100 protein-coding genes and 2 pseudogenes (2 of these 102 only partly in view) are annotated in these 115,343 nt (G+C 46.1%); 47 read left to right on the top strand and 55 right to left on the bottom strand.

The features are described 5' to 3' along the window. Together glpA and AAA946_RS06790 are read right to left on the bottom strand one after the other, a co-directional pair. On the bottom strand, positions 1-126 hold the 5' end (the start) of the coding sequence (glpA, locus tag AAA946_RS06795) for an anaerobic glycerol-3-phosphate dehydrogenase subunit A (RefSeq protein ID WP_338164179.1). The gene continues 1,557 nt to the left of window position 1, outside the view; 126 of the gene's 1,683 nt are visible here — the first part of the coding sequence; it begins with the start codon at positions 124-126; its stop codon lies beyond the left edge, outside the window. Between the two features lie 195 nt (positions 127-321). Beyond that, positions 322-1,083 carry a DeoR/GlpR family transcriptional regulator gene (locus tag AAA946_RS06790; RefSeq protein ID WP_112461585.1) on the bottom strand — a complete coding sequence of 254 codons (762 nt, stop codon included), beginning with the start codon at positions 1,081-1,083 and terminating at the stop codon, positions 322-324. Positions 1,084-1,399: 316 nt separating this feature from the next. Between AAA946_RS06790 and AAA946_RS06785 the strand changes: the two genes are divergently transcribed. Together AAA946_RS06785 and glpK are read left to right on the top strand one after the other, a co-directional pair. Beyond that, positions 1,400-2,260: an MIP/aquaporin family protein gene (locus AAA946_RS06785; RefSeq protein WP_042498305.1), complete on the top strand. Its 861-nt coding sequence runs from the start codon at positions 1,400-1,402 to the stop codon at positions 2,258-2,260. Between the two features lie 51 nt (positions 2,261-2,311). Then, on the top strand, positions 2,312-3,832 hold the full coding sequence (gene glpK, locus AAA946_RS06780; RefSeq protein ID WP_338165786.1) for a glycerol kinase GlpK: 1,521 nt from the start codon (positions 2,312-2,314) through the stop codon (positions 3,830-3,832). A 74-nt stretch (positions 3,833-3,906) separates the two neighbouring features. Here glpK and AAA946_RS06775 read toward each other — a convergent pair whose 3' ends face one another. From AAA946_RS06775 to AAA946_RS06760, 4 genes are all read right to left on the bottom strand, one after another. Next, positions 3,907-4,332, bottom strand: a complete 426-nt coding sequence (locus AAA946_RS06775; protein WP_338164178.1) for a DUF3995 domain-containing protein — start codon at positions 4,330-4,332, stop codon at positions 3,907-3,909. A gap of 132 nt (positions 4,333-4,464) precedes the next feature. Then, positions 4,465-5,568 carry a lipocalin-like domain-containing protein gene (locus tag AAA946_RS06770; protein WP_338164177.1) on the bottom strand — a complete coding sequence of 368 codons (1,104 nt, stop codon included), beginning with the start codon at positions 5,566-5,568 and terminating at the stop codon, positions 4,465-4,467. Further along, positions 5,568-8,063, bottom strand: a complete 2,496-nt coding sequence (locus AAA946_RS06765) for an ABC transporter permease (RefSeq protein ID WP_338164176.1) — start codon at positions 8,061-8,063, stop codon at positions 5,568-5,570. The genes AAA946_RS06770 and AAA946_RS06765 overlap by 1 nt, the downstream gene beginning before the upstream one ends. Then, entirely contained in the window at positions 8,050-8,727 is a 678-nt protein-coding gene (locus AAA946_RS06760; RefSeq protein ID WP_338164175.1) for an ABC transporter ATP-binding protein, read from the bottom strand. Before AAA946_RS06760 ends, AAA946_RS06765 begins: the two co-directional genes overlap by 14 nt. A gap of 371 nt (positions 8,728-9,098) precedes the next feature. Between AAA946_RS06760 and AAA946_RS06755 the strand changes: the two genes are divergently transcribed. The 5 genes from AAA946_RS06755 to AAA946_RS06735 all read left to right on the top strand — a co-directional run bounded on the left by AAA946_RS06755 (position 9,099) and on the right by AAA946_RS06735 (position 14,600). Next, entirely contained in the window at positions 9,099-10,775 is a 1,677-nt protein-coding gene (locus AAA946_RS06755) for a peptide ABC transporter substrate-binding protein (protein WP_338164174.1), read from the top strand. A 76-nt stretch (positions 10,776-10,851) separates the two neighbouring features. Next, positions 10,852-11,841, top strand: coding sequence for an ABC transporter ATP-binding protein (locus AAA946_RS06750; protein ID WP_338164173.1), 990 nt, complete (start codon positions 10,852-10,854; stop codon positions 11,839-11,841). Beyond that, positions 11,841-12,695 (top strand): ATP-binding cassette domain-containing protein, encoded by an 855-nt coding sequence (locus AAA946_RS06745; RefSeq protein ID WP_338164172.1) that lies wholly within the window; start codon positions 11,841-11,843, stop codon positions 12,693-12,695. Before AAA946_RS06750 ends, AAA946_RS06745 begins: the two co-directional genes overlap by 1 nt. Before the next feature lie 31 nt (positions 12,696-12,726). Further along, a complete protein-coding gene (locus AAA946_RS06740) occupies positions 12,727-13,695 on the top strand; it encodes an ABC transporter permease (RefSeq protein WP_338164171.1) in 969 nt (322 codons plus the stop codon). Next, on the top strand, positions 13,692-14,600 hold the full coding sequence (locus tag AAA946_RS06735) for an ABC transporter permease (protein WP_338164170.1): 909 nt from the start codon (positions 13,692-13,694) through the stop codon (positions 14,598-14,600). Before AAA946_RS06740 ends, AAA946_RS06735 begins: the two co-directional genes overlap by 4 nt. Positions 14,601-14,931: 331 nt before the next feature. On the opposite strand, the gene AAA946_RS06730 is transcribed toward AAA946_RS06735, so the two are convergent. Further along, positions 14,932-15,270 (bottom strand): HopJ type III effector protein, encoded by a 339-nt coding sequence (locus tag AAA946_RS06730; protein ID WP_338164169.1) that lies wholly within the window; start codon positions 15,268-15,270, stop codon positions 14,932-14,934. 143 nt (positions 15,271-15,413) lie between these two features. Continuing rightward, complete coding sequence (locus AAA946_RS06725) at positions 15,414-17,846, bottom strand: ATP-binding protein (protein WP_338164168.1); 2,433 nt, start codon at positions 17,844-17,846, stop codon at positions 15,414-15,416. Between the two features lie 225 nt (positions 17,847-18,071). Here AAA946_RS06725 and AAA946_RS06720 point away from each other — a divergent pair, with 225 nt between their 5' ends. Genes AAA946_RS06720 through AAA946_RS06695 form a run of 6 tightly spaced genes read left to right on the top strand, consistent with a single transcriptional unit; the run spans position 18,072 to position 24,832 of the window. Beyond that, complete coding sequence (locus AAA946_RS06720; protein ID WP_338165785.1) at positions 18,072-20,264, top strand: FUSC family protein; 2,193 nt, start codon at positions 18,072-18,074, stop codon at positions 20,262-20,264. Positions 20,265-20,274: 10 nt separating this feature from the next. Then, positions 20,275-21,876 (top strand): TolC family protein, encoded by a 1,602-nt coding sequence (locus tag AAA946_RS06715; RefSeq protein WP_338164167.1) that lies wholly within the window; start codon positions 20,275-20,277, stop codon positions 21,874-21,876. Beyond that, positions 21,877-22,080 carry a DUF1656 domain-containing protein gene (locus tag AAA946_RS06710; protein WP_338164166.1) on the top strand — a complete coding sequence of 68 codons (204 nt, stop codon included), beginning with the start codon at positions 21,877-21,879 and terminating at the stop codon, positions 22,078-22,080. Between the two features lie 11 nt (positions 22,081-22,091). Beyond that, positions 22,092-22,970: an HlyD family secretion protein gene (locus tag AAA946_RS06705; RefSeq protein WP_338164165.1), complete on the top strand. Its 879-nt coding sequence runs from the start codon at positions 22,092-22,094 to the stop codon at positions 22,968-22,970. 55 nt (positions 22,971-23,025) lie between these two features. Then, entirely contained in the window at positions 23,026-23,712 is a 687-nt protein-coding gene (locus AAA946_RS06700) for a potassium channel family protein (RefSeq protein WP_338164164.1), read from the top strand. Further along, on the top strand, positions 23,705-24,832 hold the full coding sequence (locus tag AAA946_RS06695) for an AI-2E family transporter (protein WP_338164163.1): 1,128 nt from the start codon (positions 23,705-23,707) through the stop codon (positions 24,830-24,832). Before AAA946_RS06700 ends, AAA946_RS06695 begins: the two co-directional genes overlap by 8 nt. 83 nt (positions 24,833-24,915) lie before the next feature. Here the strand turns inward: AAA946_RS06695 and AAA946_RS06690 are convergent, their stop codons facing one another. Together AAA946_RS06690 and AAA946_RS06685 are read right to left on the bottom strand one after the other, a co-directional pair. Then, positions 24,916-25,731: a class I SAM-dependent methyltransferase gene (locus tag AAA946_RS06690; RefSeq protein WP_338164162.1), complete on the bottom strand. Its 816-nt coding sequence runs from the start codon at positions 25,729-25,731 to the stop codon at positions 24,916-24,918. A gap of 28 nt (positions 25,732-25,759) precedes the next feature. Beyond that, positions 25,760-26,374, bottom strand: coding sequence for a histidine phosphatase family protein (locus AAA946_RS06685; RefSeq protein ID WP_338164161.1), 615 nt, complete (start codon positions 26,372-26,374; stop codon positions 25,760-25,762). Between the two features lie 190 nt (positions 26,375-26,564). Here AAA946_RS06685 and AAA946_RS06680 point away from each other — a divergent pair, with 190 nt between their 5' ends. Beyond that, entirely contained in the window at positions 26,565-27,356 is a 792-nt protein-coding gene (locus tag AAA946_RS06680; RefSeq protein WP_338165784.1) for a CLCA_X family protein, read from the top strand. A 4-nt stretch (positions 27,357-27,360) separates the two neighbouring features. Here the strand turns inward: AAA946_RS06680 and AAA946_RS06675 are convergent, their stop codons facing one another. The 3 genes and pseudogenes from AAA946_RS06675 to AAA946_RS06665 all read right to left on the bottom strand — a co-directional run bounded on the left by AAA946_RS06675 (position 27,361) and on the right by AAA946_RS06665 (position 29,105). Then, positions 27,361-28,065, bottom strand: a complete 705-nt coding sequence (locus tag AAA946_RS06675; protein ID WP_338164160.1) for a glutathione S-transferase — start codon at positions 28,063-28,065, stop codon at positions 27,361-27,363. Positions 28,066-28,110: 45 nt separating this feature from the next. Beyond that, a complete protein-coding gene (locus AAA946_RS06670) occupies positions 28,111-28,536 on the bottom strand; it encodes a phosphate-starvation-inducible protein PsiE (RefSeq protein ID WP_338164159.1) in 426 nt (141 codons plus the stop codon). A 113-nt stretch (positions 28,537-28,649) separates the two neighbouring features. Further along, a pseudogene (locus tag AAA946_RS06665) lies at positions 28,650-29,105 on the bottom strand (GNAT family N-acetyltransferase). A 221-nt stretch (positions 29,106-29,326) separates the two neighbouring features. Here AAA946_RS06665 and AAA946_RS06660 point away from each other — a divergent pair. Beyond that, the gene (locus AAA946_RS06660) at positions 29,327-29,716 is read left to right on the top strand and encodes a hypothetical protein (RefSeq protein ID WP_338164158.1); all 390 of its coding nucleotides are present in this window, start codon (positions 29,327-29,329) and stop codon (positions 29,714-29,716) included. Positions 29,717-29,901: 185 nt separating this feature from the next. Here AAA946_RS06660 and AAA946_RS06655 read toward each other — a convergent pair whose 3' ends face one another. Continuing rightward, positions 29,902-30,831 (bottom strand): MBL fold metallo-hydrolase, encoded by a 930-nt coding sequence (locus tag AAA946_RS06655; protein ID WP_338164157.1) that lies wholly within the window; start codon positions 30,829-30,831, stop codon positions 29,902-29,904. Between the two features lie 60 nt (positions 30,832-30,891). After that, positions 30,892-31,254: a MerR family transcriptional regulator gene (locus AAA946_RS06650; RefSeq protein WP_338164156.1), complete on the bottom strand. Its 363-nt coding sequence runs from the start codon at positions 31,252-31,254 to the stop codon at positions 30,892-30,894. Positions 31,255-31,433: 179 nt separating this feature from the next. On the opposite strand from AAA946_RS06650, the gene AAA946_RS06645 reads away from it, so the two are divergent. After that, the gene (locus tag AAA946_RS06645; RefSeq protein ID WP_338164155.1) at positions 31,434-31,766 is read left to right on the top strand and encodes a hypothetical protein; all 333 of its coding nucleotides are present in this window, start codon (positions 31,434-31,436) and stop codon (positions 31,764-31,766) included. Positions 31,767-32,062: 296 nt separating this feature from the next. On the opposite strand, the gene mnhG is transcribed toward AAA946_RS06645, so the two are convergent. From mnhG to AAA946_RS06575, 14 genes are all read right to left on the bottom strand, one after another. Further along, positions 32,063-32,359: a monovalent cation/H(+) antiporter subunit G gene (gene mnhG / locus AAA946_RS06640; protein ID WP_112461565.1), complete on the bottom strand. Its 297-nt coding sequence runs from the start codon at positions 32,357-32,359 to the stop codon at positions 32,063-32,065. Then, entirely contained in the window at positions 32,356-32,679 is a 324-nt protein-coding gene (locus AAA946_RS06635) for a cation:proton antiporter (RefSeq protein ID WP_338164154.1), read from the bottom strand. Before AAA946_RS06635 ends, mnhG begins: the two co-directional genes overlap by 4 nt. Beyond that, entirely contained in the window at positions 32,672-33,148 is a 477-nt protein-coding gene (locus tag AAA946_RS06630; protein WP_338164153.1) for a Na+/H+ antiporter subunit E, read from the bottom strand. The genes AAA946_RS06635 and AAA946_RS06630 overlap by 8 nt, the downstream gene beginning before the upstream one ends. Beyond that, positions 33,145-34,650 carry a proton-conducting transporter transmembrane domain-containing protein gene (locus AAA946_RS06625; protein WP_338164152.1) on the bottom strand — a complete coding sequence of 502 codons (1,506 nt, stop codon included), beginning with the start codon at positions 34,648-34,650 and terminating at the stop codon, positions 33,145-33,147. The genes AAA946_RS06630 and AAA946_RS06625 overlap by 4 nt, the downstream gene beginning before the upstream one ends. Continuing rightward, positions 34,650-35,003 (bottom strand): Na+/H+ antiporter subunit C, encoded by a 354-nt coding sequence (locus tag AAA946_RS06620; protein ID WP_338164151.1) that lies wholly within the window; start codon positions 35,001-35,003, stop codon positions 34,650-34,652. Before AAA946_RS06620 ends, AAA946_RS06625 begins: the two co-directional genes overlap by 1 nt. Next, positions 35,003-37,624 (bottom strand): hydrogen gas-evolving membrane-bound hydrogenase subunit E, encoded by a 2,622-nt coding sequence (gene mbhE, locus AAA946_RS06615; RefSeq protein ID WP_338164150.1) that lies wholly within the window; start codon positions 37,622-37,624, stop codon positions 35,003-35,005. The genes AAA946_RS06620 and mbhE overlap by 1 nt, the downstream gene beginning before the upstream one ends. A gap of 472 nt (positions 37,625-38,096) precedes the next feature. Then, positions 38,097-38,447, bottom strand: coding sequence for a rhodanese-like domain-containing protein (locus AAA946_RS06610; protein ID WP_338164149.1), 351 nt, complete (start codon positions 38,445-38,447; stop codon positions 38,097-38,099). Positions 38,448-38,494: 47 nt separating this feature from the next. After that, positions 38,495-38,968 (bottom strand): response regulator, encoded by a 474-nt coding sequence (locus AAA946_RS06605; protein WP_338164148.1) that lies wholly within the window; start codon positions 38,966-38,968, stop codon positions 38,495-38,497. Next, a complete protein-coding gene (locus tag AAA946_RS06600) occupies positions 38,955-40,280 on the bottom strand; it encodes an ATP-binding protein (RefSeq protein ID WP_338164147.1) in 1,326 nt (441 codons plus the stop codon). Before AAA946_RS06600 ends, AAA946_RS06605 begins: the two co-directional genes overlap by 14 nt. Positions 40,281-40,286: 6 nt before the next feature. Then, positions 40,287-41,705, bottom strand: a complete 1,419-nt coding sequence (locus AAA946_RS06595) for an SLC13 family permease (protein WP_338164146.1) — start codon at positions 41,703-41,705, stop codon at positions 40,287-40,289. 1,069 nt (positions 41,706-42,774) lie between these two features. Beyond that, a complete protein-coding gene (locus AAA946_RS06590) occupies positions 42,775-43,794 on the bottom strand; it encodes a YcjF family protein (RefSeq protein ID WP_338164145.1) in 1,020 nt (339 codons plus the stop codon). Continuing rightward, a complete protein-coding gene (locus AAA946_RS06585; RefSeq protein WP_338164144.1) occupies positions 43,791-45,164 on the bottom strand; it encodes a YcjX family protein in 1,374 nt (457 codons plus the stop codon). Before AAA946_RS06585 ends, AAA946_RS06590 begins: the two co-directional genes overlap by 4 nt. A 119-nt stretch (positions 45,165-45,283) precedes the next feature. Then, complete coding sequence (locus AAA946_RS06580) at positions 45,284-45,469, bottom strand: hypothetical protein (RefSeq protein WP_042477374.1); 186 nt, start codon at positions 45,467-45,469, stop codon at positions 45,284-45,286. Between the two features lie 154 nt (positions 45,470-45,623). Further along, positions 45,624-47,144, bottom strand: a complete 1,521-nt coding sequence (locus tag AAA946_RS06575) for a fumarate hydratase (protein ID WP_338164143.1) — start codon at positions 47,142-47,144, stop codon at positions 45,624-45,626. Positions 47,145-47,349: 205 nt separating this feature from the next. Between AAA946_RS06575 and pabB the strand changes: the two genes are divergently transcribed. Continuing rightward, positions 47,350-48,756 (top strand): aminodeoxychorismate synthase component I, encoded by a 1,407-nt coding sequence (gene pabB / locus AAA946_RS06570; protein ID WP_338164142.1) that lies wholly within the window; start codon positions 47,350-47,352, stop codon positions 48,754-48,756. Here pabB and AAA946_RS06565 read toward each other — a convergent pair. The 4 genes from AAA946_RS06565 to AAA946_RS06550 form a co-directional block, all read right to left on the bottom strand. After that, positions 48,742-50,448, bottom strand: coding sequence for an ATP-binding protein (locus tag AAA946_RS06565; protein WP_338164141.1), 1,707 nt, complete (start codon positions 50,446-50,448; stop codon positions 48,742-48,744). The two genes, pabB and AAA946_RS06565, sit on opposite strands and share 15 nt — an antisense overlap. Positions 50,449-50,455: 7 nt before the next feature. Beyond that, on the bottom strand, positions 50,456-50,995 hold the full coding sequence (locus AAA946_RS06560; protein ID WP_338164140.1) for a heme NO-binding domain-containing protein: 540 nt from the start codon (positions 50,993-50,995) through the stop codon (positions 50,456-50,458). A 166-nt stretch (positions 50,996-51,161) separates the two neighbouring features. After that, positions 51,162-52,118, bottom strand: a complete 957-nt coding sequence (locus tag AAA946_RS06555; RefSeq protein WP_338164139.1) for a hypothetical protein — start codon at positions 52,116-52,118, stop codon at positions 51,162-51,164. A 31-nt stretch (positions 52,119-52,149) separates the two neighbouring features. Beyond that, positions 52,150-54,111, bottom strand: a complete 1,962-nt coding sequence (locus tag AAA946_RS06550) for an EAL domain-containing protein (protein WP_338164138.1) — start codon at positions 54,109-54,111, stop codon at positions 52,150-52,152. A gap of 164 nt (positions 54,112-54,275) precedes the next feature. Between AAA946_RS06550 and AAA946_RS06545 the strand changes: the two genes are divergently transcribed. Together AAA946_RS06545 and AAA946_RS06540 are read left to right on the top strand one after the other, a co-directional pair. Next, complete coding sequence (locus AAA946_RS06545) at positions 54,276-54,617, top strand: hypothetical protein (RefSeq protein ID WP_338164137.1); 342 nt, start codon at positions 54,276-54,278, stop codon at positions 54,615-54,617. A gap of 150 nt (positions 54,618-54,767) precedes the next feature. Further along, positions 54,768-55,184, top strand: a complete 417-nt coding sequence (locus AAA946_RS06540; RefSeq protein WP_338164136.1) for a hypothetical protein — start codon at positions 54,768-54,770, stop codon at positions 55,182-55,184. Between the two features lie 76 nt (positions 55,185-55,260). Here AAA946_RS06540 and AAA946_RS06535 read toward each other — a convergent pair whose 3' ends face one another. Continuing rightward, on the bottom strand, positions 55,261-56,133 hold the full coding sequence (locus AAA946_RS06535; RefSeq protein ID WP_338164135.1) for a sigma-70 family RNA polymerase sigma factor: 873 nt from the start codon (positions 56,131-56,133) through the stop codon (positions 55,261-55,263). Between the two features lie 321 nt (positions 56,134-56,454). On the opposite strand from AAA946_RS06535, the gene AAA946_RS06530 reads away from it, so the two are divergent. The 4 genes from AAA946_RS06530 (at position 56,455) to AAA946_RS06515 (ending at position 60,340) form a co-directional block, all read left to right on the top strand. Next, positions 56,455-56,790, top strand: coding sequence for an Hpt domain-containing protein (locus AAA946_RS06530; RefSeq protein WP_338164134.1), 336 nt, complete (start codon positions 56,455-56,457; stop codon positions 56,788-56,790). Between the two features lie 14 nt (positions 56,791-56,804). After that, the gene (locus AAA946_RS06525) at positions 56,805-57,398 is read left to right on the top strand and encodes a CoA pyrophosphatase (protein ID WP_338164133.1); all 594 of its coding nucleotides are present in this window, start codon (positions 56,805-56,807) and stop codon (positions 57,396-57,398) included. A 225-nt stretch (positions 57,399-57,623) separates the two neighbouring features. Next, the gene (locus tag AAA946_RS06520; protein WP_338164132.1) at positions 57,624-58,874 is read left to right on the top strand and encodes an aromatic amino acid transport family protein; all 1,251 of its coding nucleotides are present in this window, start codon (positions 57,624-57,626) and stop codon (positions 58,872-58,874) included. A 104-nt stretch (positions 58,875-58,978) separates the two neighbouring features. Continuing rightward, the gene (locus AAA946_RS06515; protein WP_338164131.1) at positions 58,979-60,340 is read left to right on the top strand and encodes an L-serine ammonia-lyase; all 1,362 of its coding nucleotides are present in this window, start codon (positions 58,979-58,981) and stop codon (positions 60,338-60,340) included. Positions 60,341-60,384: 44 nt separating this feature from the next. Here AAA946_RS06515 and AAA946_RS06510 read toward each other — a convergent pair whose 3' ends face one another. Next, positions 60,385-61,578, bottom strand: a complete 1,194-nt coding sequence (locus AAA946_RS06510) for a mannosyltransferase family protein (protein WP_338164130.1) — start codon at positions 61,576-61,578, stop codon at positions 60,385-60,387. Then, positions 61,575-62,162, bottom strand: coding sequence for a hypothetical protein (locus tag AAA946_RS06505; protein ID WP_338164129.1), 588 nt, complete (start codon positions 62,160-62,162; stop codon positions 61,575-61,577). The genes AAA946_RS06510 and AAA946_RS06505 overlap by 4 nt, the downstream gene beginning before the upstream one ends. A 278-nt stretch (positions 62,163-62,440) precedes the next feature. Here AAA946_RS06505 and AAA946_RS06500 point away from each other — a divergent pair, with 278 nt between their 5' ends. The 6 genes from AAA946_RS06500 to AAA946_RS06475 all read left to right on the top strand — a co-directional run bounded on the left by AAA946_RS06500 (position 62,441) and on the right by AAA946_RS06475 (position 70,254). Next, complete coding sequence (locus AAA946_RS06500) at positions 62,441-64,060, top strand: methyl-accepting chemotaxis protein (RefSeq protein ID WP_338164128.1); 1,620 nt, start codon at positions 62,441-62,443, stop codon at positions 64,058-64,060. 125 nt (positions 64,061-64,185) lie between these two features. Beyond that, a complete protein-coding gene (asnS, locus tag AAA946_RS06495) occupies positions 64,186-65,586 on the top strand; it encodes an asparagine--tRNA ligase (RefSeq protein WP_042498832.1) in 1,401 nt (466 codons plus the stop codon). A gap of 192 nt (positions 65,587-65,778) precedes the next feature. After that, positions 65,779-66,087: a hypothetical protein gene (locus tag AAA946_RS06490; protein WP_338164127.1), complete on the top strand. Its 309-nt coding sequence runs from the start codon at positions 65,779-65,781 to the stop codon at positions 66,085-66,087. A gap of 262 nt (positions 66,088-66,349) precedes the next feature. Then, positions 66,350-67,540, top strand: coding sequence for an amino acid aminotransferase (locus AAA946_RS06485; protein WP_338164126.1), 1,191 nt, complete (start codon positions 66,350-66,352; stop codon positions 67,538-67,540). Positions 67,541-67,639: 99 nt separating this feature from the next. Beyond that, positions 67,640-69,529 (top strand): DUF294 nucleotidyltransferase-like domain-containing protein, encoded by a 1,890-nt coding sequence (locus AAA946_RS06480; protein WP_338164125.1) that lies wholly within the window; start codon positions 67,640-67,642, stop codon positions 69,527-69,529. 8 nt (positions 69,530-69,537) lie between these two features. Continuing rightward, positions 69,538-70,254: a 3'-5' exonuclease gene (locus AAA946_RS06475; protein WP_338165783.1), complete on the top strand. Its 717-nt coding sequence runs from the start codon at positions 69,538-69,540 to the stop codon at positions 70,252-70,254. Between the two features lie 38 nt (positions 70,255-70,292). Here the strand turns inward: AAA946_RS06475 and AAA946_RS06470 are convergent, their stop codons facing one another. Further along, positions 70,293-70,547, bottom strand: coding sequence for a DUF1289 domain-containing protein (locus AAA946_RS06470; protein WP_338164124.1), 255 nt, complete (start codon positions 70,545-70,547; stop codon positions 70,293-70,295). A 259-nt stretch (positions 70,548-70,806) separates the two neighbouring features. On the opposite strand from AAA946_RS06470, the gene AAA946_RS06465 reads away from it, so the two are divergent. From AAA946_RS06465 to AAA946_RS06440, 6 genes are all read left to right on the top strand, one after another. Further along, the gene (locus tag AAA946_RS06465; protein WP_338164123.1) at positions 70,807-71,265 is read left to right on the top strand and encodes an META domain-containing protein; all 459 of its coding nucleotides are present in this window, start codon (positions 70,807-70,809) and stop codon (positions 71,263-71,265) included. A gap of 154 nt (positions 71,266-71,419) precedes the next feature. Further along, the gene (locus AAA946_RS06460; RefSeq protein WP_338163367.1) at positions 71,420-72,757 is read left to right on the top strand and encodes an IS4 family transposase; all 1,338 of its coding nucleotides are present in this window, start codon (positions 71,420-71,422) and stop codon (positions 72,755-72,757) included. 170 nt (positions 72,758-72,927) lie between these two features. After that, on the top strand, positions 72,928-73,797 hold the full coding sequence (locus AAA946_RS06455) for a patatin-like phospholipase family protein (protein WP_338164122.1): 870 nt from the start codon (positions 72,928-72,930) through the stop codon (positions 73,795-73,797). A 61-nt stretch (positions 73,798-73,858) separates the two neighbouring features. Further along, a complete protein-coding gene (locus AAA946_RS06450) occupies positions 73,859-74,158 on the top strand; it encodes a Fis family transcriptional regulator (RefSeq protein WP_338164121.1) in 300 nt (99 codons plus the stop codon). Between the two features lie 22 nt (positions 74,159-74,180). Then, a complete protein-coding gene (locus AAA946_RS06445; RefSeq protein WP_338164120.1) occupies positions 74,181-74,369 on the top strand; it encodes a DUF1289 domain-containing protein in 189 nt (62 codons plus the stop codon). A 646-nt stretch (positions 74,370-75,015) separates the two neighbouring features. Continuing rightward, positions 75,016-75,930: a hypothetical protein gene (locus tag AAA946_RS06440; RefSeq protein WP_338164119.1), complete on the top strand. Its 915-nt coding sequence runs from the start codon at positions 75,016-75,018 to the stop codon at positions 75,928-75,930. Between the two features lie 1,650 nt (positions 75,931-77,580). On the opposite strand, the pseudogene AAA946_RS06435 reads toward AAA946_RS06440, so the two are convergent. The 5 genes and pseudogenes from AAA946_RS06435 to AAA946_RS06415 form a co-directional block, all read right to left on the bottom strand. Beyond that, a pseudogene (locus AAA946_RS06435) lies at positions 77,581-77,838 on the bottom strand (class I SAM-dependent methyltransferase); the annotation flags it as partial. Positions 77,839-77,923: 85 nt separating this feature from the next. Further along, complete coding sequence (locus AAA946_RS06430; protein ID WP_338164118.1) at positions 77,924-78,997, bottom strand: hypothetical protein; 1,074 nt, start codon at positions 78,995-78,997, stop codon at positions 77,924-77,926. Between the two features lie 315 nt (positions 78,998-79,312). Further along, on the bottom strand, positions 79,313-80,245 hold the full coding sequence (locus AAA946_RS06425) for a class I SAM-dependent methyltransferase (RefSeq protein WP_338165782.1): 933 nt from the start codon (positions 80,243-80,245) through the stop codon (positions 79,313-79,315). A gap of 56 nt (positions 80,246-80,301) precedes the next feature. Beyond that, positions 80,302-80,988, bottom strand: a complete 687-nt coding sequence (locus tag AAA946_RS06420; protein WP_338164117.1) for a TIGR01621 family pseudouridine synthase — start codon at positions 80,986-80,988, stop codon at positions 80,302-80,304. Positions 80,989-81,073: 85 nt separating this feature from the next. Continuing rightward, a complete protein-coding gene (locus tag AAA946_RS06415) occupies positions 81,074-82,417 on the bottom strand; it encodes a sodium-dependent transporter (RefSeq protein ID WP_338164116.1) in 1,344 nt (447 codons plus the stop codon). A 473-nt stretch (positions 82,418-82,890) separates the two neighbouring features. On the opposite strand from AAA946_RS06415, the gene cls reads away from it, so the two are divergent. The 3 genes from cls (at position 82,891) to AAA946_RS06400 (ending at position 86,038) form a co-directional block, all read left to right on the top strand. Beyond that, positions 82,891-84,345, top strand: coding sequence for a cardiolipin synthase (gene cls, locus AAA946_RS06410; RefSeq protein ID WP_338164115.1), 1,455 nt, complete (start codon positions 82,891-82,893; stop codon positions 84,343-84,345). Positions 84,346-84,461: 116 nt separating this feature from the next. Further along, positions 84,462-85,667 (top strand): cystathionine beta-lyase, encoded by a 1,206-nt coding sequence (locus tag AAA946_RS06405; protein WP_338164114.1) that lies wholly within the window; start codon positions 84,462-84,464, stop codon positions 85,665-85,667. Between the two features lie 56 nt (positions 85,668-85,723). Next, the gene (locus tag AAA946_RS06400) at positions 85,724-86,038 is read left to right on the top strand and encodes a DUF6693 family protein (protein WP_338164113.1); all 315 of its coding nucleotides are present in this window, start codon (positions 85,724-85,726) and stop codon (positions 86,036-86,038) included. A 46-nt stretch (positions 86,039-86,084) separates the two neighbouring features. Here AAA946_RS06400 and AAA946_RS06395 read toward each other — a convergent pair whose 3' ends face one another. Then, positions 86,085-86,720, bottom strand: coding sequence for an SDR family NAD(P)-dependent oxidoreductase (locus AAA946_RS06395; protein ID WP_338164112.1), 636 nt, complete (start codon positions 86,718-86,720; stop codon positions 86,085-86,087). A 145-nt stretch (positions 86,721-86,865) separates the two neighbouring features. Between AAA946_RS06395 and AAA946_RS06390 the strand changes: the two genes are divergently transcribed. The 4 genes from AAA946_RS06390 to AAA946_RS06375 all read left to right on the top strand — a co-directional run bounded on the left by AAA946_RS06390 (position 86,866) and on the right by AAA946_RS06375 (position 93,385). Continuing rightward, positions 86,866-87,492 carry a DsbA family protein gene (locus AAA946_RS06390; protein WP_338164111.1) on the top strand — a complete coding sequence of 209 codons (627 nt, stop codon included), beginning with the start codon at positions 86,866-86,868 and terminating at the stop codon, positions 87,490-87,492. A gap of 133 nt (positions 87,493-87,625) precedes the next feature. After that, the gene (locus AAA946_RS06385) at positions 87,626-89,389 is read left to right on the top strand and encodes an ABC transporter ATP-binding protein (RefSeq protein WP_338164110.1); all 1,764 of its coding nucleotides are present in this window, start codon (positions 87,626-87,628) and stop codon (positions 89,387-89,389) included. Continuing rightward, on the top strand, positions 89,383-91,170 hold the full coding sequence (locus AAA946_RS06380) for an ABC transporter ATP-binding protein (protein ID WP_338164109.1): 1,788 nt from the start codon (positions 89,383-89,385) through the stop codon (positions 91,168-91,170). The genes AAA946_RS06385 and AAA946_RS06380 overlap by 7 nt, the downstream gene beginning before the upstream one ends. A 205-nt stretch (positions 91,171-91,375) precedes the next feature. Next, complete coding sequence (locus AAA946_RS06375; protein WP_338164108.1) at positions 91,376-93,385, top strand: methyl-accepting chemotaxis protein; 2,010 nt, start codon at positions 91,376-91,378, stop codon at positions 93,383-93,385. 411 nt (positions 93,386-93,796) lie between these two features. Here the strand turns inward: AAA946_RS06375 and gyrA are convergent, their stop codons facing one another. Beyond that, on the bottom strand, positions 93,797-96,430 hold the full coding sequence (gyrA, locus tag AAA946_RS06370; protein WP_338164107.1) for a DNA topoisomerase (ATP-hydrolyzing) subunit A: 2,634 nt from the start codon (positions 96,428-96,430) through the stop codon (positions 93,797-93,799). Between the two features lie 360 nt (positions 96,431-96,790). Here gyrA and ubiG point away from each other — a divergent pair, with 360 nt between their 5' ends. From ubiG to yfaE, 4 genes are all read left to right on the top strand, one after another. After that, complete coding sequence (gene ubiG, locus AAA946_RS06365; protein ID WP_338164106.1) at positions 96,791-97,501, top strand: bifunctional 2-polyprenyl-6-hydroxyphenol methylase/3-demethylubiquinol 3-O-methyltransferase UbiG; 711 nt, start codon at positions 96,791-96,793, stop codon at positions 97,499-97,501. Between the two features lie 531 nt (positions 97,502-98,032). After that, the gene (gene nrdA, locus AAA946_RS06360; RefSeq protein WP_338164105.1) at positions 98,033-100,321 is read left to right on the top strand and encodes a class 1a ribonucleoside-diphosphate reductase subunit alpha; all 2,289 of its coding nucleotides are present in this window, start codon (positions 98,033-98,035) and stop codon (positions 100,319-100,321) included. An 89-nt stretch (positions 100,322-100,410) separates the two neighbouring features. Further along, complete coding sequence (gene nrdB, locus AAA946_RS06355) at positions 100,411-101,544, top strand: class Ia ribonucleoside-diphosphate reductase subunit beta (RefSeq protein ID WP_338164104.1); 1,134 nt, start codon at positions 100,411-100,413, stop codon at positions 101,542-101,544. Continuing rightward, on the top strand, positions 101,544-101,819 hold the full coding sequence (gene yfaE, locus AAA946_RS06350; protein ID WP_042498113.1) for a class I ribonucleotide reductase maintenance protein YfaE: 276 nt from the start codon (positions 101,544-101,546) through the stop codon (positions 101,817-101,819). Before nrdB ends, yfaE begins: the two co-directional genes overlap by 1 nt. 136 nt (positions 101,820-101,955) lie before the next feature. On the opposite strand, the gene AAA946_RS06345 is transcribed toward yfaE, so the two are convergent. The 6 genes from AAA946_RS06345 to AAA946_RS06320 form a co-directional block, all read right to left on the bottom strand. Continuing rightward, positions 101,956-103,392 (bottom strand): IS1182 family transposase, encoded by a 1,437-nt coding sequence (locus AAA946_RS06345; RefSeq protein WP_338163447.1) that lies wholly within the window; start codon positions 103,390-103,392, stop codon positions 101,956-101,958. Positions 103,393-103,499: 107 nt separating this feature from the next. Then, positions 103,500-104,345, bottom strand: a complete 846-nt coding sequence (locus tag AAA946_RS06340; RefSeq protein WP_338164103.1) for a sterol desaturase family protein — start codon at positions 104,343-104,345, stop codon at positions 103,500-103,502. A 62-nt stretch (positions 104,346-104,407) separates the two neighbouring features. Then, positions 104,408-105,427: a DUF2804 domain-containing protein gene (locus AAA946_RS06335; RefSeq protein WP_338164102.1), complete on the bottom strand. Its 1,020-nt coding sequence runs from the start codon at positions 105,425-105,427 to the stop codon at positions 104,408-104,410. 192 nt (positions 105,428-105,619) lie between these two features. Further along, on the bottom strand, positions 105,620-105,859 hold the full coding sequence (locus AAA946_RS06330; protein ID WP_338164101.1) for a hypothetical protein: 240 nt from the start codon (positions 105,857-105,859) through the stop codon (positions 105,620-105,622). 191 nt (positions 105,860-106,050) lie between these two features. Beyond that, entirely contained in the window at positions 106,051-107,295 is a 1,245-nt protein-coding gene (locus AAA946_RS06325) for a CinA family nicotinamide mononucleotide deamidase-related protein (RefSeq protein WP_338164100.1), read from the bottom strand. A 77-nt stretch (positions 107,296-107,372) separates the two neighbouring features. Then, a complete protein-coding gene (locus tag AAA946_RS06320; protein ID WP_338164099.1) occupies positions 107,373-107,864 on the bottom strand; it encodes a hypothetical protein in 492 nt (163 codons plus the stop codon). Positions 107,865-108,093: 229 nt separating this feature from the next. Between AAA946_RS06320 and AAA946_RS06315 the strand changes: the two genes are divergently transcribed. Further along, positions 108,094-108,609, top strand: coding sequence for a glycine cleavage system protein R (locus AAA946_RS06315; RefSeq protein WP_338164098.1), 516 nt, complete (start codon positions 108,094-108,096; stop codon positions 108,607-108,609). Positions 108,610-108,699: 90 nt separating this feature from the next. Here the strand turns inward: AAA946_RS06315 and AAA946_RS06310 are convergent, their stop codons facing one another. From AAA946_RS06310 to AAA946_RS06290, 5 genes are all read right to left on the bottom strand, one after another. Continuing rightward, a complete protein-coding gene (locus tag AAA946_RS06310; protein WP_338164097.1) occupies positions 108,700-109,380 on the bottom strand; it encodes a DNA-3-methyladenine glycosylase I in 681 nt (226 codons plus the stop codon). Between the two features lie 54 nt (positions 109,381-109,434). After that, positions 109,435-110,085 carry a DNA-3-methyladenine glycosylase I gene (locus AAA946_RS06305; protein ID WP_445206062.1) on the bottom strand — a complete coding sequence of 217 codons (651 nt, stop codon included), beginning with the start codon at positions 110,083-110,085 and terminating at the stop codon, positions 109,435-109,437. 69 nt (positions 110,086-110,154) lie between these two features. After that, on the bottom strand, positions 110,155-112,038 hold the full coding sequence (locus tag AAA946_RS06300; protein ID WP_338164096.1) for a methyl-accepting chemotaxis protein: 1,884 nt from the start codon (positions 112,036-112,038) through the stop codon (positions 110,155-110,157). Positions 112,039-112,536: 498 nt separating this feature from the next. After that, on the bottom strand, positions 112,537-113,973 hold the full coding sequence (locus tag AAA946_RS06295) for an IS1182 family transposase (protein WP_338163447.1): 1,437 nt from the start codon (positions 113,971-113,973) through the stop codon (positions 112,537-112,539). A 127-nt stretch (positions 113,974-114,100) separates the two neighbouring features. Further along, a protein-coding gene (locus AAA946_RS06290) for a BCCT family transporter (RefSeq protein ID WP_338164095.1) crosses the window boundary here: on the bottom strand, positions 114,101-115,343 show its 3' portion. 329 nt of this gene lie beyond the right edge of the window; only the last 1,243 of its 1,572 coding nucleotides appear in the window; its start codon lies beyond the right edge, outside the window; its stop codon occupies positions 114,101-114,103.

The raw sequence follows: 115,343 nt of genomic DNA, 5'->3' as shown, positions 1-115,343 counted from the left end.
TAAGTCATCTCTCTCTAGTAAAATACAATCAATGCCCCGCAATGCGCAGTCCCGCATAATGCCAGATCCTGTCGCACCACCTCCTATAACGATCACCTCTGTTTGATATCGAGCTATTGCTTTCATTGCATCCCACCCATTGAATTAACGCACAAATAGTGTGGCATTAAAACTCAATAAGTTTCGAGATTTCGCTCACAAATGTTCGTTCGAGCATAATATCGCGCAATTTAGTTTCGATACTAGCCATAGCACGAAAACTAAATACAAAAAAACCAGCCATAAAGGCTGGTCTTTCAAGTCCTGACTCGTTATCAGACGCTAAGCAATTTCAACGTTAATCTCATTATCTTTCAGAACATTGCAGATCTCTTTTGGTGGTTTCATATCAGAGATGACCAAGTCGACTTCTTCGATACCACCCAGTTTCACCATCGCATTGCGGCCAAACTTACTGTGGTCGACTCCCAACAAAACGCTCCGGCTGTTTTCAATAATTGCGCGTTTTACTCGAACTTCATGATAATCGAAATCCAATAGTGAACCATCGTAGTCAATCCCACTGATGCCCAAAATACCGAAATCAAGTCTGAACTGAGCAACAAAATCAATGGTCGATTCTCCCGTGACACCGCCATCACGGCCACGAACTTCACCACCCGCTAAAATGACTCGGAAGCTTTCTTTGTGCATCAACATCGATGCGACATTGATGTTGTTGGTCACGATACGCAAGTCACTGTGTTCAACCAATAGCGCTTTGGCAATGGCTTCTGGCGTGGTACCAATATCGATAAACAGCGTGGCACCATTCGGTATGTGTTTGACGAGCTGCGCAGCAATCCGCTCTTTCTCTGCTTGATTGGAGACTTTGCGGCTTTGGTAGGACGAATTTTCAGAGCTAGTCACAATGGTTGCCCCACCGTGATTACGTTTGATTTTATTCGCATCCGCCAATTCGTTTAAGTCTCGACGAATCGTTTGTGGGCTCACATGAAACTTTTCGACCAAATCTTCCGTGCTGACGTAGCCATGCGTGGTCACCAATTCAATGATTTCCTGATGTCTTTTTATCGCTTTCAACCACACTCCCTCGCGTTAAAACCATGGTGAACCTCGAGTTTACTTGGTATTGGTAAGGTTTTAAATAGTCGCCACACCAAATCTGTCCATTACTGTATTCGATTGCAGCTAAAGCAAACGAAACCCTGCTCCATTTCGCGCAAAATAACCAAAACGAACATAAAATGTGCTTTAGATAACATTTATGAACATAATTCGAACATTTTTAACTTTCGTACGCACATATGAGATCTAAGCCAGATTTCTAACTGGTCTAATTAGCTACAATCCCAGCGCACATTTGATATGCATATGAAACAAGACCAAGGAAAGCACTATGAGTATAAAAAAAGATCCTGCGCTACTCGGCCAGTGTATCGCAGAATTTATTGGGACTGGCTTGCTTATATTTTGGGGTGTCGGCTGCGTTGCAGCGTTAGTGTTAACCGGTGCTGAGTTCGGCCAATGGGAAGTGAGTATTGTATGGGGCTTAGCCGTGGCGCTTGCTGTGTATTGCACCGCAGGTGTTTCTGGTGCTCACATCAACCCAGCGGTAACCATTGCTCTTGCCGCATTCCACGGGTTTGAAAAGCATAAGGTACTGCCTTATATCGCATCGCAAGTTGCAGGCGCATTCTGTGCCGCGGCGTTGGTATATGGATTGTTCAGCAACTTGTTTGTTGACTGGGAGCTCGCCAATGGCGTAGCTAGAGACACACCTGAAGCACTTGCAACAGCAGGTATTTTCTCAACCTACCCTCACGCTTCTCTGTCCTTCTTAGGCGCAGCAGCAGTGGAATTTACCATCACAGCAGTTCTCATGTTCGGCATTTTAGCGTTTGGTGATAGCAATAACGGCGGTGAATCTCGCGGTGCGATGGTACCACTATTGATCGGTTTACTTGTTGCCACTATTGGCGGCTCGCTTGGCGCACTGACCGGCTTTGCGATGAACCCAGCACGTGACTTCGGTCCTAAGCTATTTGCCTACTTTGCTGGTTGGGATTATGCACTGACGGGAGCGAAAGATATCCCATATTTCATTGTTCCAATTTTTGCCACTATCGCAGGCGGCCTATTTGGTGGCTGGCTATATCCAAAAGTAATTGGCGCTTATCTTCCTGCTGCAGGGGGTTGCACTAGCCCGGCGCAGTGCGAGGAAGAAGCTGAAGTCAACGACACGGAAGCACACGTTTAATAAGTTAACTCTATCCCCTACAGATAATTACAACGAAATCAAAAGGACACTATTATGACTAAGAAATACATCGTCGCTCTTGATCAAGGCACCACCAGCTCACGAACGGTCGTTCTTGACCATGACGCTAATATTGTCAGTGTCGCCCAAAGAGAATTTACTCAAATCTATCCAGAAGCTGGGTGGGTTGAGCATGATCCGCTAGAGATCTATGCCACGCAGAGTTCCACTCTGATTGAAGCACTTGGCCAAAAAGGCATCACTTCCGATGAAGTGGCCGCTATCGGTATTACCAACCAACGTGAAACAACCATCGTTTGGAACAAAGAAACGGGTGCGCCAGTCTACAACGCCATTGTTTGGCAATGTCGCCGCACAGCGGAAATCTGCCAAGAGCTTAAACAACGCGACGGCCTCGAAGAATATGTTCGCGAGAACACAGGTCTAGTACTCGACCCATACTTTTCAGGCACCAAAGTAAAATGGGTTCTCGACAACGTCGAAGGTGCTCGCGACCTAGCCGAAGAAGGCAAACTGATGTTCGGTACTGTAGACACATGGCTCGTCTGGAAGATGACGCAAGGCCGCGTCCACGTGACTGATTTCACCAATGCATCACGCACCATGCTTTTCAATATCAATACGCTTGAATGGGATGAGCGTATCCTCAAAGAATTTGATATTCCACGTTCTATGATGCCAGAAGTGAAACCATCTTCAGAAGTGTACGGCCAAACCAACATTGGTGGTAAAGGCGGTACACGTATCCCTATTGCGGGTATTGCAGGCGACCAGCAAGCGGCGCTATTCGGTCAAATGTGTGTAGAGCCGGGACAAGCGAAAAACACCTACGGCACAGGATGCTTTATGCTGATGAATACCGGTAAAGAGAAGATTACCTCTAAAAACTCTTTGCTGACGACTATCGCATGCGGCCCGAAAGGCGATCTCGCTTATGCGCTTGAAGGTTCTGTGTTCATGGGCGGCGCATCTATCCAATGGCTACGTGATGAAATGAAGCTATTGAGCGATGCAAAAGACTCCGAGTACTTTGCGAACAAAGTCGAATCAAGTAATGGCGTGTATGTGGTTCCCGCCTTTACCGGCCTTGGTGCACCGTACTGGGATGCTTACGCACGCGGCACGATTATTGGTATGACTCGCGGGACAGGTGCCAACCATATCATCCGTGCAACATTAGAAAGTATCGCCTATCAAAGTCGTGATGTGATTGATGCGATGCAAGCTGACTCTGGCATTGAACTCGCCTCTCTACGTGTAGACGGCGGCGCGGTAGCCAACAACTTCTTGATGCAGTTCCAAGCGGATTTACTCAACACTGAAGTACACAGACCAAAAGTGGTTGAAGTCACAGCACTCGGCGCTGCTTACCTCGCTGGTATTGCTGTCGGATTCTGGAGCGGACTGGAAGAGGTTTCAGGCAAAGCAGAGATCGACCGCACCTTCATTCCATCAGATGATGCGGAAAAACGTGAGACTCGTTATAGCGGTTGGAAACGTGCCGTACAAGGTGTATTGAGCTGGTCTGAGTTTACTCAAGCAGAAAAATAGTCACGATTAGTCATCGGAGCGCATTCGAGGTTTAACTACCTCAGTGCGCTCTTTTCGTTTGTTTATTATTGGGTCTAGCCACCCCAGACCAGATAGAAATAGCCAGAACCAAGCAATAAACACAGCGGAGAGTAGAGCATACTATCAAGCACAGCAAAATCCCCCTGCTTGTTTTTTTTGGTAAAGCCAACCAATTTAAAGTCGCCTATCGCTCTTAAAATAAAGATCGTTCCGACAACAATACCTGCCCACTGAACATACTCCAGCACCTCAGGCTCGATGAACACTAACTGTATCAACCCTAAAGACAGTACAGCAAACAGCGAAAGACACACCGCCACTAAAAATGTCACCCCTGCGCCCGGCGTAAACGCATTGCTCCCTTCCAATTTGGGGATCGCCAATTGAACGCCCTTTTTACCCCCAAACGCCCAATACACGTGAATCAACGCAATGATCGATAGAATCGAAAACATCGATAAAGCGACGAGCGACTGCATGAACCCTCTCCAATTTTAAATACCTAAGTCATCTACAGAGAGGTGTACTATGTTGGAGATGGCAAACCAAGTCGAAGCACGCCAATTACGTGCGTTACATTAAAGTTTGCGTGTCGAACGACATTACACGGCTTAGTAACCCGTTAGCTCCATATACCCCAGACCTTCATGAGAACCTTTTATGTGCACAGGTCCTTCCCAGTAAGGTACGGTCAAGGGCATTTTAGCGTTGGGATTAATGGCATCTATCGTCAAAAATAGCTCGTGCGTTGGTATGTCGAGTTGCCACGATGTCGGGTGCGGGAGGCCATTGAGGTCTGTGTATGTTTTTACCTTTAGAGAGAGTTCATCTGCGCTAATGGTGATTCCTTCTCGGTCACGATACATCAATCGGCCATAGGCATAGTTAGCTTCCCCTGTTTGGGTATCTCTGAGCTGAAACACCACCAAGCTAGTGTCTGTGTCTAGCCTCAGTGCGAACCAGTCCCAACCTTGCTGAGAGCCGAGCAAAAAACGTGAACTCCATTCTCGATCTATCCAAGCTTGCCCTGTCACTTGATGTGTTTGTCCTTCTACTTGAATTGAGCCCGTGACCTCTATAAACGGCTGACTGTAATAATGTGAAGCGACTCTACCATCGGCGCTTTTCACGCTGTATCCATTGTCACCCTGAAGCTGAAAGGCAGACTCGCTAGAGAGTGAGAGCTCGTAGCTAAATGCATCTGCGGCAACGGACAGTGTGGCCGGGAACATGTCGTCAGTCTCACTATTCCATTGCCAATCATCCAAGTACACACGAAATGGCCGCTCAGTCACACCTGCCATTTTTGGATGAGCGCGAGACCATTTCTCTTGAGCAAGATGAAGCGTTGGCGTGGTGATTGCGCTGTGCGCCATGTAAATCTGCGTACTGTTCCAGCTTACCTCTTGTTGTTCTAAGTTTTGCGCCCCTTCTGGTGCTAAAGCGATTCGAAACTGCGTCCATTGAACGCCAAATGTTTCGCCTGCACTGTTTTCTAAGTTTGCAGTGAGATACCACCACTCATAGCGAAAATCATTATGTGCTTGGTGATCTTTGGGAAACTCGATATTTCGATCGGCCGTTACCTTGGAAAAGCCTTGCTCATCTTGTCCAAGCATGGCGCCAAAGCCTTGTGATTTAGGCTCCTCGCAACCGCTCAATAGAAGTAAGAGTGGCAACATTGTCACTAAAAGACGGTAGGCGCTATTTTTCATCACAGCACCTCACTCTGAAGACTCGACATTGCTGGACGTTTCACCAAACGCCACAAAGGCAATGCTGTCGCCGCTGATGCCGTTACGATACTCACCAGTGATAGCATCGCGATATCACTCCAACTCCAAACAAATTGCAGGCTCCACCCAAACGCGCGCAGGGTGACCATATCGGTTAACACGTACCCCACCAACGCACCAAGAGGCAATGCAAGGCATAGAGTAAAGCAGACCAACACCACCATCTGCATCACAACCATGCCCAGCAATACTCGACTTCGTACCCCAAGCGCATACAACCTAGCTATAGCTGCTTTGCGCGCTTCTATAAGCATGAAGCAAGCACTAAACAACCCGATGACGGCCACCATTAACGTTACACCGTTCAATGCTTTTGTGACTGCAAAAGTCTGCGAGAAAATCTCGAGTGCGATGGTTTTGATTTGTTGTTGATCGTAGAGCTGGTTGTCGCTTAATCCAAATTCGTCCATCAATCGCCTGCGCATATCATCGCTATCAAGTTCTGATTTAATACCCAGGCTAGTCGGTACAGGCGAAAATTCAGCGCGCTGCCACAGTTCGGGAGCGATTAAAAGCTCCCCTGTCGGTGAGCCGTAATCATAAAAAATTGCCCCCACTTTTAGCGACTTTTCAAGCGCAGTGTTTAGCTCCGCCACTTCTAGCTCATCACCAAGGGCTAATCCAAGTTTCACCGCCATTGGCTCACTGATAGCCGCTAGCTCCATTTGATAAAAACGTGGCCAGAAATCTTCCACCATTTCTTTGGCTACCATCGTTTGTTCTAGGGTTAACGTGTCTTTAGTACCTAGCTTGGTTGGAAGGTTAGAAACCGTCGTATTTAAATAGCTTTGAGTGAAGATGGCACTGACTCCTGGCATAGACTGCAACCTACTTTGAATGCTGCTCATCTCACTTTGGGCGGGACTGATATAAATGTCCGCATGAAGGCGCTGCTCTAGCCACTGTTTCAATGTATGCTCAAAACTCACCACTAAGGTATTCATCGCCTGGTTCGCTGTCATGGCCAGCAGCAGTGCCATCATCGCGAGTGATAACGGCGCGACCAACTCTTTGAGTTCAGCGACGAGATAGTGTTTTAACCCACTGTTAAATAACTTTTCAGCCCAAGCGCTCAGCAATAGCAGTCCTTTGGGAAGATAGAGCGGCGTGGCAACCACCAGTGCTCCAAGCCAGAACATGGTGATTCTGAAGTGATGGCTCAGTACTAAACCAAGTACGGCCAATATCGTTAAACCAATGGCCACAACCAATAGCTGGGTGGTCTTCTGTGGTTCTGGAAGGGCGTAATAGCCACTGTGTACCGATAAAGGCTGCTGCACGCTTGCTCGAAAATGTTGCCAACATGCCCCAAGAGCAGCCACCAGCGTGATGGCGAGAGCTTGAAACAACCAGCTCCATTGCCACGTTCCCGGCAGTAGGGTCGCGCCGTAAAGCTGCTCTAACGTCAATGCTACCGTTGGGTGAAGCCAGTGACTGAGCTGCATTCCGAATATAAAACCAAGCAAGGATCCGAGCAGAACCATGATGGCCAGCTCAACCAACAAAGCAGCAAACACGGTTGTGGAAACAAGTCCCGCTTGCTGCAGCTGAACCAGCAATCGCCTGCGCTTTAACAAACTGTACTTCACGCCATTGTAGGCAATAAACAGCCCTACCAAAAAAGCCAACATGCTCATTGCGGTTAGGTTTAGGTGGAAACTATCTGTCAGTGAATCGAGATCGCTGCTTTGAGTATTTTCAATCCACTGGCCTTGCGCTGCGACGAGACTCTTCCATTGCTTCTCTTGCACGCTGTGATTTCTAAATACCGCTATGTAGCTAAGCTGCCCAGAGCGATTGAGTAACCGCTCCGCGAAGCTAATGTCCACCAGCATTCGATTACCCAGTTGCCATTGATCTGGCACGGCATAAATTTGTGTCTTGGTGTCATCGAGTATCAACTGGCTAGGGCGCCCCATTTGCTCAAACTGTTGTTCACTCACCAAAGCGATGGGTTCACCTTGAAGCATGCCAGTCAATGGCAATTGCTGATCAAACAGAAAAACCGGTTGCTTACCGTCTTCACGTCCACGATTCATGGTCGCGGTAACAGCCGCAACGACGTCACTGCCCTGCACTGAGTATCGCCACCCTTCGGATGAGCGAACGCGTCCTTCAAGCACCGCCAGTGATTGGCTCAATCCAGCCTGCCTGAGCTGAAAATAGAGCTCGTTTGAGAAATACTTTTGTCCAGTAGGAGGAATGATAAAGTGCGAGGCGGGCAGACTCAGTTGCTCTGCGGCATCAGCGTAGCTGCGCTTTGCATTTAGGTTTATCGCTTGCACCGCAACAAACAACATCACCGCAAGCACAATACCGATCAATATAGAGGCGGCTTGCAATGGTGCTTGCAGATAATGACGGGCATAAATGCGCAGTGCGAGCACTAGATGCCAGAGCTTAACTCGCGTCATAGAGCTGTCCGTTCACTAAACGTAATCTCGACTGCATAAAAGCTGCGCACTCCTCACTGTGCGTGACCAAAAGCACCGCCGTATTACCTTGCTGAGTAATGTCGGCCAAAAGCTGCATCACCTCTCTGCCCGATTGCTCATCCAAATTACCCGTTGGCTCATCTGCTAAAAGCAACTTAGGCTCGCTAGCAAGCGCTCTCGCGATGGCAACTCTTTGCTGCTGCCCACCGGATAACGCCGCGACATGCCTATCAAGTAGACCACTGAGACCTAATGTCTCTACTAAGTAATCACACCAGCCATTCCATTGCTTTTTAGCAAGAGACAGCGGAAACGCAATGTTTTGACGCACATTGAGTGGCGTTAATAGGTTGAACTGCTGGAACACAACACCTAACTTGTGGATGCGAAACTCACTCCAGTCACTATCTCGCCATTGACTCGTCTCTTGGCCATCAAGGACAAGCTTTCCTGAATTTAAAGGCTCAAAGCCCGCAATGATGTTCATCAACGTACTTTTACCACTCCCGCTCGCTCCCATTAACGCAATGCTCGAGCCAGCAGCCATCACCAGTTCGCAGTCGCGAAGTACTGTGTGTACTTCATTACCATCAACAAATTGCTTGCTGACACTGCGCAATGAAACCAACTCACTGTCGGGCATAGAGCCTCCTTAGGGTTTGTTATTTAAGCGGGTAACTCAATGCTGATACGCATTCTGCCTTACTTCATACCAGTCATCATAAGTGACAAATCAGTTAATAAAATGTAATCAACACATCTAGATAAGAGCCAGTAAACACGCACTTTTTGATTTTAGTTCACTAAATAGATAGGAAATGTGACATGAAATACAATTCGACCCAACAACTAACTCATTGAGTTGCTTGGCAATGGACATCCCACTATGGTGGATGGAATATGCACTCACACACATTACCGTATTCATGCGGGTAAATGTGAACATTGAGTGACATGGATGTAACCAACTTCAAGCGCCAGACTTGAAGTCAATAAAAACGATAAGGAAATCAGATGCCATTTAAAAAAACTGCTTTTGCACTCGCCTGTGCTTCTGCATTGCTTTCAACGTCAGCTTTCGCAGCCAACGACAAGCTCACCATAGGTATTACACAATACCCTGCCACACTACACCCTGACATCGACAGCATGGTGGCAAAAGCCTACACCAAAGGTTTTGTTAATCGCGAAACCATTGGATACGACCAAAACTGGGAGCTCGTTTGCTTTTATTGTGAAGAAGTCCCTAGCTTTGAAAATGGTTTAGCGCAAATCGTAGACAGGCCGCATGCCAAAGAAGGTGAGAGCAAACAAGGCGTTAAGATGCGTGTAACACTCAAATCTGATCTCTATTGGGGCGACGGCACCCCGATCACCACAAAAGACATGGTGTTTTGGCACAAAGTAGTCACCTCTCCTGACGTGCAAGGCAACCCTGAGTTAACGACCATGCAGCAGATTGAGAAGCTTGATGTTGTCGATGAGCATTCAGTAGATGTCTATGTCGACCGTATCTCTTTTAAATATAACGCAGACTACATTCCACACGTTCTTCCTTCCCATATCGAAGAGTCGATATTTGAAAACGATCCAAGCAAGTACCACCTTAATACCAAGTTCGTAACAGAGCCAACCTTGGCTGGCCTATACAGCGGCCCTTATATCATCGAGCAGCTTAAACAAGGTCAGTTCGTTAAAATGACCCGCAACGAGCATTGGAAGGGCAAACAACCACACTTTGCAACAGTGACACTAAAAACTGTCTCTGACACTCAAGCCTTGCAAGCAAATCTGCTTTCCGGTGACGTCGACTACATCCCGGGCGAATTAGGTCTGACTCTCGACCAAGCGCTACAGTTCGAGAAAAAATTTGGCGACAGGTTTAACGTGGATATTCGTCCTGCATCACTCTACGAGCATTTGGACGTTCAGCTCAACAATCCTCACTTGTCGGAAGTGAAAGTTCGCCAAGCGTTATTATTTGGGCTAGATCGCAAGCTAATTACCGACAAACTATTCGATGGAAAACAGCAAGTTGCTAACTCAGATACAAGTCCACTCGATAGCATCTATACCTCTGAAACACCGACCTACGACTACAATCCAGAAAAAGCGAATCAACTACTGAAAGAAGCAGGCTATGAGCTAGTCAATGGCGTGCAAATGAAAGATGGCGAGCCGCTGGAAATTGAGTTTATGACGACTGCGGGCAACAAAACACGTGAGTTGGTACAGCAATTCGCTCAAGGTCAGTGGAAGAAAATCGGTATCAAAGCAAACATTAACAACCAAACTGCACGTGTGTACTTTGGTACTACCTTGACTGAGCGCAAACACAAAGGTCTAGCTATGTTTGCGTGGAGCTCGTCACCAGAAAACCCGCCGTTAACGATTCTGCACTCTGATTACATCCCAACTAAAGACAATCAATGGGCAGGACAAAACTACGCTGGCTACAGCAATCCTGAAATGGATCGCATCCTAGAAGCCATCGATGGTGAACTTAACAAAGAGAAGCGCACTGAGCTGTGGAAGCAATTCCAGAACTTATATGCGACAGAGCTGCCAGCATTGCCTCTCTACTATCGTTCAGACAGCTACATTCTTCCAAAATGGCTGGTTAATGTTGAGCCAACCGGACACCAACATTACTCAAGCTACTGGTCTGAAAACTGGAGTCGAGCAAACTAGATTTCGAATTCTAAAGTTCGAAATGAATAAGCATCGAAACCGCTAAGCGGTGTCCATTTTTAAGAATGAAGTGTCTATGAATGAAGTTATCTTAGACGTCCGCAATATGAGTGTGGCCCTTGGGCCGCACTTTGCTGTTAAGGATGTCAGCTATCAAATCAAGCCAGGAGAGATCCTTGGCGTCGTCGGTGAGTCTGGCTGCGGAAAGTCACTCACCTCTCTTGCCATTATGGGGCTACTCGATAAATCGCTCACCCTATCCGGTGATATTCGCTTTGGCGGAAGAAATCTTGTCGGCCTGGGTGAAAAGCAGTATCAGCGTATCCGTGGCGAAGGCATTGGCATGATCTTCCAAGAGCCAATGACCGCCTTAAACCCAGTAATGAAAGTCGGGGATCAGATCGCCGAAATGTTCATTATTCACGAAAACAGCTCACCCAAAGAAGCGCGTGATCGTGCCATCGAAATGCTCAAACAAGTTCACATTCCGTACCCTGAAAAGCGTGCTAATGCCTATCCACATGAGCTATCCGGGGGAATGAGACAGCGAGTGATGATCGCTATGGCACTCGCTTGTAAGCCGAAAGTACTGATTGCCGATGAACCAACAACAGCACTTGATGTGACGGTTCAAGCACAAGTGCTCGATTTACTGGAAGAGCTGCGAGAAACCACAGGAACGGCAATCCAATTTATCAGTCACTCTCTTGGTGTGGTGTCGCAAATCTCGGATCGCGTTATGGTGATGTACGCTGGACGCGTGGTTGAGATTGCGGATGTAAATGAGATTTTCGATAACCCTCAGCACCCCTACACGCAAGCACTACTCGATACAATCCCACGAGTCGGTGTCGATGTGGACAGGCTGCCTGCAATTCCCGGCAGCGTACCACCACTGGATCAACGAAGCGAAGACTACAGCTTTCGCGACCGCTGCCCGGAGCTCTACGATAGCTACTTACATAAAGCGGAGAAGCGCAATCAACAAAGGCAAGACACGCAAGCGGCTCAATCCAGCTCAACGCTACAGCAGCCCATATTTCGTCAACAAGGAGGCGCGGCCTAATGACTTTGCTCGAAGCCAGTAACCTGCACAAGCACTACCTCCTTGAAGCAGGCTCGATGTTTGGAAGAAAACCGAAAACCCTTCATGTCACCAACAATGTCTCCCTCAAGGTTGAATCAGGAAAAACCACCGCGATTGTCGGTGAATCGGGATCAGGAAAATCGACGTTAGGCCGCATGCTCAGCATGTTAGAGCGTCCCGACTCCGGCGATATCTTTCTCTCAGGACAAGAGGTGTCTAGATTGCCTAGTCATATGCAGCGTCGATTACGACAACGCATTGGCCTTGTGTTCCAAGACCCCTACTCTGCGTTAAACCCGCGTATGCCGATTCTCTCTTCACTAATTGAACCGATGAAAGTCAACGGCATAGGGAACAAGCAATCACAGCGTGCTCGCGCTATCGAAGTCTTAGGTTGGGTGGGCATGCGAGAAGACGTTCTTACCCGCTATCCTCATGAGTTCTCTGGCGGACAAAGGCAGCGGATTGCTATTGCCAGAGCATTAATGCTAAGGCCTGAACTTATCATCGCCGACGAACCACTCTCCGCACTCGATGTGTCCGTGCAGTCGCAAATCCTCAATCTATTTAAAGATCTGCAACAAGAGCATGGCATTGCGTTCTTATTTATCAGTCACGATATGGCGGTGGTCTACCATCTCGCTCACGAAGTAGTGGTTATGAAAAGTGGCACCATTGTTGAACAGGCCTCTAAAGCGGACTTTTTTGCCAATCCTAAGCACGCCTACAGCCGTGAGCTACTTAGCGCCGTGCCCGATATTGGAAACACTCGTCGGCGTAATCGCTCACAGCCAACTGTGACCGTTCAACAGAACCTAAGCCCTGAAATGTAAAGGCTTCATGCCCGTATGGATACACACATTTATGAAACGATTTATATTCTCTCGATTGCTGCAAATGCTGCTGGTTCTGCTGCTGGCCTCATTTGCTGCGTACAACTTGATGGGGTTAATGCCAGGCGATCCCATCGACCTCATGGTACAAAATAATCCCCATATTACCGCTGAAGACGTCGCAAGACTCAAAGCAGAACAAGGGCTCGACAAACCGGTCTATGTTCGCTACTTCCATTGGCTTGGCGATGCGCTGCAAGGCGAGCTTGGTTATTCGCGCATGTTCTCTCAGCCCGCTATCTCCGTGCTTTGGGAAGCGATGAAAAACACCCTCATTTTGGTTGGGTGCGGCACGCTTCTTTCTATACTAATTGCCCTACCCGTTGGTGTGCTGTGTGCAGTCAAGCAAAACCGCTTCACCGATTATCTAATTAGTGGCATCACCTATCTGTTTCTGTCCACACCTGCGGCTTGGCTTGCGCTAATGCTTATCATGCTGTTCTCTGTGGTGTACCCCATCTTCCCGGCAGGAGGCACTGGAGAAGCCGATGGCGCTGAAGGTTTTGATAGGCTGCGCTATATGATCCTACCTATCCTCAGTCTGACCTTACTCAGCATTGCCTCTATTTCGCGTTTTATGCGCTCAAGTATGCTTGAAGTGTTTCGCCAAGATTTTGTGCGAACAGCAAAAGCAAAAGGTGCATCGTCAACACGAGTACTCTTTAAGCACTGCATCAAAAACGGCATGTTGCCAATGATCACCGTGCTCGCAATGGATATTGCAGCTCTGATGAGCGGCGCTGTACTGACCGAAACCATCTTTAGCTGGCCCGGCATAGGAAAGCTCACTGTCGATGCGATTAACGGCAGCGACTACAACGTGGCTATGCTCTGTTTTATGGTCGCCACTACCGCCATTTTGGTGATGAACTTCGTCGCCGACATTCTCTACTCCAAAGTGGATCCCCGCATTGATTTGACCAAAGGAAGCCCATCATGACCGCACTCGCAGCAAGAAGCCAAAACCCTTGGCTGCAAATCGTTCATCGCTTGTCTCGCCATAAGTTGGCCATGGCTTCTTTACTGATCCTTACTGTAATGACGCTACTGTGCTTTAACGCGACGAGTATTGGTCAATGGCTGGGTGTGGATCCGTTCGAAGACAATCTCTTTAGCCGTTTCGAAGCCCCGAGCGACACGCATAAGCTTGGCACTGATGAGCTTGGCCGTGATATTTTGGTTCGCCTACTTCTGGGTGGTCAGGTATCGCTCACGTTCGCTTTTGTCGCCGCCATCGCGACGTCAGTAATTGGTACAGTACTTGGCGTTATTGCTGGCTACCATGGCGGCCGCGTCGATGCTGTCATCATGCGCAGTGCTGACTTTATCATTAGCCTGCCTGGGATCATGTTGCTGATTTTGATCCAAAGTATCGATATGACCAAGCTTGGCTTTTCTGAAGAGTTAGTCCGCAGTGATAGCTTTAGTGTCTACCGCTTAGTGGTGGTGATTTCACTATTAGGCTGGCCATTTGCCGCACGTCTGGTGCGCTCAAACACACTCTCCGTCAAACACCGAGAATACGTGCAAGCCGCTATCGGCTATGGCGCCAGCCATTGGTTTGTGATGAGGCAACACATTTTACCCAATGTCATTGCTCCCGTTATCACGGCCACCACACTTGGCATTGGCGGCGCAATCCTAACCGAGAGTGCACTGAGTTTTCTTGGCTTTGGCATCAATCCACCCACACCATCATGGGGCAACATGCTACAAAACGCTCGCGAAGCCATGTGGCATTACCCAATGGCGGCGGTATACCCTGGTGTGATGGTGCTCATCACCGTGATTACGATTAACTTTTTGGGCGATGGTTTGCAGGAGGCAATTGATCCAAAAGCTTAGTGTTAGTTAGCAGGGAAAGTCGTGATGTACTTTCCCTGCTTGCGATTAAAAAGTTGGCAACAAGTTGGTCTCATCTCCTTAAAAAGGAGAACTACTCAAGTGGGTTATTTAGGGTAGTTCTGTGAGGCAATAACGCATATTTGTCCCATTTCGCACTTTAAGCCATATTCAAGATTATCGTCATTCCCTTGAAAAAGGGAATCTCATTCAGCGCGCCGCAAAGCTGATTTACGTGACTTAGTCGAATATTTTCAGTTACCTACACGCGGTAGGAGCTCCTCACTTTCGTGAGGATGACTGTAGTCTTCCATATACCGCAGCGCTAGAAACCTTACTTAGCAGATAACGCCACACCATCAAATTTTACGCCCTGCCAACCGTACTTAATAAAGTTACGAATATTGGCATGATCGGTCCCTTCAGGGTTTTTCAGCACATCTTCACGATAGTATTGGCCAAAGCACGCCAACGTTGATGGTTCATCCAGCTCTTTGATTTGAGCGAAAGCGAAGATTTTGCATGAGCCGTTGTTTTGACCGGCTTGATTCTCCGTGTCACCGTTTACAAAGCTTACTGGCGTAAAGTCGAAGTGCTCATCAATGACTTGCATCGTTTGTTCAAACATCATTTCGTTTGGGTTAGACGCCAGTCGTGCTAGAAATTGTTCCATTTTTTATTATCCCTTAGTCGTGTTCTGAGCTCGCACTATATCACTAGAGCTGCGGAAAGTGACTCGGTGAAGGCAGAAAAAGTACTTATAGGGACATGACCTATGTGCAAGCATTTAAATTTTAGCCAGTGGACTATACCCTTCTAAGTGGAACGACTTTGTATATCCTTTAAGTAGGTTAACAACGCATGCTCAAAGTCCTTTTTAATTAAGGGTTTGGCGATAACGGTGTTGACCCCACTGTCTAAAAACTCTTGTCGGTTTTCGCTGATGACGTCCGCTGTCCAACCAAAAATTAGAACACTATCGCCATATTTCGCTCGTATCTCTGATGCCGCACTAGGACCATTCATCACTGGCATATGATTGTCCAATATAATGAGATTGTATTTACTGGGATCAAACATTTCTAAACACTCAGCACCATTAGCGCAGCTATCCACTTCAATATTTAAAGACTGACAAAATTTAGCCGCCACAATGCGATTAATGGCATTGTCATCAACAAGCAATACCTTGTAGATGGAATAATCCGCGTCAACGAGATCGGTAGTTGGCACGTCATCAACCTTACTCTTTATTGCAGCTAGAGGAATTTGAACCGAAAAAGTGGAACCTATCCCCACTTCACTATTCACATTTATTTTGCCGCCCATAAGCAAAGTGAGGCTTTTCACAATTGAAAGTCCCAGCCCCGTTCCTCCGAACTGACGCGTTGTCGAGGTTTCAGCTTGCTCAAACGTCTCGAAAACACTGTCTATTCTCTCAGGGGATATCCCTATACCCGTGTCTTTTACTCTCAGCTCGCATTGTCCCTCTGCGTTATTAGAAACGACAACAGAAATTGAACCTTTCTGAGTGAACTTGAGTGCATTACCAACTAAGTTGAGCAAAATTTGTCTTAGCCTCACCTGATCACCGACAAACTGTGTGTCCGGATCTGTTTTATCATGAACTTCGAACAGCAACCCCTTTTCGGAGCAGAGGCTTTGATAGGTATTGTTCACTGGAGCAAGGATTTCTTGCATCTTGAACTGGGTATGTTCTAGCACCAACGCTTTGTTCTCAATCTTCGAGATATCCAAAATGTCATTGAGAATCGAAATCAGGTGGTTGCCAGAACCTAATATGAGTTGAAGTGCCTCTCGATGTTTAGGATCGGTGATTTCTTTTTCTAGGATTTGAGTTAGGCCGAGCACTCCGTTCATTGGCGTACGAATTTCATGACTCATCGTCGCCAAAAATGCCGACTTGGCCTCATTCGCAGCGTTCGCTTCTTTAGCAGTGGTGGTGAGTTTACTTTCTAGTTTTTTATACTCGGTGACATCCCTTTCTATCGCAATGTATCGGTCAATAACGCCATGCTCGTCACTAATCGGCGTGATATCGATGTCTACCCAATACTCTTTCCCTTGAGAATCATAATTTAAAATTTCGGCTTTGATTGGCAGCCCCTTCGATAGGGAGTCCGCAATGCGTTGTGTAGTTTGAGGGTCAGTATTTTCACCTTGCAAAAAATGCCCCGGCTTTTTGCCTTTCACACTCACCAACGCATAGCCTGTCATCTCTTCAAACGCTCGATTAACCCATTCGATGGCGCCATGTTTATCCGTGATCACCACAGCGTCCCTAGCCGCTTTTACTACCATTGCCAATAGCTTACTCTCACGCTCTTGAAGGATCAGTTCACTGTTTTTCTCCGCCAGCTCTTTCTGTGAAATTTCGAGTTCTTTATGCGGATTCACCAGCACTTTATTTCCGGCAAACATAACGAGCAGAAAACTGACTACCATCACTATAGTGATCGCGTTGTAAATATGACTCATAAAGCTATCGAGCTGCAGCTCTAAGGATTCTGGATTAATGCCCTGCATTAACGTTAATCCGGCTGTTGCTACAGGTGTCGCGTTCACCAGCCAAGCGCCAAGTCCGTTTTGAGTCACGTACTCGGAGACATTACCCTGAGTCAACGCATACCAGCGCTCATTTGGGTCAATCAATTCTCCAAATAACTCGTCATAGTCTACTGGTGTTTCGCCAAACACCATTCCGACAAAGCGCCCTTTGCTCATTATGGGCATAAATATTTTGATGCATATATGGTCAGTATCGTTGTGAAGAAGGTACACAGGCGCAGGCGTGATCATGTTGGAAGCTAGTCGCGTCATTTCATCGTATATCCGGATTTCATTTGCTCGGGACGGGTGGCGAAATTTATCTTCAAAAAGGACTTCTCTATCGGCGTTGAAAACAGCAAACAAAACAGAACGGGTGTCACCCTCGTAGAGATGCAAGGTCGAATCAAGGTTGATGTTCTGTTTTCCTTCAAGAAAGTTGACTATGTCTTTGTTGCTTGACGCCAGCTTCACTCGCGCCTTGGCATTATCTAAATATTCCTCAACAAATAATTTGGCGGCTTGTAGCTCTAGATTGGATCCCGTGGTTTGCAGGTAGTCTATGGCGTGCCTTGACTCGCGACCTAAAATAACAACAGAAGCGATGGCAAAAACACACATAACAAAAGTCGTGTAAATCAGTACTAAGGTTCTCCCGCTTAGCCCTTTGAGTTTCAACACGTTAAGTCCCTTTTTTTGAGCCCTCCTATGAATCTAGAAGATTTTGTGCCGATATGCAGTGCAACTTCATTAAAAATAGAAAATCAGTCCGCCAATCTTCCGGAGTCGTCAATCTCACAGGCGTTCAACAAACTCCCTAAAGTTTTTAAATTTCTTGATGTTAGCCTCCCAACCCATCATTTACCGTCTATATTTCTGTTAAGCCCCTTCTTGAAACCAAGGATGATGAACAGCAAAGCACGATTCGCCACAAAAGTGGCGCTGAGTCTAACCCTCGCTTACCTCATCCCTTTTGCTATGGGATGGCCACAAGCTTCCACAGCAGCCACAACCGTTATGCTCATTGCATCGACGGGGAGTCAGCGTGAGTCGTTTGAGAAAGGTACGTTGCGCGTATTGGGCACCATTGTCGGTGCGGTTGTCGGACTTATATTAGTTGGCGCTTTTGCTCAAGACCGCTTGTTATACATGTTCAGCGTATCGGTTGTGGTGTCGTTTATCTTCTATTTTCGTAACGCTTATCAGAGCGACCCTACCCTGCTTATGCTGACAGCGGTGATGACGCTGATGATGTCCAACGGTGGAGATGCTGAAGGGGCGTTTTTGTACGGTGTTGATAGAGCCTATATGACGGTATTTGGAGTGGTGATTTACACCTTAGTAGGTGTGTATCTCTTCCCAAGTAAAGCAGAGCAAAATCTCTCGGCATTACTCGCTGATACGTTGTCTATACAGCAGCAGACATTCACTAAAATCTCACCATCTTTTCCCGGTTCTGCTCAGTCAGCAATCAAACAAATTGACAGCGGAACGACTGAGGACAGCACTTGTGAGTCAGACCCATGTGAAGCAGAGCCTCCTTCCGTCGACGAACTCATCGAACAGCTGTTCGCCGCACAAACGGCCCTCGAGCAACGCTTTAACGTAGTGAAAAAAGAAAGCAGTGAAGTTGCGACCTACCTTCAAGAGTGGCGCTTAGTCATTCACCACAGCCAAAAGATCACTCAGTTGTTAGCCACAGCCTCCAACGCTCGTTTCAACCACGACGACAACAATCGCTACCTCGCCGAACTGCCGAATTTCATTCAGCAAATCGAAACACGACTCGACCAAAGCCAACAGTTTTTGGCTTCGCGCTCAAGTGGAGAGTCGTTTCGATTTGAGGAGAAAAAGCTGCAAGTAGACGAGGAAAAGCTATCAAACAGCGACCATCTGACTCGAGCCTCTGTGCTGACTTTGGGATATTTGCTGAATCGTCTCTATGACAACGCCAGTAAGCTTGCCGAAACCATAAGCTGTATCGACTCTATCACTAAAACGGTCTCATTTAAGGAAAAACTCGTCGCTTCTCAGAGCACCTTCCTATGGTGGGATGCTGAGAACTTCAAAACGGCCATCAAGGTCTTTGTCACATATTGGGTAGCGGGCGGAATATGGATTGTATTTAACCCACCAGGCGGCTACGGCTTTGTCATTTTCTCAACGATTTTTATGGCTGTGCTCTCTTATATGCCCCTTCACCCCAAAGCACTTGGATTTCTTTTCACCTTCGGGTTTCTGTTTGCTGTCCCCGCATATGTCTTTATTTTGCCGCAACTTGAACTCGGTATTGAATTGGCGCTGTTCTTGTTTATCTACACCTTTCTTGGTTTTTACTTATTTAAAGGGCCGATCACCATCTTCTTTATGCTGGGGATGTTTGTGTTGGGGATCGACAACACCATGACCTATCACTTTGGCATCATCCTAACCGTTATGACGCTGTTTTATCTCGTGGTATTGATGATTGTCTTTTCGCACTACTTCCCTTTTTCAAGCAAAGCAGAACACTTGTTCTTAACGGTAAGACAGCGTCTGTTTTTTCATTTACACCAATTGTTACTCACTCAACAGCTGCTAAAACCTAGTTGGCGAACGCGACTGGCCCTCGCTTTGCACATTAAAACTGCCAATGTCGCTTCTAAAAAACTGCTGCTATGGGCAAGCAAAGTTGATGTGACCTATTTCGACAAAAACAGCCAACCACAATTGGTTCATTATGCCGAACGCTGTGGTGTGTTGATGGGCCACACTAACAACTTAGTCGCCGCACAAACTATCCTGAAAAATAACTCATTGATTACTAAGCTTAGAGAAACTCACAGCGATACCGTGCTGCCTGGCTTGGTAAAAGTGCACAGCTTAGCCAAACCGAATCGTCGCGAGTATTTTAGCCGTGCAGAACAAGAATATGCCCAGGCAGAGCAAGCACTAGAAACCTTCTTTGAATCGCTCAACTTGGATGAGATCAAGAGAAGTGACATTGCAGGCTTTTACTTATTTCTTCACCTAAAAAGAAATGTGTACGAGTCACTGAAAAATGTTGAAGAGGCAAGTCGAGATATTGATTTGGATAACCTCAAAATGCACCGATTTTAGGGACAAAATAATGATGAGCCATCGGCTACTCTTAGCCTCTATCACGACATTGTTAATGACGGCATGCACCACGCTTGGCCCCGAATTTACGCCCAGTAGCAAGGTGGTACTCCCTCAGTCGTGGAGTGATAGCGAAACCGAGTCGAGTACACAATCGACGGCCAATTGGTGGCAACAATTTAATGACCCCACCCTCAACCAACTCGTCGAGCGCGCCGCGCAGCAAAATCTGGATGTCGAAGCCGCTGGGCTTCGTATTTTGCAAGCCAGAGCGGTATTAGGGATTACAGATGGGCTTCGCTACCCGCAAGTACAAGCGGTATCTGGCAACCTTGCACGGGCGTATGTAAACGAAAGCTCGTTCGATAACGCTGCCATCAGTTTCGATGCCGGTTGGGAAATGGATGTTTGGGGTAAATATGCACGCGGTATTGAAGCCGCCCAAGCCACATACTACGCCTCAATTGCTTCTTACAATGACATATTGGTGACCATCACGTCAGAGGTGGCACGAAACTACATTAACTATCGCTCTTTCCAAGAGCGCATGCTGTTATCCGAGCGAAATATTGAGATTCAGGAGCGTGTCGTCAACATTACTCGGGTTCAATTCGAATCTGGCAATGTCACCGAGCTGGACGTACAGCAAGCTCGCAACCAACTCTTTACTACCAAAGCCGCGTTACCCGGACTTGAAATCGCCATGTTACAAGCGCGCAATGCGCTGGCGGTATTGTTGGGGCTATTACCAGAGCAAGTCGATCCTCTGCTCGAAGATGGCATGACACAAAGACTCGCTGACTATGAACAGCGCTTTCGTTCATCGGGTTCAAAGTCGTTGATATCAGAGGATGAAGACGGATCCATTGTACCAAAGGCCCCGACTCTCAGCGCCACGATCGATGCCAACCTAGTGATGAGACGCCCTGATTTGCAGGTTGCTGAACTTCAAGCTCACGCACAAAGTGCTCAGATTGGAGTGGCGGAAACGGCACTCTACCCTAGTTTTTCACTATTCGGTTCAATAGGTATCGACAGCTCGGTACCAGCCGGCTCGCGTTTTAGCTTTAATGACTCATTGACCTTAATTGCAGGCCCCTCTTTTAGTTGGAATATCTTCCAGTATGGGCGCGTAAAAAACAACATTCGCCTCGAAGACGCGCGCTTTCAAGAAGCCATGACCAACTACAACAAAAAGGTATTGCAAGCGGTGCAAGAAGTCACGAATGCAATGGAAGCGTATGAGCTGTACGTGGAACAAAAAGCACTGCGTTTGCAATCGGTTAATGCGTCAGTGCGTGCCTTCAATATTTCTCTCACTCAATACGAAAACGGACAAATCTCATTCGAACGTCTGCTCAATTCTGTCGAGAAGATGACTCGCAGTGAAGACAGCTACGCACAGATAAAAGGCAATGTGGCCAATCAAGTCGTAGCCTTATACAAATCACTCGGAGGTGGTTGGCAGATTCAATCTGGCCAACGCTTCGTATCGCCAGACAATGTCGAACAAATGCAACAAAGAACCGATTGGGATGGCCAGCTCGACGAAAACTATACCGTGGTGCCTGAACTTCAGTTTAGAACTGCGTCCGCCAAGGAGGAGCCGTAAATGCCACATGAACTCGCGTGGGGCGACGTCTATTTTTCACCGCTGCTGTTGGTAGTGTGCATGGCTATTGTCGCGACATGGATAACGGTAATCATCATGAACAAAACCAAACTGTCTCGCTTCGTTGCTTTTCCGTCACTGACGTTTCTTGCGATTGTGGTGATGTATATCGTCGCCTTCGACCATTTTGTGATTAGGTTTTAGGAGTTTATTGAATGAAGAAAACCGTTGTTATCATCCTTAACCTAATTGTTCTCGTTGGTGCTGTTTGGTTTGGCTATCAAAAATACCAAGACTACTTCAATAACCCTTGGACACGTGATGGCCAAGTGAGAGCAAACATCATTAAAGTCGCCCCCCGCGTCTCTGGTCCCATAGTTAATGTCGTCATCAACGATAACCAACGTGTGCAAAAAGGCGACTTACTGTTTGAGATAGACCCTGAGACCTATCAAGTAGCTTTAGCGCAAGCCGAAGTGGCACTTGAGCAATCCATTATCAGCTCCAAAGGCAAAAAAATTGAATATGACCGCTTACTCGATATTCGAAAAAAAGATAAAGGCGCTGTATCACACAAAGATTTGATCCGACGCGAGATTGCTTATCAAGAGTCCCTGCTCAAAATCAAGTCATCAGAAGGGAAGCTAAAGTCTGCCAAGCTGAACTTGCGCTATACCCGCGTCGTCGCTTCAGTTGATGGGTTGGTATCCAACCTTGATATTCGCACAGGCACCCAAGCGGTAGCGAATCAGCCTCTATTGGCGCTCATTGATGAAAATAGCTTCTGGGTGTTTGGTTTCTTCAGAGAAAACCAGTTGCCGCAAATCAAACCGGGTAGTGAGGCGCGCGTGACGTTAATGTCTCATCCAGATACACCTCTAGAGGCGACCGTTGACTCCATTGGTTGGGGGATCGCTCCGAAAGATGGCACTGTGGGCTACAACCTGCTGCCTAACGTTAATCCCGTATTCCAATGGATTCGCTTGGCACAACGCATTCCAGTTCGGATCACTCTTAAAGAGCTACCAGAGCATGTTGAGCTCAGGTTTGGTTTATCCGCCTCTATTATGGTGATGGAAGACAGTGAACAGTAGCGCCGATATTTCCTGTCGTTGATCGGCACAAGACAGACTAGCAAGGATAGATACGATGAAATTAGCAAGCCGCCTGAAAAGTATCAATGAAGAGAACGATTTCTTCTACTTAACTCTGGCATTAATTGCTTTATTAGTGAGTGGCGCATTGGCAGAAGTGGTGGGGAGTGGCGCGATCGAGCGGGTTCTTCAAGTCACAATTATCATTACCTTTATTGTCTGCTTTGCCAGTTTGAGGTTCGATAAGAATTGGTCGCGACTGCTCAAAACACTTGCCATATGCTGGCTTGGCGTGATTGTCATCAAGCTCCTATTTGAGCTTCGTGAGATGGATATCGCCATGCTGACATTAACGTTCTGCTTCTTCTTGGGCACCTTCAAATCTACCGCTCGCCAAGTGTTGTTTCATGGTGAGGTCAACACCAACAAAGTTATCGGCTCAGTCGCATTATTTCTCCTGCTCGGGCTAATGTGGGCTATCGTTTATTTGGTGATCATTGAATACTCGCCTGGCGCATTTACTGGCCTGGAGGCTATTTCTTGGGGAGAAAACTTCTCTAATGCGGCGTATTTTAGCTTTGTGACTTTAACCACTTTAGGTTATGGCGACATAAGCCCAGTGACTCCGCTAGCTCAAGTGGTGGTGTATTTGGAGGCGATAATGGGTGTATTTTATATGGCCATTGTCGTGTCGAGTTTAGTCAGTGCAAATTTGCAACACAGGGAACATCAAGATGGATAGACAAACCGAACAACGTCAAAGCAAGCTCTTTGTCAACAATATGGTGGAGTCGGCCATTCGAATCGGCTTACTCGTGCTTTTGCTCTCTTTTACCTACGACATCATTAAGCCGTTCATTATTCCGGTGTTGTGGGGGGCGATCATTGCCGTGGCTCTATTGCCCGTCACTAAAAAACTCGAACGTTCGCTGGGCGGTAAACGGGGTTTTGCTTCTATGTTGGTTGCGTTACTTGGTATTTCTATCCTAGTTATACCTTTTGTATTGGTATCTGGCTCAATCTATGATGGTGTCGCCCATACAACAGAAGTGTTGCAAAGTGGTGAGATTAAGATCCCAGGCCCTACCGACAAAGTCGCCCAAATACCAATCATTGGCGACAAGCTATACAGTATCTGGAATTTGTTTGCGACCAATATTGAAAAAGGTATCCAGCAATTCTTACCTGAAATTAAAGGCTTCTTAGGCACTATCGCTTCCATCCTTGGTGGCGCACTGACAAGTTTGATCATGTTCATCATCTCGCTGGCGATTGCTGGTGGCTTTATGGCTCACGCAGAAAAGATATCTGGAGCACTGGAAACCGTCGCGGTGCGTGCCGTTGGTAAAAAAGCCGAGCAGTGGGCAAATTTAATGGCGGCAACCATTCGCAGTGTGTTACTTGGTGTTGTCGGTGTTGCCTTTATTCAGGCTGCTATTATTGGCGCTGCGATGTTTGTTTTCAAGGTTCCAGCTGCGGGTTTACTTACTCTCGCGACCTTGATTTTGTGCATCGCTCAACTTCCAGCGCTGCTGATTGTCGCTCCGGTGATTTTCTATGTTTATTCAACAGGTGATGGCACTAGCACCACAATATTCACAATTTGGGCATTGGCTGGCGGTCTTTCAGACAACTTCCTCAAACCTATGCTGATGGGGCGAGGTGTGGACGTTCCTATGCCTATCATTCTGATCGGTGCGATAGGCGGCATGCTCTTTGCAGGCATCATAGGCTTGTTCTTGGGGGCAATTGTCTTGGCGATTTGGTACGAGTTGTTCTTGTTCTGGATAAACTATGAAACTCAGAGTGAGCTAACCGAGTCACAGCAAAGTGAGGAAGAGGTCGAAGACTACCGAATATAACACTTGTCTCAGGTCGATCTTAAGGCCGATTCACCAACCTACTATTACATAGCGTTGCTCGTGCGTAACCGCTAAGAACAAGGCTATGTTGATTTTGAAAATGATAGACTATTATTAGCAATAACTAGACCATGATTGCTTGCACCCAATAAGCTCGGTTCCTGGCAGGTTGCTAAATGATAGGTGAGCCAAGATTGGTACTGGGTAGTTGTAAATCGATTTACTCCTTGGTCTAAATATCGATTAAAACCATCTGTAGCAGCATGAGCTGTGACTAGAAAGCCTGCCCCTTTGACTAGCGACTCCATCTCTGCTGGTGACGCAAAGTAGCCAACATTAAAGAAGCTATCTGCTTCCTGGGTTGAGACCGTGCCTTTTGAGTGCAATTCACCAAGTACCTCAGGCGTAATCAGATGAGGAAAACGCTGAGCAAATAATCCAGCAACAAAAAACTTGGAAATATAAGCTAATGCAAGCACTCCACCGGGCTTCAAAACGCGCTTAGCTTCTCGAATCGCTTGCTGACGCTCATGCGCAGTTTTCAAGTGATAAAGCGGACCCAAGATGACACATAAATCTTGAGATTCATCCTCGATAAAAGGCACATGGCATGCATTCCCTTCATGAATATCGAGCACCAATCCTTGCTTCAGAGCATTTTCCCTGAGCATACGTACCTGATCTGGAACCAACTCTACTGCGGTGACATTGCATCCCTGACTAGCAAACTTTAAAGAATAACGGCCTGTCGCAGCGCCCAGCTCACAAACATTTTTTCCTTTTCCAAGATAATCACTCAATAGGTGCATAGTCGTGTCGTACTCAAGCTGAGTAATGTACTGACGAGTTAAACGCGAATGTTCGTCGGCATCAGTATATTGGGCGATTAATGCATCCATTGCGGAGTCCTTTTATAAAATTGTAAATTTAGCCGTGTGACCAATCGTGGTCGCAGAACTTGGTCACTCGATATTGGCCATCGAGGGTTTTGTTCAAAATAGTATGACTAAGATTCCCTGCATAGGGCTCATCCCAGATTTCATCAATGGGTCTTGAAAGCAGCTTAGTCACTAAGGTTTTTATAAACGCCGCATGAGAAACAATCAGTATATTACTGTCTGAATTGGTACTCGTGATGTGATTAAACACATTTATCGCACGTTCGGTGAACACTTCAAAAGTTTCACCGTTAATGGGTTGATACTGACTCGGTCTCTTCCAAAAGTACTCATATTGTTCACCATATGTCGATTGAATTTCGCTCCAGGTCTTCCCTTCCCAAGCTCCCATATCAATTTCTTTGAGCTCATCGAGTCCGATAATTGGAGTAGACTTATCCGCAAGCAAAATCTTAGCTGTTTCAAGCGCTCTTCCCGAAGATGAAGAATAGGCAGCATCAAACTCGACAGCCTCTATTTTCACCATTGCTTCTCGTGCTTGAGTCTTCCCTCTTTCAGTCAGGTTGGAGTTCATTGAGCCTTGCGCACGGTGCTCGAGATTCCAGTGTGTTTCCCCATGGCGAATGAGATGAATGTTAGACATAACCTTTCCTTGTAAAACCGTCACTTAGGAACAATATGCCACTAAACTCATAATCAAGTAAACCCGATGACACTCATTGCAACCACACCAAGCCTACATCAGAGGCTTACTTGGGTATATACTCCCTAGCACGCCAAATACTCGTGTAAGGCACGACCTCAACAACCTTGGTTTCGGTTCTAACCCTATTATGCAGCTGTCCAACTTCAAATATAAAACGCGAAAGGGCCCTGACTATCGTCATGGCGACCAGGTTTCTTTTTTAGATATAAAGGAGACCTTTGGCATTGGCAGCATCCGTGTTGGAAGTTGGGTAAACTCGGAAGAGAAAGATCTCGCCGCTAACCTGATCTTTGATTCATTGGCTGACTTGGCGTTTTACCTAGCTCTGCCAGCCAAGGCTATTGGCCTGCGTGGCAATCTGAATCTTGCTTTTGGCACGGGTGGCCGTAAAGGAGTACAAGCGCATTATGCCCCCAACCAGAGAGAACTCGCACTTGCCAAAAACGCAGGAGTTGGCGCCCTTGCGCACGAATTCTGGCACGCCTTCGATCATTATATCGCCGAGAAAGCCTTTGATATTGGTGACCGTTCAGGACCGCAGACAAAGATACTATTCGCGAGTGATTGCTGGCTTACCAATACCAAACACTTGCCTCACCCTTTAAATGACCGTTTACTCAATGTGTTTGATACTGTGCTGCTTAGCAGCGATGGCATGGATCGACACGACTATGTTTCTCGAAGCGTGAAAGCTGATAAAGCCGCGGGGGTTAACTATTTTTCGCAGCCCACTGAAATGATGGCTCGTGCATTTGAAGCAGTGATCGAATCATGCTCAGAGATTGAAAACTCGTACCTGGTCTCAGGTAGCGAGAAACAAGACCTTATCGCGATATATCCAGACATGCTCCATCGTCAAACCATCAGTGATGCAATGCTGGCATACTTTAAACCGCTTGGAGAAGCGCTAAGCCGATAGCTTTTCAGCGCTTAAAGTGATGGTCACCAAAATAGACATCGGCTTGCTCTACTGACCACAGCGGCTGTTTGGCCATTACCTTGGAAAAAAACGGGCTGTTTAGGTAACCATTTAGCCAGTCGCGAACCTTGGGATAAGGCGCTTCACGAAACCACTGTTTGTCGATACGAGCGAACTTTCGAATAAATGGGAGTAAAGCGATATCAACAAGGCTTTCGTGCTCTCCAAACAAAAAACGGTGCTCAACAAGACGCGACTCTAGCTTTGCCAGCTCACGCTCACATTCTTGCCGCAGGGGTATCATAGCGCCTTCGTGGTAGCGTTTTGCGCATCCAAAAGCGTTGAGTGCTGGGTCAAAATCTCGTTCAAATGCCTCAACCAGTGTCAACATAAGAGGGAGCTGACTCTGACTATCGTCTCCCAATAATCCGTGCGGATCATTTTTTGATAACGCCCAAACCATGATATCCAGACTTTGTTCCAGAACCTGCGTTTCATCAGCCAACAGCGGTGGCTGATTTTCTGAAAGCACGAGTACGGGCACCGTGCCCTTTGACGAGGCTTGCAATAGTTCGGCAGGTTTATTATCTAGTTTGATTGAGCGAATACGTACTCGTTGCTGCGCTTTTAGCAGCGCCATCCGAGCACGTATTGCATAAGGACAATTATGCAGAGAGTAAAGAATGGGCGTGGGTTCCACTGTTAACATCCTCTGAAATTTTGTGCCTTATAATCCACTATCTTGCTACTCGAATTACTCTTCAGGCTTGTTGTTATCTCTATCCACATAGGGCCAGTAATGGTGCCCCACGCGAATAACCAAGGTCGCGGCCGCCAACACAAATGCCGCTACCGATAACCAAACGACTATGGTTGCGTCCATTTCTTTCATCCCAAGCGTGATATAGCGAGCAATGGCCATCATGGCGATATAAATGGGGTATCGAACTGGGATTTTTCCGTTCACGACAAACTGCTGCACCATGGCGAGGACTTCTAGGTAGATAAACATCAGCAAGATATCAGTGAGCAGCACTCGACGCTCAGTAAAGACATGCATGAACTCTTCTACCATGGCGTAAATGGTCGCAAGCGTAATCGCCACCAGCAACACAGCTTCAAGCACATAGAATATTTTTAAAAACGGCTTACTAAACGATTTAGGTAAATGTGAAGGCATAAACTTTCTAAGTTATTGTTAGTTATGTTTTTACTCTAGCACATTTTTATTGCAACAAAGAATACGCATCATCATGCAGTCACCCTTTCTTGGTTTCAATCATTCCTAAACGGCTATAAAGCGAGTTTAAAGCCTTCGTGACTAGCAACAAAGCCTAACTTCTCGTAAAAGCGTAGCGCGTCAGGTCGCTGCTTATCACTGGTCAACTGGACCAGATTACAGCCGCGTTCACGCGCTCTCCCAATCGCATGTACGAACATCTTTTCTCCTAACCCCTGCCCTCGAATTTTCTTGGCAATTCTGACACCCTCAATTAAGCAGCGCCAACTGCCGATATGAGTCAGGTAAGGGATAAAAGTGAGCTGCAACATGCCAACTACCTGACTCTCCGACTCAACAACCCAAAGTTCATTGTTTGGATCTTGTTCAATCGCGGCCATCGCTTGTAGATACTTAGCATTTATCGGCGAGCTAATATCCTCTCGTTTTGCTCCCTATGGGTCATCAGCCAATAGATGTATTAACTCAGCGAGATCAGATGATTGTGCTTGTCGGTAGTGAGAAGTCATTTTGAGTTCCAATATACGAAGAACAAAAACTAGTTAGTATTTAATCAGCTAGCACTTGTTTTCGTCAATACAATAGCCGACGTATTTGAGCACCTTTGCAATTACCCATACTTGATAGTTGAACTCGGTCGTAGAAACTCATTTTGCTTAACTGTTAACCTTGAGAACGTATGGCAGATGATTCATAAAGTCCCAAATACTCTAACGACTAGGAAGTTAAAATGGTCAGCTGCAAAGTCAACGTTAACCTACTTCAGAAAGATATCGACGATAATTTGAAACTACTCAACCTTCCTACGACAAAATCAGTAGCAGGGTCTGCCGCCTTAGCATGGGCTATGATTGACCGCATTGACAAAGCACTTGCATTGGCAAAGTCTCCCCAACATGCGTTAAAACTTAGTCAGGTAGCGAGAGCCGGTACTGTGGGAACAGGTCTGTATGCGTCTTTTTGGGCTGGTGCCGTTATCGGTAGTACAGCAAGAGCAATCTATAGAAATACTGAATGTTCTCAAAGTCAGGTTCTTGCATTTGCAAAGGACAGCGGAGTTTCGGGTTCATGGTTTCAAACCACAGTATCTAGATATCCGGAGCTCAGTCGTGAAAGATAAACTTAGATTGCTACTAGCCGCAGTTATCATCGTCGCTCTAATTCTGTTTCTCTCTGATATGGTAGGAGGAACTGTTTTATTTAGTTGTATTATTGCTTTGTCCTTGGTCGAAACTTTCCAAAGAATCAAAAAATACAACAAACATAAATAGTCATCTTAGCTCTTAAAGCTAACTAAAAACCACGTTAAGGGAGCTGATGACCAAATACTAGCTTCACATCAGGGTATTGGGCAGAAAACGTCTTGATTGCAGCCAATGACGTTGCGGCTTGCTGGCGTAAATCTTCACTTAATGCTGCCGGTGGGTAATTATTGTCGAAGGCGTACTCAAAGTGGCTAGCATCGCCGATAACAAACTGGATGCCATCGGTTGTGTTGAGCAAATAGGACGTATGGCCTTGAGTATGACCCGGCGTCGACACCGCCCAAACAGAGCCGTCTCCAAACACATCAATCACACGCTCAAAGGGTGCCAAACTTCCGGCTTGGTTGAAGTCTATAGCTTGCCAGTCGAACTGCTCCTGAAATAACCCTGTATTGGTAAGCTTTGCCAACAAGTCGTATTCGCGGCGATCAGCAAAGACTGCCGTACCCGACGGAAGATCGCTAATTCCTGAACTGTGGTCGGGGTGAAAATGAGTAATAAACACACCCTTTAGTTGCGAGACTTTATGATTGAGATGCAGCTCCAGCGGCACCTCTAAGCTATTTTTTATACCCGATAGCGAAGCCATCGTCCGCATCAACCAATTATAGTTGCCATCATTACTTTGCTGGAATGACTTTGAAAACCCTGCATCGATTAGAAACTCACCATATTTAGGGTGACGTATCCAATGACTCAGTACCGGCAAGGCGGCATAGCGTTGTGGGTAAGAGTCTGGCGCCCCATGCATTAAGGTATTGCGATCCATCACTATTCGACCCACTTGCAGCAGCTTGTAGTCAATGGTCTGTGCGGTAGACAGTGCTTGTTGCCAGTTTTCAGCTCGCGGCGCTTGGCTATTCGGCAGCGCTTTTATGTTCACAGGGAAGCCTCCCAGCCAATAAACATACACTGCCAGCACCGCGAGACCAGTTATCAATACGCCCAATAATCCTTTTAAAACTTTCATATTCCCTATCACCAATTTACTGTGTTTGATGGAGTATAAAGTTTGACGTATACGTCAGAGTCAACAGTTATTGGAGATCCTTTGTTGAACCTCTTGTTCCAGTTGCTCTATTCGAGCCAGTAGCACTCGTTTTTGTTCAATTTCATGAGTGAGCGAGGCTTTCTTGTCGGCTATTACTTTAAGGCTAGCTTTGCAGCGCTCACCTTTCGGCGCGTCAAAGAAAGGAATCAGTTCACTAATTTCAGATAATGTTAAGCCAATCTGCTTACAGCGCGTAATAAACGTCATTCTTTGATGAGCATCCTGTTCAAACACTCTATAGCGTCCGTTTCTTGCTAGAGTTGGCAGCAGCCCAATAGATTCGTAGTGACGTATCGTACGCTCTGTCACATTGTATTGCTTAGAGAAAGCGCCTATTCGCATCACACAACCTCCTTGTTGTCAGGGACTGCTACTATCATCTTTGATGCTGTAATCAGCACTCATTGAGCGAACAAAGTGCGACCTATTTATCATTAATCATGAAAATTGATTGGAAAGGTCGACTAGCACCTAATATCTACTAACTTGTTTTCACATCATTCGCGTTAGGACAGAAAACCATGAGCGAAAACCAAAGACGTCACTATCGACTTACCTACCCAACCAAAGAGCGACCGACACTGCATCTGGCCAATCAAAGTCATGAGGTATTACAGATTGCAGAAAACAGCATCGTAATTTCAACAGAGCAGACATCTTTGAATGCGGAGTATATATTCCAAGGAGAGATTGCATTTAATGATGGTACCAGTGACAGTGTCGCGGGTGCGGTAATGACGAATGATGCGAAGCAAGCGATCATTACACTTACCGAGACGTTATCTTTTAAGCGCTTGATGTCCGAGCAACGCCGAATTCGAGTCAACTATCCAGCGTTTGATTTTAGTGACTGACAACTAATTCAGGTCTACATAACGGCGAATGAGCAGTATCGACGATGAAAAACTAACGCACATCGATACTGCATTTAGGGCGAGTGTTTTCGTATCTGCGATCTTTCTAGTTCAATCCCGCAAATACCACTTTCCAATAACCTTTACTTACCCACTACCAAGGTTACCAAAAAGCCAACACAGGCTATCACTAGTAAGGTGATTTCTTTTCTGCGCATAAACGCTCCTTTTGTTTCACGATTAAAAAGCCGATAGCGCACGAGTACTTATCCAGAGATAGGTAAGCACCCGGCAATTTATTTATCTTTTCGCCACATCTTGTAGCCATTCCAATACATGCTTTTGCTGAGTAGATGCGCAGCAACTGGCGCCGTCAGAAGGATGAATAGCATGGTACCAAGTACTCGAGAGACCACGGTCACCTCAGGCATACCCACTGCGACAGCGGCCAGTAACGCGGTCAGCCCCATAGTGTTCGCTTTAGTCGAGGCATGCATTCGGGTATAGAGATCGGGCATACGCAGTACCCCAATACTCGCCACCAGCACAAAAAAAGTGCCTAAACAGAGTAAAAGCCCAGTTAAAAACGTCATGACTTACCCCCTTGCTCAAGGTTGTTCTGATTTCCCACTTCATTTTGTTGCTGGTTTTGCTTAGCAATAAAGCCAGCAAACGCGATAGTGCCTAAAAACGCCACCAATCCGAGTGTGATTGCCACGTCAAGTAGCGACTTTTGGCCACTCGCTAGCGTGTGCACGGCAATAAAACCAACAGTGATAAAGGCAATAAGATCCAGCGCAACCACTCGATCTGCGAGCGTCGGACCCTTAATCAATCGAATAAACACCAACACCAAACTAAACAGCATGCCTACATAGGCAAAATTGATACTAAATGACAGCCAACTATCCACGCGTCACCTCCAAAATTCGTTTTTCCATCCCATTCTTTATCGAGCGAATCACATCGTCGTGATTCGGTGCGAACATGGCATGAACTACTAGGTGTTTTTTGTCTTCCGTTACATCCAAGCTCAAACTGCCCGGTGTCAGAGAGACCATGTTTGCCAGCAGCGTGATCTCAAGGTCTGAGGTGACATCCAACGGCACATAAATGATGTCTGGATCACTTAGATGGGTCGGCGTGACAACGTCCCAAACTACGTGAGCTGCAGACACCAACATCTCGTAGCAGAAATAGAGAAATAGCTTTATCGAAGCACTGAACCTTCTGAAATAGCTCGACTTCAGCCCAAACGGCTGACTCAACCTAAGAGCGAAATAGCCCACCACAAAACCGGTGACGAAACTCAAGCCGGTATATTCACCATTGAGCAGCATCCATGCACCACCCAAGAAAACATTTAGGAAGAAATAGTTCATACGCCACCTCCTAAAACGGCATTGATATAAGCGCTTGGCTCAAGAAGTTGCTCTGCTGCGGTAAAGGCAAACTGGAAGAATGGCTCAGCTGCAAAACCAATAACCAAAGTCATCGACGTCAACACAACGATTGGCGCGTAATAAAGCGCTCTAGTTTTGCTGCACAGTTTCTCTACAGGCATATCACCTTCTTGCTTAGACGGTTTGGCCTTCCAAAACACCTCACTCCAAATCTTGGTCATTGAGAAGATGGTAAGCAGACCGACAAATAGAGCGACTCCCGCTAGCATGTAGTACTCATTTTGCAGGCTGTCTTTGATGACCAAGAACTTGCCCCAAAATCCTGATAATGGTGGGAAACCCGCCAGTGAAAACGCAGGCACTAGGAACAAGAACGCAAGCCAAGGGGTCGCTTTGTACATGCCACCTAACTCGCTGAGTTCACTGGTTTGATGCTTTCGCTCCACAAGACCGCCAATGAGGAATAGATTCGCTTTAACGATAATGTGGTGCACGATGTAGAAAATAGCGCCCGCCAAAGCAAGCGGTGTATACAGTGCTAGTCCCATCACCATGTAACCAATTTGGCTGATGATGTGAAAAGAGAGGATTTTCTTTACGTTATATTGGCTCGCCGCGCCCAGTACCCCTGTCAGCATCGTCAGCGCGGCCACCCAAATCATTAGGGGCTGCCAACCGCTGTCGGCCAAAGGGAATACCAAGGTAAACACGCGCATTAGTGCATAAATGCCCACCTTAGTCAGTAGCGCTGCAAACAAAGCCACAACACCGCTTGGTAAGGTGTGATAAGACGCAGGCAACCACGCAAACAATGGAAACAGCGCCGATTTAACCGCAAAGCCAAACAGGAATAATGCTGCAAGCAATACTTTAGTTTGTGGTGCAATATCCGCAGCCTTACTGTGCAAGTCCGCCAAACTCAGCGTGCCAGTTGCGCCATAAAGCAGACCAATCGCCAGCAAGAACATCAGCGTCGAGATAAAGTTCAGCATCACATACTTCACCGCACCATCAACTTGCTTACGATTCGCATCTAGCACCATAAGGCCGAATGAAGCGATCAGCATGACTTCAAACCAAACGTAAAGGTTAAAAATGTCACCGGTCAAGAATGCGCCGTACACACCCGCTAGGAGGACATGAATCAGCGAATGAAATACGCCATATGACGGTTTCTGTTTTAGATCCGCCATGGCATAAAACACACTCACTACGCCAATAATTGCGGTAATGACCACCATCGCCGCCGCTAAAAAGTCGGCAACGAACACGATACCAAAAGGCGCCGCCCATTGGCCGAATGCGACTGCTTGAGGGCCATTGTCTAAAACGCCGTTCAGCAAGAACACACTACCTAGCAAGGTAAACAGTGCACTCGTACCACTCACCGCTTCAGCAAGCTTATGGTTATGTCTGGCGAAGAACACCAACACAGCGGTCAAGGCAGACATGATGACAGGCAAGGTTAACCACATTGACATTACACCTGCTCCTCTGAGTATTTCATTTCATCAATATCCGCTGACTGCGTTTCTTCATAAGCGCGGTAGAACAACACTAAAGCAAACACTAAAAGTCCAAAGCCAATCACGATAGCCGTTAAGATTAGCGCTTGAGGTAACGGGTTCGCGGCATCCATATGAGGCAAGACAGAATCAGCATCAATGAGCGGCGGATTGCCTGGTGTTAATCGACCTGCATTAAAGATGGCAAGATTGACTGCGCTACTCAGCAAAGTCAGGCCAAATAGGACTCTGAGCAAGTGTCTTTCCAGCATCAAATAAATTCCAGATGCGACAAACACACCCACAACAACACTCCACAACATTTCCATCAGTCCATCTCCTCTGTTACATGGAGGATCATTCCCATCACCCCACCAATGACACCCAGATAAATACCAATATCGAAAATTAATGGCGTACCCAGAGGCAATACATCTTTCCACCAAAGACCCGTTAGGAATGGCAGATTAAACACTAAGCTCACGGCACCCGCGGCAAAACTAATAAAGACACCGAGCATTGCGATACTAAACGGCGCGTAATGCAGCCTTTCTCGAACATACTGTGGAGACTCGGCAAACATTAGTAGCGACAGGCCAATAACAGCGATCAGCGCACCAATAAAGCCACCACCAGGTGAATTATGTCCGCGCATTAATAGGTAAAGTGAGAACACCAACATCAGTGCAGAAACGATGTGCGACGCCGTACCCAAGATAAGTGATTTCACTTTGGTCGATGGCACGCTGCCAGGCTTAAGCAGACTCACCGCACATAGGCCTGCTAGTGCCACAACCAGCACTTCACCAAACGTATCGAAGGCGCGGAAATCGACCAGAATGACGTTAACGATGTTGCGGCCATGACCGCCCGGCACACTCTGCTCGTTGAAGAACTGAGAGACCGACATATCGATAGGGTCTGCAGTAATCGAAATCAGCATCATAGTGACGGCAACACCAATAGAACCTGCAACCAAAGCGTGCAGTGCACGGCGACCTTTGGAGTGCTGCCTTACTGCCGATAGCTTGGGTACATGACGCATTAGCAGTACTAAGAAGACCACCATCAAGGTTTCAACCAATAGCTGCGTCTTGGCAACATCGGGCGCGCTATAAATCATGAACACCAAGGTGGTCATAAAGCCGATCATGCCCAGAGCCGCTACCGCTAAGAACTTTGTTCTTGAAATAATCACCACGAAAGATGACGCAATGAGCAGGCCCGCAATCACCACTTCGTAAAGCTTGATGCCCTCGAATCGACCAGCAAATTGACTTAACGACATTGGGGTATGCGTGATGAGCAGCACCGCCAAGGCTCCAAATGAAAGCAATCCGTAGACACTCATTCGTTTCGTTTGAAGCACATTTGTTTGCCATTTGGCAAAACTCACCATGGCATGCAGCAGGCTATCAAAGACACGATTCGCACATGGCAGTTTTGACAACTGACGACCCAGCAATGTACTCAGCGCCGGATACACTTTGTATAGCAGTACGCCCAACGCCAACGTCACAACGCTGAGGATCAGTGGAGCATTGATGCCATGCCACATTTTCACTGGCTCTGGCGTCGACACCGGTGCAATCGTGGTCACACCAGGAATAATCACTTGCTCATTTAGCCACCCTAGACCGATGACTGTTGCCAATACGCTAATGATGGCGAGCATAAATGGTGGCACCCACAACCCTTTATTGAATTCAACCGGCTTAACCTGCGTCGGCTCACCCCGATGACGAGTAGTAAATGGTTTGATCAGCAGTGCCATCACCAGTGTCACGGTAAGCGCATTCACTAATACCATCAAAAAGACTGCCCAATTGCTAACTTCCAATCCGGCTTTGTACATGTACTCTTTACCCAAAAAGCCAGGTAGAGGCGGCACACCAGCGGTCGACAACACAGCAACCACCGCGGCGACAAAGCTGATTTTCAGCACAGAACGTAGGCCACGAAGCTGACTGATTTCACGCGTCCCCGCCGCTTTATCAATGTTGCCGACCACCATAAACAGACCTGCTTTGTAAAGGGCATGAGCGACAATCAGCATCAGTGCCGACTTAAGGGCTAAGTCACTTCCAATCCCAAGCAAGAAGGTCAGCTTTCCGAGTACCACAGTAGTGCTGTATGCCAGCATGAGTTTCAAATCCGTTTGCTTGAGCGCCATGAGCGCACACCACAAGGCAGTAAATCCACCAAGTATCGTCAGCGTATAGAACCATACCTCTGAGTGAGAATAGATAGGTGATACCACTGCCAGTAGGTAGATACCCGCTTTAACCATAGTGGCGGAGTGCAGGTAGGCACTCACTGGTGTTGGCGCGGCCATTGCGTTGGGCAGCCAGAAGTGGAACGGGAACTGAGCAGACTTAGTCAGCGCCCCCAACAAAATAAGAACTAATGAAGGTAAAAACAGGGTGTGATTTGAAATCTCGGTCGCTTTCGCCAAGATACTAGTCAGCTCATAGCTACCGGCCATGGTGCCAAGCATAATCAGGCCAGCAAGTAATGCTAGGCCACCTGCACCCGTAATTAACAGTGATTGCAGCGCATTCTTTCGAGACTTTAGCGCTTCGTGGTTAAAGCCGATGAGCAGATACGAGGTCACTGTCGTCAGCTCCCAAAAGACAAACAACAGCAACACATTGTCGCTGAGAACCACGCCAAGCATTGCCACCATAAACGCGGTCAAGTAACAGTGGAATGCGAGTCTTTGTTTGTGCTCTTTAAGGTAGGCCAGCGCATACACTTGCACCATGGTACCAATCCCGCTAATCAAGCAGGCAAACAGAAAAGACAGCCCATCCAATCGGAAACTTAGCGCTAGCCCTAGGCTTGGAACCCAAGGCAAACTCCAACTGACGCCCTCAGGACTATACAACGACACGACTGCCGTTAAGATCAGAAACGGAAACAACGCAAAAAGGCCAAATAGTGAAGACAACGAACTCCGTCCTCTACCGCTTATCTGGCTTTGTGTCCCGCTATTTATTACGGCTCTCTCGATACTCAAGTTAACACTCACTTCTCTCTGGCTATGCACATCGTGAGCTGGCTGTCTTTCCCCCCTTTTGGGCTCCCTGATATAAACATCGGAAATTCCGAACCTAAAGCCACATATGCACTATAAAAATCGAAGTCAATTCTATCCTTGATTTGTTACAAGGCTCTAGATAGGAACTGTAAGAAATGATGCAAGAGTTAAATGAAGCGTTTCTTATGATGTAAAAGTTCGTCTATTTGCCGCGAAATATTACGAACTAAACAAAAGCCATGAGTATTTGTAAGCAACTGTCACAAACACGTGTACTCAGATTGAATCGACAATAGGGTGAAGGGATGAAATAAGGTCAATGTACAAGGCAAAACGCCCGAAATGGTAGAAGATATTTCGGGCGATGAGCGACAAATACGGCTTACTGGGGAGATTCTATTTTCATCTCATTCAGCCCCCCGGCATTGTGGAGAGCGGTAAAACCTTTGGATTGCATATATGCCATAGCTTGACCGGACCGATTTCCGCTACGGCAATAAAGCACAATAGATTGAGACTTGTCGAGCGTCGCAATGTGCTTATCTAGCTCTGATAGTGGGTAGTTAACCGCTTGTTCTAAATGACCAGCATTGAATTCTTGCGGCGTTCGAACGTCGATAACAATGGCTCCTTGCTCAATGAGCTCCCAGCCTTGTTTAGCTCTATCGCTCGCGTTGGCAGATCCTAAAACGAACAAAAAACCTAATACAAAATAGCGCAACACTGTTTTCATTTTTCCTCCTCGCTCATCATGCAAAGTGGCCAATACCCATAAACGGCCTATCGTAGCCTCTCCAACACAATGTTTTGATCCAAGTGTTCATGATACGGCTGATAATCAAAACCGCGATCAAAAATATAAGCGGTGACCAATGAACGAACACAACTCACCAACTCGTCGGCTTTCCATGGCTTCTCAAAGTAATGACTTACACCTGCTGTATTAATCGCGGTTATGGTATCAGAGTGCGTAGCTTGGCCAGTGAGCAGCACCTTTTTCGTCTCTTTAAAACGGCTATCACGCGATAGCTCGGTCAGCAGCTCCACCCCCGTCATGCCTGGCATAACATGGTCAGACACAATCACCGCGATACTCTCTCCTTCCGCATCAAGGTCTTCAATAAGATCCAGCACTTCTTCGCCAGATTCACAGTCCTCGATATTTAGCCAGCTCGATAATGGCTCAAGATCTTGAATGACGGCGCTGAGTACTTCTCTCTGGTCATCGACACAAATGACGTTAAGCTTCTCCATATGCTTCTCCTACTGGTAACTTGACGCGAAAAATAGTGCGTGTTTCATCGCTTTTAACGGCAATTGTGCCACCTATCTCGCTGACGATTCTTTTCACAATTGATAGTCCTAACCCCAAACCAAAAGACAGTCCGCCTTTTTTGGTTGTGAAGTTAGGTTGAAAGATTTTTCGGCGTGTGGGCTCATCTATTTCTGGTCCATTATTGGCAATGGTCACCAAAATACGTTGGTTCACAAACTTGGTTTGAATATTGATATTGGGCGCATCGGTTTGCGAAAGTGCATCACAAGCATTTTTTAAAATGTTGCTCCAGATTTGCACATACTCGGTGGATGCCCCCTTAATTAACGGCAGAACCGCTGGCTGTACGCGAACGGACACTCTTCTCAAATCACTTTGCAAAAGGGCCAAGGCTTTGTTGATGGTATCGTTAATATCAAGCAGCTCATCGGGCTCACCATCAGTACGGCCTAGTTGCTTCACCGATTTGACGATGCCAACGGTATGCCTCGCGGCAATTTTAAGATCGTGTAGATCTCGCCCCATACCCCAGTATTTAAGCGCTTTTTGAGGATCATGTAACCACGACTCAGGGATTGGGTTATTGCCTAGCGCTCTCGCCAGTTGCTTAGCCGTGTCTCTTTCTAAGCGATAGTCACTTTGGTAGCGCTTGGCAATTCGGCGTACCTCACTAGAGGAAACCGTTTGACCACGCATCAAACCGACATCGAAATAGCCACTGACTTCTGGGTGCAGCTCTTCGAGAAGTTGCAACAAATCTTGCTGCATCCGTTCGGTTTTGCTGTTCACCACACCAATGGCATTGTTCAACTCATGCGCAATCCCGGCCGCCAATTGGCCCAGAGTGGTCATCTGCTCCGCAGTATGCAGGCGTTGAAGGGCTTTCTCTTTGGCTAGAGCTTCTTGCTTAGCGCGCCTTTGACGTCTTGATAACTCATTGACCATCACCGGCATAAACTGGGCACTCAATGGGCCGTATTGCTGCGGATCGACGGGCTGAGTATGTTTATCGATCCAAGCCAGCGTCACTTTGCTTTTTGCAATTACCGTTGATGAAGCAACCCAAGTGCCTGAAAAGAAACTATGCACACCAATAAATGCCCCATTCGAGGCATTAAAAAGTTTGGTGAGCTTGCCATCTTGGTCACTTTCAAAATAGCCCTCTAGCTCCCCTTCGAGCACGTAATAAAGACGGTCATTGTGCGCTTCTTGGCGCAGCACCACCTCTTCGGCATCGAACGTAACCTGACGACTTGATTCTGAAAAATAATGGCGTACCAATAATTCCATTGGCACCTACCCTATATGTCCAACCGCATGCAGTAGCCACACTAAGACAAAGCTCAGCAAGACGCCCACCACACCTAAGATCACGCCAACACGCGCCATCTGACTGCTCTGAACATGGCCTGTTGCATGAGCAAGGGCGTTTGGCGGCGTACTGATTGGTAGAGACATACCCAGTGAAGCCGCAAAGGTAACCACAAGAATGAGTGTTAGCTCTCCTCCCAATGGCGTAAGAGACGTCATTGAGGTACCTAATGCCGCCATAATTGGCATCAGCAAGTTTGCCGTTGCCGTATGGGACATAAAGTTCGCCATAAGCAAACATAGGAATGCAGCGCCAAATAGCACGACATAAGGAGAGAATTCATCAAACGGAATACTGTGAACAACAAGACGTGCAAGCCCTGTTTTATCAAGTGCGAGACCCAAAGCGATACCACCTGATACCAACCAAAGTACATCCCACGATATCTTCTTAAGATCTTCTTTATTGATAATGCCAGTCAGCGAGAAGATAGCGACGGGAATAAGCGCAACCGTGTATGAATTCATACCGTGTGTTGAGCCCATTAGCCAAAGGATAATGGTCAAAGCAAACGTAATGTACACCATGATGGCTTTTGGAGTTTTTAAGAACTTACCTTTAATCGACAGCTCGATTTTCTTTTGATCTGCACTGTATAAAAAATTAATCAGCATCCAAGCCAGCGCCATCATTACGACCACAAAAGGCACACCAAACGCCATCCACTCACCAAAGCTGATGTAGTTATCACCTACCAGATATTTAAGTGCGATGGCATTAGGCGGAGTGCCAATTGGTGTACCGATACCGCCAATGTTGGCTGCGACTGGAATGCATAGCGCAAACGCAATTCGTCCAGGGTCTTTTGGGCCAAATACGGCAATCACCGGAGTAAGAATCGATAGCATCATCGCAGTGGTCGCGGTGTTCGACATGAACATAGAGAAAACGCCGGTGATTAGCATCAATCCCAGCATCACAAAGCGCGGATCGCTACCAAATGGCTTGAGTAATACCCGAGCTAAGTTAACGTCCAAACGATACTTGGTCGCCGCCATAGCAAGGAAAAAACCACCCAAAAACAGCATGATGATCGGGCTTGCAAACGTTGCCATGATTTCATTGTAATTAAGAAGTTCACCAAAATGCGGCTGCCCCTCCCCTGCTCTAAACAGATATACCCCTTTATTCGATACCAACAAAAGTTCAAGAACAATGATGACAACGGAAGTGGCGTAGATGGGGATTGGCTCGAAAACCCAACATAGCGCAGCCAATAAGAATATGGCGATAACGCGCTGTTGGACTATGGTCAATCCTTCGAAGGGAAATGCGGATAATGGTAGAAGTAGTACGATCAATGGGATCGATATCGGAATGATATACTTCAGATATTTTTGCATGATACTGCTCGTCCTGAGAATAGATTACTGTGAGCAGTATCACGCCGCTATGCCAGTTTGGACTAGCGTAGGATCAAAGTTTCCTCATAAATATCGTCAAGTTTCTTGGAATGTGATTTGAGTATCAATTTAGCTCTAGTTGTATTAATCATTCGTCTACTTTGAACAAACAACGTCATCCCCTTGTAAAAGGGGATCTCATACAACGTTTAAAAAGCCAGATTGGTATAACACTTCGCTGTCTACCAATTAGTCGTGCGCTTTAGGAGATCCTCGATTTCTCGAGGATGACGTCTGTTAACGTTTCGCGCCTTCGATAACAACGTCATCCCCTTGAAAAAGGGGATCTCAAACAACGCATGGAAAGCCCAATTGGTATAACACTTCGCTGTCTACCAATTAGTCGTGCGCTTTAGGAGATCCTCGATTTCTCGAGGATGACGTCTGTTAACGTTTCGCGCCTTCGATAACAACGTCATCCCCTTGAAAAAGGGGATCTCAAACAACGCATGGAAAGCCCAATTGGTATAACACTTCGCTGTCTACCAATTAGTCGTGCGCTTTAGGAGATCCTCGATTTCTCGAGGATGACGTCTGTTAACGTTTCGCGCCTTCGATAACAACGTCATCCCCTTGAAAAAGGGGATCTCAAACAACGCATGGAAAGCCCAATTGGTATAACACTTCGCTGTCTACCAATTAGTCGTGCGCTTTAGGAGATCCTCGATTTCTCGAGGATGACGTCTGTTAACGTTTCGCGCCTTCGATAACAACGTCATCCCCTTGAAAAAGGGGATCTCAAACAACGCATGGAAAGCCCAATTGGTATAACACTTCACTGTCTATCAATTAGTCGTGCGCTTTAGGAGATCCTCGATTTCTCGAGGGTGACGTCTGTTAACGTTTCGCGCCTTCGATAACAACGTCATCCCCTTGAAAAAGGGGATCTCAAACAACGCGTGGAAAGCCCAATTGGTATAACGCTTCACTGTCTACCAGTTAGTCGTGCGCTTTAGGAGTTCCTCGATTTCTCGAGGCTGACGCACTTAAGCGGAATGTAGGGGATGAATTAGCTCAATTTGTTTTTTAGGCTTTCGACCACGGACTTTCTGATTGAGCCAAGTCGCGGTGTCTGTTCCTGCTTAAACGGGATTGGACGCATCAAGCTGATGGTCTTCAACCCCAAACGAGCCGTCACCAAACCCACACCTAAACCTTGCCCCGCACGGGCTGACAGTTTTTCTGCCAAGTTCATCGACAATATGTCAGCACTTGATTCAATCGCCAGCTCACTTGCACCTGCAATCGCAATATTGACCAGCACTAACTTAAATAGCTTCAAGCGAGACCAGTAGCCGAGCTCAACACCATAAATCTCGGAGATATTGTCAATCATTCGGAAATTGCGCCATGCGATTAGGAGCATGTCGGCGATAGCAAGTGGGCTTAGTGCCACCAAAATCGCCGCTTCACCTGACAGCTTAGATACCGATGCCATCGCCTTCTTGTCCTGCTCTGTCAGCACCATAGATTGATACATATCGAGCACTTCCGCATCGCTGTGGGCACTGTGCACGCTATTTTGCCAGCGGTCAAAAGCAGGATGCTCCGCAGGTATAGATGCCTCATGCGCGAGCTTTTGACAAAACTTTTCGCCTTTGCCTACCGCGTCATTATCCAGTAACGCTTGCGCCTCTTCTTGGACTGAAAAATGATTCTTTAATTTACGAAGTTTGAATAGCTCTTTACCAAATGCACCAATCCCCATGACAGCAACGCCAGTCACTAACGCTGACCAGCCAAGGGATAGATAGTCGCCTGTCGTCGCAGCGGTAACCACGTTATCTATCGCCTGCCAGCCCACTAGACCGGCAAATGCGGTCAGGAATGTTGTCGCTATCCAGCCTTTCTTACTGCTACCGCGGATGGTTTTTTCAAGCTTTGTATCATTCTCGTCTTCAACAGCCACCTGCTCAACCGGTACAAAGGTTTGCTCAGGCTCAAACAGCTTTTGGCTGTTCATGTCTAATGTTGGCTCCGCATTAGACAAATCTTCATCAAAGACTTTTCTGTTTTTCAAATCACTCATCGAAGTTTGTCTCCAATTAAATACTGCATCGCTTTATCGAGGCGAATATGACCGCATGGCGCATCTTGTGCACTCACTAAGGGTCTGAATGAGGTAAACTCAAACCCGCTTTGCTGCCAAAAATCGGGCTTCGGCAGTCTTGCCGGTACATCACCGGGATAGAGCGTTAGTGTCTGGTTATCCAATGTCGTGCCGCGCAAAGCGGGAGAGCTGTTGCTGCCATTTCCGACAAAACCCGCTTCCGTTGCCTGAATCGATGCGACGCTCATGCAGCTCATTTCAATATTTTCAAATGCCGTTTCTTGCCATGCTGGGTGAACCATCTGCTGTAATAGGCTGACCAAATTACCGTGTTGATTCGGTGTCACATGGTCTGCTTTGGTGGCGGCAAACAAAATTTTGTCGATGCGCGACGCAAACAAACGCCTTAACAAATTTGATTGCCCATACCGGAAGCTCTTCATGATCTGCTGAAGCGCTTGCTTCATATCATTGAACGCTTCGTCACCCGCCATCAAAGGCTGCAGGCAATCCACCAGCACTATTTGGCGGTCGAAGGTAGCAAAGTGCTCTTTGTAAAACTGCTTAACGACTTTGGTTTGATACTCTTCGTAGCGGCGCTTAAGCATGGCATAACCGCTATTTTTGTCTGATTTATCTGCCAACGGCTTGCACGGGAAAAACTGCAGCACAGGCGCCCCCGCAAGCTCTCCTGGTAACACAAAGCGACCGGGTTGCACCCAATGAAGCCCACGATCTTTACAAGCAAACAGATAGTCAGTGAAGGCCTGAGAGATCTCAGCAATCACTTTTTCGTTGGCTTCTGCTTTACCATCAAACGCATCTAATGCTGCAAGCCAACTTTGGGCGCACTCACTACGAATGCCGGACAGGTTAGCAAACTGCAGCTCACTCCACTCTTCAAAAGAGAGATCGAGTAGGGGCAAGTCCAGCAGCCACTCTCCTGGATAGTCAATAACATCAATATAGAGAGTCGATGTTTTACTTAATAAACGCTTAGCGCCCTTCGCAGGCTTATATTTCAGCGCCAAGCGAATTTCACTCACATCACGCGTCGGCTGCGGCCACTCAGGTGGCTCAGCGTGCAGCTGCGCCATGGCAACATCATAAGCAAAGCGCGGTACCATTAAATTAGACTGAGGAACGCGTTTAGCGCCAACAAGTCGGCCATCTCGAGCGCACTCTAGCAATGGTAAGTTATCGTGAGTAGAAGTATGAAGTAGCTGGTTCACCAAAGAGGTGATAAACGCTGTCTTGCCCGCTCGCGAAAGACCTGTAACAGCGATTCGAACATGAGAATCTAGGCTTCGATGCAACAAATCTGAGACTTCTTGACCAATGCGGTTCATTCAACTTACTCCGATACAAATAACAAGGAACAGTATGCACTATACGAGATTAACCAAACATGAACAAAAAACCCCTGATATTATTCAGGGGTTTAGAGTTCTTGAAACGCTATCAAATGTTAGTCGTCTTCAATGAGCTTATAGATAACAAATAGCGCAATCTCAAGCAGCACAGTCAACACACACGCCATGGTGACGTACTTTTCGTTGAAGATGCTGATCCCGTGTAAAATCAAGTCATAGCCAACAAAGAAACCCACTACTAGCAGTACTGCGATTTGTAATATTTGTATAAATCGAGGCATTTCGCACTCTCCTTGGTTCTTTTTCTTTGAGTATATACCCTAATTGCCTCAAGATGCCAAAAAGCTACTTGGGTATATGTCTGAACTAATTATAAAAAAATAGAGATAAAAAAAAGTGAGTATGTCTTCACACACTCACTTTTTTGAACTCAAACTAGGATGCGTTTTCCGCTTCCGCGATTTTCACTTTCCACGTATCTGGACCAATTTGGTGAGCATTCGCTCCGCTTGAATCCACCGCGACAGTGACTGGCATGTCTTCGACTTCAAACTCGTAAATCGCTTCCATACCCAAATCTTCAAATGCGACAACTTTGGCTTTCTTGATTGCTTTCGCGACCAAGTAAGCAGCACCACCGACCGCCATTAGGTACACAGCTTTGTGTTCCTTGATTGACTCAATCGCTGCTGGACCACGCTCGGCTTTACCAATCATACCGGTTAGACCCGTTTCAGACAGCATCATGTCCGTGAACTTATCCATACGCGTCGATGTTGTCGGACCCGCTGGACCTACAGCTTCATCGCCGACTGCATCAACAGGGCCCACGTAGTAAATGAACTTGCCTTTAAAGTCGACACCTTCAGGTAGACCTTCACCACTTTCTAGCATGCCCTGAATGCGTTTATGCGCCGCATCACGACCTGTCAGAATTTTACCTGTTAACAGCAGTGTTTCACCCGTTTTCCACTCTTGAACGTCTTCTTTAGTGATTTCGTCAAGGTTTACACGACGGGTGTTTTCGCCCGCTTCCCACGTGATCTCTGGCCACTCTTCAAGTTTTGGCGGCGTCAGCTCAGCCGGGCCCGAACCATCAAGAGTAAAGTGAACGTGACGTGTTGCCGCACAATTTGGAATCATACACACAGGCTTTGACGCCGCGTGTGTTGGCGCTGTCTTGATTTTCACATCAACAACCGTCGTCAGACCGCCAAGACCTTGTGCACCGATACCGAGTTTGTTCACTCGGTTGAAGATGTCGAGACGAAGCTCTTCTTCCGCATTCTGTGGGCCGCGATCGATAAGCTCTTGAATATCGATATTCTCCATTAGGGATTCTTTTGCCAGTACCGCCGCTTTTTCTGCCGTACCGCCAATACCAATGCCAAGCATGCCAGGTGGACACCAACCAGCACCCATTGTTGGCAATGTTTTCTCTACCCATTCAGCAATATCGTCTGATGGGTTTAACATCACCATCTTGGTTTTATTTTCAGAACCGCCGCCTTTAGCCGCAATTTGGATTTCGACTTTATCGCCTGGCACCATGTTGATGTGCACTACCGCAGGCGTATTGTCTTTGGTGTTGATGCGCTTGCCCGCAGGATCTTTAAGAACCGATGCACGAAGCGGGTTGTCTGGGTTGGTGTAACCTTGACGAACACCTTCATCAATCATCTCTTGTACGGTAAGGTCACTGTCCCACTGAACATTCATACCAATATTCACGAAACAGGTTACGATACCCGTATCTTGGCAAATAGGTCTGTGGCCTTCTGCCGACATGCGAGAGTTAATTAAGATTTGAGCGATAGCGTCTTTCGCCGCTTGGCTCTCTTCCTTTTGATAAGCTTTGTCTAGGGCTTGAACAAAATCGAGGGGATGGTAATACGAGATGTATTGCAATGCATCAGCGACGGAGCTGATCACATCTTCTTTACGAATAACCGCCATTGAATACCTCTTTATAATTTTAGCTTCCAGGAGGTCGCACTATTTAGCCTATCGACGCTTATCCGTCTGTCCAAAAACAGCAATAAGCGAGTAACTACTATGAGTATAGCGCTAGGCAATACTCACTTTAACCGTAGTTTTTTCAGGGCTAAATGTCCGACTTTTTGTTGTGAAAATATGATACTCTTGCTTTCCACTATGCGCCATGAGTGCGACAACGTTTCTGTCACAGTTTAAGCAAATGAACAAAAAAGAAAGCCAATCTATTCAATTCGTTGACCTGCCATACCAGCCAGATTTAGCCAAGCAATACTTTACGACTATCGAACAGCTACCGTGGGCGATGTTGTTAAAATCATCGACACTAGAGCATGAGAATAATCGATTCGATATTTTGGTCGCTAATCCCATTGCAACGGTGCAAACCTTTGGTAATCAATCAAAAATTGACTGTGATGGAGAAGAGCAGACCAGTCAGGACGATCCGTTCACACTCATTGATCGCTTAATCGATGCAAAACTCGGGCGCTCTATCATCGAAACTGAGTGGCCGTTTGTTGGCGGTGCTCTAGGTTATTTTTCGTATGACCTTGGTAGGCGAGTTGAACGCATTCCTGCCATAGCAAGCCATGATATTGCCGCTCCTGATATGGCTGTGGGTATTTACAGCTGGGCACTAATGGTTGACCACCAACAGCAAAAAGCGGTGATTGTAGGGAGTGAACCACACAGGCACCTTAATTGGCTGCAGAGCCAGAAAATGCAAGCTCAACCGCCGTTCAAGCTAACAACACCTTGGCAGTCAAACATGACCCAAACGGGCTACCAACAACGTTTCAACGCTGTGAAAGAGTACCTGGCTGCCGGTGACAGCTACCAGATTAATCTCGCGCAGCGACATTGCGCTAAATATGTGGGCAGTGAATGGCACGCTTTCGAAGTGCTCGATGAACATAACCAAGCGCCATTTAGCGCATTTATTCGTACCGAAGACAGCGCGATCATTAGCATCTCACCTGAGCGCTTCCTACAGCTGCATAACCGCATCATTGAAACCAAGCCAATCAAAGGGACTAGGCCAAGGTTTAGTGACTCGATTCAAGACCAGAACAGCGCTCTTGATCTTGCCAATGCACCAAAAGATCAGGCAGAAAATTTGATGATTGTCGACTTATTAAGAAATGACATTGGTCGAGTGGCAAAACCTGGTTCGGTAAAAGTGCCCAAGCTATTTGAGATTGAAAGCTTTCCTGCCGTGCATCACTTAGTAAGCACAGTAACGGGCGAGCTAGACAGTCAATATCAAGCGACCGATTTATTGCGAGCTTGCTTTCCTGGTGGTTCGATCACCGGAGCGCCAAAAATACGAGCGATGGAAATTATCGAAGAGCTTGAGCCACACCGACGTAGCGTATACTGCGGCAGTATCGGCTATATCAGCGCACACGGCGTAATGGATACCAGCATTACAATTCGAACGCTTATTGCGACTCAAGGGGAAATTTATGCCTGGGCTGGCGGCGGTATTGTGGCTGACAGTCACTGTGAAGATGAGTACCAAGAGACCTACCATAAACTAGGCAAAATACTGCCTATTCTAGATAGCCTCTAACCCGAAATTTGGCCCCCACTTAGCGAGTGTTTGAGTCAGATCCTTTGCGGTGTAGGGTTTGGAAAGTATGTCATCCATGCCTACATCGTAGCAGTTTTGCCGCTCTTCCGTCGTGGTGCCCGCAGTAAGCGCCACGATTGGCTTAAGATACTTAGCACTGCGCAGACGCTTGGTTGCTTCAAAACCGTCCATCACCGGCATGCGACAATCCATGAAAATAATATCGTACTGTTGCTTGCTGGCATGCTCAACGGCTTCCAGTCCATTCACGGCTAGGTCTGGCGAAATACCCAGCTTACTTAACATTTGGGTGATAATGACTTGGTTCATCTTGATGTCATCTACCACTAAAATTTTCAAAGAAGAAAAGTCCGGTTCTTGACTATTCTCAGCCTGTACCGTTTTGGCTTCAGCTTGAAGCATTTCAGTTTTCAGCGGCAAAAACACATGAAATGTCGTCCCCTCACCTAGCTTGCTCTCCAGAGAAATATCCCCCCCCATCAACTCCACTAATCGACGACAGATAGCCAAGCCTAACCCGGTGCCTTCATAATTTCGTGAACTGGATCGATCCGCCTGAGTAAAGGGTTGAAATAGCTTCTTTTGCGCAGCCTCACTTATACCTATTCCAGTATCCGTCACCGCCACTAGAATGCCATTCACGCTGTTTTCAACTCGCACTCCCACTTTACCTTTGTCGGTAAACTTAATTGCATTACCAATCAAGTTAACGAAAATTTGGGTGATACGTTCTAAATCGCCTTTAATCTGCTGATTATCGAGATTTTGCGTTTCAATCGTAAATCCAATCTGTTTCTCTTGCGCTTTGTGTTCAAAGATACTGTTTAACGTCGACTCTAAAGTGCTCCAACTGAAGGTAGATTCAATCAACTCCAACATACCGGCATCAATTTTACTGAAGTCGAGCAAATCATTAATGATAGCCCGTAGCAACTGACCTGATTGACTAAGGTTGTGGTGCAGGTCTTTTTGAGCCTCAGACAACCCAGTGTCCGCTAGCAGCTCAACGCTTCCAAGTAAGCCATTTAACGGGGTGCGAAGCTCATGGTTAATCATGGCTAAGAACTCTCTTGTAGAGCGCTCGGATGCTTCTGCACGCTCCTTGGATTCAACCAATCTTTGGTTGATGACTTGACGGTTGATTGAGCTTGCGAGCAGATCACAAACTAACGACATCTGGCTGTTAACAAAGTCCATATCGAAAGTTGTTTCGATCACTACCAACTCAAGCTTACCAATGACTTTTTGCTCTAACTCTATAGATATACAAGATGTCGTACATTTCTCAGAGACAACGAGTTGAGTGTATTTTGGGGTCTGATAGTGAGTTTGGGTGAGTGTCGGCAATAACACATTAGGCAATACAATAGAGCAAGCAACATCACCAGCCACACCTGCCAACTGATTCACCAACTCAATCATAAGGACATCATCTAAGTTAGCGCGCAAAAAGGTCCTGCCGAAATGAATCAGTATCCGCTCTATTTTCTGCTGAAATTCAAGCCGCTTGAAACTCGCTTCCGAGCGCGCCTCTGTTTGTTTTAGCGCAACCTCTAACTGCTGATTTGCATTAAAAAGCTCGAGACTCTTTTGTTCAAGTAAGCTCTCTGCTGCTTTTCTAGCCGCTATTTCACGTTTAAGTTTTCGCTCAATCGCTGAACTGCTTGGCATACTACCCTCAAACCAACGTGAGGCTAAATCTTACAATACTGTTGTCGTCCGTTTGTGGCACCATCTCTACTTTGAGTTTCTCTCCAAAATGCTCAGCACACCCTTCGATAAGACCTAAACAAACATGTGACATACAACGCGCACTTTGATAATCCATCACCATTTCAGTCTCTGATTCGCTAATAAAGTGAAATTTAGGAGGTTCGGCATCGGAGTACAGTTTTTTCACTTCCACGTGAATATAGTCTTCAACATGGCGAATAAACTGAAAAGTCGAACGACTATTTCCAATACTGGCACTTCCAGGAATCGACGCTAAAAGAGTTTTGAATACGGTTTGTCCAAAGACTTGCTGTAATGTTGCTGGGTCAATTTCTGTCTTCTTACTTAAATTGACAATGAGCTTCACAAGATCTTTATGATCATAACTGCCCACGGCGGTGTAGATCCCCTCATCATTGGACATTTCAAGCACTTCATCTAGGACGTCCAGACCAAACTTTTCCTCAACCAACTCCATGAATTCAGTAAATATAATTCCTTTCATTCATCTTCTCCGTGTCAGTGAAACGCACTAGGTGGGATATTTAATGGGACACTCTAAAGTATTAGGACAATTATTTAGTGTTTTCCATATATTGTTAATTATCAATTAATAAGCGCACCCAATTTTTTCCTCTCTTTAAGCGAGGAGCACTGTAAAGATCACGACGTTAGAGTTGGGTATTTGCTTGGGGTCGATTCTCTTTTGCCTTTACTAGACTTGCACTGCTCGCTACAACTATCCCCGTCGCTACATGTTCTACTCCATCACAGATAGAATACACAAAACTTCTTTGTGTCGATGGGGCAGCTTTACCCAGCAGGTCAATGAAAGAACCATCTGCTTGAGGTAGCAAAAGCTGACGGTGCTCCAAGCAAAACACCGAGTCCACAAAGGCAATAGGGCTCGCCACTGAGGGCGTTAGCTGGGTGAGTTCTTTTTGTTCAATGCAGTTGATTTCAGATGAGAGACTTACCCTGGAAGGTAAAAGATTTGAAAAGTGAGAAAGGTCAAGGCAGATCGATAATCTGAAGGCAGTTTTAGACCTCGCGCTCTGAAATGACAATATTAACTGACACAACTCAGAACGCGGCGGAGTGGAGATCTGGTTGGGGTACACCAATAAATAACGAGGAGTAACATCACAACAGTACCCTGCTTCTATCGAATGCACTCCGACAAAATCAAGCTTCTCGTTATTCGCTACACTTTGGGATGCGCTGCGGCATAAGTTATCTAGCGGAATCATCGCAGTGCCGTCACTGAGCATTGAGTAGCCAACAAAATCGTTTTTAAGAGTGCTGTTCTGAGTGTCTATACACGGCAACTCTAAGTGAGCGGGTATGACCATCACTTTATCCGTTTCAATGGGGCATAAGACTTGAAGCACCGCTGAACCTACTCTGCACTTTAAGACAAGAGTCTGCTCATCTTCTTGATGGTTGTAATAGGCGTAAAAGCCATTACCAAAGTCCTTAAAAATACCCTGCGAGTTTTCGCAAACCACTTGGTCTGGCTCAATCGCGTCTAATCCTTTGGCACAACTTTGTAAAAATTCTAGGGTAAACAATAGCGTGTCACATGACAGGCGCAACAGAAATTGTCCTTGCTGTTCTCCACTTTTCATATGTGTCTCCTCAGACTGAACATGTAGAGCACTAATAAACATGTTCACTGCCTGCAAGGCGCTGCTTAAGCTGCTTCGCGGTCATCGGCCGATAAAAATGGTAACCCTGTACGTAATCCACATCAATGAGCTTTAAAGTTTCCAGCTCTTGCGAATTCTCGACCCCCTCTGCTACAACTTTAATATTTAGGTCGTGGGACAGTTGCCTTAGCATATTGACCGCAAAGAATTTCTGCTTAATTTGGTGGATATTGGTAATAAATTTTCGGTCGATTTTCAATTCATCAAAATGAAAATCACTAAAATAGGAAAACGAAGAGTTACCAGTGCCAAAATCATCAACCGCGATTTTTACCCCAGAGGCACGAATGTGCTCCAATAAATTCGAGTTGTTGATATTGTTTTCAAAGTACGAAGTCTCTGTGATTTCTATAGTGACGTCTTCGTTAGCAATCGGAGATTGATCAATGTAGCTAAAAAGCTCTTCAAGGTGGCGCGATTCAGTGTCAGCTATCGAACAATTTAGCGATAGTGCTAACTTTTGCTCCAGCTCTGAATCAAGTTTGAGAAATTCTTTAATGGCTTTTTCTGCAACAATCATGTCGATGGTATTGATCATCTTGAGATCTTCCGCGAGGTGAATCATCTCTTGCACACAATAATCTACCTCTTCAATTTGGAAACGGCACAGCGCCTCTAACTTTACTACTTGGTGCGACTTTGTATCGACTATAGGCTGAAAATGCACATCAATCCGCTTGTTCTGAAGCGCTTCTAACAATAAGTTCTCCAGTTTTCGGCGACGTATACTCGCTTGAACTAACACCTCATCGTAAAAATTTACACTGCTAGATTTTGAATCATGAACGAACATGGCTTGAACCGACTGAGAGATCACTTCGTCCATACCACATTGATTGAAACCCTGCAGCGCGACACCAATTTGTCCATCTGATATATCATTGATTAAGTGGTCGTCTAGGTACTTACTCAAGCCAGAAAAAAACTGCTTAATACACATACTGATTGTTGTTACGTCCTCTACATCATCCTCTCGTATCCTAAGTAACACGACGAAGGTATTCCTTCCGATATAACCGAAGCTGTCAGCATGATGAAAGGACTGAAGTGCTGCATACACTTTTTGGCGAGACTCCACCTCTAGCTCACTGTAAAAATGAGGACGCAAACTAACGACAATAAACTTGCCCCCGGTAGCAGAGAGTTGTCTTGCATTGTCTCGAAATGCAACCTCATCCATCTCATCTAGATTAGGAATGTTCGTAGCGCCTGAAGTTTGAGTTCGTGTTGGATTGCGGTGCTCACCTAAAAAGCTGTAGATAAAGAAGCCGTGCTCATGACCAACTTCAATTCGTTTGATTTGCACCACCTCTAAAGTAGAACGTGAGTTCTTACCATTAGTAATCATGGCACCACGCCATTTCGCTTCACGTGTTATACGCCATTGAAACGCTTCGATATGCCGCTTATCACTGTGGAACAATCCAACGTCACTGATATTCTTGCCTAGTAAAGCGAGTGAAGACACGCAATGATCTCGACATAACTTCTCATTAGTAAACAAAATCTTGTGCTGACTATCTGTGATCAAAATGCCTCTCACTGGGTCATCTAAAACATGCTCCAGAAGCTCAGTGCAGGCTATCTTTGAAACTGTGTTCGAAAGCTCTGTGACACAGCCTTTAACCTGATTGTCAATGACCAAATAGATTTCAAACTTTACCAAGAGCAAATCGCCCGTTGTCGTCTCCAACGGAATAGGTATAGCGGCAGGCGCTCCATCAAACTGAACATCGCGAATCAGGGTAAGGATGTGATTCACACTATCAATTGAAGGTGGATTTAAATGAGACTGATGAGTATCAAAATGCAGAATCTTTTGCCAAAACTCGCCCTTTGACACTTCAGTTGTAATGTCATGCAGATGTTCCGACCAGAACAACTTCTCTGCTTCAGCCTGTTTCGCTAGCATGCCGATCTCTCTTTGAATTATTAGCCAACTACCATGTGCTCGAGTTTCTTTTTCGCACAAAAACAAACTAGAAGAAGCCTATCTAATTTCAAGTCGATATTTACTTGAATACACCACATCACATTCTAGATTATTGTCATATTGTTTCATGCCTGGAGGGCGTTATGGATTACGTGTATGTCGATGACATTTACGATGATGTGTATCGCACCCCTCCTCCTATTGATAGGGAGCTGCAACGAGGAGATGTACCAGAGGAGGAGTTTGAGATCAGGGAAGTTCTTGACTGCTGGTATCAGACTGGGTTTTTACCATTTACCGAAGTACGCATTGGCCACATCAGCTTTTGGGAACAAGTCGATGAATTTAAGCGCCTAACTAAAACCTTAACTTTGTTAATACGATGCCGAGCATATCAAAGCGCTGTGAAGCGTATTACTTCCCAATGGCGAGTTGAGTCACTCGAATTTCGATACATTCACTATCTACTTCGTAAAGTAAGTTAAGTGTAACTTGCCTATATCTATACAGTGGTTTACAACATCTATACAGTGGTTCACAACCGTAATAGAGCTGCGATTAAAATTAAAACCATCAATAGCGGTTTAACTTAACGTGTGGTATTTTTTTAACGTCGTCACTGATAAACATCTTATATGTACAAATACGTCAAAGACAAGCTCGACTACCACTACAGTCAAACGGTGCCTAACGATCACATCCTAGGTGAACATGAGATACCGGAAGAAGAAGTTGAAATCAGAGAAATGATCGAAGCCTGGTATGTCAGTGGCTACAAACCATTGTTCGGAAAAGATGCAGCTTTCGAGCAGTCCTGCTGTTCTCACTCTCTCGCAAACATTGCAGGCAACTGGGAGTTACAATCAAAACAGCAAAAAACGGTTAGGCTGCAACAGCTTGAAAAAACGCTGGTCAAGATTTGTCGTCATCGCGTCTATTTTGCCGCCCTAACTCGCTTTTTATCCGGTTTTCAAACATCGGAAGTCAAGCGGCGTTTATCTGTTCTGCTTTTAGAAGCCGAGTCATTACACTCCAAACCAAAGCACCACTAAGCGGCCAATCTATACTGTTAACGACACTTCAGTATCCTAATTAGTAAAGTGCTTGGCTCTTAGATAAATTATTTAACTACCCCATTACCCAGCCATCAAATTTCAGTTTGTTCTGAAGCTTAGTCACACCCTCTTGCTGTAACTGGCGTACTCGTTCTTTTGAGAGGCCGTACATCTCACCCAAGCAATCTAGCGTCAACACTTCTTTGCCGAACAAACCAAACCTATGGATAACAATGTCACGATATTTTTCAGGCAGTGACAATACTACTTTTTCGAGACTTTTCAGCAACATTTCGTCATGACAGGTATCGTACGGCTCCGGTATAGCGTCAGAACGACAGGTGTCCAAGCTCTGGAACTCTTTATCCGTCGTATCGACTGAAGCACTAGATTCGATAAAACCACTCATATGGATGAGTTCACTTACATGGCGCTGTGAAGTTGACGTTTGCTCTGCAATTTCTTTAACCGAAGGCGCTCGCTTTAACGCCGAACGCATTTCGTTGGTTTGACGGGAAAGCCGATTAATTTCTTTGATGATGTGAACAGGCAAACGAACCGTTCTGCCAGTGTTCATTAAGGAAGACTCTATACTCTCTCGGATCCACCATACTGCGTAGGTGCTGAACCGAAATCCTTTTTCAGGCTCAAACTTGTCAATTGCCTTTATCAAACCTAAATTCCCTTCCTCAATAAGGTCGAGAATGGTGTGATTGTTTAATCCGCGCTTTGTGTAGCCTCTGGCTATTTTTACCACAAGTCGAAGATTAGATTCGATCAGCACATCCCTCGCGGCTTTGTCACCACGCCTGGCAAGAGTTGCATAGTGGTATTCTTGTTCCGGAGTTAGCAAATCAATACCGACGACGTCTTGGATATACTTAGAGTAGAAATCAACATTGCTGTCTAGACCGTCAGTCTTTGCGCTTTCAATCCTTGTACTCATTGTGATCTCCCTTTCTCATTATCAGCCCTGCTAACGTTTTGTGGTGATTAGCGCGAACTTTTGAGGTGCGTCGCAAGATCAAGCGTAGTCGTGTTTATGCTATGCATCAAAATTTACTTCATACTGTTTAGTTAAAAAATAATCAAATTAGTAATAAAGTTTTAGAACAGCAGCAACTTCAACGATCAAGTTTAGATCGATGTGATTGTCAGATTTTCATTTCTCATGAACTATACTATTGTTGTTAAGTGACTGAGTTTGGTCATGAAATGGAACAATCTCGGTAGCGAATAACGATAGACAGCACAAAAGGAAAGCAGGATGATAGATTTCGACGTACTTCGCGGCTACATGGACAATGACGAGGACATCATCGCAGCCGTATTTATGGCTTTCATGGAAGAGCATGAAAACGGTGCAGACAGAATACAATCGCTTTTTAACCAACAAAATTGGAGCGAACTGTTTATCGCAGCCCATTCACTGAAAGGGATTCTTGCGAGCTTTGGCGAAACCAAGGCCGTTGAGAAGTTACAAGCCATAGAGGCTTCCACTCGCGGTGGTGAGGCCCCTCAGCAATCTGATATTCAATTCGTAATACAAGAGCTTGAAGTTATCAAAACTCAAATCAACGACTATTTAGCATCAATGACGTAATTGGCACCAGTAGTATGACCAAATCTGAATTTTTATCTCGTTTTCAGCTCCAACAAACTGAGGATTACCACAAAGAAACCAAATTACGAACGGCCAATGTCGATAGGGATTCTCTGCGTGAAGCCAGTGTGCTAATCGGGCTAGTAGAACGTGAGGCCAAGCTTCACGTCATCCTTACCAAGCGGGCGAGTCATTTAAAACATCATCCGGGCCAAATAAGCTTTCCCGGCGGAAAAGTTGAACCTCATGATCTCAATCCAACGGTCACCGCATTAAGAGAAACCGAAGAAGAGATTGGTATAGGGAGCGAGCATATCTCAGTGATTGGTTCTCTTCCAAAGCTTGTGACAGTAACAGCTTTTAACGTAACGCCAGTCTTAGCATTTGTTGAACCTAAGTATCGCCCTAAAATCGACAGCAATGAAGTCGATTACCTCTTTGAAGTCCCTCTGGAGTTTCTTGCTTCTCCTACTAACCTCTCCGCGGTAGGCTTTCATATCCGCGGACAGCGTCACCGCGTATTGTCTATTCCCTATAAAGAACACTTTATTTGGGGGGTAACAGCACAGATTATCGAAAACCTACAGACCCAGCTTTTATTAAGTTAAGCAATAGTTAAAATGCAATCGCTTGCTTGTTAACGCATTAGATTTACTAATACCAACCATCAACACACCTAATCAGTAGCACGAAAAAAACGTGACTAAACCTGCAAAATATAACCCCAATGAATAAGCCAACGCAAACCATGACCTAGATCTAGTTTTTGGCTGCAATTTAAGTGCAATATTGCGCCCGACTTATTTCCTGTTCCCAAAAAATGAGTATTAACTATGACTACCACAACTACTGCGGCGTCAAGCCGTGTTTCGTCTAAGTGGACCTACAAAGATTTCACGTGGGCACTTTCTCTTTTCGGTACAGCCGTTGGTGCTGGCGTACTTTTCCTTCCTATTAAAGCGGGTGCTGGCGGCTTCTGGCCATTAGTAATCCTAGCCCTAATTGCAGCACCAATGACATGGTTCGCGCACAAGAGTTTAGCGCGTTTCGTACTTTCTGCTAAAAACCCTGATGCAGATATCACTGACACCGTTGAAGAACACTTTGGTAAAGCGGGTGCAAACCTTATTACTTTCGCTTACTTTTTTGCCATTTACCCGATTGTTCTAATCTACGGTGTTGGTATCACAAACACCGTAGATTCGTTCCTAGTAAACCAAATGGGCATGGAGTCTATTCCACGCTGGTTGCTATCTGGCTGTCTAATCGGTGCGATGACATGTGGCGTTGTATTCGGTAAAGAGCTAATGCTAAAAGCGACCTCTGCAATGGTGTACCCGCTAGTATTCATCCTTCTAGCTCTGTCTGTTTACCTTATCCCTGACTGGAACACGTCAATGATGAGCGTAAGCCCTGACTGGGGTTCAATGCCTGCTGTTATCTGGCTTGCTATTCCTATCATCGTATTCTCATTCAACCACAGCCCAATCATTTCTCAGTTCTCTAAAGAGCAACGTCGCGTATACGGTGACGACGCAGTTAAGAAAACAGACATGATCACTGGCGGTGCAGCGATGATGTTGATGGGCTTTGTTATGTTCTTCGTATTCTCTGTAGTGCTATCTCTATCTCCAGAGCAGCTAGCTATTGCACAAGAGCAAAACATCTCTGTACTGTCTTACCTTGCTAACGTACACGAGTCGCCACTTATCTCTATCCTAGGCCCAGTTGTTGCTTTTGCAGCGATTACTTCTAGCTACTTTGGTCACTTCCTTGGTGCTCACGAAGGTCTAGTAGGTCTTGGTAAGTCTCGCTCTAAAGCGCCAATCAGCAAAATTGAGAAAGCGTCTCTAGTGTTCATCGTAGTAACAACTTGGATCGTAGCTATCATCAACCCAAGTATCCTTGGCATGATTGAAACCATGGGTGCACCGATGATTGCAGCTATCCTATTCCTGATGCCTGTATACGCAATGAAAAAAGTGCCAGCGATGGCGAAGTACAAAACTTCAGCGCCTGTACAAATCTTTACAGCAATTTGTGGTGTTGCGGCGATTACTTCTGTAATCTACGGCGCTTTTTAATTGACGCCGTCAATTGAACATCTCGATTAAACCGTATCTCGATACACAATAACGATAATTTGAGCCCCTACTTCGTATAGGGGCTTTTCTAGAGGCAAATCAGTATGATCAGTGTTTTTGATATCTACAAAATTGGTGTCGGTCCTTCAAGCTCACACACCGTCGGTCCGATGAAAGCCGGTAAAGAGTTCATCGATGACCTACGTACTATGGGTAAGTTAAGAGACATCACCAAGATCACTGTAGATGTTTATGGATCACTATCACTGACAGGGAAAGGTCACCACACAGATATCGCTATCATCATGGGTTTGGCGGGCAACTCGCCAGAAAAAGTCGACATCGACTCTATCCCAGGATTTATTGCACGCGTTGAAGAGACAGAGCGTCTTCCGGTTGGTATGCATTGCCATACGGTTTCCTTCCCTCGTGAAGGCGGAATGAACTTTCATTCAACCAACCTAGAGCTGCATGAAAACGGTATGCAGATCCACGCATGGATCGATGAAGAACTCGCTTACTCAAAAACTTACTACTCGATTGGCGGTGGTTTCATCGTTGACGAAGAGAATTTTGGCAAAGAAGAAGTTTCTGCTCTCAAAGCACCGTATGAGTTCAACTCAGCCGAAGAGCTGGTTAACCTATGTAAAGACAACGGTCTTTCTATTAGTACACTTGTGATGGCAAATGAGCATGCGATCCACTCAGATGAAGAGACGCGCAGTTACTTTGCGAACATCTGGCGCACTATGCGTGAATGTATGGAACGCGGTATGAACACCGAAGGTATTCTACCAGGTCCTCTGCGTGTACCACGTCGTGCAGCAGCGCTTCGCCAACAATTGATCACTTCGGAAAAAACCACGACAGATCCAATGTCTGTAGTTGACTGGGTAAACATGTTCGCATTTGCGGTAAACGAAGAAAACGCAGCGGGTGGCCGAGTGGTTACCGCACCGACTAACGGTGCGTGCGGTATCATACCTGCAGTTCTAGCTTACTACGACAAGTTCATCCAAACCGTCACAGAGAAAGATTACATCCGCTTCTTTGCTGCGTCTGGTGCAATCGGTGGGTTGTACAAGCAAAACGCCTCTATTTCTGGTGCGGAAGTAGGTTGCCAAGGCGAAGTTGGCGTAGCTTGTTCAATGGCCGCAGCAGGTCTTGCAGAGCTGATGGGTGGCAGCCCAGAGCAAGTGTGTATGGCTGCTGAAATCGCTATGGAACATAACCTTGGCCTAACTTGCGACCCTGTTGCTGGCCAAGTACAAGTACCATGTATCGAGCGTAATGGCATCGCTGCAGTTAAAGCAATCAACTCTACACGTATGGCATTGCGCCGTGCTTCTGCACCGCGCGTATCACTCGACAAAGTCATTGAGACCATGCTAGAAACGGGTAAAGACATGAACGCCAAATATCGCGAAACGTCGCAAGGCGGTTTGGCGATTAAAGTCGTCTGCTAACATCCCAAAACAAAAAACCGAAGCCTCACCGCTTCGGTTTTTATTTATACCGTAAAGAACACATTCGAGTAGAAGCCAATCGCAATAAACGTCGATATCGCAGCTCCGGCTAACAACACTGGCATTCTCGCTCTCGGGTAACGCGCGAGCAATAAAATGATCGCTAAATACGTAGGGTACAGCCCAAAAATATAACGTGGCATTGCATTGACTCCTGATGACAGTGGGATCATCAAATTTATCAACATGAATACCGCTTCAGCATAACGCCTGTTGGCGAATAGATAACCGTTTAGCGCGAAACCAAGTAGCGATACTAACACTAGGTAGAGTTTCGCTCCCCCAGTTTTCACACCATACATTAGCCACTCAATAGGGTTGCTAAACTCCCTACCCCAAGCAATTTGAATGTGGCCAAACGCTAATGCGTCCCCCATATGAAAATGCAAATAGGCCATGTAACTAAAGAAGCCCAACGGAATAAGCCATATCGCAGCCACCACCGAAAGTGCCTGGCTCCTTAGTCGGTAAAAACTGCTCGCACCGTATGCTTGCAAGCCGACAATGAGCACAGAAAACACCAACATGACACCAAGGTTACGCGTAATCGCAGCAACTAACCCCAAAAGCCCTACTGTCCACCAGTTTTGGCGGTAACAGGCAATAAACACACCACTGATCAATGCAATATAAAGTGGCTCAGAATAGCCCGACATGGCGTAAACCGCGTAAGGCGAAAAACATAGGAGCCAGATAGCGGTTTCTTGAATCTCACCATCAAACCTGAGCTGTTTCAGTGCCATAACAAACACAGCTACGCTTAATACAAAAGTGAGGTTTGAAACTAACACCAACGCAAGGTTGGTATCGCCCACTAGCAACGATACCAGTTTTCCCAACAGCGGAGAGACTGGCATAAATGCCCAGTTAGCCGCATTGCCGCCTCTCATGTAAGTCGGGACCAAGGCATAACCATCATCCGCAATGCGTTGGAACCACATACAGTCAAAGCGGCAGATCTGCTGCCATATATCCATATTGACGACCGTTTCTGGGTTGTACGTATGAGTACCCACCAACCCAAGTGCATAGAAAATCGTCCGACTCAGTACTACGGCAATGACAATAGTCAACCATTGCTGTTTGGATATCTGCAAACTAGGTTGAAACGAGTTGGTGTGAACTGATGGCTTGTCGATAATGGCGTCTGAGCACATTGTCAGCTTAGTCATAGTCATTGAACTACCTCCGCAATCACTACCTGGTCGACACGCAAACTGGCGTCCGTTTCAAAGTCAACTTGTTGAATCGAGCGCTGCTGCATGAAGGCGCTTGCGGGTAAGTTGGTTTCTAAGGAATTTACCTCTAGAGGCATTAGCATGATCTTTCGGCCTCCATTTACTGAGACGTAAACCGGTTCAGTAATCGATTGACTTAGAGTAAGTTTCACCCGGACCGGATGTTGCAGCGGTTTATCAAAATTAAAATATAAACTCGCATTGTGTACTAGCTTCCTACCATCTCGCCCTGGTTTTGGAGCCCAACCTTGGCGACTTAAAAATGGCGATGTCTGTTTGACCTCAACAACACCAGATTCAGGCCAGATAAGCTCGGTATTTTCTCTGCCCCAATAACGCGTTTTTTTCTCTATGTAGTAGGTTCGGTAGGCCGTTGATACGTTGGGATGTGCCGCCAGATACAGTACCCATAAATAATAGAAAGAGAGCAGTATAAGTAGCGTGAACACAAATGGACGAAATGCCGAAAGTTTAACTTCGGCAGGATGTTTGTTTTCAGTTAATTCAGTGGGTTGTGAAGACATGTTGTATAACATTGAATGACATCAAACCGTGTTTTTACGCCTCACAGCGCACTCTGCTGTCAATGTAGAGTCAATAACTGATGAAGATTCGATGACTTGGTTATAACCACAATAGATTCATTTATTGTAACTATGCATCAAGGCAAATTTCTCAAAATTGAAGCAAGTTGCAACAAAAACCATGAGCTTTTCGAGGTTTTGCCGCAAAACCCCTTCCCCAACAAGTATTTGTTAACTTAATATTCACCCTGTCAGCCCATACAATTAACAATATAACTATGCGACTTACGATAACAAATAAACTACTACTCGCACTTATCTTGGTTTTTGGCACTGTTGTTGTCATTTCAACCACTTATCAATACAACCAACAACGTGAACTCATTTATTCTGTACTCAGTGAACAGCTCGAGGATAAAGCCAGTAACTATTTCGATAGTTTAAATATGATGATGCTCACGGGCACCATGGCGCAAAAAGAAACGCTGCGCGGCAAGGCGCTCGCTCAAGAGAATATCGAGAATGTTCGGGTGCTTCGCGGCGATGCTGTGAGCAAACTCTACGGCAAAGGGTTGGATAACCAAACGGCTTTGGACGACATCGACAAACGAGCGCTACTCGGTGAAACCGTGCTAGAGCCATTTGAAGCCGACTGGGGCAAAGGCCTTGTTGTTGCCCTGCCAATGAAAGCAAGCGAAAACTATCGCGGCACCAATTGTATTGCTTGTCACATGTCGCAAGAAGGCGAAGTGCTGGGCGCTATTCGAATTGAATACAACCTGAGTCATGTAAATAGCATGATCAACAAACGTACCGCGATTGCTGTCGCTATTATGGCTGCTATTGCGTTTATCGGCTATCTCGCCACTATCTTTATTGCCAGACGATTCATCGTTGGGCCTGTGCAAACAACGTCCAAATTCATGACCCGTGTCAGCGGCAGTAAAGATCTCTCCATTCGTTTAGACGGTAAACAAAACGATGAAGTTGGCGATCTGACTAATGATATCAATGACTTCCTTGATACCGTTTCCCACAGTCTTGTCAAAGTACAGTCGACAGCGCAAACAGTCAGTGGCAATGCAGACAAACTCACCGACATCGCACAAAACAACGAGTCTACGGCCAAACGTCAACTGGACGAAACGGCAGCAGTGGAAGCCAATATGCAAATGCTAAAAGAACAACAGGCAACGGTCAGTGAAGCCACGCAGCGCGCCTCCCAATTGATGCAAGAGACATGTGAACTCACCCGACTAAGCAGTGTAGAAGCGAAAAATGCCAGCGATGACATAGAATCGTTGGTACAAGACATTACCCAAGTGTCGACGCACATTTCAGAGCTTAATGAACAGACAGAGCAAGTCTCCGCAATCCTTTCCACCATTAAAGGTATTGCCGATCAAACCAACCTATTGGCTCTCAACGCTGCCATTGAAGCAGCACGTGCGGGTGAGCAAGGACGAGGCTTTGCCGTTGTCGCCGACGAAGTTCGCTCCCTAGCCAGTCGAACCACAGAAGCGACCAACGATATTGAAACCATTATTGCCAAGTTCCAACAAGGCAGCAGTTTCTCGGTTAATGCGGTGAATCAAGTCTCTGACACGGCACACCAGCGGGCCGATGAAGTACAAGCTCTCGCTCGTAAAATGCAGACCGTGGTATCACAAATTGAATCGACCACAGAGCTTGCTAGCCAAGTTCAAGATCAAATCCAGGCTAACCGCCAAACCAGTGAAAGCGTTGGTGAAAAAACCGCCATCATCACTGAGCACGCAAACGAAACATCCAGTAGCGCAACCCAAACACATCAAATCAGCATGGACTTACAACAACTTTCTCATCAGTTGGAGACATTACTTAATCAATTTATGCTTAATAACCACAATAAAGGTTGAACCATGAAAATTGACAGGTAATATGTCCCTTTGAAAAGAAATTTAGTAGCAACCCAATGAGTTGACTAATTATTGGTCAATAATCATTGGGTTGTATTGTTACCTCCATGGAGATGATTAATAACATGACTTACGCGCCTGTAACTGACGTACTAAGCGGTAAGCTAGCGGTAGACAGTGAAGTAACTGTTCGCGGCTGGATCCGTTCGCGTCGTGATTCCAAAGCTGGAATCTCTTTCCTTGCCATCTACGACGGCTCTTGTTTCGACCCGATTCAGGCCGTGGTCCCAAATAATCTTAATAATTACGAAGAAGAAGTCCTAAAACTGACGACTGGTTGTTCAGTAGAAGTAACGGGCAAAATCGTAGAATCTCCAGCGAAAGGTCAAGACTTTGAGCTTGCAGCGACTGACGTTAAAGTTGTTGGTTGGGTTGAAGACGCAGATACTTACCCAATGGCTAAGACTCGTCACTCTATCGAGTACCTACGTGAAGTAGCACACCTTCGTCCACGTACTAACGTGATTGGTGCGGTTGCGCGTGTTCGTAACTGTCTATCTCAAGCGATTCACCGCTTCTACCACGAGCAAGGTTTCTTCTGGACTTCTGCGCCGCTTATCACAGCGTCTGATGCTGAAGGTGCAGGTGAAATGTTCCGTGTGTCTACTCTAGACCTTGAAAACCTACCTCGCACTGAAAAAGGCGACGTAGACTTCAACGAAGACTTCTTCGGTAAAGAGACGTTCCTAACCGTATCTGGTCAGTTGAACGCTGAAGCTTATGCGTGTGCACTAAGCAAGGTTTACACCTTTGGTCCTACGTTCCGCGCAGAAAACTCAAACACCAGCCGCCACCTAGCGGAGTTCTGGATGGTTGAGCCTGAAGTCGCATTCGCAGACCTAGAAGATGTGGCTAAGCTAGCTGAAGACATGCTTAAGTACGTGTTTAAAGCAGTACTTGCAGAGCGCCGCGACGACCTTGAGTTCTTTGCTCAGCGCATCGACAAGCAAGCGATCACTCGTCTAGAGCAGTTCGTAGATGCTGACTTTGCACAAGTTGACTACACTGACGCAATCCAAATCCTTCTAGATTCTGGTCGTGAGTTCGAATTCCCTGTTGAATGGGGTATCGACATGTCTTCTGAGCACGAGCGTTACCTTGCAGAAGAGCACTTCAAAGCGCCAGTTATCGTTAAGAACTACCCGAAAGATATCAAAGCATTCTACATGCGCTTGAACGACGACGGTAAAACGGTTGCTGCGATGGACGTACTGGCACCAGGCATCGGTGAAATCATCGGTGGTGCACAGCGTGAAGAGCGTCTAGACATCCTAGATGACCGTATGCGTGCAATGAACATCGATCCAGAACACATGAACTGGTACCGCGACCTACGTCGTTACGGCACAGTACCTCACGCAGGCTTCGGTCTTGGTTTTGAGCGTCTAGTGTCTTACGTAACGGGTATGGGCAACGTTCGAGACGTTATTCCTTTCCCACGTACACCACGTAGCGCGAACTTCTAAGCACATCAGTGCATGAAATCGAATCCCAAAGGCCACCCATTCGGTGGCCTTTTTTATTGCCTGCCAACTGAAAACTGTTTGTTATTTCTGCGTGCTTAGTTTCCATTTTCAACGCTTTTTACCTATTGGTAATCCAGCAAAATCGCACTACATTTAGAAAGTCGTCTAAGCATAGAAATGAGGTGCTAAGTTATGGGTAAATTCACAGAAAACGATATCGAATACTACGGTGAAAGTGATGGCGTTCATAAGTGGGAAACATCAAATGGCCAACCGTACTACTGGCATCCAGACTGGTTGCATATTGCAGAAGATGAAACCGGTATGCACTCAAAGCAGACCTTAGAGGTAGGAAATAGCGAAGAGGCCACCAAAGAACATGCCGTTAGCGCGATCCTCAAGCACTTAAATGACTGGGCTAAAGAAAAATTCGACCAAAACCCAGACATTGAAACTCAATCCGTCGAGTCTGAGCATCAACTAAAAGGACATGATGACTAGCCTCTCTAGACTGACGTGTCTAATCGAAGCAGACACGTTAGTCCTCACTTTCCTTGCACAGATCCTCGATAAATTCTTACCTTTTCATACACAAACACCGAATTAACTGTCTTTTCTGTTTCAAATCAAAATAATTTTTAGTTTTCTTCTTTAATGTGGTTGTCAGGTATAGCCTTGAAAGGTATAAATAGGCTGTTGTCACCAAGTAACCGTTTCGTTACCAATGGTTTTTCGCCCCCTTCAATTAACATGGATGAAGAATATGTTTGAGAAAGTTGTTGCAGCACCCGCTGATCCTATCCTCGGTCTAACAGAAGAGTTTAAAAAAGACGCTCGCGCTGAAAAGATCAACCTAGGTGTTGGTATCTACAAGAATGAACAAGGTGAAACCCCTGTTCTCGCGACCGTAAAGAAAGCGGAAGCAGCACTTCTAGAAACAGAGAAAACCAAATCTTACCTAACAATTGAAGGTACAGCTGAATATGGTCTAGCGGTACAAAAACTGCTGTTCGGTGCTGATGCTGCAATCGTAACTGAAAAACGCGCAAAAACAGCTCAAGCACCGGGTGGTACGGGTGCACTGCGTGTTGCTGGTGAATTCATCAAGCGCCAACTTGGCGACGCAAAGATCTGGATCAGTAACCCAACGTGGGCAAACCACAATGGCGTATTCAGCGCAGCAGGTATCGAAACAGCGCAATACCGCTACTACAATGCAGAAACGAAAGACAAAGATTTCGCTGGTATGGTCGCTGATCTAGAGCAAGCATCCGCTGGTGATATCGTTCTGCTTCACGGTTGCTGCCACAACCCAACAGGCATCGATCCAACTGGCGATGAGTGGGAGCAACTAGCTAAACTTGTCGCAGACAAAGGTCTTATCCCTCTATTTGACTTCGCTTACCAAGGCTTTGCAAAAGGCGTTGAAGAAGATGCTCAAGGTCTACGTACGTTCGCTAAGTACAACACAGAAATCTTGGTTGCGAGTTCATTCTCGAAAAACTTCGGCCTATACAACGAGCGTGTGGGTGCATTCACACTGGTTGCTGCTTCAGAAGAGATCGCAACAACGGCCTTCTCTCAAGTTAAGAGCATCATTCGCTCTATCTACTCTAACCCACCAGCACACGGCTCAGCAGTGGTTACTTACATCTTAAACGACGCTGCACTGCGCGCGGAGTGGGAACAAGAAGTTGCTGAGATGCGTGACCGCATTCAAGACATGCGTGAACTGTTCGTTGAAACACTGAAAGCCGAAGGTGTTGATGCAGACTTTAGCTTCATCGAGCGTCAAAATGGCATGTTCTCTTTCTCTGGCCTAAGCAAAGAGCAAGTTAACCGCCTGAAAGAAGAGTTCGCAATCTACATCGTTGGTTCTGGCCGCATCAGTGTGGCAGGCATGACGAAAGCGAACATGGGACCACTATGTAAAGGTATCGCTGCGGTACTTTAATGTCCTAATATCAAAATATTAACTCAAAGGTCAGCGCAAGCTGACCTTTTTGGTTTCAGCGTGTAGTATTAACAGATACTCCATTTGATAAGGCTCGTCATGGACGCTGAACTGATTGAAATCCAGAACTTTCTGGCCTCTCATCCCCCTTTCGATGAACTACCTGAAGAAACGCTAGTGCATGTATCCCAACAAATTGAGATTGGTTACTATCGTGAAGACACGCCCATTATTCACTTTGGAGATGATATCCAAGACTTATTTATGGTGCGCAGTGGCGTTGTGGAGATCTATCGTCGTAAAGGTGAGCTATACAACCGAATTGATGAGGGCGATCTATTTGGTCAAATGGGTCTTCTTACCAACAACAAGGTTCGCTTCCCTGCTAAAGCCGTAGAAGATACGCTCGTTTATTGCATTCCCGCTGAAGTATTTCAGGAACTTTATGATGGATTTGACTCCTTCGCTGATTTCGTGGAAGTAGAAGATACCGTCCGACTGCGCCAAACAGTATCGAACAATGAAAATACGAATGATCTCACCACATCTAAAGTTCGAACCTTATTGACCCGTGATGCGCCAACCATTGTGCGGAGCAGCAGCATTCAGAATGCGGCTCGCGTCATGGCAGACGAACAAGTTTCATCCCTACTCATCATCGACCCAGAAATCGTGGAAAGTGACGAAGACGATTCCTCACCCGTTGTGGGCATTATTACCGACCGCGACTTATGCACGCGCGTTTTGGCTGAGAGTTTAGACCCACAAGATGAAGTATCGACTGTGATGTCTACTGACGTGATTTCTCTTGATCACAATGCTTACGTCTATGAAGCGATGCTAACCATGCTTCGCTACAATGTTCATCACCTACCCGTGCTGAAGAACAAAAAGCCGCTCGGTATTATCGAAACAACCGATATCGTTCGTTATGAATCACAAAACTCTCTACTGCTCGTCAGTAGCATCTTCCAGCAGCAGTCAGTAGAAGAGCTCAAAGCGCTGTCTGAGCAAGTGCGAGACAGTTTCGTCCGTTTGGTCAACGAAGATGCCAACGCTCACATGGTGGGCACTGCAATGTCTGTTATTGGACGAAGCTTTAAACAGCGTATTATCGAGCTTGCCGAAGAAGAGTTAGGTCAAGCACCGATCCCATATTGTTTCTTAGCACTGGGCTCAATGGGGCGCGATGAACAGTTGCTCGTCACCGACCAAGACAACGCCATCATTCTCGACGACAGCTATGACAAAGATAAGCACGGTAAGTACTTCGAAGCTTTCTCTAAATTTATTTGTGATGGACTGGCCGACTGCGGCTATACCTATTGTACCGGCGACATCATGGCAACTAACCCAGAGTGGCGCATGACGCGTAAGGAGTGGGAAGCGTGCTTTGCTGATTGGATTGACGATCCCAACCCGAAAGCGCTACTCAATGCCTCAATATTCTTCGATTTAGACGGTATTTACGGCAAGCTTAAATGGGCAGAACAGCTCAACAGCTTTATTGTCCGACGCGCTAGACGAAATAACAGATTCTTGGCGTGTTTGGCTCGAAACGCTCTAAACCGCAAGCCGCCACTTGGTTTCTTCAAAGACTTCGTCATGGAAAAAGATGGCCGCCACAATAACTCTATCAACCTCAAGCGACGTGGTACTGCACCTTTGGTTGATCTGATTCGTGTGCATGCACTTGCGGTCGGCTCGCGTTCGACCAACTCATTTGAGCGTCTCGACGACATCCATGAAGCAGGGATCTTGCCAAAAGGCCGTGCACGAGATTTAAAAGATGCACTAGAGTTTATCTCTATGGTGCGTATTTCGCACCAAGCGCTGGATGTTGAACAAGGCATCGAACCCGATAACAACGTTGAACCGGAGAACTTATCTGACTTTGAAAGACGTAACCTCAAAGATGCGTTCCAAATCTTGAGTAATGGTCAGAACTTCCTGAAATTCCGCTACCAAGCCAGCAATAGCTTTAAGTAGGTATCATGATAAAGAAACTCCTTAAAGCCCCTGCTATTCAGTGGAATCATAAGTTCGAGCAGCTCAGTAAACGCGCGAAAGATGAACGTATACAAGCCTTCTACGCAGCGGGGCTGCCGTCGCCAGACACACCACTTAGTGAAGTTCCCTTTGTCGCGTTAGATTTCGAAACCACCGGACTTAACCCAGAAAAAGACGGCATTTTGTCTATTGGCTTGGTACCTTTTACTCTGTCTCGAATCAAACTTAATCAAGCAGCGCACTGGACTGTACGCCCAAAAGCCAAGCTCGAAGAAGAGTCAGTAGTGATCCACGGCATTACTCACAACGACTTGATTGATGCTCCGACGCTTAACGAAATATTGGCCGATGTCCTTAATGCACTTGCCGGTAAAGTCATTGTGGTGCATTACCGCCCCATCGAGCGTGGCTTTTTAAACTGCGCGTTAAAGAAAATGCTGGGTGAAGGTATCGAGTTTCCGGTTGTGGATACCATGCAAATAGAGTCAGATTATCAAGAGAAGTTGACCGCGGGGCTACTGAATAAACTGAAAGGAAAGCGAGCAGACTCGGTACGTTTAGGGCAAACACGCCGCCGCTATGGACTGCCAGACTACCCACCTCACCATGCATTAATGGATGCGGTGGCTACCGCAGAGTTACTTCAAGCTCAAATAGCCTATCAGGATAATCATACTACGCTCCTCGGCGACTATTGGCTCTAACAGCTACGCATCGTGACTTAAAGATACGTCAATCCGCCTTAAAACAGATCTTGCTGTGGGCTGGCCTCTTCTTCTAGTACCTTATTTGGCACAGGGATCTTACCCTGTGCTAACTTGCGGCGATATCTCTGTCGGCAAAGCTTGATAATATACAACTGTTGTGCAGGCGTATAAGAGAGCCAGTTAAATCGCTCTTCCCGTTTACGCATGCACCCTTGGCAATATCCTTTTTCATCCACCGTACAGACTCGCACACAAGGGCTAGGTACGGTAAAAAACTCAAGCTGTTCCATTCACATCCCTTGCTATCCAACATTATCGTCACCAACCGTTGGTATGATAATCCCCAAACTATACGGTTACGTGCTTTTACTTTGAAAAGTAAGAATAGTCTGAATTATCTATTAACTGCGACACCTACAACATGGATAGTCAATAACTTCCACATCCGAGGTTGAAATCCCACTATACTAAAGATAACCTACTCCTGACAAAAAACAGTGTTTTATTAGTTACGCTGGTCAGCAATTTCATTTCGTTGGAGCAAAAAATATGAAGATTTTTTCTAAGAAGGTACTCGCAGCTGTTGCGCTTCCAGTTCTTATGACGGCTTGTGCCGCAAACGATACTAAGCAGGAGGAGCCAATGAAAGCCGTTACCGCTCAGGATCTTCAGCACCATAACTGGAATCTGGTTCAAATTGATGGCAACCCAATTCAAATCGATGAACAAAGCCAAGCACCACGCCTAGAAATCGGCGAAAAAATGACAGCTAACGGCAACGCAGGTTGTAACAACTTCTTCGGTCAAGGCGAGTTGAAAGACGGTCAGTTCCGCATTGAAAAAATGGGTATGACGATGAAAATGTGCCCAGGTGCGGCAATGGACATCGAAAGAACGGTATCTCAAACTCTTTCAGACTGGAGTGACATCACTGTTACTCAAAATGGTCTAGAGCTTAAAGGCCAAGCGCACACGCTAACATTCGAGCTAAAAGACTGGGTAAACTAATACCACGCGCAGTCTTCAATACGTGTCTCGACTTAAAATACGTAGTCTTCAAGGCCTCGCTTCATGCGAGCAATGTAGATCAGATAAGGATCGGTTGACCGATCCTTCTGATGAGAGACAATCGGAAACCTGTTTATAGGTTTCCGATTTTTTTATGTCTATTCAAAACTTCTTTGCCGACTTCCTCGAAGAAAACCCTGTCGATGTAGCTCAGCTCACCACATTCTCTGAACATATTCCTGATGAGTGGGTCGCTAAAGCAGCCTCTCTGTCTGATAAAGCGACAATCCGTCGACGCCGACTACCGAGTGATATGGTTTTGTGGTTAATTGTTGGTATGGCTTTTTTCCGTAATGAACCCATTGCCGAAGTCGCACGGAGAATGAACGTCTGTGCTGATGGCCTTGCTGATGAAGAACTGTTGGCAAAGAGCGCTTTAACCCAAGCAAGACAGCGCTTAGGTAAAGCAGCACCAGAATGGCTGTTTAAGCAATGCGGAAAAACATGGGGGCTTGAGCGATACCCTGATGATACTTGGCAAGGCCTACAGGTTTTTGCTGTAGATGGTGCTCTTTTTAGAACAGCTGACACACCCGAATTAAGAGAACATTTTGGCTCTGGTAATACGTCTAGCAACAGGCAAACACCTCATCCAGTATTGAGGGTTGTGACAATGATGAATGTTCGCTCTCATGTCATCGTTGATGCAGCGATAAGCCCGTATCGCCGAGGTGAAATCCCTCTAGCGATGCCCTTCATCAACGCTTTACCAGACAACTCTGTGACATTACTGGATAAAGGGTTTTATGGAGCAGATTTACTACTTTCTCTTCACAACAGTGGAATAAATAGACATTGGCTTCTCCCTGCAAAGAAAGGAGTCAAATATACCCTACTGGACGATAAAGAAAGCAGTGACATGCTAGTAGAGATGAAGACCTCTCCACAGGCTCGTAAGAAGAACCCTAATCTTCCTGAGAAATGGACAGTCAGGGCGGTCACTTACGAGGTCCAAGGTAAATCCAAGACGGTGTTTACCTCTCTTCCTAGAGACAAGTATGACGCTCAATCCGTGGCAGAGCTTTATCATGAAAGGTGGGAGATAGAATTAGGTTATCGTGATATCAAGAGTTCGATGCAACATAACGCTTTAGTGTTGAGAAGCAAAACAGTCGATCTCGTCTATCAAGAGCTATGGGGACTGCTACTTGGTTATAACTTGGTGAGACGAGAAGCTAGTCAAGCCGCAGTTGAACACGGGCGCTTACCTAATGAAATAAGTTTTAAGTATGCTTGCCAATTTATAGCCAGCCAGCTCAAAGTGATGAGTAAAGCGGTATCCTTAGGTAACACGCCGAAACGCTTAAAGAGCCTTCGAGGCGACCTATCCATCCTCTTTATAGACAAACGCCCTAAGCCAAACCGGCCTAGGGCGGTAAAAATATCAAAAACCCGATACCCTGTTAATCGCAACGCTGCTCCTCTTAAATGAACTACGTTGCGCTTCATGCGAGGCCTTTTTCATGGTCATTTCCTTACCTCGCCTTTCAAGAATCGGTTTTACCTATCACTAGAATAACCACATCCAGTTATCTCTGGCTGCGCGAACCACGTATCTTATCGACATATTAAACCGCTATATTGAACCAACTGAGATTACGTATGACCACCAAAGCACTCATTGTCGAGGGAGGCGCCATGCGCGGCATTTTCGCAGCTGGCGTACTCGACGCATTTCTAGAGCAAGACTATCGCCCTTATGACTTTGTTATCGGCGTCTCTGCGGGTGCTTCCAATCTACTAAGTTATTTAGCCGACGCACCAACTCGAAGCTATCAAGTCATCACCGAGTTAGCGACCAGCAAACAGTTCTACAACCCACGCCGATTCGTTTCTGGCGGCCATTTAGTCGATGTTAAATGGCTCTATGAGGAATCCAACCGCCGATTTCCTTTAGATCAGGAACTCGTGTTTAAATCGGTGCCTTTTATCGCAGCGGCGACCAATGTTGCCACTGGTCGTCCCGATTACTACGAAATCACGCCAGACAATATCGCCAAGGCTATTGAGGCCACCGCTTCACTGCCTCTCGCCTACAAAGAGACTCCATGTTTTGATGGTGGTTGCTACACCGATGGCGGCGTGGCTGACTCAATTCCTGTGCGTGAGGCTTATCGCCGAGGGGCAAGAGACATTACGGTGATTTTGTCGCACCCATTAAGCTATGAAATGCCAAAACCTAAAGCAGGCTGGCTAATGAAAAAATTATTCGCGAAACATCCGAATATTGGGCTAGCGCTGGCAAAACGTGCCGAGAACTACAATGACTCGCTACAGTTTATTAAAAACCCACCCAAAGATTGCGTGGTTCGAGTCATCACTCCACCCGAGGACTTTCCTGTACAGCGCTTAACGATGAAAAAAGCTCTACTCGATATAGGCTATGAGATGGGCGTGGAAGAAGGGCGAAGCCATGTTAATCATATGACAGGCAAACTCGAATACCAGCAAGAAGAATGTCACTTTTGCTGATAATGAATGAGTAAGTATGTCATCATAGTTGCTCACCCACTATAAAGAGGAAGTTTTCTTGATGCGTAAATCTGATAAGAAGATCGACAATCTAATCAGAGAAGTGTTGACCGAAGTTTGTGAAGGTACACTAAAAAACTACGAGGGTTTTCTTTGGGTGACTCACAAGGTTAAATTTCCATCTTTCCCACAGAGCTTACAAATTATCTGTGTATTTGAATCGAACCAAGATAGAGCAAACTTCTTGACAAGCGATGGTCAACTGCATGTTTCAACCGCCATCCAAAATGCCTTTAGCCGGGATGGTGTACAAATAAAGAAAATCAGCAAGCAAATCAGTTACGAGACGCGTCAAAAATAAAAATGCGCGTAAGAGAGACGGTATGAAGAAGCAACAAAGTCCTTGCATCGGCGTCTGTAACTTTTCTAGTTCCAAAGGATGGTGTTTGGGTTGCGGTAGAACTAGGGAAGAGTGCCAAAAGTGGAAAAGCATGAAGCCATACGCCATAAAGGCACTGCAAAAGGAGCTCAAGAAACGTGTGTCGCAAATCAATTCGGGTAGGGATAACTAAAAAGCTCCCAACTCAAACCTGCCCTCATTCGCGCTCGCCAGCCTAACTCGAGAATGACCCAGTGCTAATATTTCCGTCATTCCTGCGCAGGCAGGAATCTAGTCACCACGAGTAGTTTCTTCGAAGTCAAACGCGGTTTTGCCCCTTTTTGTGTTTCACACCATCCTAAAAAGTCACTGTCATCCCCTTGAAAAAGGGGATCTCATTCAGCGCATCGTGAAGCTGATTTACGTGATTTAGTCAAAGATTTTCAGTTGCCTACACGCGGTAAGAGATCCTCACTTTCGTGAGGATGACGGCTATATGGGGTATGTTAGAAATGAAGGGATGTAGAGAACTTCTGTCCCATTAGACTTCGTACCCCATGACTCACCGCCATACTCAAAAATAAAGTACAATTTTTTGAAGAAAGCTTGCTGTGTTTTAAAAGATTTGTTATTCATAAAATATGAAACGAATTTATGTGAACGCAATTAACACGACCACTACCACCATGATAGATTTCGGGGGGTAGCTTTTTGCGTCTTTAAAAAACCCTCTGAGTGAAATTGCCAGAGGGTTTTTTTATACCTAATACTCTAATTTAATTAGTGAAAATCAAAATTTCTGAGTTGAACAGGATAGACAAGCTTTACTTGGAGCAGATATGAAATTAGCAAAAAATGAAAAGATAGATAACTCGGCTCTGCAGGTGCGTGGTGAAGCAAAGGCTCCCACTGGGGCAGCTGAAACAACGCCAGTCATCATTTACGGCAAGCGTCGTATCAAGGATGGCATGTTAGAAGAGTTTAAGATCCAGTATCAAGCGTTTTCCAAGTCTGTCTACGAGAGCAATCCAGACGTTAAGGCTATCTTTGCATTTCCTGACAAAGAAGAACCATTGGTTTACTGGCATGTTATCTGGGTTAAGAGTGCAAATGCTTTCGCTAACGATTGGGGCCGACCAACTGAGAGTGAACCGTTATGGGCTACTTATAAAAGCACAGCAGAAGATCCTGATACACTGATTGTGTATGGTGGTTGGGATAAGGATACACTTGCTGAGACTCAGAATATTCCATGTGTGCGTTACGATTTTAAGAAAAGCATGGCTGGTTTTATTAAAGCTGATGGCGGAGGAGAAGAGGGCCCTGCATTATTTGGATTTACAATGCGCTATGTTAAACCAGGCCAGATGAAAGAGTTGGGGACTTCTTTTCAGACTGTATGTAATTTATGGTATGAAAAAATCCCAGGGATCTTGATGGCCGCTGCATTTCCTGATGAAAAGACCCCGAATTTAGTCCATGACTTAAGACTCTTTGCAAACCATAGCGCATTTTTGGCGCATGTAGATAAATCAGATAAAGAGTTGACGGAAGCGATGGGAAGGTGGTTTGAAAACTACGACACAAGCATCCCATTCACAGGTCAGCTTTACGCCGCCAACACGAAAGATGATGCTCTACATACAAGCTCGATCAAGTCCAGCTCAACGCCGCGAGCGCAGCTTGAGACGTTCCATTTTGGGGAGTCTGGTATGTTGGGCCAGATGCCAAATATGACGAGAAACGACTCGTGAACAATCGACTCTAATAATTCGAAAAACCAGGCCAATGTTACGGCGCTTCATGCCTCTACATTGGCAGGTGCGCAATGCATAAACCATGGTATTACCTAATCTAAAATTGTCGCTATAGAGTGATTAATCTAAATTGTTTATGTCCAAGGACTTGCTGACTTCGATCTTGGCAAACACACCTTTGCCCCAAGATGTGTTTAGAGCGCAAGAAACCATCATGAGATTTATTTGTGAAACAAGCTGTTTCCTAATTGTCCAACAGGTTGTTGGACAAACTCTAGTAACCAATTATGCAAGAGGGTCTTGCACAATTGCGAAACAGGTTATTTCGTAAATCACCTCTGCTCCAACCCGGTTCTGATCTCGTCGCTTCGGCAGTAGAACTAAGCAATGTGCAAAATATGCACATTGCTTATCAAGCAACTATCGAGGATTCCTCGGTAGTAGTTGAGCTGTTGCAATTTTTGCAATAGTTGCCCGAGCAACGAGAAAGCTCAGTGATTGCAGATTCTGCAACAACTTATATCTGCCCCATTCTAAGCTAGAACTGTTCTGTACCTCATTTCTATACGAGGTTGTTTGACCTATTTTTTCTTATGCCACAAAGTGTCTATGGAATTGGTAGCTATTCAGAGCTTACTTTTTTATGTCAATTACCCTGCCAGAGACCTCTCCGATGAACTATAGAAAAAAAGCCAGCCCCTCAGCCTGAACAGTCACAGGCAGATCGCGCTATGCATCTATTCCTACAAACATATCCTATAGGCACAAAAGTCTGTTTTTCTGACAGCTGGACAGGTATTAGAACAATAGCCAAAGCTACTTTCAAAGGGATGCAAGAGAGGTACGTTTGGGAGGAGGGTGAAGTTGATATTCATGTTCGTTTTAGTGATGGTACTGGCTCTTTCTGCGTTGTGCGTAATGATGGCACATTGAATTGGTCTCTCCGCCCATTGCCTACTCATGAAGAACGAGTAAACCGAGCAAAACGTAAAGCTGGGGACATTGCTACTTTGGTATTAACACGCATCATTCAAGTGGCATTGATACTCCTATTTTTATATGGTTTGAACACCTGTGTAGGTAGCAATGGCTCAAATGCCCCTGATTACTGCGTACCTAGGGTTGAGTGCTAATTTAGTCGAATCACTGGCACAGTTCTATCCAAGGGCGTGTTTTTGTCGCAGACTCTGCAAATACGTCTTTGCCCCATTTCGCGCTTCCTCCCCCCCAAAAAAAAATCACTGTCATCCCCTTGAAAAAGGGGATCTCATGCGGCGCGTCGCGAAGCTGAATTACGTGACTTAGTCGAATATTTTCAGTCAATTACACGCGGTAAGAGATCCTCACTTTCGCGAGGATGACGGATATATGGGGTATGTTAGAAATGAAGGGATGTAGAGCATTTCTGTCCAAAAGTTAGCTAGAAACTATGCTAGGCAATAACAGTCAGTGGCAGCACCCTAGTAATTTTTCGGTGTGCGTATTGCGTAGATCCCGCATCGAGTGCGGGATGACGAAATTTGGGGCTGTGCTGCCAGTGTAAAAACGAGGCTCCCCCCATCTCACCATTCAAGAAATGGAAACACATATCTTAATGCACAATGTTCGTCCATCAACACTTCTTGTCTTAAGTCCAAAAAGCGGCACTCATTGAGTAATATTTTTCTGTTGGAATAACAATACCTTCAAGGCCGCATCTGGGTCTATATCCTCGAATTCTTCAGGGTTTGGCAAACGCTCGATATACCTCAATTGAGGTGCCTCTTCCGCCATACTCTCTATCAGAAAATCAGGCGTCACCGTTGGTGAGTTCACACACGCCATTACCTCACCATTGGGTGTTAGCAGCTCGTTCAAACGTCTCAAGATCTTCTTATAGTCTTTAGCCAGTGCAAAGCTGCCCTTTTAAATTCGAATTCGAAAAGGGCATCAGTGCCAAAACACTGATGCCCTTAAATCTTGAAATCGTTAGTTAACGCAGATTGAGTGGTTACTTATACTCGTGGAATTTCTGCGCAAGGTATGGGTCCCACATGGCTGCAGTGGCACTCATTACCATGTCTGCGCCCATCTCTAGACGGCGGTGTAAGTCTTCAGCATTCATCATGCCACCAACAGAGCAGATAACGAAGTCGTCTTTCCACTTAGTACGCAGATCAATCAGGTTGCTGGTAACTTCTTCTGCCAGATCTCCGATAGCATAACCACAAGTACCGCTTGAGAGACGTCCTTCACCCGGTAGTGCAGCTTTACCATCTGGAGTGACAACTTGACGAGGAATAGTGTTAATTGCCGCAAAACCGTCAACATATGGGCGGTTTGCTTCAATCACTTTCTCAAGTTGCTCTGCTGGCATCCAACCAAGTTTAATAAGTAAAGGAGTATCGCCAATCGATTCGCGGATTTTTTTCGATACTAGTGCTGAGTTTTCAGGGTCTGAGAACAGAGCTCCTTCTGTACTACCACCTAGGTTTGGGCAAGAGTAGTTCACTTCAATAACCTTGGCACCCGCTTCTTTCGCCATTGCTGAAACATAACCATAGTCTTCAACGAGGTCACGTTCATCTAGACCGGGTGTACCATTCACCGATACGATTATCAGCTGGTTTTTACCCATCTTACGATTGCCTTCCTCGATGTCTTTCATCCAAACAGAGGGCGCAAGTGAAGGAACACCAAAAGAGTTTGTGATGGTGATACGCTCGTCTTGTGAAGGACGTCCACCAGGGTGGATCTCAGCATTGATGTCGCCGTTACTGAACTGCTCGTTAGTATCTAGGAAGATGCAGTTTGGCGCTGGGTGACAAGTGCGTTCGACACTTCGTACTGTTTTATAGACTGGAATGTCAAAACCAAGCTTGGCGTAGATATCACACCAGTGGCTATTTAAAAGAGGACCCGCAGGTACGCCAAGACGAGAGTTCACCTCAAAGTCGAATACTTTTTGAGTTTGAGTGATTGCAGGGCGAGTCGGAAATTTAGCATCAAAGAAGGGCCCATTTTGATAGTTGTCCTCATAGGTCTTGAGGATGTCATAGAGTTCGAACTGAGTTGGAGTAGTCATCAGAAGCCTTTCCTGTTTGTGCCAAATAAAACTGGCACGGATTCTAACCTTAGTAAGCACAATTGAACATGGGCTGTGTGTTACTGATCACAGTATCGCTGCATGAGATCAATTACATGGCAGAAAAAATACACGAAATAGTTGTTCAATCGATCGGAGGCTGCAAAATTTGTAACTGTTTGATAAAAACGTTTGCCCCACCCATGTTTCGCACCCTCGAAAAACATCGTCATTCCCTTGAAGAACAATAATACCTAGCAGCACCTAACTTCATTTCTGAGACAAAAAAATAGCACTCATCGAGTGCTATTTTTACTATTTGAACAGCAATACCTTCAAGGCAGCATCCAGCTCTACATCCGCAAACTCTTCAGGGTTTGGTAAACGCTCAACAAAACTCAACTGCGGCGCTTCCTCTGCCATACCTTCAATCAGAAAATCCGGCGTGACCGCTGGCGAGTTCACACACGCCATTACTTCCCCATTGGGCGTGAGCAACTCATTCAAACGTCTTAAGATCTTCTTATAGTCTTTGGTTAACGCAAAGCTGCCTTTTTGGAATGATGGTGGATCAATCACGACAATGTCATATGGGCCATACTTTTTGATTTTCCCCCAAGACTTAAAAATGTCGTGGGCAAGAAAGCTTACTTGGCTTAGATCATGGTTGTTTAAGCGGTGATTATCGCGCCCTTTGTTGAGCGATGAACGCGCCATATCGACGTTAACCACATGCTCCGCACCACCAGCTATCGCTGCGACCGAAAAGCCACAAGTGTAGGCAAATAGGTTAAGAACACGCTTACCTTCCGCTTTGGACTTCACCCATTCACGACCATTTCGCATATCAAGAAATAGTCCGAAATTTTGGTTGCGACCAATATCGAGTTGATACTGACAACCCAGCTCTTCAACCATAGGTTTACTATCGAGCTCACCCCAAAGTACTTCTGACGGCGCGCCGTCGCTGTATCTGTGTTGCAATACTACGGCTTTGCCTTGAGCCTTTTCCCAAATGGTTGAAGCCGCTAACTCCATTAAACCTTGTTGCAGTGTCGTTAGGAAAATCTCGTCGACAGGCTTAAACAAGTTTACCAGCAACTGATTGGCCGCCCAATCACAAGTCAATTGATCCAAACCAGGGAAGCACTTACCTCGGCCATGAAATAAACGGCGAACTTCAGTTGGCGCAGACGCCAAAGCTGTCTCAACTTGTTCGAAGAACACGCCCAATTTGTCGGCCTGCATCACTTGACCTTGTGGCTCTAGATTCTCTTGTAGCTCTTGATTGTCATGTGATGAGGTCATTTCTTCGGCCATACTAACTCCCACGGTTTAGACCATTGTTCGATTGCGCTATTCAAAGCCGCGCTGTTCCATTTAGTGCCAAGATTAACGTTTCGCGGGTCGCAGATAAACTCATACTCTTGGTCAAACAGAGTAAAGCGCAATGCATAAGCATGAAGATAGCCGCGATCAACCCCTGTACTCTGGCCATAAATAGGATCACCCACAATCGCAGAGCCCACTGATTTAAGCGCCACACGAATTTGATGCGTTTTTCCTGTCAATGGTCGACACAAAAAGGCCCGCTCACCTTCTTCACCCGCTAAGGAGAAGAACTGTGTCACTGCTGGGTTATTCTTAGTCGCCACCAGCTTCCATGACGCTCGACGCGAGCGTTCCATATCTCCAGAGATGGTACCCTGCTTTTTCTTGGGCTTTTTGCTGCCAATCGCCAGATAGAACTTGTCCATTTGGCGTTGCTGGAACAGTTGCGAGAACTCAGCGGCCACCTCGGAACGTTTGGCTAAGATCAGCAAACCTGAGGTCATTTTGTCGAGGCGATGCACCAAAAATAGTGGCGGACAACCAACAAAGGTCGCCACTTCTTGCACCAACATGGTATCCCCGTCATCTTTGTGAACACTGACTCCAGGGTGCTTGTTGATGACCACAAAATCATCATTTTCAAACTGAATATCGAACATGAAAGAGGTAACTTTGAATTATTTGGCTCGGATGATACACAAAAGCTGCCCGAAGAGCAGCTTTTGTGTTTCTGATATTGAGTGATCAGAGGAAAGGATAAGCAAAGACGATCAAAATTGCCGCCGGACATACAAACTTCACATACCAAGGCCAAATTTTCCAAAACCAAGTCTGTTCAATTTCTGGGTTGCCTTGTCTGATTTCTTCAAGCAGTGAATTGCGGCTCCAAATCCAACCAATAACCACAGCCCACACCACGCCAAGCAGCGGCTGCATATAAACCGTAGAGGCGGTTGCGACTAAGTCGAACAACGCATTGAAGTTCGCAGCAATAATGGCGCTACACAGCAAAATGGTGCCACCTAGGATCATGGTCGCTTTGTTGCGAGACATCTTCGCTTCTTCTTGAAGGCAAGATACTGGCACTTCTAACATGGCGATAGAGGACGTTAATGCCGCAATAACCATGAGCGCAAAAAATGCGATGCCAATGACTTCACCAGCTAGCCCCATGGATTCAAAAAGCGCTGGCAGTACCACAAACACCAGGTTACCAGAGCTAATCAGCTCACCAAGCTCATTGAAAATCTGCACGCCATTCTCTTTAGCAACAAACATAGCAGGAAGAATCAGCAAACCCGCCATAAACGCAACGCCAGTATCGATGATCGCCACCTGCCCCGCCGTCTTTGGAATATTGATGTCTTTGCTAAGATAAGAGCCGTATACCATCATTGCGCCCACGCCAAGCGACAAAGAGAAAAACGCCTGACCCATTGCATTAACCACAAGGCTCGCATTTAGGTGGTTCCATTTCGGTACCAGATACATTTCCAGTCCGTCCATAGCACCATCTTGGGTAAAGATATAACCAATTAGAACAATGAAAAGCACAAAAAGGACTGGCATCAAGCGAGATGACCACTTTTCGATCCCATCGGAAACACCGCGTTTCACAACAAACACCGTCATCAACATGAACAGAACCGTTAAGCTTACGTTTCGAGCCGTGCCGAACGTTACTAACCAGTCAGCTACACCATTTAGCCCAATAACATCAGCAATAGGCGCAAGACCAAAACCGATTAGCCAACCAGCTAGAATGGCGTAAAAGCTAAGAATCATGGAAGCGGTAAGCAGCGCAATCACACCAAACATGGCAGCAACCGGCTTGTTTTTTACCCATATTTTGCGAAGTGATGCAATTGGGTTGGATTGACCATAACGGCCAATTGTCAGCTCAGCGATCAACATTGGAAACGCCAACAGCGCCATCATAAACAGGTAAACCAGCAAGAATGCCGCGCCACCGTTTGTCGCTGTCTGAGTTGGAAACCCCCAAACATTACCTAAGCCTACTGCGCTTCCCGCGGCAGCCATAATAAAACCAAATCGGGAAGTGAATTGTCCTCTATCGGAACTTGTCATTGTTTTGTACCAAACCGTCGATTTTCGACGTGAAATTGAGAGTGGCTTTCCTTGATACAAATAGCAACGCAAGCTGTCGCCAATATACGACGGCTATTCCATGTGCGAAGTCTTTCTCACTCCTGACATTGACAGTGTACAAAAACATTTACACCACAAATTTTCCAGGACTTTTGCGAATGGGTAGCAAGTAAAGCAGGTAATCTTTACAATTGGAAGCCCAAAACTATTACCTGGCGATTTTCCATTCTATTTCACTATAGTTCGCTCGTAATACCATCAGATGTAAACGCACATTAACCATTCCTCGACACTTTGTTCTATTCCATTGGTAATTTCACACCCATTGCATTTACGTTCCTTAACACTTAACGCTCACAGCAGTGACTCGTTGTATTTGACAGACAGTTAACTATTCCAAATACTTGATTCTGAGATTATTATTTCCAAAACTGTCTTTCTATCGAGGCTAAATGGACAAGGTTTATCACTTTCTAACACTCGCAGGCATTGGCTTGTATTGGGTACTCGTTGCCGGTGTGACATTGCGGGTTGTGCTCAAGCGGCGCGCAGTCAGTGTTTCTCTTGCGTGGCTAATGGTGATTTATATCATTCCAGTGGTTGGCGTGATTTGCTATTTCATGTTTGGTGAACTCAACCTTGGCCGTAAACGCGCAGAGCGCGCTCGGGTCATGTTCCAGCCTTTCGAAGAATGGTTCTTTCAACTGAACGATTGTAATGCTCATGTGCCCGACAACATGGGTACACACATTTCCAAAATCGATAATTTGTGTAACAAGCGCATGGGTATTCCTGCCTTGTGTGGCAACGAATTACAACTGCAAACGACACCGCAAGAAATCTTACTGTCTGTTATTAATGATATTGAAAACGCCAAACACAGTATTCGTATGGTGTTTTATATCTGGTATCCAGGCGGCCTCGCCGATTCGGTGGCCGCAGCACTCATCCAAGCATCCAAACGTGGTGTGGACGTTAAAGTTCTCCTCGACTCAGCAGGTAGCCCAACCTTTTTCCGTAGCCACTGGGCAAGTATGATGCGCGATGGAGGCATCGAATTAGTGGAAGGGCTGGAAGTCTCACCATGGCGTATTTTCTTACGTCGATTGGATCTGCGACAGCACCGCAAGATCATCGTCATTGATGATGAGGTAGCCTATACCGGTTCCATGAACATGGTCGACCCCGCTTACTTCAAACAAAGCTCGGGAGTGGGTCAGTGGATTGATATTATGGTTCGAATTGAGGGGCCAACGGTCAATGTGCTTTCTGCTATTCACTGCTGGGACTGGGAAGTTGAAACCGGCGACAGGCAATTACCCATTCAACCCGAATGCCAAATCGATATTCCAAAAGACTCAAAGCCAGTTCAAGTCGTACCGTCAGGTCCTGGCATGCCCGATCAACTGATCGGTCAGGTGCTGACCATTGCTATGCACCAAGCGGAAAAGTCGGTGCGAATTACTACGCCGTATTTCGTCCCAAGTGCTGATCTGCTTGAAACCATAAAAACGACCGCACAGCGCGGCGTCAACGTCGAATTAGTGATCCCAAAACACAACGACTCAATGATGGTCAAATGGGCATCACGAGCATTCTATACCGAGCTGCTTTCCGCTGGGGTTAAAATCCATGAGTTTGATGGTGGTCTGTTGCATACAAAATCGGTCGTGATTGATGAGCTGTTCTGCTTAGTCGGCACCGTCAATATGGATATGCGCAGCTTGTGGCTTAACTTTGAAGTGACACTTGCTGTAGAAGATCCCGTGTTCACCCACAAAATGCACAAGTTACAAAGTCACTACATTGAAAGTGCTGAACTGGTCGATTACAGCCAATGGCAACAACGCAGCATTTACCATCGCTTCTTCGAACGGCTGTTCTACCTGTTCAACCCACTGCTCTGATCATAGCGATTGATGAAGGCCAAAGACTTGCAACTCTTTGGCCTTCATGGTTTATTGCTGTTATCTAAGCATGAATCTCAAACACATTGCGGTTTGAATACAGACAGGGATCTTTAATGTCAGAAAGCAAAACCACCAAATTTGTCACCGCTGGCCGCGATAAAAAGTGGACAAACGGAGTCGTAAACCCGCCAGTACAACGCGCCTCTACCGTTGTCTTTGATACTGTCGCTGAAAAGCATCACGCTACCGTGAACCGCGCCAATAAGACCCTATTTTATGGTCGTCGTGGCACCAACACGCATTTTGCTTTCCAAGATGCGATGACAGAGATCGAAGGCGGTGTTGGCTGTGCACTCTACCCGTGTGGTACTGCCGCTATCTCTAATGCGATTCTTGCCTTTGTCGAGACTGGCGACCACATTCTGATGGTTGACACTTGTTACGAGCCAACTCGTGACTTCTGTGACAGCATCATGAAGAAGATGGGCGTAGAGACCACTTACTATGACCCAATGATTGGCCAAGGCATTAAAGATCTTATCCAGCCAAACACCAAAATTCTGTTCCTTGAATCCCCGGGCTCTATCACCATGGAAGTGCAAGACGTTCCAGGTATGGCAAAAATTGCTCATGAAAATGACGTCATTGTGATGCTGGATAACACGTGGGGGGCCGGTGTTAACTTCTCTCCATTTGAGCATGGTGTCGACATTTCGATTCAAGCAGCGACTAAGTACATCGTAGGTCACTCGGATGTAATGCTAGGTACCGCTGTCACTCACGAGAAGTACTGGGATCAACTCCGCGAACAGAGCTACCTCATGGGTCAGTGCGTCTCTCCTGATGATGCTTATCTTGGCCTACGTGGTATCCGCACGCTGGATGTGAGATTGCGTCAGCATGCCGAAAGCAGCTTGAAGGTTGCAGAGTGGTTAGCCACGCGCCCAGAAGTGGATCATGTTCGCCACCCTGCCCTTGAGTCTTGTCCTGGCAGCGAATATTTCAAGCGTGACTTTACCGGCGGTAACGGCCTGTTCTCATTCGTGTTGAAATCGAGCTACCCACGTGCAACCACTGCGCTGCTGGATGGCATGAAACACTTCAGCATGGGCTACTCGTGGGGCGGTTTTGAAAGCCTTATCCTCGCCAACGAACCAAAGAGCTTTCACTCCCTGCGCACCGTTGCTAATCCAAACTTTGAGGGTACTCTGATTCGTCTTCATATCGGTTTAGAAAGTGTCGAAGATTTGATTGAAGATCTAAAAGCCGGTTTTGAACGCTATAATTCGGTGATTCAAGAGAAAACCGTCACTCAATAATGTTTGTTTGAATGGCTTTCTAACGAAAGCCATTTTTTTCACTAAAGGAAATCAAAATGAGACTCAAAGCCGACGTCGCCATCTTAGATATTCTGGGACATTTGTTAATTTGGCTGATACTAAGCTTCGTCACTTTTGGCATCGCGCTGTTCTTTTTCCCCTATTCCTTCTCCAAGTTCATTCTCAACCGCACCTACGTGGTCGATGATATGGGAAGAGAGAGAAAAATGGATTGCGATATCGACTTGTTTAGCGACCTCGGCCACGTGCTATTGTGGTTTGTAATATCGATACTGACATTAGGCATTGGCTACATTTTCTACTTCTATCGCGTTTGGAACTATGCGCTGAATAATACTCGTGTAGACTAACCTCATTTAGAAAACACAAAAGGCAGGATTTGACCTGCCTTTTTCGTTAGTAGTAGCTAACTGTTGGGTCAACACATTGATAGATTTGACCGATACTTGCATCATTCAACAACAATTGGTGCACTAAGCGTGCAACTTCGCTGCGATGAATCGCACCATGAACTTCCACATGTTGAGACAATTTCCCTTGCTCTGTGACCTCACCATCTTTCAAACCACCAGGCCTTAAAATGGTATAGTCGAGTGCACTACTCGCCAGCCACGCCTCTGCTAGCGATTTTTCTCGAACTGCAGCCCCAAAGCCCGCTCTCGCGCGTTCAGAAAGGTACTGCCATGAATCACCACATCCAAGCGAAGTCACCATTAAAAAGCGGTGAATACCGTGCTTTTCCAAAGCATCGACTAAATAGCGGTGTCCAATGTAATCCACTGGCTTATCCGATCTAAAACTACCCATGGTAGACAACACAACCGCATCCTTTGGTAACTCTGATACAGCGCTATTAACAGCGTCGAATTCTGTTGCATCACATGCGATGAGCTTTTCGCAAAGGGAATCCAAGTCCGCTTCCTTTTGTGGGTTTCTTGCTATACCAATAACTTTGATGTCTTGGCTAGCAAAATAGCGCACTGCAGCAAACCCCAGCCCACTGCTGGCACCAAAAATCACAATTGTTTTCATTTTCCACCCCTTTTGATAATGCGAACAATTTACATCATCATCAAGATAAATCTATAATCTGCATCAAACAACACGCCTTTGAGCTCAAATCCATCCATGCTAAGGTGAGCACTTAGACATGGACACGTCGATTAGGAATCCCACTATGAACTCCCCCTCTGCCATTCTTTACTATGTTTACGACCCCATGTGTTCATGGTGTTGGGGCTATAAACCGACTTGGGAGTCCATCAAAGCGTCACTAGGCGGCGACGTAGAAATCCAATACGTTTTAGGTGGGCTGGCTGAAGATACCGATACGCCGATGCCCATGCAGATGCGAACTCAGATAGCAGAGTACTGGCGCAAAATCGAGAGCTACTTGGGAACCGAGTTCAATCATGACTTTTGGACGCTTAACGAACCAAGGCGCGCAACTTATCCTGCTTGCCGCGCGATTATTGCTGCTCGTGCTCAAGACGCCGAGTTTGAAATGTACGCGGCGATACAAAACGCCTACTATCTTGAAGCGAAGAACCCGAGCGATAATTCCGTTCTCATCGACATCGCAACCGAAATTGGTCTGGATAGAGGCCGCTTTACGCGAGATCTCACCGCAAAAGAAACACATCAAGCTTTGCTCAAAGAGATCGCTTTCGCTCGCAGTATTGGCGGCAACAGCTTCCCTTCACTGTTTCTATCTAAAGGTCACGCCATTGTGGAGTTGCCTGTTGATTATCAACATCCAAAGGCCACCGTGTCACAAGTACGTACGATAATCGCTTCTGACTGATTTTGATTCTTTGGCCATCAATATTACAGTTTGCTGTTTTTTCATGGCGTCACGTGTACACTTATTCATGCACGTGATTGGATGAGCCAAATTATTTCTTCACCTAACTGTTTCACCGACAAGAAAGTCTCTAATGACCAAAACCCAGTTTATCGCGCACTTTTTGCGTTTAAATCGCACCTCTTATTTGCTGGCGATTGTTTTCATTTTCCTCGTTAACTGGTTACAAGTTGAGATCCCGCGCTACATCCAATTAGCGATCGATCTGCTTGATGGCATCAGCAGCGAAAGCTATGGCCAATTGCAGTATTACGTCTCTATCGTCGTAGTGATGGCCATTGCGATGATCATTACGCGCATACTATCGCGTATTTATGGCCTCAACCCTGGTCGTATAACGGAAGCTGAGCTAAAAAACATCCTGCTGAAAAAACTTAATCGCCTCCCAAATGAGTTCCACAGTAAATTCGCTTCGGGACATCTGATTTCTATCGTTAATAACGACTTAATGGGGATTCGATTGATGTTTGGTGTCGGATTCCTGCAGCTATTTAATACCCTACTGGCGTTATCGTTAACCCCGCTATGGATGTGGCGCATTTCACCCGAATTGACTCTGTATTCGGTGATCCCAATCATCATTGCCTTTGTGATCTTTCGAATCGGCTTCACCAAAATGAAAGATTTGCACATGGAGCATATGCGTCGATTACAAAAATATTCCGCTGAACTAATGAGTTACCTTTCTGCCATTGACTTGATCAAAAGCCAACAAATGGGAGCTTGGGTACAAGCCGAAACCGACGCACTCAATCAAAAGCTGCTCAAATGCCAAATGAAGCTGACTCGCATCCAAGTGTTCTACATGCCCGTGTTGGATTACGCTAACAATGTCATGAAGATCCTCATCTTAGGTCTCGGCGGCTATATGTTGATGCAGCAAGAACTGACTCTTGGTGAAATCACCGCATTTTTAACCTATTCAGTGCTGCTCTCGATACCGCTAATGGCACTGGGGCGAATCGCGACCATTTATCAACGCGGTATGGTCGGTATTGCCAGCTGCCAAACTATCTTGAACGCTGAGGTACCTGAGATTGACACCAAAACCTTATCAGAAGACACGCTTGATTCTCTTAAAGGGCAAACTTTCTCGGTGCGTAATCTTACCTACCGCTATTCTAAAGACGATGCGCCAATCCTTGATGGCATTAGTTTCGATATTCCGCCGGGTAAGAAAGTCGGTGTTTTAGGAAGTATTGGCGCTGGGAAAACGACCCTAGTGAACTGTCTTAACCACCATCTCGATGTACCAAGTAGCTCCGTTTTTCTTGGCGATCGCGATATCACCAGCTTCTCCAGAAATGATTTGAGGCGCTTTGTAAAAACCATTACTCAAGATCCCTATTTGTTCTCTGCAACCATCACTGAAAACGTCCAGTTCGGTAGTGGGAGTCGAACGATTAGTGACGACGATGTTCAAGGCGTATTGGAGCTGAGTCAACTGGCTGGCGACGTGGAGCGTTTTGAGGAAAAAGCGCAAACCGTGGTGGGTGAAAAAGGCGTCATGCTTTCTGGCGGACAGAAACAGCGCTTGAGTATTGCGAGAGCACTGCTAGAGCCCTGCGATTTGCTTATTATGGACAATGTACTCTCAGCCGTGGATTACGAAACAGAAAGGAAGATACTCGAAGGTCTGTTTTCAAGATTGGAGCATCAATCCGTGCTCGTGGTCTCTCATCGCGTCAATGCCTTGGAATATATGGATGAAATCATCGTGCTTAGCGAAGGTAAAGTACTCGCCAAAGGCGACCATTCAACGCTACTGAAAACCTGTGATTACTACAAAGAGACTTGGCTACTACAGCAAACGGAAACGGAGGCAAACCCATGCTAAAAGGGTTAGATGTAAAATACCTCAAGCACTTCTTTCAATTTGCTCAGCCTTATCGACGTACGGCGTGGATAGGTGTCGCTATGCTGCCGCTCTCCATCGCGTGCAGTTTGCTATTTCCTTGGCTGATTATCCAAGTGATCGACGGTTATCTGTCTCACGGCAACATTGATGGTTTGCTCACGCCAATCCTTTACTTAGTCACTGTGCTGATTGCTAGTTATATCGTCGACACTACCTATGCCTACAATCTCCGCAAAACGGGTCAATTCACTATTGCCGATATGCGCTCTGTGTTGGTATCGCGTGTGCTTAAACTGCCGCGTAGCTACTTCGATAACACCCCTATTGGAATCACACTGTCGCGACTCACTAGCGATTTGGAAACCATTGGTGATTCCTTTGTCCAAGCCGTGGTGGGACTAGTCAGAGACAGCTTAAATACTATTGCCCTTTTGATCATGATGCTCGTTATCGACTGGAAGCTCACTATGGTGGTCTTAGTCGTGATGCCCCCGGTGATTTATTTAACCGTCTATGTGCGTAATCGACTACGTCAAATGCATCAGATCACCCGCTCTGCTCTTGCGAGAGGCATTGGATACCTGCAAGAAGTACTGCTTGGGGTGAAAACCGTGCAGCTATATCGCGCCGAGCAAGAAGTAGAGACCAAATACCAAAGCTATACTGATGAGTTTTTGGCTGCGCAGATGAAGGTGAACAAATACGATGCGATTCTGTTCGCGTTTATCTCTGGCGTCACCTCAATCACCATCGCGCTAATGATTTGGTTTGGCTCCGGCCAAGTGCTCGAAGCTTCGCTCACGCTAGGGGTGTTGATTGCCTTTATCAACACATTAGAGAAAGTGTTCATTCCGATCCGAGACTTCACCTCTCAAATTGCATCTATTCAAAGCTCCTTTGCCGCTTTTGACCATATTGAGGAGCTATTTGTAGAACCGCTTGAGGAAGAAGGACATACATTGCTACCAAGTGATGAGATCAAGCCAAAGCTCAAAGAGTTCCAAAGCTTAGAGTTTCGTGATGTTAGCTTCCGATACAAACAAGATGGACCGTATGTGTTAAGCAAGGTGTCGTTTACCCTGAACAAAGGCCATCAAGTCGCATTGGTGGGCTCTACGGGTTCTGGTAAGTCAACCATCATGCGTTTGATCACTAAGACCTATCGCGACTATGAAGGCAGTATTTTGCTCAATGGTATTGAGCTATCACATATCGCGGCAGAAGATTGCGCTCATTTGTTCTCGATGATGATGCAGGATGTTCACCTATTTGAGCAGAGCATCGATTTCAATATTGCGCTTGGGAAACAAGGCGTCGGCCGCGAGCAAGTCATCGAAGCGGCACGCTACGTCTACGCCGATCGCTTTATCGATCAACTCCCAAATAATTACGACTTCAAACTCGACAAAAATGGCGCAAACCTTTCAGTTGGACAAACGCAGTTGATCTCGTTTGCCCGGGCTATCGCGCAAGGTGGGCAAATCATGATGCTTGATGAGGCCACCAGCTCTGTCGATTCCATTACAGAAGATTTAATCCAAAAAGCGATGAGTCGTTTGTATCAAGACAAAACCGTCATCGCCATCGCACATCGCCTAAGTACCATTAAACACTCTGACATTATTCTGGTGCTCGACAAGGGCGAAATTGTCGAACGTGGAAATCACCAGCAACTCATCGAATTTAATGGACTATACGCAAGTCTGCTGAATGAATCGAAAGGTGACAGCCTAGAGCAAAAAAACGTAAGCAATATGTAATCCAATTCCGATGATGTCATTAGTTCCATTTACCTTTACTAATGACATCATTAATAAAACCCATCATTCTCATGACAGTTATGCCAGCTTCGGTTATTCCACTTCATAATTTGTTTTAAATATTTTATGTCTGTGTGAAAATAGCCGCCAATCCTCTAGGATCCCCGCAAATATACGTGCAATCTTCTAAATTTAAGGAGTATTTATGAGATTGATGGATTCGATCGCTAAGAAGCTAGTGCTAGCGATCGCCACTATTATGGTAACGATATCAATATTCGCTTCCTATTTTATTGTTAATCAGCGCTCCGCTTCTGTAGAGAGTCAAGTGACTCAGGAAGTTCAGTTAGTCACTGAAAAAACCGTACGCTCCATTCACGAGTTCTTTCGCGAGCGCTCACGTGTGGTCACAACCTTGGCAGAAAACCCGTTTATTAACAACTGGTTTGCCAACTATACTCAGCGGGGCTCTAACATAGATAGCGACCCTACCTATCAGTCGATTGTTGATACCTTTCAATCTATTTCAAAGCACGATCCATTGATCAAATCGGTTTTCTACGCCCCAGCCAATACTCATGAATACTTCGATCTCAACGGTCGTTATAACAATCTTGACTATTACACTACCAAGCGACCTTGGTGGTTTGAAGCACTAGAAAAAGATCGCCTTTTCATTACAAAACCACAAATTGATGCCAACGATAAAAGTATTGTTACTTCAATTAAAACTACGGTGAAAGATAATAAGCAGCAACTTATTGGTGTCTTAGGCATTGATATTCTAGGGACAGAAATCAAGCAAGGCTTGATAGATAAAATGCGCTATCAAGGTGTTGGCACTGGCTTTTTAATTGCTTCTGATGGTGGCATCATCGCATTTAACGATACTCAAGACCGTATTGACATGTCGACACTGCCTACTCTAGCCGACATTGACAAAGTATTTGCCAATACCTCTGGATTTGCCGAACTTCAAAATCAAGTCAGCCGCCAGCAACAAACCATTGGTTCTGTATCATTTAACGGTAAGCCTCACCTAGTATTTGTGGAAGCCGTTACTGACCCAACTCTCGAACTGGATTGGCGTGTTGGCTTCATGGTGCCGGAGACCTTAATTAGCGAGCCAATTCAAGCGACTTTCTGGGGAACAGTCACGGTGATTCTGTTGGTGCTGATCATCAGCGGCATCGCCATGTTGGTCATCATTAATCGCTTCTTAACTAAGCCTTTAAACAATGTTGTCACCGCTATGGACAATATCGCTGTAGGCGAAGGCGATCTAACACAACGTTTGGAATACCAACATGATGATGAGCTAGGCAAACTGAGTCGCTCGTTTAACATCTTTGTCAACGATATCCAGCAGACTACACAGCTTAGCCTTCGAACCACTGAGCAAGTCACTAACGATGCGATTGAACTGCATCGTATCGCTGAGCACTTTGGCAACACCATTGGCCGTCAAAAGAGCTACATTGAGCAAATTGCCACCGCTTCGACGGAGATGTCACAAACGATCAGTGGCATTGCGGACAATGCACAGACAGCGCAACAACATGCTTCGGATGCGTCAACGAATTCTCAGCAGAGCCAAACATTAACCCATGATGCAAGCACTCTGATGAATGACATCTACCAAGATGTCTCTAAATCTGAGGAAGTAGTTGCCGTTCTTAATGACAATGCCACCGCAATCACTAGTGTACTTGAGGTGATTAAAGGCGTCGCGGAGCAAACGAACCTACTCGCGCTCAACGCCGCGATTGAAGCCGCTCGTGCAGGTGAGCAAGGACGTGGGTTTGCAGTCGTTGCTGACGAAGTTCGTACCCTAGCCCAGCGTACTCAAGAGTCTACTGTGGATATTGAAGGCATCATCGCCACGCTACAAAGCTCTGCGGCAAACGCGGTAGATTCTCTGCGCATTGGCCGCTCAAAAACCGAGCAAGGTGTGGATATGATTGCGGAAGTCGACAATAAGCTACGCGAAATTCATCAAACGATGGAAATGATCGACTCTCAGTCTCAAGAGATCGCATCTATGGTGAATGAGCAAGCCATCGCTTCCGGTGAAATCAGTCAGCAGACCGTGTCTGTGGATCAACTGGCCGAAGACAGCGTGGCAGACACACGCAAGATGCTAAGCAAAATCGACAAACAGCTTGAAATGATGGAAGAGCTTAAGAAGACGATTGGGAAGTTTAAGGTAAGCTAACCCATAGCAATCACACCCTCGATAACAGTAAAAAGACCTGCTTGTTCGCAAGCGGGTCTTTTTGTCTCGTAATGATTCTAAAAATAGCGAGACTACTCTAACTATTTGTAAAACCTATAGAGAGCATATCCTATACCAATAACTAGGATCACAGTGACAAAGAAACCTATCAACAAATACGCTTGAACGGGTAAATCCATTTAACTCACCTTCATTTTTAGTTCAATTAACAACAATCTGGGCAAGAAAGCCTCGTTCACTATTATTGATGGTCAATTCTATAAAATCAATCCATTCCAGCATATTATCTCAATTATTTCAACAACTTAACAAGAACCTTGTATCGACATTAAAACGACAAGCGAAAAAAAACCTGCCATAAGGCAGGTTTTCTATCATTCGAGTATCTGATTACTCTTCAGAAGCGTCGTCCGCTGCTGGTGCTTCAGGAGCATCGGTTGCTGCAGCATCTGCTACTGCGCCTTCTGTCCCCTCTTCACCTTCAACTTCTGCTAACTCTTCCACTTCATCGATGCGCTGTAGACCTACTACAGACTCATCAGAAGCAGTACGGATTAGCGTGACACCTTGAGTGTTACGACCGACTTGGCTCACCTCTGCAACGCGAGTACGTACTAGCGTACCTGCATCGGTGATCATCATCATTTCGTCGCCTTCTTCAACTTGGACAGCGCCAACAACTGGACCGTTTCGCTCAGAGACTTTGATTGAAACCACACCTTGTGTTGCACGACCCTTAGTTGGGTACTCTTCAAGCTCAGTACGCTTACCGTAACCATTTTGCGTCACTGTTAGAATATCACCTTCGTTTGAAGGAACAATCAGAGACACAACTTGGTCATCGTCAGCCAGCTTCATACCGCGAACACCTGCCGCAGTACGACCCATTGCACGGACTTTGTCTTCGCTAAAGCGAACCACTTTACCCTGCTTAGAGAACAGCATCACGTCACTGTCGCCGTTAGTGATATCAACACCGATTAGCGAGTCATCGTCACGTAGGTTCACAGCGATTAGGCCGTTAGAACGCACGTTAGAGAACTGATCCAGTGATGTCTTCTTCACAGTACCGTCGCCAGTTGCCATAAAGATGTACTTATCAGCGCTGAACTCAGACACTGGCAGGATAGCCGTGATACGCTCACCTTCTTCTAGTGGAAGAATGTTAACGATAGGCTTACCACGAGCTGTACGGCTCGCTTGTGGCAATTGATATACTTTCAGACGGTAAGTCTTACCGCGAGTTGAGAAGCACAAGATGTTGTCGTGAGTATTAGCAACAAGCAGACGCTCGATGTAATCCTCATCCTTCATCTTAGTTGCACTCTTACCTTTACCACCACGACGCTGAGCTTCGTAGTCGCTTAGGTATTGATACTTCACGTAACCTTCGTGAGACAGAGTAACTACTACGTCTTCACGAGCGATCAGCTCTTCCATATCAATGTCGTGAACGGCAGCCGTAATTTCGCTGCGACGCTCGTCACCGTAAGTTGCTTGAACTTCTTCTAGCTCTTCGGTGATCACTTCCATCAAGCGCTCTGTGCTTGCAAGGATGTGCATTAATTCTGCAATCTCTTCTAGAAGTGCTTTGTACTCATCTAGGATCTTCTCGTGCTCTAGACCAGTTAGACGGTGTAGGCGAAGTTCTAGAATCGCTTGAGCTTGTTGCTCAGTTAGGTAGTACAGACCGTCACGGATACCGTATTGGTCTTCTAGCCAATCTGGACGAGCCGCGTCAGTACCGGCACGCTCTAGCATTGATGCTACGCTACCTAGCTCCCAACCACGAGAAACTAGACCGACCTTCGCTTCAGCAGGGGTTGGTGCGTTTTTGATAAGTTCGATAACTTCATCGATGTTCGCAAGGGCTAGCGATAGCGCTTCAAGGATATGAGCACGGTCTCTTGCTTTACGAAGTTCGAAGATAGTACGACGAGTCACAACCTCACGGCGGTGATCAACGAAGCACTTCAGCATGTCCTTAAGGTTGAACAGCTGTGGTTGACCATTGTTTAGGGCAACCATGTTGATGCCGAACGTCGTTTGCAGCTGAGTCTGTGAATACAGATTGTTTAGAACCACTTCACCTACCGCGTCACGCTTACATTCGATAACAATGCGCATACCGTCTTTATCAGACTCATCACGTAGTGCGCTAATGCCTTCTACTTTCTTATCTTTAACAAGCTCTGCAATCTTTTCGATTAGGCGAGCTTTGTTCACCTGATAAGGGATCTCGGTAACAATAATGGTTTCTTTGCCATTCTTGTCTTCTTCGATCTCTGCTTTAGAACGCATGTAGACCTTACCACGACCCGTCTTGTAAGCATCGATGATGCCTTTACGGCCACTGATCAGTGCCGCTGTCGGGAAATCTGGGCCTGGGATGTAATCCATGAGCTCATCAATCGTGATGTCTTCGTTCTTGATGTACGCCAAACAGCCATCGATAACTTCATTCAAGTTATGCGGAGGAATGTTAGTCGCCATACCTACCGCGATACCAGAAGCACCGTTTACTAGTAGGTTTGGAATCTTAGTTGGCAGAACCGCTGGAATTTGCTCTGTTCCATCATAGTTAGGAACATAATCAACGGTTTCTTTGTCTAGGTCTGCTAACAGCTCATGAGCGATTTTAGCCATGCGGACTTCGGTATAACGCATTGCCGCCGCTGAATCGCCGTCAATGGAACCGAAGTTACCTTGACCATCTACCAACATGTAGCGAAGCGAGAACGGCTGAGCCATACGAACAATAGTGTCGTATACAGCACTATCACCGTGTGGGTGATATTTACCGATTACGTCGCCGACAACACGGGCAGACTTTTTATATGGTTTATTCCAATCATTACCTAGTACATTCATCGCGAACAAAACGCGGCGGTGTACTGGTTTTAGGCCATCACGCACATCTGGAAGAGCACGACCCACGATAACTGACATCGCGTAGTCGAGATATGAGCCTCTCAGCTCATCTTCAATGTTTACGGGCGTGATCTCTTTAGCTAGATCGCTCATAGAGCCAATATCCCTCTATAGTTTGATCGTATATTCGATACGTATAAGGTGACAAAATATAACACAAGAATAGTGTGTTCGGCATCACTTTCCCTGCCCTTTTATCAGGTTGTGACCTTGGTTGTGATTCAAACGTCCACAATTTGCACATTTTGAATCTATGACTCTGAAAAATGGTGAAAAAACACCCAAATGGTTCTAGGTAAGTAGGTCAGAAGCCACAAATGCACCATTTATGATCACTAGGTAGGTTTTCCTAGTTTAAATTGCGGTATACTTGCGCGCCATACCGGAGCAAAAAAATGGTCGGAACTAAGATCTACCGGAACACAGAATTGTCGGAACAGAGAATTGGCACAGATGGATAAGCAACAAAACGTCGATCTAGACGAAATCAGAAAATTTGAAGAGATGGCAAGCCGTTGGTGGGACCTAGAGGGCGAGTTTAAACCTCTGCATCAAATCAACCCACTGCGCCTTAACTATGTGCTGGAAAAAGCCAATGGCCTTTTCGGCAAGACCGTACTCGATGTCGGTTGTGGTGGTGGTATCTTAGCTGAGAGCATGGCCAAGCAAGGTGCTAACGTCACTGGTTTGGATATGGGCAAAGAGCCACTGGAAGTCGCACGCCTGCATGCACTAGAGACTGGTACCAAACTCGACTACGTTCAAAGCACAGTCGAAGACCATGCCGCTGAAAACGCAGGTAAATACGACGTAGTGACCTGTATGGAGATGCTTGAGCATGTTCCGGATCCTGCATCCGTGATTGCTTCTTGTGCAAAACTGGTCAAGCCTGGTGGTCAAGTGTTCTTCTCTACGCTTAACCGCAACCTACAATCCTATTTGTTTGCCATTGTTGGTGCTGAGAAACTACTTAAAATCGTTCCAGACGGCACTCATAGCCATGACAAGTTCATCAAGCCTTCTGAGCTTATTAAGATGATTGATGCTACCGAGCTGATTGAAAAAGGCATTACTGGCCTATCCTACAACCCGCTCACCGATAGCTACAAGCTAGGCAAACGTGTCGACGTTAACTATATCGTCTATACCGAAAAGTCACTGTAGCTGTTCATGTACATGAACTAGTCAAACACTACATGTAGTCGCAGCACTAATTTGGCGAACCATCTTTCGACGTCAAATTAGTGCTACAAATCACGTTAACGAGCGGCCACAAACTGTTTACAAAAACAAGACACTTTCGTCGATTTTGTGTGCTGAAATCGCACTTTTAATCACCTCATCAATAACAGCCAAAACTTGCCAAAGATCAAGGAATTTTTTTTCAGATTGTTTAAAACGAAACCGATCTGCGAGCACGTGTTTTTGTACAACTAAGTCGGGTCTAACTTCCATGGTAAGTGTCCACTAACGTATTTTTTTCTTTCCCCTAGTTATCCACAGTTTCCTCAAATCGCCGAACTTGAAAATCTCGCTCTATAGCACTATCTTGTAACTCGTAGTTTAAATGACCCCTACATCTTGTGTTGGAAGCCACTTTCCGTAGGGTGACATTGATCACGAAGCTCTCGCTAAGACTCAACAAAATTTCATAAAAGCGAGGCTTCATATTGTTTTGTTAGGGAACACCTCAGAATGAACCAGCAACTTTCCGTTACCAAGCGTAATGGCCGCAAAGAAAGTATTGATCTTGAAAAAATCCACCGCGTAATCGCATGGGCTGCCGAAGGCCTAGATAACGTTTCTGTGTCACAGGTGGAACTTAAGGCTCACATCCAGTTTTATGATGGCATTACAACGTCAGACATCCATGAAACTATCATCAAGTCTGCAGCAGACCTTATCTCTGAAGATGCACCGGATTACCAATACCTAGCAGCTCGCTTGGCTATCTTCCACCTACGCAAAAAAGCGTACGGTCAGTATGAGCCACCAGCGCTGTTCGACCATGTATCTAAAATGGTTGAAATGGGTAAGTATGACGCGCACCTGCTTGAAGACTACACGAAAGCTGAGCTTGAAGAGCTGGACGATTACATCGACCATACTCGCGATCACGACTTCTCTTACGCTGCGGTTAAACAGCTGGAAGGTAAGTACTTCGTACAAAACCGTGTAAGCGGTCAGATCTACGAAAGTGCACAGTTCCTATATATCCTTGTTGCGGCTTGTCTATTTGCCAAGTATCCAAAAGAGACGCGTCTTGACTTCATCAAGCGCTTCTACGATGCGACATCGACATTCAAGATTTCTCTACCTACACCAATCATGTCTGGTGTACGTACTCCTACTCGTCAGTTCAGCTCTTGTGTTCTGATTGAGTGTGGCGACAGCCTAGATTCTATCAACGCGACGGCAAGCTCTATCGTTCGTTACGTGTCACAACGTGCGGGTATCGGTATCAATGCTGGTCGTATTCGTGCCTTGGGTTCTGAAATCCGTGGCGGCGAAGCGTTCCACACTGGCTGTATTCCATTCTACAAATACTTCCAAACAGCGGTTAAGTGCTGTTCCCAAGGTGGTGTGCGTGGTGGTGCGGCGACTGTATTCTACCCAATGTGGCACGGTGAAGTTCAATCACTCATGGTTCTTAAGAACAACCGTGGTGTTGAAGAGAACCGTGTACGTCACATGGACTACGGTGTTCAGTTGAACAAACTGATGTACGCACGTCTTGTTCAAGGTGGCAACATTACTCTGTTCTCACCATCGGATGTTCCAGGTCTTTACGATGCATTCTTCGAAGACCAAGACGAGTTCGAGCGTCTATACGTTAAGTACGAGAACGATCCGTCAATTAAGAAAGAGACGGTGAAAGCGGTTGAGCTGTTCTCACTACTGATGCAAGAGCGTGCTTCTACAGGTCGTATCTACATCCAGAACGTTGACCACTGTAATACTCACAGCCCATTTGACTCGAAGGTTGCGCCAGTTCGCCAATCTAACCTATGTCTTGAGATTGCACTGCCAACTAAACCACTGAAAAACGTGGAAGACGAATCAGGTGAGATTGCGCTATGTACGCTATCGGCATTCAACTTGGGTGCAATTAACGAGCTTGACGACCTAAAAGATCTGTCTGACCTCGTGGTTCGTGCACTTGATGCACTGCTTGATTACCAAGACTACCCACTACCAGCGGCATACCGTTCAACTATGAACCGCCGTACTCTGGGTGTTGGCGTGATTAACTACGCTTACTACCTTGCGAAAAACGGTGTTAAGTACTCAGATGGTTCTGCAAACAACCTGACTCACCGCACGTTCGAAGCGATTCAGTACTACCTACTGAAAGCGTCTGTAGAGCTTGCAAAAGAGCAAGGTCGCTGCCCATCGTTCCACGAGACGAACTACGCGAAAGGCCTACTGCCAATCGATACGTACAAGAAAGACATCGACCTCGTTTGTGACGAAGCACTTCACTACGATTGGGATGAGCTACGTGCAGAAATCATGGAGTTCGGTCTACGTAACTCAACACTGACTGCGCTAATGCCTTCTGAGACGTCTTCGCAAATCTCTAACGCAACCAACGGCATTGAGCCACCACGTGGTTACGTATCAGTGAAAGCGTCAAAAGACGGCATCCTGAAGCAAGTTGTGCCAGACTTTGCCAACCTAAAAGAGAACTACGAGCTGCTTTGGAACATCGGCGGTAACGATGGTTACTTGCACCTTGTTGGTATCATGCAGAAGTTTGTTGACCAAGCTATCTCTGCGAACACTAACTACGACCCTAGCGTCTACGATAGTGGCAAAGTGCCAATGAAGAAACTGCTTCAAGACCTGCTAACTGCGTATAAGTTTGGTGTGAAAACACTTTACTACCATAATACTCGTGACGGTGCGAAAGACGACCAGAACGACAAAGCAGCGGTTGTTGAGCAAGACGACGATTGTGCAGGCGGTGGCTGTAAGATCTAATGTGCCAAGCACACAATCAATACAGCATTTAAAAATAGATTTCTCTGCCCTTCCTTGTGAAGGAAGGGCTTAAAAAGGATTGCAGCATCATGGCTTACAGTACTTTTACCCAAACTAAAAATAACGCGCTTAAAGAACCAATGTTCCTGGGTCAACCAGTCAACGTTGCGCGTTACGACCAACAAAAATTTGAGATTTTTGAAAAGCTGATCGAAAAGCAGCTTTCGTTCTTCTGGCGTCCAGAAGAGGTGGATGTATCAAGTGACCGCATCGACTACAACAAGCTTCCAGAGCATGAAAAGCACATCTTCATCAGTAACCTGAAGTACCAAACGCTTCTAGACTCGATTCAAGGTCGTAGCCCAAACGTTGCTCTATTGCCGCTTGTGTCACTTCCTGAGCTAGAAACATGGATCGAGACATGGTCATTCTCTGAGACTATCCACTCTCGTTCATACACGCACATCATCCGTAACATCGTAAACGATCCGGGTGTGGTTTTTGACGATATCGTTGAAAACGAGCACATCCTAAAGCGTGCGAAAGACATCGCACACTACTACGATGACCTGATCCAAGCGACCAACGACTACCACCGTTACGGTGAAGGTACGCACAACATCAAAGGCGAAGAAGTTAAAATTAACTTGTACGACCTGAAGAAGAAGCTGTACCTATGTCTGATGTCAGTGAACGCACTAGAAGCGATTCGTTTCTACGTGAGTTTCGCTTGTTCGTTCGCATTTGCAGAACGCGAGTTGATGGAAGGTAACGCGAAAATCATCAAGCTGATTGCTCGTGATGAAGCGCTGCACCTAACCGGTACTCAGCACATGATTAACCTGCTTCGCAACGGTCAAGACGATTTCTCATTCATGCAAATCGCTGAAGAGTGTAAGCAAGACTGTTTCGACCTATTCAAAGAAGCGGCAGAGCAAGAAAAAGAGTGGGCAGAATACCTATTCAAAGACGGCTCTATGATTGGTCTTAACAAAGACATCCTATGCCAATACGTTGAATACATCACCAACGTTCGTATGCAGGCGGTTGGTCTTGATGCGGCTTACCCAGAAGCAACATCAAACCCAATTCCTTGGATCAACGCTTGGTTGTCTTCAGACAACGTACAGGTTGCGCCGCAAGAAGCTGAAATCAGTTCTTACCTAGTGGGTCAGATCGACAACGAAGTAAGCGCAGACGACTTTGAGGGCTTCGAACTTTAATGCCAACCATCAAAATAAACTCTATCACCACGATCGAGTCTAACCCTTCCAACACCGTCCTAGAGACGATGGAACAAGCAGGGTTAGAGCCAGAGTATAACTGCCGAGATGGTCACTGCGGTGCCTGTCGCTGCACACTGGTTTCAGGTGAAGTGGAATACGTAGGGTTTGCGATGGCATACACGCAAGCAAATGAAATTTTGCCGTGTATTTGTCGAGCGAAAACTGACATTGAACTCGACAATATTGCGCATCAAATAAAGAAGCGAGCGTAACGCCTTACTCGGGCTAACGCTCTCTAATTAAGAAAACGGCTCTGATGAGCCGTTTTCAGATTGCTGACGAACCCCGCTTTTTCAAGCGGGGTTCTTTTTTCGGAGCGGCCGTAGGCCGCGATCGCGATATTTTTTGTTAGATAGCGTTCTGAAGTGAGTAAGGCTTAAATCGGCATACAGAGGCTAGTATTTGACTTATTTCTGCCTTATTTAGGCCCATTTTTCGCAGATAGCTCACCACCAACGCTATCTTCTTGATGTTTTGAGCGGCAGCGGCTAACCAACATTGCATTTGCACTTTTGCGAGACCGCGGTAGCGCGCGTAACGGTGGCCATGGTGTTGTTTTGCATCGGCGAAGCTTCGTTCTACTGTTTCACTTCGCCTCCGATACGTCTTCTTTCCGTAGCTAGAGAGTCGCATTTGATTGGCTCGCTCCACCGTCTCACTATAAAGGTGACGCGTTATGACCTTCTGCATATTTTCACTCTTAGTACAGTCGTCCCGAACGGGGCAAAACGCACATTGTTTCGGGTCTGAAGCGTATGAGCGATAGCCTGCGCGTGTTGTGGTTTTATAGATAAGTTCTTGCCCTTCTGGACAGCGATAGGTATCGGTCTCTTTTTGGTATTTGAAGTCTTTCTTCTTAAATTTGTTCTTAGTTCTTGATGGGCGGCGATACCCGAACACACCTAATATACTGCGGCGCTCGAGTGATTCAGCAACAGGCGCAGTGAAGTAACCTGCATCGATACCAACTGCGATAGGATTGAGGTTGAACTGCTCTAGTGTGTGATCGAGACGACGGATATAGGGCTGTGAGTCATTCACATTCCCCGGTGTTGCGTATGTGTCTACGATGATACCGTGCTTACCATCCACGGTTCGGTGGTCAAGATAGAAGAAGCCTTGAGGCTTATTGTCTCGTGTCATAAAGCCACTTTCAGGGTCGGTGGTGCTGACTTTAGTGTTTTTGACGTCTGTCTTTGGTGGCGTCTCTTTGAATGGATTTTTACCTTCAGATTCTCGGTCTGCAGCCACATCTTCATTCAGCATATCAAGATAAGCGCCTGCACTAACTGGACGCAGACGATTCATGTGCTTGTTCTTGTTAGCATTGGCTTTAAGGTGTGTACTGTCAGTGAAGAGCTCCTGTCCTGCGACTAAGCCTTTCTCCATCGCTTGAAGCACTATGTTGTTGAAGATGCGCTCAAAGACGTCAGTACCATTGAAGCGTCGAATTCGGTTCTGGCTTAACGTCGAAGCATGGATAACTTTTTCGGTCAGTGACATTCGTAAGAACCAACGATAAGCGACGTTCACTTCAATTTCTTTGACCAGTTGGCGCTCACTTTTGATGCCGAATAGGTAGCCAAGCAGAATGATTTTGAATAAACGCACAGGGTCTACGGGTGGGCGGCCATTATCTTTGCAGTATAGATGTGCCACTTCGTCTCTGATGAACTCGAAGTCGATGGCATTATCAATTTTACGAACGAGATGATTCTGTGGAACGAGCTGTTCCATGGTTACCATTTCGAGTTCGTATTGCTGAGGAGAAGGTTTTTGAAGCATATAGGAGTATCCATATTTCGATACTCCTATTAGATCAAAGGTCTAGCTTGAAAGCTAGACCTTTGTCAGCAGTCTGAAAACGGCTCTGATGAGCCGTTTTTTTCGTCTTATGATACATCTGACGGTGGTTTGAGTATCACCCTCACCTTCCCTAGCCAACTCTTCTCTTCGGCCACGGAAGACAACATATCTCGCCACTCAGCAAAGGTAACGACCAATGGGTTATAACTATTAACCGGCTTGCTGATCCCATAACGTACCGTCTCGACTTCTGGCTCAAAGGTGCCAAACATGCGATCCCAAATAATCAAAATGCCCGCATAGTTTTTATCAATATATTGCGCGTTGACGCCATGATGGACTCGATGGTGTGACGGGGTGTTGATCACCCACTCCAAAACGCTGAGCTTGCGGATCCACTGAGTGTGAACGAAAAATTGCAAACCGAGATTTAGCAGCACAACGAAAATCACCCATTTAGGCTCAAAACCAATGATGACCAACGGAATCCAAAACAGCCACATCCCCGCTAAGGGATACATCAAGCTTTGCCTAAAGGCCGTACTGAAATTCATATTTTCTGAACTGTGGTGAACGACATGTGCCGCCCACATCCAGCGCACTCGGTGGCTCGCACGATGAAACCAATAGTATAAGAAATCTTGGAGTACCATCAGCACTACAAACATCGGCAGTGACATCTGGACATCAAATAGCTTCCAACCGAATAGGAGTAAGTAGAGCTTCGCGATCAGAAAGCCCGTGAGTAAATCCGACAGTTGGTGCAATCCCGCCAGAGAAAAATTGCACACCAGCTCTTTGAGTGAATACGTAGCGGAATCGGGAAGCCTATTCGCACGCTGCCCAAACCAATATTCAAGTAGCATCATGATCAAGAATAGCGGCGCTAACGCCACCAACAGCCATTCCGGGTTATCTGCGAGTGTATCCATTCCATTCCTATATCGGGGTTATCCAAACGCGTTATTGGCACGCAAAGTGCCAGTAGGCAGCGCTACCATTTTGCGAAGTGGTCTTCTGTTAGACCCATGACGTCATCGAGATCAATAAGGCGGCCATCACTTAGTGAGATGGTGCCTTTAAAGCGACCGACGAACTGACGGAAATTACTCTTTAACAGCCACAGATTAAGTCGCTCTTTACGTACGTTTTTGGGTGTAAAAGTAAGATCAATCTGCCCACAAGAATCGTAGATGCGCCAAGCTGAGTCTGGATTGTGACGGTCAAAGTCAAACATAACAGCAGGCATCAATACACGTTCGCCGTCAATCCATAGCGCATTTTCGTTCACGCCAGTCTCATTGACGCCTGCAGCAAGGTTCAATCCAATCTGCTTGCCTTTTGAGTTGGCACTAATACTTGCCCAGCGCCAGCTGGTCTCGCGCCTCATAAATCCCGCTGAAAAATCATAGCCACCGAGCGCGTCATCAAGGGAGACTGGCTCACCTTTCACCAATAGCTGACCTATCACTTTCAACGCATTATGCTTTTGAGTATACGTCCACCCCGAATATCCCGTTGGTGAGCTCACCATAATGGGGGCACTGTCATGGCTGGGAGGTAACAGCGTGACATCCATAGTGAACTGCTGGCACTTCACCGCGACTTGCCAAACGCCTTCTTCTATCTTTAAGCAAAGCGCACCATTATTAAATTCTGCTTTGCCCTGCCAAGGAGATGGCGTCATTGAGTAGCCTATCCCCAACGGCCTTAACCAACTCTCTTCGATGAGCTCGTCTCTCTGTATGTCATAGAGGTAGCAGAAGCTGTTTCCGACGTAACGAATGTCGGCAATGGCAAAGCCAATTACATAATCCGGAGTGAAAAGGCTAATGAATTGAAACTGTTTGTAGTGAAAGTACTTCGCTAACGCCCCGCGCTCTTTGTCCATGGTAGAAAAGAAGCGGAAATTATCGACATCTAGCTGTTCAGGTATTGAAGTGAGGTAACCAAATAAAGGCTGTCCATTATCATCGATTAAAGTCTTAATCTGTTGAATTGATGAGAGTTCCATGTTCAAACGACCATTACTTCGGTTATAGATTGTACAAGTATGAGTCAAATAATGGCGTGAAGTACTAAATTAGAGCAAAAGCACAAAAGAGATCACAGTTTCAATATTATCCGTTAAGAACAACGTGAATGATGTGGCACAAAAGAAAAGAGCTGGCACTAAGGCCAGCCCAAAAAGAATGAATGATTGAGTTCAATCGACTGTCGATAAAATGGAGTCAGCTGTCCCCATCGATACGCTCTTATCGGCGATATGACGACCACCATCGTCATAGAGTGAGATGCGAAATCCATCGTCTGACAGGATTTCTTCGACAGGAGCTTTCAACCACATTGCTGCTATATCACCGCACTTTTTTCCGAGTGCTTCGCCAAGCATAATCTGCCCATTTGCCACTTGATAGAACACTCTTATTCTGGATTGTTGGATCATATCTCCTCCCTCCTGAACACCACTTTTTCTTGGGTGAAACTTTATTCTAATCAACTGGAATCAATCGGCTACTCTCAAAAATGAGAATTTCAAAATACCTTTAAAGATCAGCGTACTGTGAGGTAGATCTAATTTTCATATAGAAATAACCAAACAGTATATATTCACCTTAATGCATTTTGGCTGCGGATCTATGGGGTAATTTGATCAAGTGGTAAGAAGACGTCCTGGGTTCTCGTCAAAAAGCCGTAGTCAGGAAACATTGGCTTGTTTTCCAAGTATCGACGAAGCATGTCAGCCGCCACGGTACTGATCACCGTTTTCACATTTTTATTGCTGTAACGACGTTGCAGCGTGAGGGTTTGTCCCCACTCGCCTTTTGGTGTTGATATTGCCACCGAAAATTGATCGCTCTCAAGCTTACCCGTCGAAATGGCAATATCGGCTTTGCAGTTCTCTTTTGTTGCCCCTGCGAGCGCTAACGTGGCCCCTAGCTGTTCACTGTCGCGATCCAGTGGCGATGCGGTTTTCGCCCCTAATATCCAAGTTGCTCCACAATGCTGAGCAACCTGATCATTGTCCTGCAGCCATGAAGCCAAGTAGCCTTTTGTCGCATGTTCAGAGATCGCAATGGTTCGGTTATTCTGTTCAACCAGATGACCCAGTCGTTCTAACATAGGTTCATCCACGCTAACCACGTTACTATGCAGCAACTTCTCAATCATCGCCAAGACACGTGTTCCTGTATCGAGATCTTCAGCTGGTCCAAAAAGCTTTACCTCAATAAATGGCAAATACGAGCGGTATCCCAACTCATAATCTGCGGGTAAGGAGAGATGCTTAAGCGTATCAGCAATACCTGATTCCGATAGGCCGAAAGTATAGATACGGCGACATGCTCGACCTTGCTGAGTTTGAAAGTGAGCAGAGAGATCGGGGAGGATCTGCTCGGTGGTCATCTTCTTAAATTCACTTGGTACACCGGGCGTGAAGTAAAACAAACAATCATTAATCATCATTTTAAAGCCACATGCTGTGCCGATAGGGTTATCTACCACACTGGCACCTTGAGGTAACATCGCTTGTTTAATGTTGCTCTCTGGCATCACCTTGCCACGCTGAGCGTAAAACGATTTAAGATTGTCTAACCAACCTTGATTCAGTACTAAAGGTACATCAGCCGCTTCAGCGGCAATCTCAGCGCTCAAATCATCCGATGTTGGGCCAAGACCACCATTAACGATAACGACATCAAGGTTAAGACTTAACATCACCAACTCTTGCAGTAATGACGCTCGCTGGTCTCCTACTGTCGAGCGTTTATACATTGAAAACCCATGCTCATAAAAGACACGACTGAGCCAAGCGGCGTTGGTATCCACAATGTCACCATAAAGCACCTCTTCTCCAGTACTCAGCATCGCTATTTTAGGCATGATTTCTCCTTAATGGTTTTTCTTTAAGGATGACATGAGTACGAGAAATAGCAATAGGTCTATATTGGTACATACCATTAAATAGTTAGCCTAGTAATCAAGGCGTTAAGGTCAGATAAATCGAGTGGAATTCTCTCCCCTAGTAATGAGACCAAACTGAAACTTAATCCACTCCACCACAGTATTGAAGCGGCGAGCAAGATGAAGGTATGTTGATGTGATTGACGAATACGCCGAGCAATCAAGGTATACAAAGGAATACCGACTAAAACCGGAGCGAGAAGTGCCATGGCTCGATTTCCGTATCGCTTCCAAGATCGAATGAAGCGGCGTAACCTAGGTCGATATTTCCCAAGCGTTCTGGCTGAATAAAACCAGTATGAGTAGCGCCCAGCAAGCCAGCCTACATAACCAGCGAGCATTGCAGGTATCGCATTGAACAAAAGCATTTCCAAGTAGCTAAACCCAGCCAAGGCCGCCAAAGCTGGGCCAGAATAGGTTTTCCAAATGCTTAGCAACGCCATTACGAGTCCTAACCACCAATATTGTTCCATAGTCGCCTGCATCATCGGTGTCGATGACTCCAGTATACGGACAGAACACTGACTTTTGAGATGAATTATTTATGATGGCAGTAGCTGTATCGACCCATTTTGTGCTCTTTCCAACATTTAACGCATTCAATACTAAGCTTTAAGTTCAATCCTTGAAGTTGGTCATGCGCCCAAAGTCTTTTGGTTCTAAACTAAAATTAACTAATCAGTTAGTTATCGGTTTTATACCTGTGGAGGGAAATGTATGAGCAGTAGTACCTTTATCGTCAACTTTGTTGGCCAAGCGACCCCAGCCACCATTAAAAACCTTGCGTCAGTTACCCACGAAAACGGGGGTAAATGGTTAGTGAGTAAAGTAAACTTCATCGAAGATAATGTCGCCGCGGTCATTAAGGTTGAGCTTCCAAGCGACAATGCGCAAATCGTCAAAGATGCCTTCAACAATCAACAAGGTTTGCTCGTTCAAATTTCAGACACCGACCCGCACCGCCATGAACAAGAGAAAATCTTTCAACTCAGACTCGATGCCAATGACAGAGCTGGTATCGTCAATGAAATTACTCAGTTCTTAGATGGGCAGGATATTCGTATTTTGGATATGGATTGTCACCGTGTATTCATCGCTGGCGGCGGCGGTATTGGCTCTAGTCTGTTTACCGCTACTATGGCGCTAAAAATCCCACCAGCAATGCAGATAGAAGACGTGGCGAGCGAACTTGAGGCATTGAGTGAGGATACACGTGTCATTCTCGAGTCATGATGAGCAGCGCTAACTAATGTTCCAACAGAATAAAGGGCAAACAATGTTTGCCCTTTTTGTTAGGTTCTGTATGTCTTTAATTCCGAGCCGCTAAACGCGATTATCGCCAAACCCATAAGCAATAATTTGGCTTATCTCAGACAGTGAGCGACCTGACTGCTGATGCCACTCCATAAACGCCTTATTTGCGGCTGTCATGGCGCGTTTTGTGCCCCTGCCAGAATCAATGATGTTGGTGTTACGCAGATACCCTTCCACGTCATTTGATAGAATAAAGGTATCAACACCAAGCTGGCGCAAGGCATAAGGACCTGTATTTCCCCCCAAGCGGGCTCCGTGTTTTTTAAGATGGGCCCATAAATCCGTTATCGACTCTTTAGGCCAATCCGCGACCATTTGTGCAAAAGACTCATGTTCAAACCGCGCTCGCTGTATCATTGCTGCATTCGCAGGGATAGACATGACTTTTGTCATATGGCGAATGATCTTAGGATCTTGCGCTTTCTGCTCCCACTGCTCTTCAGAAAGCATCAGCAACGGGTCTACACGAAACTGGAAAAAGTGCTCTTCAAAGTTTGGCCATTTGTTTCTCACCACCTTCCATGAAATGCCACTTTGAAACACTTTCATAGAAAAGGCAGACAACCAACGATCCTCTGGGATATCGGCAATGTCATCACGCGAAAGAGGCTTGGAAACTATGGACTCTAACCCCTGCTCTCCCCCTTTCCGCTCTGCAGCTCTCGCATAAATCGAATCAAACTTTTCCATATACTTTCATCACCTACTGCTAAAACACCGAATTCCAATTACAGTATCTCGGTTCTACACCAACTCGTAGTCTAAACCTAATGCCTGATAGCTCTCGATAACCTCTTGGCGTCGATAACAGTCAAGACTATGATCATTTATCAGACCAGACGCCTGCAAGAACGCATAAACTATCGTCGAGCCTACAAATTTAAAGCCGCGCTTTTTAAGATCTTTACTGAGTGCATCCGAGACCTGTGAAGTGGCCGGGTAATCTTCTAGTGTCTTGTGGCTACTCACCAAAACCTTGTGATTGGTAAACGACCAAAGGTAGTGACGAAAACTGCCAAACTCTTTTTGGATTTCAATAAAGTGTTGTGCGTTGGTAATGGTGGAGCTAATTTTAAGCTTATTGCGAATGATGCCAGTATCTTGCTGTAGTCGCTGCTCATCCTCTTCGGTAAACGCCGCCACTTTTTCGACATCAAAGTCAGCAAAAGCGCGCCGATACCCGTCCCGCCTCTTGAGAATGGTGTACCAACTTAACCCTGCCTGTGCGGACTCTAGAACCAGAAACTCAAACAAGGTTTTATCATCAAGGACAGGTACGCCCCACTCTTGGTCATGATATTCCACGTAGCCTTGTTTGGTTTCATCCAGCCAAGGACAGCGATTTGCCATGATATCTACCTCCGTTGCAGTCAAACTCCATTGAAACTTCAGCATACTCCTAACAAACGGCCTGCGCCAGTAAGGTACTGACACAGGCCGTAACATAGGTGGAGCCTAGCTTAATTAAATCTTAAAGCGTCCTATCTCACCTTCTAATTTCTGAGATAAGTCAGACAATTCAACAGCCTGCTGCGCCGCTTCTTGCGCCTCTTCTGCTAATTCATCTGATACATCACGAATGCCTTGCGTGTTACGCGTGATTTCAGAGGTCACCGATGCTTGCTCTTCCGCTGCGGTAGCAATTTGAGCAGCCATGTCACTGATTTGCTCTACGGCTGCATGGATCTGAGTCAGACTCGCGGCAGCACTATTAGCATCATCGACACTGGTTTCTGCCAATGCCTTACTGTCACCCATAATACCCACCGCTTTGGCTGTCGTCGCCTGCAGAGTTTCAATGGTACTTTGGATCTCTTGTGTAGAAGCATGAGTACGTTGACTCAATACTCGAACTTCATCGGCAACCACCGCGAAACCACGACCTTGTTCGCCAGCACGAGCAGCTTCAATCGCCGCATTCAGCGCCAATAAGTTTGTCTGCTCAGCAATATCCTGAATGGTCGAAAGAATCGTATTGATACTGTTGCCATGAATCTCTAGCTCCTGAATGACCGATGTTGCTACATCAACCTCAGTCGCTAAGTTTTGAATCGAGCTTTGCGTTTGCGACACTTGACCCGCACCATGATTGCTAGCGCCTACCGCTTCCGATGAGTTCGAAGCCGTCATGTCAGCATTGTTGGCAATCTCCTGGGTCGCAGCAGCCATCTCGTTAATGGCGGTCGCTACCATGTTAATTTCATCTTGTTGCGTTTGAATACGTTGGCTTCTCACGCGAGCGTGCGTCGCCGTATCCTTCGCTTGCTCGGAAAGTGCAATAGACACATCTTTCAGGTGCATGATGGTTTCATGCATGTAGCTGACGAAGGTATTAAAGTTGCGAGCAAGTTGCCCAACTTCATCCTTACTCCTTGGCTCAAGGCGCTGGGTAAGATCGCCCTCACCTGAAGCAATTTCCTTAAGTGCTTTTGATACGCGCGCCAAATCGTTCACCAAGAAACTCATCAACCAAGAAGCAATGACGGCAACCAACACCAAAATGATGAGTGAGGTAATAATAAGCTGAGTTAGCGCTGTTTTGTGGCCAGCAAGCTCAGTAGCTTTGTCTAGCTCAATCGCAAACACCCAATTCGTGCCAGGAACTTGTGAGAACAACATTAGCTTCTCAGAGCCACCTAGCGTCAGCTCTAGCATCGTACGATCCGCTACTTTCTGCTCAATAGTACGCGTCGTCAAGTTTTGCCCCAGCGTTGTAACAGGCTGCAACAGCAACGACTTATTCGGGTGCGCGAGAAACGTGCCGTTAGTGAGGTCGATAAGCATCGCACTAGCATTGTCACCCACATTTAGACTGATAACGTCATTGACCAACTGATCAATTAATACATCCGCACCCACAATACCCGCCAAAGTACCATTGGCACGCACAGGCTCCGCGATGGTCACTAACAGCGCATTAGTGATTGCGTCTTGGTACGCCTCAGTGATGATTTGTTTGTTGGCCGCTTGCGCATCCTGATACCAAGGTCGAGTTCGAGGGTCATAATCAGCACGATTGCGCTCTGGATGAGAACGATACATCTCACCAGCAGGGGTACCAAAGAAAATGTCGTCGAAGCCGCCAGCGATGCGTGCTTGCTGCAAATACGGCACTTTGTCTTGTTGTTCTGCAAAGCCGTTAAACGCACTGGCGATGTCTTTGCGAATATCAATCCAGCTTTTAATGCCTTCCACTGCCGCAAACGACACATTGTTCGCACGTGCGGAAATTGCTGCATGAGTTTGAGAAGAAAGTTGATTGGCAGCGAGTATCGTCAAAGCCAAAGCCATAAGAGTCACTGCGCTTAAGGTTGCAGCAATGAGCTTTTGTCTTAATGATAAGTTCATATGTTATTATTCTGTTATTTATAGGATTTACTGGCCATTCATGATAATTATGAATGTGCTAATGGCGGTCGAATAATATACATATTTCCAGTGAAGATCGAGAGACAATATATTGACTTACAAAGAAAAACCACCGTCATCTTCTTGACTCAACTAAGATAGCAAACAATTATTCCACTTTTGTCATACTGACAAGCGCCTTGAGCACCTCATAATCAACCCTCCTTTTCAATCCAGGATTGCCAGCATGCCTAGCTGCTATTTCCAACTGCCACGCATTGCTGTCATCGCTTACCTCAAGCGGCCATTTATCCATTAGCGTGATTGCCACCCCACCAAATTTTCGCACAGAATATTACTGCGTTAGAGCGAGCCAACCGCGAATTTGAGCAATAAAAAAGAGCGGTCATTGACCGCTCAGATTGCTGACGAACCCCGCTTTTTCAAGCGGGGTTCTTTTTTCGGAGCGGCCGTAGGCCGCGATCGCGATATTTTTTGTTAGATAGCGTTCTGAAGTGAGTAAGGCTTAAATCGGCATACAGAGGCTAGTATTTGACTTATTTCTGCCTTATTTAGGCCCATTTTTCGCAGATAGCTCACCACCAACGCTATCTTCTTGATGTTTTGAGCGGCAGCGGCTAACCAACATTGCATTTGCACTTTTGCGAGACCGCGGTAGCGCGCGTAACGGTGGCCATGGTGTTGTTTTGCATCGGCGAAGCTTCGTTCTACTGTTTCACTTCGCCTCCGATACGTCTTCTTTCCGTAGCTAGAGAGTCGCATTTGATTGGCTCGCTCCACCGTCTCACTATAAAGGTGACGCGTTATGACCTTCTGCATATTTTCACTCTTAGTACAGTCGTCCCGAACGGGGCAAAACGCACATTGTTTCGGGTCTGAAGCGTATGAGCGATAGCCTGCGCGTGTTGTGGTTTTATAGATAAGTTCTTGCCCTTCTGGACAGCGATAGGTATCGGTCTCTTTTTGGTATTTGAAGTCTTTCTTCTTAAATTTGTTCTTAGTTCTTGATGGGCGGCGATACCCGAACACACCTAATATACTGCGGCGCTCGAGTGATTCAGCAACAGGCGCAGTGAAGTAACCTGCATCGATACCAACTGCGATAGGATTGAGGTTGAACTGCTCTAGTGTGTGATCGAGACGACGGATATAGGGCTGTGAGTCATTCACATTCCCCGGTGTTGCGTATGTGTCTACGATGATACCGTGCTTACCATCCACGGTTCGGTGGTCAAGATAGAAGAAGCCTTGAGGCTTATTGTCTCGTGTCATAAAGCCACTTTCAGGGTCGGTGGTGCTGACTTTAGTGTTTTTGACGTCTGTCTTTGGTGGCGTCTCTTTGAATGGATTTTTACCTTCAGATTCTCGGTCTGCAGCCACATCTTCATTCAGCATATCAAGATAAGCGCCTGCACTAACTGGACGCAGACGATTCATGTGCTTGTTCTTGTTAGCATTGGCTTTAAGGTGTGTACTGTCAGTGAAGAGCTCCTGTCCTGCGACTAAGCCTTTCTCCATCGCTTGAAGCACTATGTTGTTGAAGATGCGCTCAAAGACGTCAGTACCATTGAAGCGTCGAATTCGGTTCTGGCTTAACGTCGAAGCATGGATAACTTTTTCGGTCAGTGACATTCGTAAGAACCAACGATAAGCGACGTTCACTTCAATTTCTTTGACCAGTTGGCGCTCACTTTTGATGCCGAATAGGTAGCCAAGCAGAATGATTTTGAATAAACGCACAGGGTCTACGGGTGGGCGGCCATTATCTTTGCAGTATAGATGTGCCACTTCGTCTCTGATGAACTCGAAGTCGATGGCATTATCAATTTTACGAACGAGATGATTCTGTGGAACGAGCTGTTCCATGGTTACCATTTCGAGTTCGTATTGCTGAGGAGAAGGTTTTTGAAGCATATCGGAGTATCCATATTTCGATACTCCTATTAGATCAAAGGTCTAGCTTGAAAGCTAGACCTTTGTCAGCAGTCTGAGCGGTCATTGACCGCTCTTTTTAACTCATCATTGCCGTGGCATGAAAGAACTAGTATCGCTCTGTTTTCATACCCATTAGCAAACTCACACACATCATGAGCAAGATAACAGTAAATGGCAATGCCGAGGAAATCGCCCCCGCTTGCAAGGCTGCAATGGCCTCTGAGCCACCGATCCACAGCAATGCGACTGCAATAGCACCTTCCATGAATGCCCAGAAAACACGTTGAATAACTGGCGCATCAACTTTACCACCAGCGGTAATGCTATCAATGACCAACGAGCCTGAGTCTGAAGAGGTGATAAAGAATACTAACACCAGAATCACAGCAATGACTGAAAGCAGAGTACCCATTGGCAGTGCATCAAACATTTCAAACATCGCCAACGGCACATCGCGCAGACCATTCGCGCCTAAGGTACCGACTTGGTTGACCACTTGATCGATAGCCAAGCCACCGAACACAGACATCCAAACAATCGTTACTGTCGTTGGAACAATCAGAACTGCAGTAATAAATTCACGTACGGTACGACCCTTAGATACACGAGCAATAAACATACCTACGAATGGGGACCATGAAATCCACCATGCCCAATAGAATACGGTCCAGCCGTGCATCCAAGCTTCGTCTTCACGACCATGAGGGTTACTGAGTGGGATGATGTTCTTTAGGTAAGCAAACAAGGTGTCTGGAATCGCTGCAAACGTCACTGCATAACCAATAAGCGCTACCAAAATGAGCAACAAGAAGGCCACAATCATGTTGATGTTACTGATGACTTTTACACCGCCATCAATACCACGCAATACCGATACGACCGCAAGCATGGTCACGACTGCGATAACAATAATCTGCAGCGTCATTCCCGCTTCAATACCGAATACGTGTTGAATACCACTCGCCGCTTGTTGTGCACCTAGGCCAAGTGACGTTGCAAGACCAAAGAGCGTCGCAAGTACCGCTAAAATATCAACAATGTGACCAGCCCAACCCCAAGCTCTATCACCCAAAATTGGATAGAAAATCGAGCGCATTGAGAGAGGCAGACCTTTGTTATATGTGAAGAATGCCAGTGATAACGCTACCACACCGTAGATCGCCCAAGGGTGCAGACCCCAGTGGAACATAACGGCACCCATCGCAAGCTCTCTCGCTTGTTCGGTATTTGCTTCTACGCCAAGTGGGGTTTCATACCAACCGGTGAAGTATGCGACAGGCTCCGCCACACTCCAAAACATCAGGCCAATACCCATACCAGCGGCAAACAGCATCGCAAGCCAAGACATA

It is taken from the genome of Vibrio sp. 10N (assembly GCF_036245475.1).
GTDB lineage: Bacteria > Pseudomonadota > Gammaproteobacteria > Enterobacterales > Vibrionaceae > Vibrio.
The sequence above is the reverse complement of the archived record's forward strand: the minus strand, read 5'-3'. Positions and strand labels throughout refer to the sequence as shown.

Coding starts and splice junctions, on each gene's coding strand:
- AAA946_RS06490 (WP_338164127.1), top strand. CDS start 65,779: ATGGGTAAATTCACAGAAAACGATATCGAATACTACGGTGAAAGTGAT.
- AAA946_RS06605 (WP_338164148.1), bottom strand. CDS start 38,968: ATGGAGAAGCTTAACGTCATTTGTGTCGATGACCAGAGAGAAGTACTC.
- AAA946_RS06740 (WP_338164171.1), top strand. CDS start 12,727: ATGAAACGATTTATATTCTCTCGATTGCTGCAAATGCTGCTGGTTCTG.
- AAA946_RS06545 (WP_338164137.1), top strand. CDS start 54,276: ATGGATTACGTGTATGTCGATGACATTTACGATGATGTGTATCGCACC.
- AAA946_RS06330 (WP_338164101.1), bottom strand. CDS start 105,859: ATGATCCAACAATCCAGAATAAGAGTGTTCTATCAAGTGGCAAATGGG.
- mnhG (WP_112461565.1), bottom strand. CDS start 32,359: ATGACGTTTTTAACTGGGCTTTTACTCTGTTTAGGCACTTTTTTTGTG.
- AAA946_RS06575 (WP_338164143.1), bottom strand. CDS start 47,144: ATGGCGGTTATTCGTAAAGAAGATGTGATCAGCTCCGTCGCTGATGCA.
- AAA946_RS06345 (WP_338163447.1), bottom strand. CDS start 103,392: ATGCTTCAAAAACCTTCTCCTCAGCAATACGAACTCGAAATGGTAACC.
- nrdB (WP_338164104.1), top strand. CDS start 100,411: ATGGCTTACAGTACTTTTACCCAAACTAAAAATAACGCGCTTAAAGAA.
- AAA946_RS06445 (WP_338164120.1), top strand. CDS start 74,181: ATGAAGAAGCAACAAAGTCCTTGCATCGGCGTCTGTAACTTTTCTAGT.
- AAA946_RS06750 (WP_338164173.1), top strand. CDS start 10,852: ATGAATGAAGTTATCTTAGACGTCCGCAATATGAGTGTGGCCCTTGGG.
- AAA946_RS06675 (WP_338164160.1), bottom strand. CDS start 28,065: ATGTTAACAGTGGAACCCACGCCCATTCTTTACTCTCTGCATAATTGT.
- AAA946_RS06720 (WP_338165785.1), top strand. CDS start 18,072: ATGAACAGCAAAGCACGATTCGCCACAAAAGTGGCGCTGAGTCTAACC.
- AAA946_RS06395 (WP_338164112.1), bottom strand. CDS start 86,720: ATGAAAACAATTGTGATTTTTGGTGCCAGCAGTGGGCTGGGGTTTGCT.
- AAA946_RS06685 (WP_338164161.1), bottom strand. CDS start 26,374: ATGTCTAACATTCATCTCATTCGCCATGGGGAAACACACTGGAATCTC.
- AAA946_RS06660 (WP_338164158.1), top strand. CDS start 29,327: ATGGTCAGCTGCAAAGTCAACGTTAACCTACTTCAGAAAGATATCGAC.
- AAA946_RS06715 (WP_338164167.1), top strand. CDS start 20,275: ATGATGAGCCATCGGCTACTCTTAGCCTCTATCACGACATTGTTAATG.
- asnS (WP_042498832.1), top strand. CDS start 64,186: ATGACTTACGCGCCTGTAACTGACGTACTAAGCGGTAAGCTAGCGGTA.
- AAA946_RS06420 (WP_338164117.1), bottom strand. CDS start 80,988: ATGTTCGATATTCAGTTTGAAAATGATGATTTTGTGGTCATCAACAAG.
- AAA946_RS06630 (WP_338164153.1), bottom strand. CDS start 33,148: ATGAACTATTTCTTCCTAAATGTTTTCTTGGGTGGTGCATGGATGCTG.
- AAA946_RS06530 (WP_338164134.1), top strand. CDS start 56,455: ATGATAGATTTCGACGTACTTCGCGGCTACATGGACAATGACGAGGAC.
- AAA946_RS06565 (WP_338164141.1), bottom strand. CDS start 50,448: ATGCCAAGCAGTTCAGCGATTGAGCGAAAACTTAAACGTGAAATAGCG.
- AAA946_RS06380 (WP_338164109.1), top strand. CDS start 89,383: ATGCTAAAAGGGTTAGATGTAAAATACCTCAAGCACTTCTTTCAATTT.
- AAA946_RS06710 (WP_338164166.1), top strand. CDS start 21,877: ATGCCACATGAACTCGCGTGGGGCGACGTCTATTTTTCACCGCTGCTG.
- AAA946_RS06320 (WP_338164099.1), bottom strand. CDS start 107,864: ATGATGCAGGCGACTATGGAACAATATTGGTGGTTAGGACTCGTAATG.
- AAA946_RS06765 (WP_338164176.1), bottom strand. CDS start 8,063: ATGACGCGAGTTAAGCTCTGGCATCTAGTGCTCGCACTGCGCATTTAT.
- AAA946_RS06655 (WP_338164157.1), bottom strand. CDS start 30,831: ATGAAAGTTTTAAAAGGATTATTGGGCGTATTGATAACTGGTCTCGCG.
- AAA946_RS06340 (WP_338164103.1), bottom strand. CDS start 104,345: ATGGATACACTCGCAGATAACCCGGAATGGCTGTTGGTGGCGTTAGCG.
- AAA946_RS06760 (WP_338164175.1), bottom strand. CDS start 8,727: ATGCCCGACAGTGAGTTGGTTTCATTGCGCAGTGTCAGCAAGCAATTT.
- AAA946_RS06390 (WP_338164111.1), top strand. CDS start 86,866: ATGAACTCCCCCTCTGCCATTCTTTACTATGTTTACGACCCCATGTGT.
- AAA946_RS06295 (WP_338163447.1), bottom strand. CDS start 113,973: ATGCTTCAAAAACCTTCTCCTCAGCAATACGAACTCGAAATGGTAACC.
- AAA946_RS06305 (WP_445206062.1), bottom strand. CDS start 110,085: ATGCTGAAGTTTCAATGGAGTTTGACTGCAACGGAGGTAGATATCATG.
- AAA946_RS06470 (WP_338164124.1), bottom strand. CDS start 70,547: ATGGAACAGCTTGAGTTTTTTACCGTACCTAGCCCTTGTGTGCGAGTC.
- AAA946_RS06300 (WP_338164096.1), bottom strand. CDS start 112,038: ATGAACTTATCATTAAGACAAAAGCTCATTGCTGCAACCTTAAGCGCA.
- AAA946_RS06485 (WP_338164126.1), top strand. CDS start 66,350: ATGTTTGAGAAAGTTGTTGCAGCACCCGCTGATCCTATCCTCGGTCTA.
- AAA946_RS06670 (WP_338164159.1), bottom strand. CDS start 28,536: ATGCCTTCACATTTACCTAAATCGTTTAGTAAGCCGTTTTTAAAAATA.
- AAA946_RS06325 (WP_338164100.1), bottom strand. CDS start 107,295: ATGCCTAAAATAGCGATGCTGAGTACTGGAGAAGAGGTGCTTTATGGT.
- AAA946_RS06785 (WP_042498305.1), top strand. CDS start 1,400: ATGAGTATAAAAAAAGATCCTGCGCTACTCGGCCAGTGTATCGCAGAA.
- AAA946_RS06590 (WP_338164145.1), bottom strand. CDS start 43,794: ATGAGTGATTTGAAAAACAGAAAAGTCTTTGATGAAGATTTGTCTAAT.
- AAA946_RS06555 (WP_338164139.1), bottom strand. CDS start 52,118: ATGAAAAGTGGAGAACAGCAAGGACAATTTCTGTTGCGCCTGTCATGT.
- AAA946_RS06335 (WP_338164102.1), bottom strand. CDS start 105,427: ATGGAACTCTCATCAATTCAACAGATTAAGACTTTAATCGATGATAAT.
- AAA946_RS06770 (WP_338164177.1), bottom strand. CDS start 5,568: ATGAAAAATAGCGCCTACCGTCTTTTAGTGACAATGTTGCCACTCTTA.
- AAA946_RS06535 (WP_338164135.1), bottom strand. CDS start 56,133: ATGAGTACAAGGATTGAAAGCGCAAAGACTGACGGTCTAGACAGCAAT.
- AAA946_RS06755 (WP_338164174.1), top strand. CDS start 9,099: ATGCCATTTAAAAAAACTGCTTTTGCACTCGCCTGTGCTTCTGCATTG.
- AAA946_RS06775 (WP_338164178.1), bottom strand. CDS start 4,332: ATGCAGTCGCTCGTCGCTTTATCGATGTTTTCGATTCTATCGATCATT.
- AAA946_RS06540 (WP_338164136.1), top strand. CDS start 54,768: ATGTACAAATACGTCAAAGACAAGCTCGACTACCACTACAGTCAAACG.
- AAA946_RS06315 (WP_338164098.1), top strand. CDS start 108,094: ATGAGCAGTAGTACCTTTATCGTCAACTTTGTTGGCCAAGCGACCCCA.
- AAA946_RS06310 (WP_338164097.1), bottom strand. CDS start 109,380: ATGGAAAAGTTTGATTCGATTTATGCGAGAGCTGCAGAGCGGAAAGGG.
- AAA946_RS06405 (WP_338164114.1), top strand. CDS start 84,462: ATGTCAGAAAGCAAAACCACCAAATTTGTCACCGCTGGCCGCGATAAA.
- AAA946_RS06595 (WP_338164146.1), bottom strand. CDS start 41,705: ATGCAAAAATATCTGAAGTATATCATTCCGATATCGATCCCATTGATC.
- gyrA (WP_338164107.1), bottom strand. CDS start 96,430: ATGAGCGATCTAGCTAAAGAGATCACGCCCGTAAACATTGAAGATGAG.
- AAA946_RS06645 (WP_338164155.1), top strand. CDS start 31,434: ATGAGCGAAAACCAAAGACGTCACTATCGACTTACCTACCCAACCAAA.
- AAA946_RS06585 (WP_338164144.1), bottom strand. CDS start 45,164: ATGAACCGCATTGGTCAAGAAGTCTCAGATTTGTTGCATCGAAGCCTA.
- AAA946_RS06385 (WP_338164110.1), top strand. CDS start 87,626: ATGACCAAAACCCAGTTTATCGCGCACTTTTTGCGTTTAAATCGCACC.
- AAA946_RS06735 (WP_338164170.1), top strand. CDS start 13,692: ATGACCGCACTCGCAGCAAGAAGCCAAAACCCTTGGCTGCAAATCGTT.
- AAA946_RS06620 (WP_338164151.1), bottom strand. CDS start 35,003: ATGGAAATGTTGTGGAGTGTTGTTGTGGGTGTGTTTGTCGCATCTGGA.
- AAA946_RS06425 (WP_338165782.1), bottom strand. CDS start 80,245: ATGCAGGCCGACAAATTGGGCGTGTTCTTCGAACAAGTTGAGACAGCT.
- AAA946_RS06500 (WP_338164128.1), top strand. CDS start 62,441: ATGCGACTTACGATAACAAATAAACTACTACTCGCACTTATCTTGGTT.
- AAA946_RS06520 (WP_338164132.1), top strand. CDS start 57,624: ATGACTACCACAACTACTGCGGCGTCAAGCCGTGTTTCGTCTAAGTGG.
- AAA946_RS06440 (WP_338164119.1), top strand. CDS start 75,016: ATGAAATTAGCAAAAAATGAAAAGATAGATAACTCGGCTCTGCAGGTG.
- AAA946_RS06460 (WP_338163367.1), top strand. CDS start 71,420: ATGTCTATTCAAAACTTCTTTGCCGACTTCCTCGAAGAAAACCCTGTC.
- AAA946_RS06580 (WP_042477374.1), bottom strand. CDS start 45,469: ATGCCTCGATTTATACAAATATTACAAATCGCAGTACTGCTAGTAGTG.
- AAA946_RS06745 (WP_338164172.1), top strand. CDS start 11,841: ATGACTTTGCTCGAAGCCAGTAACCTGCACAAGCACTACCTCCTTGAA.
- AAA946_RS06400 (WP_338164113.1), top strand. CDS start 85,724: ATGAGACTCAAAGCCGACGTCGCCATCTTAGATATTCTGGGACATTTG.
- AAA946_RS06450 (WP_338164121.1), top strand. CDS start 73,859: ATGCGTAAATCTGATAAGAAGATCGACAATCTAATCAGAGAAGTGTTG.
- AAA946_RS06695 (WP_338164163.1), top strand. CDS start 23,705: ATGGATAGACAAACCGAACAACGTCAAAGCAAGCTCTTTGTCAACAAT.
- AAA946_RS06455 (WP_338164122.1), top strand. CDS start 72,928: ATGACCACCAAAGCACTCATTGTCGAGGGAGGCGCCATGCGCGGCATT.
- cls (WP_338164115.1), top strand. CDS start 82,891: ATGGACAAGGTTTATCACTTTCTAACACTCGCAGGCATTGGCTTGTAT.
- AAA946_RS06480 (WP_338164125.1), top strand. CDS start 67,640: ATGGACGCTGAACTGATTGAAATCCAGAACTTTCTGGCCTCTCATCCC.
- AAA946_RS06680 (WP_338165784.1), top strand. CDS start 26,565: ATGCAGCTGTCCAACTTCAAATATAAAACGCGAAAGGGCCCTGACTAT.
- AAA946_RS06465 (WP_338164123.1), top strand. CDS start 70,807: ATGAAGATTTTTTCTAAGAAGGTACTCGCAGCTGTTGCGCTTCCAGTT.
- AAA946_RS06600 (WP_338164147.1), bottom strand. CDS start 40,280: ATGGAATTATTGGTACGCCATTATTTTTCAGAATCAAGTCGTCAGGTT.
- AAA946_RS06505 (WP_338164129.1), bottom strand. CDS start 62,162: ATGTCTTCACAACCCACTGAATTAACTGAAAACAAACATCCTGCCGAA.
- AAA946_RS06690 (WP_338164162.1), bottom strand. CDS start 25,731: ATGGATGCATTAATCGCCCAATATACTGATGCCGACGAACATTCGCGT.
- AAA946_RS06525 (WP_338164133.1), top strand. CDS start 56,805: ATGACCAAATCTGAATTTTTATCTCGTTTTCAGCTCCAACAAACTGAG.
- pabB (WP_338164142.1), top strand. CDS start 47,350: ATGAGTGCGACAACGTTTCTGTCACAGTTTAAGCAAATGAACAAAAAA.
- AAA946_RS06510 (WP_338164130.1), bottom strand. CDS start 61,578: ATGACTATGACTAAGCTGACAATGTGCTCAGACGCCATTATCGACAAG.
- ubiG (WP_338164106.1), top strand. CDS start 96,791: ATGGATAAGCAACAAAACGTCGATCTAGACGAAATCAGAAAATTTGAA.
- yfaE (WP_042498113.1), top strand. CDS start 101,544: ATGCCAACCATCAAAATAAACTCTATCACCACGATCGAGTCTAACCCT.
- AAA946_RS06560 (WP_338164140.1), bottom strand. CDS start 50,995: ATGAAAGGAATTATATTTACTGAATTCATGGAGTTGGTTGAGGAAAAG.
- nrdA (WP_338164105.1), top strand. CDS start 98,033: ATGAACCAGCAACTTTCCGTTACCAAGCGTAATGGCCGCAAAGAAAGT.
- AAA946_RS06625 (WP_338164152.1), bottom strand. CDS start 34,650: ATGTCAATGTGGTTAACCTTGCCTGTCATCATGTCTGCCTTGACCGCT.
- AAA946_RS06415 (WP_338164116.1), bottom strand. CDS start 82,417: ATGACAAGTTCCGATAGAGGACAATTCACTTCCCGATTTGGTTTTATT.
- AAA946_RS06610 (WP_338164149.1), bottom strand. CDS start 38,447: ATGAAAACAGTGTTGCGCTATTTTGTATTAGGTTTTTTGTTCGTTTTA.
- AAA946_RS06700 (WP_338164164.1), top strand. CDS start 23,026: ATGAAATTAGCAAGCCGCCTGAAAAGTATCAATGAAGAGAACGATTTC.
- AAA946_RS06515 (WP_338164131.1), top strand. CDS start 58,979: ATGATCAGTGTTTTTGATATCTACAAAATTGGTGTCGGTCCTTCAAGC.
- AAA946_RS06430 (WP_338164118.1), bottom strand. CDS start 78,997: ATGACTACTCCAACTCAGTTCGAACTCTATGACATCCTCAAGACCTAT.
- AAA946_RS06550 (WP_338164138.1), bottom strand. CDS start 54,111: ATGCTAGCGAAACAGGCTGAAGCAGAGAAGTTGTTCTGGTCGGAACAT.
- AAA946_RS06650 (WP_338164156.1), bottom strand. CDS start 31,254: ATGCGAATAGGCGCTTTCTCTAAGCAATACAATGTGACAGAGCGTACG.
- AAA946_RS06730 (WP_338164169.1), bottom strand. CDS start 15,270: ATGGAACAATTTCTAGCACGACTGGCGTCTAACCCAAACGAAATGATG.
- AAA946_RS06375 (WP_338164108.1), top strand. CDS start 91,376: ATGAGATTGATGGATTCGATCGCTAAGAAGCTAGTGCTAGCGATCGCC.
- AAA946_RS06705 (WP_338164165.1), top strand. CDS start 22,092: ATGAAGAAAACCGTTGTTATCATCCTTAACCTAATTGTTCTCGTTGGT.